The organism is uncultured Campylobacter sp. (assembly GCF_937959485.1).
GTDB lineage: Bacteria > Campylobacterota > Campylobacteria > Campylobacterales > Campylobacteraceae > Campylobacter_B.
In genome coordinates this window covers 55694-141211 of sequence record NZ_CALGPY010000007.1, presented here as the reverse complement: position 1 = coordinate 141211, position 85518 = coordinate 55694, and the positions used below count along the sequence as shown (strand labels likewise).

Annotated in this window: 70 protein-coding genes, 1 tRNA gene and 1 pseudogene (1 of these 72 running past the window's edge); 26 read left to right on the top strand and 46 right to left on the bottom strand. The window is 46.0% G+C overall.

Going from position 1 to position 85518, the window contains the following annotated elements; all coding sequences use genetic code 11:
- Positions 1 to 64: 64 nt before the first annotated feature.
- The 4 genes from selD to nspC form a co-directional block, all read right to left on the bottom strand.
- Positions 65 to 1084: a selenide, water dikinase SelD gene (gene selD / locus Q0380_RS06820; RefSeq protein WP_298961780.1), complete on the bottom strand. Its 1020-nt coding sequence runs from the start codon at positions 1082 to 1084 to the stop codon at positions 65 to 67.
- Positions 1084 to 1680, bottom strand: coding sequence for a sulfurtransferase-like selenium metabolism protein YedF (gene yedF / locus Q0380_RS06815; RefSeq protein WP_298961768.1), 597 nt, complete (start codon positions 1678 to 1680; stop codon positions 1084 to 1086). The genes selD and yedF overlap by 1 nt, the downstream gene beginning before the upstream one ends.
- A gap of 84 nt (positions 1681 to 1764) precedes the next feature.
- On the bottom strand, positions 1765 to 2724 hold the full coding sequence (locus Q0380_RS06810) for a formate dehydrogenase subunit gamma (protein WP_298961765.1): 960 nt from the start codon (positions 2722 to 2724) through the stop codon (positions 1765 to 1767).
- A gap of 95 nt (positions 2725 to 2819) precedes the next feature.
- Positions 2820 to 3974, bottom strand: a complete 1155-nt coding sequence (gene nspC, locus Q0380_RS06805) for a carboxynorspermidine decarboxylase (protein ID WP_298961762.1) — start codon at positions 3972 to 3974, stop codon at positions 2820 to 2822.
- An 87-nt stretch (positions 3975 to 4061) separates the two neighbouring features.
- Here nspC and Q0380_RS06800 point away from each other — a divergent pair, with 87 nt between their 5' ends.
- Together Q0380_RS06800 and Q0380_RS06795 are read left to right on the top strand one after the other, a co-directional pair.
- Complete coding sequence (locus tag Q0380_RS06800) at positions 4062 to 4283, top strand: MoaD/ThiS family protein (RefSeq protein ID WP_298053384.1); 222 nt, start codon at positions 4062 to 4064, stop codon at positions 4281 to 4283.
- Between the two features lie 15 nt (positions 4284 to 4298).
- On the top strand, positions 4299 to 4808 hold the full coding sequence (locus Q0380_RS06795) for a molybdenum cofactor biosynthesis protein MoaE (RefSeq protein WP_298961759.1): 510 nt from the start codon (positions 4299 to 4301) through the stop codon (positions 4806 to 4808).
- 433 nt (positions 4809 to 5241) lie between these two features.
- On the opposite strand, the gene Q0380_RS06790 is transcribed toward Q0380_RS06795, so the two are convergent.
- The 5 genes and pseudogenes from Q0380_RS06790 to Q0380_RS06770 all read right to left on the bottom strand — a co-directional run bounded on the left by Q0380_RS06790 (position 5242) and on the right by Q0380_RS06770 (position 12504).
- Positions 5242 to 7044, bottom strand: coding sequence for a hypothetical protein (locus tag Q0380_RS06790; protein ID WP_298961756.1), 1803 nt, complete (start codon positions 7042 to 7044; stop codon positions 5242 to 5244).
- Between the two features lie 152 nt (positions 7045 to 7196).
- Positions 7197 to 7832 carry a protein-L-isoaspartate(D-aspartate) O-methyltransferase gene (locus Q0380_RS06785; protein WP_297917640.1) on the bottom strand — a complete coding sequence of 212 codons (636 nt, stop codon included), beginning with the start codon at positions 7830 to 7832 and terminating at the stop codon, positions 7197 to 7199.
- Positions 7833 to 8111: 279 nt separating this feature from the next.
- The gene (locus Q0380_RS06780) at positions 8112 to 9134 is read right to left on the bottom strand and encodes a ribonucleotide-diphosphate reductase subunit beta (protein ID WP_177387058.1); all 1023 of its coding nucleotides are present in this window, start codon (positions 9132 to 9134) and stop codon (positions 8112 to 8114) included.
- Positions 9135 to 9451: 317 nt separating this feature from the next.
- Positions 9452 to 10174, bottom strand: coding sequence for an anaerobic ribonucleoside-triphosphate reductase activating protein (locus Q0380_RS06775; protein WP_298961752.1), 723 nt, complete (start codon positions 10172 to 10174; stop codon positions 9452 to 9454).
- Between the two features lie 17 nt (positions 10175 to 10191).
- A pseudogene (locus tag Q0380_RS06770) lies at positions 10192 to 12504 on the bottom strand (ribonucleoside triphosphate reductase).
- A gap of 171 nt (positions 12505 to 12675) precedes the next feature.
- On the opposite strand from Q0380_RS06770, the gene Q0380_RS06765 reads away from it, so the two are divergent.
- The 5 genes from Q0380_RS06765 (at position 12676) to Q0380_RS10495 (ending at position 15943) form a co-directional block, all read left to right on the top strand.
- The gene (locus Q0380_RS06765) at positions 12676 to 13308 is read left to right on the top strand and encodes a hypothetical protein (RefSeq protein ID WP_298961749.1); all 633 of its coding nucleotides are present in this window, start codon (positions 12676 to 12678) and stop codon (positions 13306 to 13308) included.
- 51 nt (positions 13309 to 13359) lie between these two features.
- Entirely contained in the window at positions 13360 to 13572 is a 213-nt protein-coding gene (gene rpsU / locus Q0380_RS06760; protein ID WP_005869392.1) for a 30S ribosomal protein S21, read from the top strand.
- Positions 13573 to 13842: 270 nt separating this feature from the next.
- Entirely contained in the window at positions 13843 to 14436 is a 594-nt protein-coding gene (locus tag Q0380_RS06755; RefSeq protein WP_298961746.1) for a hypothetical protein, read from the top strand.
- 75 nt (positions 14437 to 14511) lie between these two features.
- Positions 14512 to 15510: a glycosyl hydrolase gene (locus Q0380_RS06750; RefSeq protein ID WP_298961743.1), complete on the top strand. Its 999-nt coding sequence runs from the start codon at positions 14512 to 14514 to the stop codon at positions 15508 to 15510.
- A 229-nt stretch (positions 15511 to 15739) separates the two neighbouring features.
- Entirely contained in the window at positions 15740 to 15943 is a 204-nt protein-coding gene (locus tag Q0380_RS10495; RefSeq protein WP_314522050.1) for a hypothetical protein, read from the top strand.
- Positions 15944 to 16159: 216 nt separating this feature from the next.
- Here Q0380_RS10495 and Q0380_RS06740 read toward each other — a convergent pair whose 3' ends face one another.
- The 3 genes from Q0380_RS06740 to yedE form a co-directional block, all read right to left on the bottom strand.
- Positions 16160 to 17302, bottom strand: a complete 1143-nt coding sequence (locus Q0380_RS06740) for a sulfatase-like hydrolase/transferase (RefSeq protein WP_298961741.1) — start codon at positions 17300 to 17302, stop codon at positions 16160 to 16162.
- The gene (locus Q0380_RS06735; protein ID WP_298961738.1) at positions 17278 to 17649 is read right to left on the bottom strand and encodes a hypothetical protein; all 372 of its coding nucleotides are present in this window, start codon (positions 17647 to 17649) and stop codon (positions 17278 to 17280) included. Before Q0380_RS06735 ends, Q0380_RS06740 begins: the two co-directional genes overlap by 25 nt.
- Before the next feature lie 226 nt (positions 17650 to 17875).
- A complete protein-coding gene (gene yedE, locus Q0380_RS06730) occupies positions 17876 to 18937 on the bottom strand; it encodes a YedE family putative selenium transporter (protein ID WP_298961734.1) in 1062 nt (353 codons plus the stop codon).
- Between the two features lie 479 nt (positions 18938 to 19416).
- On the opposite strand from yedE, the gene Q0380_RS06725 reads away from it, so the two are divergent.
- Positions 19417 to 21513, top strand: a complete 2097-nt coding sequence (locus Q0380_RS06725) for a TonB-dependent receptor (protein ID WP_298961731.1) — start codon at positions 19417 to 19419, stop codon at positions 21511 to 21513.
- A gap of 217 nt (positions 21514 to 21730) precedes the next feature.
- On the opposite strand, the gene Q0380_RS06720 is transcribed toward Q0380_RS06725, so the two are convergent.
- The 16 genes from Q0380_RS06720 to Q0380_RS06645 all read right to left on the bottom strand — a co-directional run bounded on the left by Q0380_RS06720 (position 21731) and on the right by Q0380_RS06645 (position 49008).
- The gene (locus tag Q0380_RS06720) at positions 21731 to 22873 is read right to left on the bottom strand and encodes a hypothetical protein (protein WP_298961728.1); all 1143 of its coding nucleotides are present in this window, start codon (positions 22871 to 22873) and stop codon (positions 21731 to 21733) included.
- Between the two features lie 10 nt (positions 22874 to 22883).
- Complete coding sequence (gene trpA, locus Q0380_RS06715) at positions 22884 to 23630, bottom strand: tryptophan synthase subunit alpha (RefSeq protein ID WP_298961723.1); 747 nt, start codon at positions 23628 to 23630, stop codon at positions 22884 to 22886.
- The gene (gene trpB / locus Q0380_RS06710; RefSeq protein WP_298961721.1) at positions 23623 to 24804 is read right to left on the bottom strand and encodes a tryptophan synthase subunit beta; all 1182 of its coding nucleotides are present in this window, start codon (positions 24802 to 24804) and stop codon (positions 23623 to 23625) included. Before trpB ends, trpA begins: the two co-directional genes overlap by 8 nt.
- A 222-nt stretch (positions 24805 to 25026) precedes the next feature.
- Complete coding sequence (locus Q0380_RS06705) at positions 25027 to 25428, bottom strand: hypothetical protein (RefSeq protein WP_298961718.1); 402 nt, start codon at positions 25426 to 25428, stop codon at positions 25027 to 25029.
- 294 nt (positions 25429 to 25722) lie between these two features.
- Positions 25723 to 26109, bottom strand: coding sequence for a phytanoyl-CoA dioxygenase (locus Q0380_RS06700; RefSeq protein ID WP_298961715.1), 387 nt, complete (start codon positions 26107 to 26109; stop codon positions 25723 to 25725).
- 38 nt (positions 26110 to 26147) lie between these two features.
- Entirely contained in the window at positions 26148 to 26537 is a 390-nt protein-coding gene (locus tag Q0380_RS06695) for a phytanoyl-CoA dioxygenase (protein ID WP_298961712.1), read from the bottom strand.
- A gap of 35 nt (positions 26538 to 26572) precedes the next feature.
- The gene (locus Q0380_RS06690; protein WP_298961709.1) at positions 26573 to 26965 is read right to left on the bottom strand and encodes a phytanoyl-CoA dioxygenase; all 393 of its coding nucleotides are present in this window, start codon (positions 26963 to 26965) and stop codon (positions 26573 to 26575) included.
- Positions 26955 to 30353: a hemagglutinin repeat-containing protein gene (locus Q0380_RS06685; protein ID WP_298961706.1), complete on the bottom strand. Its 3399-nt coding sequence runs from the start codon at positions 30351 to 30353 to the stop codon at positions 26955 to 26957. Before Q0380_RS06685 ends, Q0380_RS06690 begins: the two co-directional genes overlap by 11 nt.
- A 62-nt stretch (positions 30354 to 30415) precedes the next feature.
- On the bottom strand, positions 30416 to 30835 hold the full coding sequence (locus Q0380_RS06680; protein WP_297962257.1) for a DUF4279 domain-containing protein: 420 nt from the start codon (positions 30833 to 30835) through the stop codon (positions 30416 to 30418).
- 25 nt (positions 30836 to 30860) lie between these two features.
- Entirely contained in the window at positions 30861 to 38951 is an 8091-nt protein-coding gene (locus Q0380_RS06675) for a hemagglutinin repeat-containing protein (protein ID WP_298961702.1), read from the bottom strand.
- Between the two features lie 255 nt (positions 38952 to 39206).
- Positions 39207 to 41222, bottom strand: a complete 2016-nt coding sequence (locus Q0380_RS06670) for a ShlB/FhaC/HecB family hemolysin secretion/activation protein (RefSeq protein WP_298961699.1) — start codon at positions 41220 to 41222, stop codon at positions 39207 to 39209.
- Between the two features lie 388 nt (positions 41223 to 41610).
- Positions 41611 to 41687: transfer RNA gene (locus tag Q0380_RS06665), tRNA-Arg, on the bottom strand.
- A 13-nt stretch (positions 41688 to 41700) separates the two neighbouring features.
- A complete protein-coding gene (locus Q0380_RS06660; protein WP_005869488.1) occupies positions 41701 to 42081 on the bottom strand; it encodes a response regulator in 381 nt (126 codons plus the stop codon).
- Between the two features lie 14 nt (positions 42082 to 42095).
- Positions 42096 to 46649 carry an ATP-binding protein gene (locus Q0380_RS06655; protein ID WP_298961696.1) on the bottom strand — a complete coding sequence of 1518 codons (4554 nt, stop codon included), beginning with the start codon at positions 46647 to 46649 and terminating at the stop codon, positions 42096 to 42098.
- A gap of 165 nt (positions 46650 to 46814) precedes the next feature.
- Positions 46815 to 48617 (bottom strand): excinuclease ABC subunit UvrC, encoded by a 1803-nt coding sequence (uvrC, locus tag Q0380_RS06650; protein WP_298961691.1) that lies wholly within the window; start codon positions 48615 to 48617, stop codon positions 46815 to 46817.
- Positions 48598 to 49008 carry a hypothetical protein gene (locus Q0380_RS06645; RefSeq protein ID WP_298961689.1) on the bottom strand — a complete coding sequence of 137 codons (411 nt, stop codon included), beginning with the start codon at positions 49006 to 49008 and terminating at the stop codon, positions 48598 to 48600. Before Q0380_RS06645 ends, uvrC begins: the two co-directional genes overlap by 20 nt.
- 27 nt (positions 49009 to 49035) lie before the next feature.
- Here Q0380_RS06645 and Q0380_RS06640 point away from each other — a divergent pair, with 27 nt between their 5' ends.
- The 7 genes from Q0380_RS06640 to Q0380_RS06610 all read left to right on the top strand — a co-directional run bounded on the left by Q0380_RS06640 (position 49036) and on the right by Q0380_RS06610 (position 54838).
- Positions 49036 to 49236, top strand: a complete 201-nt coding sequence (locus Q0380_RS06640; protein ID WP_298961687.1) for a lipoprotein — start codon at positions 49036 to 49038, stop codon at positions 49234 to 49236.
- Positions 49237 to 49290: 54 nt separating this feature from the next.
- Positions 49291 to 50826 carry a glutamine-hydrolyzing GMP synthase gene (guaA, locus tag Q0380_RS06635; protein ID WP_298961683.1) on the top strand — a complete coding sequence of 512 codons (1536 nt, stop codon included), beginning with the start codon at positions 49291 to 49293 and terminating at the stop codon, positions 50824 to 50826.
- A gap of 8 nt (positions 50827 to 50834) precedes the next feature.
- Entirely contained in the window at positions 50835 to 52118 is a 1284-nt protein-coding gene (locus tag Q0380_RS06630; RefSeq protein WP_298961680.1) for a hypothetical protein, read from the top strand.
- A gap of 22 nt (positions 52119 to 52140) precedes the next feature.
- Positions 52141 to 52323, top strand: a complete 183-nt coding sequence (locus Q0380_RS06625) for a hypothetical protein (RefSeq protein ID WP_298961677.1) — start codon at positions 52141 to 52143, stop codon at positions 52321 to 52323.
- A gap of 116 nt (positions 52324 to 52439) precedes the next feature.
- Complete coding sequence (locus Q0380_RS06620; RefSeq protein ID WP_298961675.1) at positions 52440 to 53048, top strand: NAD(P)H-dependent oxidoreductase; 609 nt, start codon at positions 52440 to 52442, stop codon at positions 53046 to 53048.
- A 122-nt stretch (positions 53049 to 53170) separates the two neighbouring features.
- Positions 53171 to 53371, top strand: a complete 201-nt coding sequence (locus Q0380_RS06615) for a hypothetical protein (protein WP_297882160.1) — start codon at positions 53171 to 53173, stop codon at positions 53369 to 53371.
- A 261-nt stretch (positions 53372 to 53632) separates the two neighbouring features.
- Positions 53633 to 54838, top strand: coding sequence for a hypothetical protein (locus Q0380_RS06610; RefSeq protein WP_298961670.1), 1206 nt, complete (start codon positions 53633 to 53635; stop codon positions 54836 to 54838).
- 445 nt (positions 54839 to 55283) lie between these two features.
- Here the strand turns inward: Q0380_RS06610 and Q0380_RS06605 are convergent, their stop codons facing one another.
- The 5 genes from Q0380_RS06605 to Q0380_RS06585 form a co-directional block, all read right to left on the bottom strand.
- Positions 55284 to 56639: a hypothetical protein gene (locus tag Q0380_RS06605; RefSeq protein WP_298961667.1), complete on the bottom strand. Its 1356-nt coding sequence runs from the start codon at positions 56637 to 56639 to the stop codon at positions 55284 to 55286.
- Between the two features lie 8 nt (positions 56640 to 56647).
- Positions 56648 to 57373: an EcoRI family type II restriction endonuclease gene (locus Q0380_RS06600; RefSeq protein ID WP_298961664.1), complete on the bottom strand. Its 726-nt coding sequence runs from the start codon at positions 57371 to 57373 to the stop codon at positions 56648 to 56650.
- Position 57374: 1 nt separating this feature from the next.
- On the bottom strand, positions 57375 to 58469 hold the full coding sequence (locus Q0380_RS06595) for a DNA adenine methylase (protein WP_298961777.1): 1095 nt from the start codon (positions 58467 to 58469) through the stop codon (positions 57375 to 57377).
- A 23-nt stretch (positions 58470 to 58492) separates the two neighbouring features.
- Entirely contained in the window at positions 58493 to 60106 is a 1614-nt protein-coding gene (gene trpD / locus Q0380_RS06590) for an anthranilate phosphoribosyltransferase (RefSeq protein WP_298961661.1), read from the bottom strand.
- Positions 60107 to 60423: 317 nt separating this feature from the next.
- Positions 60424 to 62097: an anthranilate synthase component I family protein gene (locus Q0380_RS06585; protein WP_298961658.1), complete on the bottom strand. Its 1674-nt coding sequence runs from the start codon at positions 62095 to 62097 to the stop codon at positions 60424 to 60426.
- Positions 62098 to 62225: 128 nt separating this feature from the next.
- On the opposite strand from Q0380_RS06585, the gene yaaA (Q0380_RS06580) reads away from it, so the two are divergent.
- From yaaA (Q0380_RS06580) to Q0380_RS06565, 4 genes are all read left to right on the top strand, one after another.
- Positions 62226 to 62663 (top strand): peroxide stress protein YaaA, encoded by a 438-nt coding sequence (gene yaaA / locus Q0380_RS06580; RefSeq protein ID WP_298961653.1) that lies wholly within the window; start codon positions 62226 to 62228, stop codon positions 62661 to 62663.
- Positions 62575 to 62958: a peroxide stress protein YaaA gene (gene yaaA / locus Q0380_RS06575; RefSeq protein ID WP_298961650.1), complete on the top strand. Its 384-nt coding sequence runs from the start codon at positions 62575 to 62577 to the stop codon at positions 62956 to 62958. Before yaaA (Q0380_RS06580) ends, yaaA (Q0380_RS06575) begins: the two co-directional genes overlap by 89 nt.
- 869 nt (positions 62959 to 63827) lie before the next feature.
- On the top strand, positions 63828 to 64559 hold the full coding sequence (locus tag Q0380_RS06570; protein ID WP_298961645.1) for a sulfite exporter TauE/SafE family protein: 732 nt from the start codon (positions 63828 to 63830) through the stop codon (positions 64557 to 64559).
- 355 nt (positions 64560 to 64914) lie between these two features.
- Positions 64915 to 65295: a CrcB family protein gene (locus Q0380_RS06565; RefSeq protein ID WP_297898055.1), complete on the top strand. Its 381-nt coding sequence runs from the start codon at positions 64915 to 64917 to the stop codon at positions 65293 to 65295.
- A 555-nt stretch (positions 65296 to 65850) separates the two neighbouring features.
- Here Q0380_RS06565 and Q0380_RS06560 read toward each other — a convergent pair.
- The 3 genes from Q0380_RS06560 to Q0380_RS06550 all read right to left on the bottom strand — a co-directional run bounded on the left by Q0380_RS06560 (position 65851) and on the right by Q0380_RS06550 (position 69925).
- Positions 65851 to 66966, bottom strand: coding sequence for a hypothetical protein (locus tag Q0380_RS06560; protein WP_298961642.1), 1116 nt, complete (start codon positions 66964 to 66966; stop codon positions 65851 to 65853).
- Between the two features lie 675 nt (positions 66967 to 67641).
- A complete protein-coding gene (locus tag Q0380_RS06555) occupies positions 67642 to 67869 on the bottom strand; it encodes a CstA-like transporter-associated (seleno)protein (protein ID WP_298961638.1) in 228 nt (75 codons plus the stop codon).
- Positions 67856 to 69925 carry a carbon starvation CstA family protein gene (locus Q0380_RS06550; RefSeq protein ID WP_298961636.1) on the bottom strand — a complete coding sequence of 690 codons (2070 nt, stop codon included), beginning with the start codon at positions 69923 to 69925 and terminating at the stop codon, positions 67856 to 67858. Before Q0380_RS06550 ends, Q0380_RS06555 begins: the two co-directional genes overlap by 14 nt.
- A 372-nt stretch (positions 69926 to 70297) precedes the next feature.
- Between Q0380_RS06550 and Q0380_RS06545 the strand changes: the two genes are divergently transcribed.
- The 6 genes from Q0380_RS06545 to Q0380_RS06520 are packed head-to-tail and all read left to right on the top strand — an operon-like array spanning position 70298 to position 74715.
- Positions 70298 to 70486 carry a hypothetical protein gene (locus tag Q0380_RS06545; protein WP_298961633.1) on the top strand — a complete coding sequence of 63 codons (189 nt, stop codon included), beginning with the start codon at positions 70298 to 70300 and terminating at the stop codon, positions 70484 to 70486.
- Positions 70483 to 71451 carry an iron ABC transporter permease gene (locus tag Q0380_RS06540; protein ID WP_298961632.1) on the top strand — a complete coding sequence of 323 codons (969 nt, stop codon included), beginning with the start codon at positions 70483 to 70485 and terminating at the stop codon, positions 71449 to 71451. Before Q0380_RS06545 ends, Q0380_RS06540 begins: the two co-directional genes overlap by 4 nt.
- Positions 71448 to 72221, top strand: a complete 774-nt coding sequence (locus Q0380_RS06535; protein ID WP_298961629.1) for an ABC transporter ATP-binding protein — start codon at positions 71448 to 71450, stop codon at positions 72219 to 72221. The genes Q0380_RS06540 and Q0380_RS06535 overlap by 4 nt, the downstream gene beginning before the upstream one ends.
- Complete coding sequence (locus Q0380_RS06530) at positions 72218 to 73000, top strand: ABC transporter substrate-binding protein (protein WP_298961626.1); 783 nt, start codon at positions 72218 to 72220, stop codon at positions 72998 to 73000. The genes Q0380_RS06535 and Q0380_RS06530 overlap by 4 nt, the downstream gene beginning before the upstream one ends.
- Positions 73001 to 74215 carry a radical SAM protein gene (locus Q0380_RS06525; protein ID WP_298961623.1) on the top strand — a complete coding sequence of 405 codons (1215 nt, stop codon included), beginning with the start codon at positions 73001 to 73003 and terminating at the stop codon, positions 74213 to 74215.
- On the top strand, positions 74212 to 74715 hold the full coding sequence (locus Q0380_RS06520) for a flavodoxin family protein (RefSeq protein ID WP_298961620.1): 504 nt from the start codon (positions 74212 to 74214) through the stop codon (positions 74713 to 74715). Before Q0380_RS06525 ends, Q0380_RS06520 begins: the two co-directional genes overlap by 4 nt.
- Positions 74716 to 75323: 608 nt before the next feature.
- On the opposite strand, the gene Q0380_RS06515 is transcribed toward Q0380_RS06520, so the two are convergent.
- Positions 75324 to 75578, bottom strand: a complete 255-nt coding sequence (locus Q0380_RS06515) for a hypothetical protein (protein WP_298961617.1) — start codon at positions 75576 to 75578, stop codon at positions 75324 to 75326.
- Between the two features lie 471 nt (positions 75579 to 76049).
- Complete coding sequence (locus Q0380_RS06510) at positions 76050 to 76214, bottom strand: hypothetical protein (RefSeq protein WP_298961615.1); 165 nt, start codon at positions 76212 to 76214, stop codon at positions 76050 to 76052.
- A gap of 273 nt (positions 76215 to 76487) precedes the next feature.
- Here Q0380_RS06510 and Q0380_RS06505 point away from each other — a divergent pair, with 273 nt between their 5' ends.
- Complete coding sequence (locus tag Q0380_RS06505; RefSeq protein WP_298961613.1) at positions 76488 to 77174, top strand: hypothetical protein; 687 nt, start codon at positions 76488 to 76490, stop codon at positions 77172 to 77174.
- A 445-nt stretch (positions 77175 to 77619) separates the two neighbouring features.
- On the opposite strand, the gene Q0380_RS06500 is transcribed toward Q0380_RS06505, so the two are convergent.
- The 8 genes from Q0380_RS06500 to hisC all read right to left on the bottom strand — a co-directional run.
- A complete protein-coding gene (locus Q0380_RS06500) occupies positions 77620 to 77859 on the bottom strand; it encodes a DUF333 domain-containing protein (RefSeq protein WP_295150930.1) in 240 nt (79 codons plus the stop codon).
- 423 nt (positions 77860 to 78282) lie between these two features.
- Complete coding sequence (gene serC, locus Q0380_RS06495; protein ID WP_298961610.1) at positions 78283 to 79359, bottom strand: 3-phosphoserine/phosphohydroxythreonine transaminase; 1077 nt, start codon at positions 79357 to 79359, stop codon at positions 78283 to 78285.
- Between the two features lie 10 nt (positions 79360 to 79369).
- Positions 79370 to 80536: an exodeoxyribonuclease VII large subunit gene (gene xseA, locus Q0380_RS06490; RefSeq protein ID WP_298961607.1), complete on the bottom strand. Its 1167-nt coding sequence runs from the start codon at positions 80534 to 80536 to the stop codon at positions 79370 to 79372.
- Complete coding sequence (ubiE, locus tag Q0380_RS06485) at positions 80529 to 81257, bottom strand: bifunctional demethylmenaquinone methyltransferase/2-methoxy-6-polyprenyl-1,4-benzoquinol methylase UbiE (RefSeq protein WP_298961605.1); 729 nt, start codon at positions 81255 to 81257, stop codon at positions 80529 to 80531. The genes xseA and ubiE overlap by 8 nt, the downstream gene beginning before the upstream one ends.
- Before the next feature lie 9 nt (positions 81258 to 81266).
- Positions 81267 to 82685, bottom strand: a complete 1419-nt coding sequence (locus Q0380_RS06480) for a CHAD domain-containing protein (RefSeq protein WP_298961602.1) — start codon at positions 82683 to 82685, stop codon at positions 81267 to 81269.
- A 48-nt stretch (positions 82686 to 82733) separates the two neighbouring features.
- Positions 82734 to 83144, bottom strand: a complete 411-nt coding sequence (locus Q0380_RS06475; protein ID WP_005869540.1) for a Fur family transcriptional regulator — start codon at positions 83142 to 83144, stop codon at positions 82734 to 82736.
- A 65-nt stretch (positions 83145 to 83209) separates the two neighbouring features.
- The gene (gene dxs / locus Q0380_RS06470) at positions 83210 to 85039 is read right to left on the bottom strand and encodes a 1-deoxy-D-xylulose-5-phosphate synthase (protein WP_298961599.1); all 1830 of its coding nucleotides are present in this window, start codon (positions 85037 to 85039) and stop codon (positions 83210 to 83212) included.
- Positions 85029 to 85518: the end of a histidinol-phosphate transaminase gene (gene hisC, locus Q0380_RS06465; RefSeq protein ID WP_298961596.1), read on the bottom strand. 620 nt of this gene lie beyond the right edge of the window; the window shows 490 of its 1110 coding nt (coding positions 621-1110); the start codon falls outside the window, past its right edge — the gene reads right to left on this strand; it ends in the stop codon at positions 85029 to 85031. Before hisC ends, dxs begins: the two co-directional genes overlap by 11 nt.

Below are 85518 nucleotides of genomic sequence, written 5' to 3'. Positions count from 1 at the left end.
CGGTGCGAAACAGAATTGTGATTATACAAGAGTGATGCTTAAAGGGGGCTGAATAGGAAAGATTTTAAACTAAATAAATTTTATGTTCGGCATGTGCTATAACTTCGCCGATGATAGCGCTACTAGCGTAGCCTGCGTTTTTTAAATTTACAAGCGCTCGCGCCGCGTCCTTTTCCGCTACGGCAAGCAGAAGTCCGCCGCTGGTTTGTGCGTCGCAAAGCGTTATGTCCGGCTCGGAATCGACACCAGGCGCGATAAATTTTAAATTTTTATAGCTTCCGGCGGGGATCAGCCCCTCATCAAGGCATCTGAGGGCGCTTTTTAAAAGCGGAATTTTGCTAGGATAAATTTTAAAACTCACGTTCCCGTTTATCATTTCAAGCGCGTGTCCGAGCAGCCCAAAGCCCGTTACGTCGGTTGCGGCATGTATTTTTAAGCCTGCTAGCGCACCCACGGCATAAAAATTTAACAAAATCATGCTCTCTATCGCGTCACGAAATTCTTCAAATTTAAGAAATTTCGCCTTTATAGCCGTAGCGATAATGCCCGTACCGAGGGGTTTTGTTAGGATCAGCAGATCGCCTTCGCGCGCAGTGTTATTGCTCCAAAATTTACGCGGATTCACCCGCCCCGTAACGCTAAGTCCATAATAAATTTCGGGGGTAGAGATGGTGTGGCCGCCCACCAAGACCCCTCCGCACTCTTTGATCTTATCTTTGCCGCCGCGCAGAATTTCGCGCAGAATTTCGTTTGAGAAATGACAATCGTCAAAACCCACGATGTTTAGGGCGTTTATCACTTCGCCGCCCATCGCAAATACGTCGCTTAGGGAGTTTGCCGCCGCGATCTGTCCGAAGACAAACGGATCGTCCACTAAAGGGGTGATAAAATCGAGCGTCTGCACGAGTGCAAGATCGTCGCTTATGCGAAATACGCTCGCATCTTCGTTGCTGCAGGTTGACGAAAGCAGGTTTACATTGGGCTCGATTAAATTTCCAAGATTTTCGGTTAGACCCGCCGGGTCAAGCTTGGCGGCTCAACCGGCGGCTGCAATAAATTTCGTGAGGTTAAAATCTCTGTAGATCATAGTTTGATTACTTCGTATTTCGATAGGACGTCCATGATTTCGTATGCGTTTGAAATCTCGCCGATCGCGAGCTTATCGACCAGTTTGTAGCCCTCCAGACAGCTTCCGCAGCTTAAAATTTCAGCTCCCGCTTCGTTTAGCTTTTTGATTGCCTCAAAGCATTCGTGGCCGCGGTTCGTAGTTATAAGCACGGCGTTGTTTACGCAGATCACCTTCACTGGCTTTTCGTCTAAGCTTAGCGCCGCGCCTAAAAATTTAGCAAGTAGACTCTTTCCGATCGGGCCGCTTCCGCACTGCTCCTCGTTTAGAAATATCACCTTGCCTCTTTTTGGCACCGTGACGTCACAATAAATATCGTCGATATTTTCATCTTTCAGCTCGTCCGTTTTTACGGTTTTTATAAGTGTATCGGCGCCCGCTTGTGAAATTCGCGCCTCAAAGCCGTTTTTAGCCAAAAAGCGTTTTATGTTTTCACGAGGCGCTACGTCGTTTACTAAAATTTCTAAACTCTCTCCGATTTTTAGCTCGCCGAGGGCTTTTTTAGTGCGTAAAAGCGGCTCCGGGCAATTTAAATTGCGACAATCTAGTTGCATATGTAATCCTTAAAAATAAAATTCTTTGAACCTCAAAGCTAATGCGAGCCGCGCGCAAGCAGGCCCGCATAAAATTTACCCAAGTTATAAGCGCGGGTACTTCGCTTCAAATTGCGATTTAGCGATCTGCCCTTTATCGAGCAGCTCGCGATACCAGTAGTGGTGAAGTACGTAAACTTCCTCCTCCGGCTTGTGTCCGTCGATCATCGAGTGGATGGCGCCGCTGATCGCAAAGACCGCCATATAGATATGCACAAGCAAAAATACCGCGCAGACCGCGCCCAAAAAATTATGAATAATCGCGCTTGCTCTTAAAATTTCGATCTGGCTCATACCTAGCGCACTTCTCATCGCCGGGATATCGTAGTCTAGGAAAAACATCGACGCGCCCGTAGCTATCATCACTATGCCGCCTAAAGTAGCGACCCAAAACCACGCCTTTTGGCCTGCGTTAAATTTACCCGCAGGGATCGTGCGCTTCTTTTTGCTTAAATAGCCGCCCACGATCATCATCCATCTGATATCGTAAGCTCGCGGCAGCATGCGCCAAAACCATAGTAAAAACATCGGCACGACGGAGATTGCAAACGCTATCGTAGCTAGTCCGTGAGCGTTTTTACAAAATCTCACGAAAGCGCCGCCGCCGAATTCTTCGCCAAACATCATAATCAAGCCTGTCGGAACCAAGATCGCCCATGCCACGGCCGCTACAAGATGGTATAGTCGCTCAAATTTATTAAATGCGTAGATCGGCTTGCCCGCGTGATGATCGAAGTGCTTCGGCCCTATGATCGCGTAGTGCCCAATAAAAGCTATGATTACGCCCAAAACCGCGCCCAGCGCCAGCCACGCAAAAAAGCCCGAGCTTTGCAGATGTCCTTGAAATTGCAGAAAAATCGGGCCGAAGCCGTTGCCGTAGCTATCGATGTTTTCAAGCCTTGCATTGCCCCAAACATCGCTATTTCCCTGCACAATATCGGCATATTTTTTCTCTTCGGCCTGCGCATAAATACAGGCGAAAAGCGCGAGAAACAATCTTTTCATGGATTTCCTTAGATATAAAATTTAAGCCGATTATATCATTTTTTGCAAAAAATTTTCTTACAAAGCAAAATTACATTTTTGCATTAAGTGCGGCGCTAGTTTCGCCTCGCATACTCGTCGTAGCCGAATTTTTTGATTGCCAAAACCTCTCCGCGCTCATCTACCAAGACGAGATCTGGCAGCTTAATGCCGTTAAAGGTCGTATTTTTCACGATCGTGTAGTGGATCTGATCCTCGAAAATCACCCGATCGCCGATGTTTAGCGGCGCGTCAAATTTATACTCGGGCCATCCGCTCTCAAGCCCCACGACGTCGCCTGCGAGGCAGGTATTCCCGCCGAAACGATAGCTAAATTTACCGCTCTCGCTCTCGCCGCGCACCGCAGGACGATACGGCATCAGCACGGTATCGGGCATATGAGCTTCAGCGGAAGCGTCTAAAATAGCGATTTTAGCGTCGTTTTCTACTATATCAAGCACGCTAGCGACCAAATATCCGCACTCCCAGCCGACCGCCTCGCCGGGCTCAAGATAAATTTCGACCTCGTATTTTTCGCGAAATTTTTTAATTAAATTTATCAGCAGCTCCACGTCGTAGCCTGCGCGCGTGATATGATGCCCGCCGCCGAAATTTAACCACTTTAGGGCTCTAAAATACTTGCCGAATTTCGCCTCGAAAACCTCAAGCACCCGCTCTAGGCTCTGAGCGCTTTCTTCGCACAGCGCGTGAAAATGCAGCCCCGAGATGCCGCGCAGAAACTCGCCGTCTTGCAAGATCGCCCGCTGCAGCGCTTCAAGGCTCATCCCGAGCCTGCTAAAGCTGCCGCACGGATTGTAAGTGTCTTTGGGCGCGAAGGAGGTCTGCGGATTTAGCCGCAGTCCGCACGATGCTCCCGCAGCAAGCGCTTTTGTGCGGTATTTTTGCCACTGCGTGGCGCTATTGAATACGACGTGATTTGAAATTTTTAAAATTTCATCCAAATCATCCTCTTTGAACGCGGGCGAGTATGTGTGAATTTCGCCGTTTTTGATAAATTCCGCGGCAAATTTCGCCTCATGCAGACCGCTGCAAGTCGCACCCCGGAGGTACTTGTCAACGTAAGGCATCGCGAAGCTAAACGCAAAGCCTTTTAGCGCACATAGAATTTTTGCGCCGCTTCGCTCGCCTACGCCGCGTAAAATTTCTAAATTTTTTACCAGTTTTTGCTCCTCGCATACGTAAGCGGGGGTCGAAATTTCATCGATTTTCATCGTTTTTCCTCATTAAATTTTTACGCAATTATATAAAATTTTATGAATTTTTGGTTAAAATCGCCCAATCTTTAAAAAAGGACAAAAATGGTAGAGGTAGAATTTTTAGGGCCGATCGGGCGCGAGCCCCTGCGCCTAAACGCAAGCTCCCTGCAAGAGGTAAAAGCGGAGCTGCAAAAGGACGAAGGCTTGCGCGAGTGGCTCGCAAACTGCGCCGTAGCGGTAAATGATAAGATGGTTTATGATGCGAATTTTGCGCTCAAATCCGGCGATCGCGTGAGCCTTTTGCCTCCCGTTTGCGGCGGCTAAGCCTAGGAGGCGGCGATGAGCGAGGCTAAATTTAACCAAGAAATTTTAAGCGGGACTAAGCCCGAAATTTATGAGGGCGGCTTGGACGTAGATGCGATTTTATCGCGCTGGTACGCTAAATTTAAGGACGCAAATTGCGGCGCGTTCATCACTTTTGTGGGCATCGTGCGCGAAGAGGGCGGCATCTGCGCGCTGAGCTTCGATATCTACGAGCCGATTTTGCGGACGTGGTTTGAAGCGTGGCAGCAAAAGGCTGCGGCACAGGGCGCATTCGTTCTTTTTGCACATTCAAACGGGGGCGTGCCGATCCATGAAAGTTCCTACGTCGCAGGCGTCGTAAGCCCGCAGCGCAAGGTCGCTCTGGCGCTCATAAACGAGTTTGTGGAGGATTTCAAGGCGGCTGCGCCGATCTGGAAATACGACGTAAAGGGCGGTAAAATCGAGGGCGGCAAAGTAGTAGGCGGGAAGAGGATCTACGCGGCGGATCGCTCGCAGAGGGTAAAAGGCGCAGGGCTTTTGGGTTAAATTTAAAAGCACGCGCCGTCTTAGCCCCACAGGCCTGCTTCGATTCAATTAAATTTAATCAAAACGGCGATTGCGCCGACAAGCAAAATTCCGCTTAGAAAATACTGCAGAATTTCAAAATAAAGATTTTGTGTAAATTTAGCGGCTGAGGCTAAATTTAAAGATCAAAATTTACTCTAATCCTGCCCCTGCGCTCCGATAAGTATGGTCGAGCGAGGATTAAAATTTTAAGTCTAAATTTATAGCAAATTAATCAATCCAGTCGATGCGCTGCACAGCAAATAAAATGGCGCTATAATCGTCTTGTAAACCCGCGCGGCGTAAAATAAAATTTAAACCCAATTTCGCGCGCCATATCCGCGAGCAAAAATGAAACGCAGTGCAATAAAATTTTAAAATTTCATTGCAAATAGCCATCTCCAGTAAGCGGCGACTAAAATTTAAACACGTCCTTAGCTTCAGCGATACGCTCACCAAGGCTCGCAGCGGTATCTTCGCCACTTGCTGCGCACCTAAAGATCGGTTCAAGCACCTCGGCAAAAAAGCCGTTTAGCCCCTCCTGCATGATCTGCGCATTGTTTTGATAGCGCGCTAGCCCCATAAATACGCCGTGCCCGATCGCACCCAGGCCCTTTGCCTCATCGGTGATAAACTTATTCAGCGCCTTGCAAACCGCAACGACCGCGCTTGCATTTACGATCTCGCGATCTCTTAAATAATCCTCAAGCGCGCCGTAATCGCACTCGCATCTGATCCATCTAAACGCCTTTGCAATCGACGGCGAAACGCATTTGTGCTCATTTAGAGTGCATAGGACGTATAAATTTTTAGGCACCGCAAAATATGAGCGGCCGTCCTTTAAAACGACGCTGGCGCGCGCTTTCTCGCCCTCTTCAAAGCCGTCGATTACGTGAGAGTTTTTCGTGCGGATCAGCGAAAGCTCGTCTTCCTCGTCGTAGCGGCGATCCAAAAGCACCGCGGCCTCGCCTAAAATTTTATCCAAACTCGCGGCACTTGCATTGTCGATCAGAAAATAATACTCGCCCTTCGGATCGTTTAGCGCCTCCTTGCAAAGCGCCTTAAACTCGCCGCTAATGAAGCTTTCACCGTAAAATCCGTCGATAAAATCACGGTATTCGAAGCCTTCGTGCAGGCAAACGTAGCGGAAATTTTTCGCCGCAAGTTTCTTTTCGGTGATCAAAGATCGCAGCCTGCGAGTTTTGCCGGTGCCGATCGCGCCGTAAAATATCGTATTTTTAGCGACCTCTTCGCTTTTGTAGTTTTTGACGTATTCGAAAAATAGCGACGAATACACGATCCTAGCCGCGCCCACGACATCCTGCGGATACGGGGTAAATTCCGCGATAAATCGCGAGCTCACCTCGTAAAATTCTTCAAAAATTTCAACCTTTTCGTCGTAGAGCAAGGATAGAATTTGCGCGGTTTCATCGCGATAAACGAGCGTCGGAAACTCGTCGTTGCACTGCGCAAATATGCTGGCTAGCAGATAGAGCTTCTCGCGCGAAATTTGCGCGAAATCGCCGCCCTCGGCAAGCCCTAAATTTAGCATCCCGTCGTCGCTAAGGTAGCTGTCGATCAGATAGAAATTATCGGCATTTATCGCGGATTTTAAAAATTCCATCAATACGAAGGGCTGATTATGTAGCGCCACGTCGAAAAAATCGATCGCCAAAGCGCTATCCACCGCCGTAAGAAGTCTGTAAAGCTCGTCGTAAAAATTGACTAGCTTTTGTTTGAAAATATCGCGAGCGGTGCGCTCCTGCGAATAGCTATTGAAATTTTTAACGATATTTTCAATAAAAACATAAAGCGATACGATGTTTTTATCCTCGCCGCTAAGCACGCTATCTACGCTTTTTACGGCATTTTTAGGAAACAACTCCTTTTTGCCGACGATGCGGTCTTTAAAAGCGAAATCGTAATAAAACGCGCTGATATTGGAATCAAAAAACTGATCCATAAAGAAATACTCGGCGTGCGCGAACTTCTCGCCCAAAGATAAAATTTTGCAGCTTCTAAGATTGCCGTCGCTAAGATTTATATATAAAGTTTGCAAAAACTCATTCTCGGTCTCATCAAAGCTCGCCAAGCAGCGCTTGATCTCGCCTAAATACTTTGAAATCGCGGTTTGTTTTTTAAGCCAGAATTGGTTTTTGTTGTGATTTTTCCAGCTGGCGACCAGCGACTCTATCTTTTCCTTGCTAAAATCTTGCATGACTCATCCTTGAAAGATTAAAATTGTGTATTGTACTTGAATTTAAATAAATAATTAATAAAACTCTGATCTCGCGACGGAGCTGAAAGCAAATTTTATTAAATTTACGCGCCCGGGCGGTAGGAAATTTTAAAATTTACTGCGCGCTAGATCTATCCGCGACCCTGCACCAGCGGGACGAACTCGCAGGCGCCGAGCTCCTCTTCTTTGATCTCGCTTGGCGAAATTTTATTAAATCTAACGATCTTTTGCGAGCCGCCTCTATTCATCGGAGCAACCAAAATTCCGCCGATTGCCAGCTGTGCAAATAGCCGCTCGTCGATACGCTCGGCGCACGCGGAAAGCAAGATCCTATCAAAAGGGGCGAAATTTTTCCATCCCGCGTTACCGTCGTCGTGGCGCAGGCTGATATTTGAAATCCCGAGATTTGCAAAGTGTCTTTTCGCCTCGCCCACCAGCCGCTCGACGCGCTCTACGGCAAAGACGCGGTGCACCATCCTACTTAAAATCGCCGCTTGATAGCCGCTACCGCAGCCGATCTCTAAAATTTTCTCGACCTTCGGATCCACGCTTAGCGCCATCGTCATGCGCGCGACCGTCAGCGGCGAGCTGATCCACTGGCTGGCTAAAATGGGCTGCGCGTTAAGGCTGAAAGCGTGCGCGCCGAGCGGGGCGAACTCGCTTCTAGCGACGCTGCAAAACGCCTCAAAAAGCGCCGGATTTAAACTCACCTGCTCGGCGATGTCGTTTGCCATCTTTTCGCAACGAAGCCGCTCTAGCGAGACCATAGCGCGCTCCCGATTGAACTCGCTTCGAATTTAAAGCCGCGGAAATTTTCGCTTCGCTTAAATTCGGGGTCTATAAAATTTTTAAAAATACCGCCAAAGCGTTCGCGCTGCACCGAAAAAGCATACGCCGCATTTCGGTACATAGCGCGGCTAAATTTTAAAAATTTTGCAGGTAATACGCTTTCTGCGCTCATCACATGCCCGTACCGCACCGGATAAGTATCTGCAAAATATCCGTACCGAGATGCGACGGCTCTAAATTTCAAACCGCAAAATCCGCTAAAAATCATCGAAACTCAAACTTCCTTTGCTGTAGTTCGTGACTTTGCTCTCGAAAAAATTGCTCTTTTGATCGTTAAATTTAGAAAAATCATCGACCCATTTTATCGGATGTTTCGCGCCGTATCGCTTCTCAAGCCCGATGGCAAGCAGGCGCTGATCGACCAGGTAGTGGATGTATTCTTCGATGATATCGTCCGTAAAGCCCATTATTTGATTATCCGTGATGTATTTGCCCCAATCGATCTCTAAGTTTCCCGCCGTCTCGAACATCTCGTAAATTTTATCCACGTTGCGTTTGTTAAACAGATCGGCGCGCTCCTTACGGACGGAATTTATCATGTTTTGAAATAGCAGTAGATGCGTGATCTCGTCGCGCTGTATGAAGCGGATCATCTGCGCGCTGCCTAGCATCTTGCCCGCACGAGCAAGCGCATAGATCGAGGTAAAGCCGCTATAAAAATAGATCCCCTCTAAAATTTGATTCGCCACCATCGCTAGCAGCAGCTTATCATCGCTAACCTCGCCCGCAAGCTCCTCATAGACGCTTGAGATATAGTCGTTTTTCCTGCGGAGCATATCGTCGTGCTTCTCCATCTCGTAAATGAGATCGGTGTTCTCACAGATCGCCTCGACCATGACGGCGTAGGATTTGCTGTGGTTGGCCTCCTCGTAGGCTTGGCGCGCGAGCACTGCGTTAATCTCCGGAGCCGTGATGTAGGGGTTGATATTATCGGCGAGATTGTTGGTCTGAAAGCTATCCATCGATATCAGCTGGCTCCACACGAGATCGTACATCCGCTTCTCGGCGCTTGTGAGATTGAAGTTATAATCGCGCACGTCGTCCGTGGTATCGACCTCTTTAGGAAACCAGGTGTTGGCCTCCATTAGATCCCAAAGTTTCAGCGCCCATTGATATTTCGCCTTGGTAAAATTTAAAATACCCTGCGGATTGCCGCCGAAGACCTTGCGATCGGTAAGCGTCTCGTCGGAGAAGGGGTTGTAGATTTTTTTCCTATCCATTTTTTGCCTTTTTAAAAATTTCGGCGTATTTTAGCCAAAGCAAGCTAAATTTACCTTTTGTTTTGAAGCGGCAATGGCTACACGGCGTGAAATTTAGCGCGAAGTTAAATTTACGCGGTATAAAATTTAAAGCCCTTGATAAACATAGAATTTTACGCCGCAAGCGGAGCGAAATTTAAACATAGCAAGCAGAGGTGCACTAAATTTTAAAGCTTCCCGTAAGGCGAAATTTATCGCGGCGCAATATATGCCGGACAATGCGCGCTAGAAAAATTTCATCGCGTTCATCGCGGTAAGACGCGCGCGGCAGCGTAAATTTAATCAAAATTTCGAAGTTCGATCTTTAGATCGGTACGAATTTTGCTCGGATCAAAGCTTGCAAGCGGCGCGCTTAAATTGCCGAAATTATCGCCGGTGGGCAGGAAGTTTTGTAGATAATAGACGCCGCGGTAGCCCTCGCTCCATAAAATTTGCGCCATCTGCTCGACCTTCGCTTCGTTTAAAAAATCGGCATGCACGGTCGTTCGCACCTCAAATTTAAAATTTTGCCGCAGCAAAAGCCTAAGAGTTTGCAGAAATCTATCATATAAATTTGACTTTGTAATGAGCTCAAAATCCTGCCGCGGCGCCTTAAAATCAAGCGCTATATAATCGATCAGCCCTAGGCTTAGCGCATCTTCGATCTTTTGCGGATTTGAGCCGTTGGTATCAACCTTGAGCAAAAAGCCGCGCTGCTTAACTTCGTGCGCCAGCGGGATAAAATCGCTCGCACAGGTGCATTCGCCGCCGCTAAATACGATGCCCTGAAGCTTGCCCGCGCGCACATCCAAAAAGCGCAGAAACTCTTCGTTTGAAATTTTACCCCGTGAAGTAACGATTTGAGGGTTGTAGCAGTAATTGCAACGCATATTGCAGCCGCAAAACCACGCGATCGCGGCGATGTGATCAGGAAAATCAAGCATCGTAAACGGCGTGATCTCGTAAATCTGCGCGTTACGCAGGTTTAAGGCTTGCGGCGGCTTCGTATGCGTTTGTTGCATTTGGCCGGTAGCGGCGACTAGGCGATCTGCTTTTTGTCTTTTTTCTCTTCAAAAAAGACGCGCTCTTTGTGTTCGCCCTTCTTTCCGATATTAAAGCTCTCTACTGGGCGTAAATAGCCCATTACTCTTGTGTAAACGACGCATTTTGTGCGTTTTGCTTCTAACTCTTTTGGAAATTCCATTCTCCATCCTTTCATTAAGATTAAAATTTAAATCGCTATTTAAGCGCCCTTGCTCTGCTTGGCTTTGTATTCCGCGAGCAGCTCCTCGTCGCATTTCGGGCAGTATTCATGCTCGCCGCTGATGTAGCCGTGCTTATGACAGACGCTGAAAATCGGCGTAATCGTGATATAAGGAAGCTTGTAGTTTTGCACTACGCTTTTTACGAGCTGTTTGCACGCCTGAGCCGAGCTGATGCGCTCCTTCATATACAGATGCAGCACCGTGCCGCCTGTATAGGAGCTTTGCAGCTCGTCCTGCATCGCCAGCGCCTCGAACGGATCGCTTCCGAAATTTGCCGGAAGCTGCGTCGAATTGGTGTAGTATATGTTTTTATCAAATCCCGCTTGGATGATATCTGCGTAGCGCTTCTTATCCTCTTTGGCGAAGCGATACGTCGTGCCCTCGGCAGGCGTGGCTTCGAGATTATATAAATTTCCGGTCTGCTCCTGAAACGAGCGGATCTTCTCGCGCAGATACTCAACCATTTTAAGGGCAAATTTACGCCCGAATTCCGTCGTAATATCTTCTTTGTTACCGCTGAAATTTCGGATCATCTCGTTTGCGCCGTTGATACCGATGGTACTGAAATGGTTATTAAAGCCCGGCAGATAGCGCTTCGTATATGGATACAAGCCGCGCTCGAACATCTCGGTAACAAATTTTCTCTTTTTCTCAAGCGTCGATTTGGCAAGCTCTAAAAGCTCGTCCAGCCTCGCATACAGCGCCTCTTCGTTATTTTTATATAGATAGCCTAGGCGGGCTAAATTTATCGTTACGACGCCGATGCTTCCCGTCATCTCCGCGCTTCCGAAAAGTCCTCCGCCGCGCTTAAGAAGCTCGCGCAGATCAAGCTGCAAGCGGCAACACATCGAGCGTACGGCGCCAGGTTTATACGCCTTTGGATTGGGTACGCGCTCGCCATTTTCGTTCGTGATATATTGCGAGCCGATAAAATTTTGAAAATAGCTTGAGCCTACTTTGGCGGTGTTTTCAAATACCGCGTCAGCCGCAGGCGTATCCCAATCAAACTCCTCCGTTAAATTTACCGTAGGAATCGGGAAGGTAAAGGGCTGACCGCACTTATCGCCCGTCGTTAAAACCTCGTAAAATGCAATCACGATGCGGTTCATCTCAGGCTCGAAATCGCCGTAAGTCAAAGCCTCGAGCGAGTCCTTGCCGCGCCTTTTAGCCTCGGCCAAAAGCTCCTCGTCGTGCAAATTTTTAAATAGATGCTCGTTGTTGTGCGTAGGGATTTGCGTTTTTAGATCATCCGGGCAGGTCATATCGATGGTGACGTTGGTAAATGGGCTTTGACCCCAGCGCGCCGGGACGTTTAGGTTGAACACGAAGCTAGTGATCGCCTTTTTGACCTCATCGTCGCTTAATTTATCGCGGAAAACGTATGGCGCCAGATATGTATCAAAGCTACTAAACGCCTGCGCGCCCGCCCACTCGCTTTGTAAAATTCCAAGGAAATTAGCCATCTGATACAGCGCTTCGCGGAAATGCTTCGGCGCCTTGCTCTCGACCCTGCCGCGCACGCCGTTAAAACCCTCGTTTAGAAGCACGCGCAGGCTCCAGCCCGCGCAATACGCCGTAAGGCAGTCCAGATCGTGGATATGATAGTCGCCGTTTCGGTGTGCCGCACCCTCCTCGCGAGAGTAAATTTTATCTAGCCAGTAGTTTGCGATGACCTTGCCGGCGGTGTTATTTATCAGGCCTGCGTTTGAGTAGCTAGTGTTGGAATTTGCTAAAATTCGCCAATCCTGCTTGCTGATATATTCATTGACCGTCTGAGTGCAGTTGATGTAAGTCGTATCCTCCTCAAGCCCCAAAATGTGCTCACGCTGCATCTTGTGCGTGTGGCGGTAGATCATGAAGCTTTTCAAAACGGCGAAATCGCCCGCTTCAAAGAGCTTTTTCTCGATGAGATCTTGGATATCTTCGACGCTTAATTTCTCTTTAAAAACGATCGCGCCCATTACATTATCAAAGACTTTTTCGTCAAACTCGCTACCCACGCTTTTGTAGGCTTTTTTGATAGCATCTTTTATTTTGTAGGATTGAAATTCTTGAAAACTTCCGTCTCTTTTAATGATTTTTTTCATAAGCACCCCGAGAATTTTCTGAATAAATTGGCAGAAAGTATATCAAGGAATCTTTAACTCAAAATTAAAGGAACGAGCGGAATATCCGTTACAAATTTTGCTTATAAAAAACGAAATTTAACCAAATCTCGCTATAATCGCGGAGTTTATCTTATAAAATTTGGAAATGCTATGAAAAATTTTAAAATAAGTTTTTTCGTGCTCTTGCTGTGTGCCTTTTTAGCGGGCTGTGCTGCGCTTAAAGGCTCTAAAAGCACGGATAATTCGGCACTTGCAGGAGGCATCGACCACGCTGGGTATCCAAACGCGTATCTGGAGCGCATCGCAGGCGAAAGCATCGCTGATCTGCTCTCGAAGCGCATAGTCGGCAAAAAAGGCGGTAGATTCAGCGTCGTCGGCATCGAACCGCTGGACGGGACAAACGTGCACGGCGTGGATGCGGAATTTTTGAGCAAAAAAATTAGAATTTCGCTGCTGCATTCAGGCAAAGCAGTCGTCACAGACGCCCCAAGTAAAGACGAACTCGTATTTAGCAACGATGGCGTAAGCCGTGGCTATCACGCCGTAGAAAGCGGCTCGATCTACGCGCCGGATTACATCTTAGTAGGTAAAATTTTACCGCAAAGCCCCGCTATGGCAAACGACGGTAAGGCAGGATCTAAAAAAGCAAAAAGCTTAAATTCTGCATCTAAAAATTCTACCGTACAAGCAAGCGAGAGCCTATTTTTAGAGCTTTCCCTCATCGATACGCAGAGCAAAAAGAGCGTGTGGAAATACAAAAGAGAGCTTCAAAAGCAAATTTAAAGAATTTTTCGCTAAACTTACGATTTATTTTTTTGAAAGGCGGTGAGGAAAGTGCCTGGAGTAAAGGTATATCCGAACGAATCATTCGACGAAGCTTACAGACGCTTTAAAAAGCAAACCGATCGTAACCTAGTCGTTACCGAGGTGCGCGCGCGAAGATTTTTCGAGCCGATGACGGAAGTCCGCAAAAAGCAAAAGATTTCCGCTCGCAAGAAGATGCTTAAGCGCCTTTATACGCTACGTCGCTACGAGTCCCGCTTGTAGCAGTTTGCGCGGATTTGCGGATTTTAAATTTGCAGATCTGCGCGAAATTTACCTCAAATCTTTTTAAATTTACAGCCCGCTTAAAAATTTATCCGCCGCGCCAGCGCCAAAATTCCGATCTAAATTTTAAAATTTACCTCTTAAATTTACCCGCCTTTGTGCGGCGCCTGCTTTATACGACATATCCGCCGGCGAGCCGCTAAATTTTGAAATTTATCTTTACCTATTCGTTTTTTAGATATACTTTTGTATAAATTTCAAGGAGCGAATATGGATTTAAACGACTACCTGCACACTCAAGATCAGCAGCCCTCAAACCCGCAAGAAAAAGAAGTAGCACTCATCAAATACACCTTCATCGCGGCCTGCGCCTTAAAAGCTATAGCCGAACTGGTGCTATTGCTATTAGGAATTTACGGCGGATTAGGAGTGCTACTAAGCGCAGCGGCATTCGTGCTTTTTATCTTTAGCATTTATAATATCTCTAAACTTACCGCAAGCCGCAGCCTTTTGCGCAACGTAGCCATTGCCTTTGCGGCGATATTTATAGGCGTATTGTTATTTATATTTTTAGCAGGCGGCATCATCGCTCAGATACTACTTGCATTGGGATTCATCGCATCGTTTCTGTTTTTTTATAGATTTTATCAGGAGCTTGCCGATACTAGCGGAGTTGCGATATTTTCATATTGCTTTATCGCGCTTGTACTTGCAGCTATTGTAAATGCGTTTTTGGCGCGCTTTTCACTGCCTGCTACGGTGTTACTAAGCTTAGCGGCTCTTGCACTTAATGCTTTTGCTATATTCAGCGTAGAGGGTTTTTCTCGTTCGTATTATTCTTATGATCTTAGAGGCAAGAGATAAATTTTGATTGCTTGATCGGTTGTGAAAAGACCAGCAAAGAGCTAATTTTTAAAATTTCAAATCAAGGAGCAAGCCATGGTCTATTTCAAACACATATTTCTCGCGCTGTTTTGCGGGGCGCTGTTTTGCGGCGTACTTTACGGCGAAAATCCAAATAAAATTTCAAAACAAAATTTTAAATCTGACTTCATCTGGGGCGTTACGATCGACGACGGCTGGTACGAGGACGTGCAAGACGCCTCGGGCGCGAAGCTGCAGAGCATCGTGCGTGCCCTGCAAACCCTACCCGCAAAACCCACCGTACGCGTCGTAATGTCAAAAGAAATTAGTCCGCGCGAGTACGAGCCTCTTTTTAGGCGGCTTAGCGAGGTTTCGTACGTGATGGCCTGCCCCGTGGACTCCTACGAGATGAGCTCGTACAAAAGCGTGAAAAGTTACGAAAAGAGGTTTGCGGACGCCTTCGCCGCGCTCGCGCCCTACGTGCAGATCTGGGAGATCGGCAACGAAATAAACGGCGAGGGGTGGCTCGGGGACGATGCGAATTTCATCGCCGCTAAGATGATCGCGGCCTTCGAGCTCATCCACAAAAAGGGCGCCAAGACGGCGCTTACGGCGTATTATACGCCGAGCGGAGCGCAGAAAACGCAGATGCGTGAGTGGCTGCGAAAATTCGTGCCGCAGGATATGAAAGAGGGACTGGATTATCTTTTCGTAAGTTACTATGAGGATGACAACGAGGGTTTTGCGCCTGATTGGAGCAAAATTTTTACCAATCTGCAAAGCACTTTCCCCGCTTCAAAGCTTGGCATCGGCGAGTGCGGAAACACGGCGGCGGACGCTACGCAGGCTAGCAAAAAGGCGATGATGAGGCGGTATTATACGATGCCGCGCTACGTGCAAAACTACGTGGGCGGGTATTTTTGGTGGTATTTCGTGCAAGACTGCGTAAAGGGCGCCGAAGCAGGCGCCTCAAACGGCAAAAATCGCGGCGCGCGCGATAAAGCGAAAGCTGCAGACGAGCTGCTGCAAAGCCTAATCGAAGCTATAAATGAAGCTCGTCGCGAGAAAAATTAAACCGATAAAAACTAAATTTAACCATTCCGATCCCCGAGCTTAAATTTAAGGCAATGCAAACTCGCTTTGATATAAAATTCTTTTCAATAAAATTTTAAACGGAGGAGCGCAAAATGAAAATCCTACTAATCCTGGCAAATCAGCCGTATAACGGCTCGGACAACGCCTACAACGCATTGAGGCTAGCGGACAGCCTGCATAAAAAGGCGAGGAGGTAAGAATTTTTCTTATGAATGACGCGGTCGATCTCGTAAGAGATAGTACCGAAAAACCGGGGAATTACGACATTGATCTGGTAGCCAAACTAAAGGAGCTATATTGCGGTGGTGTGGCGCTAAAAGTATGCGGCAGCTGCCAAAAAGCAGATATGGCTGATTTTGGTCGGGTTACAGTGCCAAGATCCATCTTGTCAGTTAAACGCAATAAGTGTTAAATCTGTATGCTACGCTTAGTAAAAGCGAATTTGCGGTGCAATATAAACATAATTTTACGATATCACGGCTAGCTAGATACATAATATAGAGCTCTTATATTTACAAAATTCCATGATTGTTGCAAATAAATGCCTCAAATGCAAATCGCAATCGGCAAGGATTAAAACGAGGGAGTTTTATATCCGTTTATACTATTTGAGGTGACAAAAATGAGTCTATTTGCTAGACTCTTGCTGTGCTCGTACCGCTTTGTCATAAGAAAGCTTGGGTAAAATTCTACTTGCGTTTACAAAGAATTCATCATCGGCATCAAATGGTAAGCTCTCGCGCGAGAGCAGGTTTCTGCCGAAATTCATCTCATCCAAGATTCCTAAATACCCAAGCACAGTTGTAAAAGTATCGAACGAGGTACCACGCTTTTTGATCTCGAACTCTCCATCCAAATCATCATCCAGTATCACAAATAAGTCCCGCTCGTCTTTAAGTCCATCGCCAAAGCCACCATCTATAGCATTTTTATAAAATAGCGGATGATCATTTTGCAGTACAATGATTGTGTTCGCTGCATATGGACTTGAGCGGATTTGCTCAATAAATTTACTCACTAATAGGTTACTGCAATGCACCGCGCGTAGCATTGGCACGGCATTTTCATTATATTCCAGCCCTTCACATGAGCGCGGGATAAATCCACTTGGAGTGTGCGTACCAATCGTGAGAAGTGAGAACAAAAACGGCCTACCTACTTTGTTTAGACGCTCAAAATCATTCCATGCCACACGAAGCATATCATCGTCATCCACACCCCATTCGTTAGTATGAACCGATGGATCCACGGCTAAAATTTCGTCTCTCCCCTTAATTTCGTCATAATCTCTTTGACGCAAAAAGCCTCTAGTACCCTGAAAATTTAAGTCAGCGCCCTTTATAAAATAGGTATGGTATCCCAAAGAGTGTAAAATTTCGCTAGCGCAGACAATATTTTTAGTAAAATTTTCAGAAGCCATATCTTTGGCAGATGCAAACGTATAATTTGCAGCGCAGTGTGAACCAAACAGCCCTTTAATAGTAAAACCAGTATCTACTACTTGGTGTATTTCAGAAAAATCTATACGATTTTTGAGTGCATTTAGATGTGGTGTAAGTTTGGCAAAATTTCTTTCGTCAGTATAGGCGCGATCAAAACTCTCTAAAAAAATATAGACAATATTTTTACGCTTTATCGGAGCCTTGGGATGTGGAATGGCTAGATACGGATAAACCTGCTTCTTAATCGCTTCTACGGGCGGATTCAGTTGTAGATAATATTCTCTAGCTGCATCGTAAAAAGGATTTAAAAAAAGGCTGTTAAAATACATGGCATAAATAAAATACCAAGCTTTGAGCTATGACGAAAATGCAAAATGCGTACGGTAATAATTATACTAAGTAATATGATCGCTACGCAAATCATCACCAAAATCGCAATTTCACGCGCAAAACTTACAATCGGAGCGCCTTCTATAGAGGTACGAAAAAATGTTATCACAAATAGTCCGAAATGCTTTCCAAAAACGAAAAATAGCAACAAATCGAAGCAAAGTGCAAAAATATAAATTAGTGCAATTATGCCCACAGCAATTTTAAAAGTTCTATTCGACAAAAATGCTGCAAAAATCAGCGAAATAGCAAAAAACAAAACCGAAAAAATTGTAGTAAATTCCAAAAAAACAACCTTAAATTTAGCAAAATTTAATGCATAGTCTAGCAAGAATGACTTTAAAATTTACTAACGCAGGCACAAAAATTACTTTTTAAAGTTATAGCGGCACAAAATTTTATACGGCGATTTTAAATTTCACCGTATATAATTTTGCAATTAAAGCATGTGTTTGCCGTTACACCGAGAGCGATATGACAGCGAACCGAGCCAAGTTCTGCTAACGTCTGCGTTAGCCGACGCGCCTTTGAAAAATCCCCACGTAAAGCGCAAAAACAAAACCGATCGCGACCGCGTAAGGAGCGAACTCTGTGATGCCTTTAGCCGAGCTTGCGAGCAAGAAATTGTGCGCGACCGCAGCGCCCGCCGCCATGCCGATGACGAATATGCCCGAGCTTAAATTTCCCGTGCCGGCCTGCACTAGATGCTTGCCCGGGCAGCCCTCGCTGAGGCTGAAGCAAAGTCCTGCGAGCACCATGCCTAAGAAATTCCAAACGAAGTCGTTATGTGCGATAGGCTGGCCTTCAAAGCCGAGTTTGTATTGCCCAAACGCGATATTTGCGATGCTTGCAAACGCGATAACGCTTAGTACGCCCCAAAACATCGAGAAATCACCGCGAAAAATTCTACCGAACGCGCCGACGCTGCAAAATTTGCTTCTATGCATCACCGCGCCCACGATAATGCCCGCAGCCAGCGAGATGCCTACCGCAGCGTGTTGCGCGCCGGGGCCTTTGGCGGAGATAAAAAGCGCGCCGCCCTCGCCCGTTTTGAGTCCGAAAACCAAGGCCGCAAGCAGCGCAGCGCCCAGTAACACGGGCAGAATTCCGATCGCGCCGCTAAGTCTTGCCTCTTTGCTCGCCTCATAGCCGCGCTTTTTAAGCAAAAACCCAATGAGTACGCCGCAGATCAGACCCGCTAACCCGGCTAGCGCGGTCAAATCGCCGCCGCCTAGGCGCAAAAACGCGCGCCACGGACATCCCAAAAATACAAGGCAGCCGATCATCGCGAAAATCCCTAGGAAAAATTTCGCAAACGGCGAGCTGCCGGTAACCGGTGCAAACTCGCGCGTCCAAAGCACGCTTGCTAAAAAGCCGCCGAACACGAGCCCTATGATCTCCGGGCGGATGTATTGTACTGCGGCAGCTCGGTGAAAGCCCAGCGCGCCGGTGGTGTCGCGCAAAAAGCAAGCGACGCAAACGCCCATATTGCCCGGGTTTCCGAAATGCACTAGCGTCGCACCTAGCACGCCTAACACGGCGCCTGCGATGATGTACCATTTAACGTTATTCATGAAAAAGTCCTGAAATAATTTAGATCGACCGATCTCTTAGGCGCGATTTTATCCTTTGTAAAATAAAAAGTAAATAAATTCCGATCTGAATTTGCGAAAAGCTAAATTTTAAAATCGCGCGGGCGGCCGCTAAATTTAAACGCAAGCAAATCGCGGGCGTTTAAATTTAGACTCTTTGCTGCGATAGAAGTGTCGAATTTAGCCGCTCGATTTCGGCGCAGACGGATCGCAACGAGAAGCCATGGCGCAGAGACGGTCAGACGAAACACGATACAAACTGACGTAAGCGGAGTCCAGGCGCAGAAGCGGCGCGATAAAGTACAAGCAATACGCAGTCAAAGCGCGCAAGCGGCTCAGACGGGGCGCATACTTACCGCCAATAATAACGAATTTCAAATGTTTTTGAAATTAAATTTCAACCTTATTTAAGTGTGTAGATATATAATAATGTATTTCAATTTTATTTCAAAGGTCGAGGCATGAAAAAGCAAATTTTATTGGTGCCGCTTGCGATAGGCGCGATAGGCGGAGCAAATGCGGCCGAAAACAACGCCACGAAGTCGCAAGATCTGGGTCAAATCGTCGTGCAAGCGACGGTGAGCGCGGTCGATAATCTCAAATACGCGGGCTCGGTCGGAATTTTAACCGAAAATGATTTGAAAGCCAAAACCAACGTGATCGATTCGATCATGCGGATCCCGGGCGTCGACGGCGGCATGGATATGGGGCGCCATATCGGCAGGCAGTTTCAGATCCGCGGATTTGGATATCAAAGTGACGAGCGCGTCATCATCAAGCAAGACGGCGTGCGCAGGAGCGTAGGGATTTACTCCAATATGATCTCATCTTTTCGTACCGATAGCGACATCTTAAAGCGCGTCGAGGTCGTAAAGGGCGCCTCATCGGTGCTGCACGGCTCGGGTGCGATCGGCGGTATCGTAAATATGCAGACAAAAAGTGCGAGCGATTATCTACACGACGGCAAAAACGTAGGCTTGATGCTAGGACAGAGGCTTGAATCAAACAATATGCATAGCACGCGCGGCGCGATTTACGGCAAGGGCGAAGAAATTCCGATCGACGTTTTGCTCTACGGCAAGCGCGCGAGCTACGGCAACGTCAAGCTTGCAGATGGCGGCACGCACTACGCCCCGGGCTACGACAAGACCTTCAATAACGAGCATATCGATACGGCGTTTTTCAAAATCGGCGCAAATTTGGACGATCATCGCATCAGCTTCAGCGCCTTTGATTACGACGAAAAATTACACACCTTATGGCAGACGCTATGGAAAAACGACGAAGATCTCTTCGTACATGGAAATTTAAGCCAAAGGGATTATGTTTTTGACTGGAATTTCACGCCGCAAAACCCGCTAGTGGATATGTCTTTCAAAGCCTACGAAAGCAAAGCCGAGTATAAACGCGGCTATATTGACGGCGCGGATACCGGCAACTACGCAAACAAGGATGATCGCAAGGGTCTAGAAATCAAAAACATTTCGGAATTCGACACGGCGTTTTTGCATCACAGCTTAGCCTACGGCGGTGACTATGAAAGGCGCCAGGAGGATGCGATCTTTATCCAAAACGGCGTTCGCAACCTCTCCAACTTCGGCTCCTTTCCGAATAGATACGACAGCTACGGCCTTTTCGCGCAAGATATCATCGGCTTTGGCGACGATGTGCAGCTTACGCTAGGCGGTAGGTATGATCGATTTAATCGCAATATCAAGGCAAAATCGACTAAATTTAAAGATTCGAGATTTTCTCCGCGAGCGGCGATCGCTTATGCGCCTATTGAGGGCTTCACGCTTCTAGCGGGATACAGCGAGAGCTTCCGCGCGCCTACGCCGCATGAGACGTCGCAAGCAGGACCGATCAACCGAAGGTTTTATTACATCCCAAATCCCGATCTAAAGCCCGAAACCGTCAAGGAATACGAGCTTGGATTTAGCTTTAAAAAAGAGCAAATTTTTACCGACGATCACTTCAATATGAAATTTATCTACTTTAACGGCAATATCAAAGATATGATTGACATTAAGCCGCTACCACATCTTGGCGTGCCGCCGGGCGGCTTTTCGCAACAATACGGGCAGTATCAAAATATCGATCAAGCCAAAAGGCATGGTTTTGAGCTAAGCTCAAACTACCAAACGCAGGACTTTGATTTTGGCGCGAGCTTCGAGCGACTTAGAATTTACAATAAAAAGACGCACGAAAACATAAACAATCACGCCAAAAAGCTAAGCGCACACGCCTTCTACTCGCCTCTGCACGATCTAAATTTAGGTTTTGAGGTAAGCCACTATTTTAAGCCTCATTCCAAACCTGCTTCCTATTTCGCTCGCAGAACGGAATATTTTTACGTCGATAAAGCTTTCACGATCGCAAATTTCAGAGGAAGCTACAAGATCAAAAACGGCATTATCCCGGCCCTTGACGGCGCGGATGTAAGCTTTGGCGTAAATAATATTTTCGATAAGCATTATATCAACGCAAACCGCACGCGCGAGACTGTGGCGGTGGGTGCTGGACGAAATTTCTACGTCGATTTGGAAGTAAGATTTTAGATTAATTTTTGCGGCGAGGCGCGGGTTAAATTTTAAAACTTACCCGAGCTTGTGTCCTCTTTCTTTTTAAATTTAAGCCCCATCGCGATCTTTTGGCGATGAGGCTTAAATGTGGCATAAATTTCTAGCGCTATAAAATTCCAAAATTTTTAAAATTTAACAAATTGCAAAATTTTATGGGTCGCAAAGCCCGCAAGTTGCGAAATTCTATGCCTCATCAATCGATAGCGTTGGAGCTTTTTAACACCACTAGATGTTTTTTGCCCGCGAAGCTTAGCACTACGGCAACATTATTTTCATCGATCTCGCGCACCAGCTCTACTCGCACGTCGCTAGGTCTTGCGGTATCCGAGCCAAGCAGCTCATTTTCTAAAATGCTTCTAAATGCCGAAACCTTGGGCTCTTTTGTATCCGATCTTTCTTTTGCTCCCTCGCAAAATTCCATCGTGCCGCTCTCGACAGGGCCTACTTTAAGCGGCGAAATTTTATCCGCTGCTCTTATATTCTCGGCGCTCTCATAGTTTTCGTCCGCCCCCATAGCTTCCGAACGCTCGGCACGCACAATCTCATCGTAAAATTTATCGCGCATGCTCTCTTCGCTCACGTTCTCGCCTCTTAAAAAATCTGTGCTATCTACGTTTTTTGAGTCGTTAGAATTTTTTAAATTTAAAGCAGAGGCTTCATCTTTCTTAGCAAACTCTTGTGCGTCAGAATAATTTGGGTTCTTTGATCCGCTCTGATTTTTAAAAGATGAGTCGTTTAAAATTTCATCTATGCCCGCTTCGTCCACGTCAGCGCTATCCATGCTAGCGTCGTCTTCAAAAACCCGCCATGTCTCGTCGATACTTTTTTGCGGCTTGTGTGATAAAAATTTTCGCACACCGACGAAAGCCGCAGCCGCAAGCAGTAACGCTACGATTATCGGCATCACGGGAACTCCGCTGCTACCGCTTTGTGCCGTCTCATTCGCCTCACTTTTGACGCTCATCTTACTCTGATCGAAAGCAGGGTTTTTTACGCGTAAAATGAGCTTTAAATTGCCGTCTTGAGTAAGAGCATCGACCGATAGATCGGCTCCTGTGGGGAAGTTGATCTCGATATCCTTGCCTTTGGGCGCAATCGTAAAGCTTTTTAAGACCTTTTGATTGGTGCGCATCTCGTTAAATTTCTCATCGCCGCCGAGCCCCTTTAAAATAAGACTCATCGACTGCCCATCGACGCGGCGCACAATATCGGGCTTGTATGCGGAGTCAAATGCCAAGGCGATGTCGACGCTGTCGTCGTGGTTGAAAAGATCGTATTGCATCAGATTGGCGCCGAGGCAAAAATTTGCGATTAAAATCAAAAATATCTTTTTCATGCTTATTCCGTTAATTAAAAAGTTCGGCGATCTTATTTTGCAGCTCGCGCCCGCCGTAGTTCGCGCATAAATTTACGATCGCAGTGCCGATGATAGCGCCGTCTGCGTATTCTTTCGTGGCGCGAACGTCGCTAGAGTTGCGAATGCCAAAGCCGATCGCCACGGGCAGATCGCTCATTTTTTTAAGATCTGTGACCATATTTTTTAGGCGCGAGATCGGAGTTTGCTTGCTTCCGGTCACGCCGATAGCGCCCACGCCGTAGATGAAGCCTCGCGCGCGGCTCAAAACTCGCGCGGCGCGGTGCTCGCTCGTAACGCTGATAAGCGGGATGAGCGCGATACCAAGCTCCTCGCAAAGCGCAAAAATTTCCTCATTTTCCTCATACGGCAGATCGGGGATTATTAGTCCGCTGATGCCGTAGCGCGCCGCCTGCACTACAAACTCGCGCGCGCCGTAGGCAAAGATCACGTTGTAATAGACCAAAAACACGAGCGGCTTATGCGTTTGCACCCCTTTTAAAATTTCAAATACCTTCTCCGCGTTTACGCCGTTTTGCGCCGCGGAAAAGCTCGCTTTAAAAATTTCCGGACCGTCCGCGAGTGGATCGGAATACGGGATGCCAATCTCAAGCAGATCGATCGCGCTTTCATCTAAATTTGACAAAAACTCCTTCGTGTGCGCGGGGCTCGGATAGCCAGCCACGATATAGCCGATGTTCGCCTTTTTGCCGGCAAAGGCCGCTTTGATCTTATCCATAAATCGTTCCTTTTTTGTAGTTCATCACGGTATCCATATCCTTATCGCCCCTGCCGCTTACGTTTACGACGATCGTTTTTCTGTCTTTTAACTGCGGACAGAGCTTTTCTAAATACGCTAACGCATGCGCGCTTTCGATCGCGGGGATGATACCCTCAAGCCTACAGAGCAGTTTAAGCGCCGTGATGCACTCATCGTCGGTTACCGCTTCGTATTTTGCGCGACTTATCTCGTGCAGATGCGCGTGCTCCGGGCCCACTCCAGGATAATCAAGCCCCGCCGAGATGCTGTGAACAGGCTCGATCATGCCGAATTTATCCTGCAGTACGATCGTTTTCATGCCGTGGATGATGCCCGCGCGCCCGTTAGTGATGGTCGCTGCGTGATAAGGGGTTTGTGCGCCCAAGCCGCCCGCCTCGACGCCGATGAGTTGCACGTTAGGATCATCCACGAACGCGCTAAAAATTCCTATCGCATTACTTCCGCCTCCTACGCAGGCTAGGACGTAATCAGCCTTGATCCCCTTGCTTGCGAGCTGCGATTTGGTCTCGGCGCCGATAACGCTTTGAAAATCCCTAACCATCTTAGGATACGGATGCGGCCCGACCGCCGAGCCGATGACGTAAAATACGCTCTCGATCTCATTCACCCACGCCTGAATCGCCGCAGTGGTCGCCTCTTTGAGCGTTTTTAAACCGGTGCCGATTTTGATTAAATTTGCACCCAAAAGCTGCATCCTAAAGGCGTTGAGCTGCTGGCGCGCGGCGTCGGTCTCGCCCATATACACGTCGCACTCAAGCCCAAATAGCGCCGCTGCCGTCGCCGTCGCCACGCCGTGCTGACCAGCGCCGGTTTCTGCGATGATCTTTTTTTTGCCCATCTTTTTAGCTAGTAGCGCCTGCGCAAGGGCGTTATTGATCTTATGAGCGCCCGTATGATTAAGATCCTCGCGCTTTAGATAAATTTCATGCCCGTAGTGCTCGCTAAGGCGCACGGCGTGATATAGCGGCGTCGGACGCCCCGCATATTCGCGCAACAAGTAGCCCAGCTCATCTTTGAATTCCTTCGTCTGCGCTATGGTGTTGTACGCATCCTCTAGCTCCTCGAGCGCAAACATCGCCGTCTCAGGCACGAACTGCCCGCCGAAACTCCCGAAATACGCCTTTTTATTCATCCTATCTCCTCACATTAAATCGCAAGATTATATAAAATTTCGCGTTAAATTTCGCTTTTTTGACGGCACCTTTTGCGGCGCTCTTCTAAATTTATCGGATATACGGTCACAAAAAAACGCACGGCGCAAGATAGTAAATTTTAAAATTTACAATTCAAATTATGGCTAATGTTTTACTTAATGAGTAGCCTTGGGCTCCGCGAATTTGAATAATTTATAAATTTATTTGCTTTCATTGCCAATATCGCTCTTTTTAGAATTACCGATAGGGCAAATTATATTGTCAGTATCTGTAAGTCTTAATTTTTTCCACTCTTCAAGGCTATTAACCCTAATCAAATTATGTGGGATTTTTGGCGGTTCATCAATAATCTCAAGACACTCGCTCGTTTCTCTTTTAAAATACTGCATAATAAGGTGATTATCGTTATTTTCCAAAGCCTTTTTTATACATTTTGCTTTTAACTCAACATAATCACTATTACTTAGAGAATTTTTTGAAAAAAGCCGCATTGGAGCGCACTCGCTAATTATTTCCGTATAAATCATACGAAAAACAAAAAATGAAATAATTAGCAAAAATGGTAATAGGATAATGTTTTTGTATTGCCTTAAAAATTTCATTTTATTTCCTTGTTGGGAATTTTTAAATTTTATAGTGCTTGATTTTGATCTAGAGTAGTTAGCGTTTATGCTTGAGAGTTTGGAATTTGAATAGCTTACTATGTTGTTACTTATGTCAAAGGGATTGTCCGGATCGGAGTTTGTTTTAGTTCCACTTATGCCTATACCTGCTGCTATGGAGCTAGATTTGCTATTGCTTATGCCATTAATATCTATAGAAGCCCAGGCACTTAGGCATAGCAGCAGATTAAAGATATATAGGATAAATTTCATTCTGCCTGGTCTAATCCGAGTTTAATCATAGTCGAAGTCTTCCAAATCATATCCGAAGGTATACAAAGTCTTTAAGGCTAACTCTCTGACTTCTACCCATGATTTATTATGATAGATCAAATATTCACATACGCCTTCTAGTAGGCTTTGATCTTTAAAGTATCTATCTATGAGCTCCATAAGCTCTCTTAGTGCATCTCTCTCGTATGGCAGGAAGCAAAATTCAAATTGCTCCAATAAAGCGTTTCTGCATTCGGTATATAAAAGTTCTGCCATTTTCGACGGATCTTCATATTTATTGATTGTGGGATAAACGATATATTTGTCCTGATACTCCAAAGAAGCCATTCGACTTAGGCGGCACATAAGAGTGCCTTTCTTAAATATCTCTTTTCCGTTAATTTGCATTTGGGTTTCCTTTTTATTTAAGTGCTGGCTCCGTGAGCTTAATACAGATCAAAGTCACCTAAATCATATCCGAAAATATGCAAGGTCTTTAAGGCCAACTCTCTGACCTCTATCCAGGATTTGTTCTGATAGACTAGATAATCGTAGGTATCTCCTTCTAGCAGGCTTTGATCTTTAAAGTATTTATAAATAAGCTCTGCAAGCTCTTTTAAGATCTCTCTTTCATAGGGTAAGAAGCAGAATTCAAATTTTTCGTCAAGGGCTCGCCAGCATTCATCACATAGTAGTTCCGCCATTTCTGATGGGTCTTCGTAAGATTTAGCTGTGGCATGCACTAGATATTTATCTTGATGTTCCAAAGAAGCCATTCGGCTTAAATAAAACATAAGACCGCCTTTCTCAAATATCTCTTTTCCGTTAATTTGCATTTGGGTTTCCTTTTATTGGGATGTGGATTTCGACCTCAATCAGGGTCGTAGTCAAAGTCGTCAAGCTCGTAGCCAAAAATATGGATTGTTTTTAGAGCTAGCTCTCTGACCTCTATCCAGGATTTATTATGATAGACTAGATATTCGCCTATGCCTTCCAGCAAGCTGCCGTCTTTAAGATATTTATTCATAAGCTCCATAAGTTCTTTTAGTGCATCTCTCTCGTATGGCAGGAAACAAAATTCAAACCGCTCCAATAAAGCATTTTCGCATTCGGTATATAAAAGATCTGCCATTTCAGATGGACTTTCATAATATTTAGCCGTAGGATGAGCGATATATTTATCCTGGTATTCAAAAGAAGCCATTAGGCTTAAATAAAACATAAGACCGCCTTTCTCAAATATCTCTTTTCCGTCAATTTGCATTTGGGTTTCCTTTTATTGGGATATGGGTTTCATCAGTATTACGTCCTAATATTTTACCGGAATCATCAAAATACTTTTTCCTACTAGCATGAATTCTTAAAACCCATCCATTATTGGTATTTGCAGTGCTTGGTAAATCTGGATTATTTTCCGGTGCATGTATTCTGACCCTGTCTATCTTTTTTCCATCTACAATTTCCACAAATTTTATTCCATTACCGTCATTTTGTAGTACTACTTTCCAGTCTTTCGGCGCTCTTGAGAATATCTCTTCAAATGATGCGCCTGTTAGACCTTCCCACTTTCCTACATTTTTTGATGTTCCTTGTAAAGCTAATAGATTTTTAAGATCTTTGACGCTAAATGTAATCCCTTTTGATGTAACTATATAATCCGCTTTTATGTTATTCACTAAAGTAGCTAGATCAGAATTTGCACTTTTACTATCTACAAATACTCTCTTTACCTGCTCTTTAGATAGCGCAGGCTTAGCAATCTTGTTTTCGGGTGTCCCTTTTATTGCGGCTCCACCAATATCTCCACCCTGGGCTTTTGCTAACTTGGCATTTCCCATAGTCTTACCGTCAGGAATCACCTTCTCGATATTTTTTAAGCCCTCTGCTGCCTTTGCACCTTTAGAGACAGGGAGTAGTGAAGCTGCGGCCTCGGTATCCCTTTTGGTTACGGCTTCATAGTCTGCCAGCACCATATCTAAATTGCCCTTATAAAAGCCGATTTGCGCCGAGTCAAAGGTATCCGACATATAGTTTGCTGCGCCCTTTGCCACTTCTATCGGATCGATACTAGCTAGTTTGCGCTTTCCTTCAACGGCTAAATTGTATATACCTTCTGTAGCTATCTTATTATATGCTCCTTTAGCAGTATCATATGCTCCTTCAACCGAATTAGAAATAAAATTCCATCCTCCAGAAATAAAGCCTTTCCCGAAACCGGCTATATCATCTAGAAAAGGCTTATCTACTTTTAGATTATCAATGTAGAAATTTTGATTATTAATGAAGCCATTTAGATACATATACCTCTCCGCATACTGAGAAGCAGTAGGATTAAAGGCATTTGTTCCGTCTAGGTCTTTATTATAGAAGTCGCTTTGTTTGATATACTCCTTAGCCAAGCCTATATCCGCTAGCTCATCATCGCTTAAGCTTTCTTTGTAGGCTTCGTTAAAAGATTCATCGCTTAAAGATATTCCCCCTTTAGCCAGTATCTTTTTTGCTTCATCGTCCGTATATCTCTTAGAGGTAGCCTTTTGAATGTAGTCTTTAAATTTAGCTATTTTTTGCTTATCGTTTAGCCACTCCACCTCTTCCTGATGTAACTGCCTATTTGCTCCCTTCTGTTTATCTAGTCTAGAGAATTCTTTATTGTTGCTTGCGTAGTAGTTTTGATTAATGCTACCCCTATTATTTATCTTAGCTGAGCCATAGCCACTGCCGTATGAGCTAATAGCATATCCGTAGTATCTAGCGACTGCGTTTCCGAAATTTCTTGAATAAGTAGAATGGTCGTCTTCGTTTTGGAGGAAGTCTATGCCTCTTTGATGATCCATAGCTCTTTGGCTTTCTGTAGCGGAGGTAGCGACTAGATCCTTTGTGCTTTCATTGTTTTTTATATTGATATAGCTGCGCCCGGTCTGCAAGGAGTAAAAGCCCATTATCTGCTTACCGTCTCTACCGGTCTCATCGGTATAGATGGTCTTTGTTTGATTAGGGATGTAGCCTAAATTTAGCATTACCTGTCTTGTGATGTTTTGCGTTATGGCTTGTTTTTCTTGATCAGAAAGCTCATCGCTTTGTAGCATCCCTCTTAGCTCGGGATTGTTTGCTAGCTCTTGCCTTACTGCGTTTATCGTCATAAAGCCTTTGCCGTTTTCACTGAAAAAGTCTTTAATACTAACTCTATCGGTAGTTGCTATTTGGTATATGGCATCGTATATGGTAGAGGCGTCTTCATAATCCCTTTTTATCTCTTCCCTTCCCCCTTCGCTAAACAACCTCATATCCACGCTTGCATCGACGTTAGAGCTTAGCTTGGTAGAGTATAGCTCTTTGCTTAGTTTGGAGCTATCTCTGTTTAATCTAGTAAGATCGTCTGAGTTATATAGAGCTTTATTGTTAGGATCAGATTGTAAAGAAGCAAGCTCATCTTTGCTTAAAGAGCTTATATCTTTATCTCCTACTATAAGCTCTCCTCTGCCTATAGTAGCTAAGCTCTTACTCATAGAGTAGGATAGGTTTCTATTATTAGCGTAGTTAATCGATGAAATTTTAGACTTAGGATCGGTAGAGCTTTCTTTAGATTGAGCGTTTTGGCTATCCTTAGCTTGGGTATCGTTCTCTTTGCTTTCGCTTCCCTGTTGCGGATCTTTAAAAGCATAATTTGCCCCTATGCTTAAAGAATTTGATTTGTCGTATCTAGTGTTACTTAAATTTGAGAATGTTAGGCTGTCTGTTTTTAATCTAAGCTTGCCGTTATCTATGAAGTTTCCATTCTCATCATAGTAGCCTGCGGCTATTAACGAACCTTTTAGATCTGTGTTAGATCCTACCTCTATGTTTAGCTCTTTAGCAGTTATACTAGATAGCACGGTCTGTTTTACCGTAGTGCTTGATTTGGATCTGGAGTAGTTGGCGTTTATGCTTGAAAGCTTAGAATCCTTATACCTTACTATGTTGTTGCTTATGTCATAGGGATTGTCCGGATCGGAGGTTGTTTTAGTTCCGCTTATGCCTATGCCTGCCCCTATGGAACTTGATTTGCTATCGTAATTATAGCTATCCCTTAAGCTATGAAGGCTTAGATCATGTCCTACCTTTAAAGCTAAGGCGTTATCCGCTCTAAGGTTTGCTCCTTTTATTAAAGCGTCGTTACTAGCTAAGGCATATATATTATGCCCTGCATAAACTTTAGCATTATTGTGGCTAAGGCTTTGCTCTTTCATATTGCTTTTAGAGTAATCAAGCCCTGCGCTTCCTCCTCCGCCTCCATACATAGTAGCAGATACTCTTCCGCTTACGGTTTTAGAGTTTTGCTTAGCTTCATAGCTATCTTGCGAAGCATCGATAAATAGATTATGAGTGCTTAGGTGTATATCATTATTAGCATATAAATTTGAGCCTTTGATATTTATAGCGGTATCTTTATTGCTATCGGTTAAAATTTTAATATTCTTGCCGCTAAGATTAGAGGCTACGGAGTTGCTTGATTTAGAGCTATCTTTAGAAGCGGTTCCGCTAAGCTCTGCGGAGGCGCCGACGCTAAAGCCCCAGGTAACCCAGCTAGAGGATGCGGCAGATCCTTGGGAGATGAGGGCGGCGGTTAAAAGAGCAAGGGTAAAGAAAGAAAGCTGCTTTATAAATTTATTCATTTTTACCTTTTGAGCAGGGTATTAGAAATTTATTTTCTACGCCGTCTCTCTCCCCACACAAATTAATAATATATCCCGTCTACGCAGACATCGGCATTTAGTTCGGCGCACATTTTTATCATTTCTTTACTAAAGTCGATGGAATATATATCGTCCTTTTCTGTCATATCTATCACTATATCGATATTGGCGTCTAAATTTAATTCCGATACCCTCTTTTTGATATCATCGAAGTTCGTTTTTAAAATTTCATACAAATCTTTTAAGGCATCGCTTGTAAATACGCACTCTTTCTTGGCAGTATAGCATAGCCATCTACAGCTATTTCTAACCTTGCCGCGCCTTTCATCTATGTCGCCGATTTTATATTTTTTTATATAACTAATTTTATATTCATTGGTCTTCTCATCTAGGATCAAGTCCGAAAAATCAAAGTTATATTTATCCGACGATAAATAAAAAGCAACATACATAGTAGTCATTTATGCTCCTCATAAATTTACAAATTTACTGGGCTTCTATCATTCGCCCGGTAGTTTTATGCTTCAAAAATATAGTTTTACTTTCCTTATGATAATATATATCATAATGTGAAGGTATTTTATCAAATTGACCATCTAAATTCGCTTCTTTTAGAGCATGCGCATCTGCATAATCTCGTGTTTTTGCTAACTCATTTGCCGCTGCGTTACTACCAACTCTTTTGGCATCTTTTGCATTGTCTGCATAACGTATATTCTCCCCAAATCCCGTTTCTCTACCCTGAATACCGCCGCCGATCGTTAATTCGGGTTTTATAGGCGATTGAGGTACTTGAGTGTAAGGACGTCCTCCGCGCTCTTTTTGTAGCTGCACTCCGCCGCCGATCGTTAATTCTGGTTTTATAGGCGATTGAGGCATTTGAGTGTATGGTAGTTTTTCTTCTCTATTTTTAGGGAATATTTTTATATGATCATTTTTGTCCCAGCTTCTTGCCTGTATATTTTTATTTTCTAAATCGTTTAGAATTCTATCATAATTTATGTTTGATCGTTCCTTTGTAGTGCCGCCATTGTCAGGATATTTTCCAGGATAATTCCAGTAAGCATTGTATTGATCGCCTTCATACCAATTTGTTAACCAATTTCCAAAATCTTTTGATAACTGTCTAGTCTTAATAAAAAAGATAGAAGCGGAGGCTGCCTCTATAATAGGCAGAACAGCTGCCACAGCAGCATCATCACTCTTCCTCTGGTCCAGCGAGTAAAAGTATCTGGTATCGGCTACTACGGTTTTATCGTTAGGATTTACTTTGGGCGAATAGTCGTTAAGGCTTCTACCGTTTAATCTTAAAGCCTTTTCCGACATACTTAACATGCCTAGGGCATAGTTGGTAGCGAATTGATTTTGCGCGGGATCTTTAGGTATGAAAGAGCCTCGTTTATTATCGCTGCGATGAACAAGCTCGTGTCGCAAAGATGTCATAAATTCTTTCGCATTGCTAATGTGCTTCGTATTGATATATACGGCATTCGGATCGTCTGAGTTAAATTTTCCTCCGCTTCCTCTATTTAGATTGGCAAATTTAACCTTTACCCCCATTTGATTTGCTATATCCTGTGCGGCTCGTTGCTTTTTAAATATATCGGCACTAGGATCGTTTAGTACGTCAAGATTTGCCGCAAGCGACATACTATCTTTATCGTATCCGCTAGTAAAGCCTCCGATATAATCAAATATTTTAGAGACTTTCGCATTCTCGGTAGTGGCTATTAAATTTATCGCTTCGTCTATCGCACTACCCCTATTAAGCTCATCCTTTATCTCATTCCTTCCCCCTTCGCTAAAGAGCCTCATATCCACGCTTGCATCAACGTTAGAGTTTAGCTTAGTAGAGTATAGCTCCTTGCTTAGCTTAGAGCTGTCTCTGTTTAATCTCGTAAGATCGTCTGAGTTATATAGAGCTTTATTGTTAGGATCAGATTGTAAAGAAGCAAGCTCATCTTTGCTTAAAGAGCTTATATCTTTATCTCCTACTATAAGCTCTCCTCTGCCTATAGTAGCTAAGCTCTTACTCATAGAGTAGGATAGGTTTCTATTATTAGCGTAGTTAATCGATGAAATTTTAGACTTAGGATCGGTAGAGCTTTCTTTAGATTGAGCGTTTTGGCTATCCTTAGCTTGGGTATCGTTCTCTTTGCTTTCGCTTCCCTGTTGCGGATCTTTAAAAGCATAATTTGCCCCTATGCTTAAAGAATTTGATTTGTCGTATCTAGTGTTACTTAAATTTGAGAATGTTAGGCTGTCTGTTTTTAATCTAAGCTTGCCGTTATCTATGAAGTTTCCATTCTCATCATAGTAGCCTGCGGCTATTAACGAACCTTTTAGATCTGTGTTAGATCCTACCTCTATGTTTAGCTCTTTAGCAGTTATACTAGATAGCACGGTCTGTTTTACCGTAGTGCTTGATTTGGATCTGGAGTAGTTGGCGTTTATGCTTGAAAGCTTAGAATCCTTATACCTTACTATGTTGTTGCTTATGTCATAGGGATTGTCCGGATCGGAGGTTGTTTTAGTTCCGCTTATGCCTATGCCTGCCCCTATGGAACTTGATTTGCTATCGTAATTATAGCTATCCCTTAAGCTATGAAGGCTTAGATCATGTCCTACCTTTAAAGCTAAGGCGTTATCCGCTCTAAGGTTTGCTCCTTTTATTAAAGCGTCGTTACTAGCTAAGGCATATATATTATGCCCTGCATAAACTTTAGCATTATTGTGGCTAAGGCTTTGCTCTTTCATATTGCTTTTAGAGTAATCAAGCCCTGCGCTTCCTCCTCCGCCTCCATACATAGTAGCAGATACTCTTCCGCTTATGGTTTTAGAGCTTTGTTTAGCCTCATAGCTATCTTGCGAAGCATCCATAAATAGATTATGGGTGTTTAGGTATATATCATTATTAGCATATAAATTTGAGCCTTTGATATTTATAGAGGTATCTTTATTGCTATCAGTTAAAATTTTAATATTCTTGCCGCTAAGATTAGAGGCTACGGAGTTACTTGATTTAGAGCTATCTTTGGAAGTGGTTCCGCTAAGCTCTGCGGAGGCGCCTACGCTAAAGCCCCAAGTAACCCAGCTAGAGGATGCGGCGGCTCCTTGGGAGATGAGGGCGGCGGTTTTAGAGGCTACGTTGGCAGTAGCCAGAGCGATATTTGATAGATAGTATTTCTCCTCGTCCTTTACGTCCTCTATTATGTTTTGTAGGTCTTCGATATCGGAGTAGTCTATGCCTACCTCTTTAGCCTTATAGCGGTTCTTTAACTCGACGAGTTTGTCTTGTAGAGCATTTTTCTGATCCTTATACTCCTTATATTGCTTTTTGGTCTGATTTAGCTGTTTTATCGCTTCTTGCAAGGCGATAGCCGCAGGAGCAATCTGGGCGTATTCGTTTTGTACGGTAAGAGATAGGGATCCTTCCAGATGCTTAGAGCTAGATGAGGAGCTTGCGGTATCGGTGGAATTTATTATATTTATATTTCCATCTTTGGATATTAAGTTAAGATCCTCTTCGGCCTTTAAGCTTGAACCTATAACGCTTAGGCTATTATCCCCTCTAAGAGTTATGTTTTTAGCTTCCATATTAGAAGAGACGGTCTCGGTACCGTATAAGTTCGTATTGGATTTATCGTATGATGCATCGGCTAACTTTACTTTGATACTAGTGTCCTTCTTAAATTCATCTATGGACTTAGGCTTCATCTGCTTTAATGCATCCCTTGCCTTGGTAATGGATAGCGAGGAACTTTTTGCTACATTGTGCTCGCTATATTCGTTAGCGGCTGCGGATATCGTTAGGTTTTTAGCGTCTACATTTATATCTCCGCCCGCTTTCATATTTGAAGTTATAAAAGCTGTAGGAGAGTTTAAGCCTATATCGCCCGCGGCTTTGATATCGGATAGTTTAGATATACCTTCTTTTACCTGCTTGCTATTATAATCCGATCTATATATCTCAGTAAAGTTACTACCGCCTATCTTTTCTATCCCGGCCTCTAATGCGATATTATCCATTGCTCCCACGGAAGCCGCTATCGTTACGGGATAGTTTAGAACCGATATAGGATTGAACCTCCTTCTTTTATGGGCGCTTAGCTCCTCTTTATACTCCTTGGCCGCTAGGATATTTATGGAATTTCCCGCGCCTAAGTTTAGATTGCGTCCGCTTGAAATATCCGCAGATATTAGGCCTAGATCGTTCTTTGCTCTTAAGTTTATATCTCCCGTTTCGCTCGATAGGGAGGAGCTTTGCAAATTTCGTTTATAAAGCGAGTGCATATCCATACTAGCTTTCAATCCGCCCAAAGAGGATTTGGAGCTATTTTTATAGTTTAAGGAGTTATAGCTTAGAGGCGATATATTTATATTGTTTCCCGCCTGCATATCTATGGCTTCTTTAGCTTTTAACGCAGAGCCCGCTATATTGATATCCGCTTCTTGCGAGCTAAGCATTATATTTTTAGCCCTTATGCTAGTTGGTACTACGCTTTGATTTAAAGCTTTAGTAGTAGTGCTTTTTTTAGACGCAAAGCCCTTTTCTTTAAATTCGCTCTCGTAGTAGTTGCTATCGATATCCCCACTTAGATTTATGGAGTTCTTTGCCTGTAGCAAAGCATCTCCGTTATGAGCATTAATATCCGCTCCGCTTATGGCTATACCGCCTGCTTTTATTAAGATATTATCTTTGGAGTTAAGTTTGGAGCTTGTATTCTTAACGATATCCTCTTTATAGTATCCGCCCTTGCTTTTAAAATTATAGCTTAGCTTCTCCTCCGCGCTATTTATATTTACGTCCTTTGCGGCGTTTAGGATTAAATTTGCAGCAGAGTCTATGCTTGCTCCGGTTACGGTTATATCACGAGCTGCATTTAATGCTACGTCGCCTTCGATAGATTTTATATTTGAGATAGTGCCTATATAGGTGCTGCTTTGATCGCCGTAGGCTCTATTTAAGCTTATCTCTTTACTTAGGGTTTTATGTACTATATCTCTGCCCGCATTTAAGCTTACGCTGCGTCCTTGTATCAAAGAGGATGTGTTTATTATATCCTTATTAGCCGATATGCTTAGGGCGTTTGCGGCGATAATGGAGGCGGAGTTTAAATTTGATACGCTGCCGGCTTTTAGGTTCATATTTGATCCCGCGTAGATTATCCCTTCGTTTCTAAGATCGCCATTTACGCTTAAATTTATATTGCCTCCTGCGTATATTAAAGAGGGTGCGGAGCTAAGTAAGGTACCGTCATCTTCCTCCTCTGAAGAGTTCAAGGACGTCCTTTTTTTATCATAAAGCAAGCTTAGCTTATTGTGCATGTATGAAAAATCCGGTATCAGCTCGCTATAAACGTAGAAGGTATTATAAAATTTACTGCTTATAGGCGAAAAGAGATTGTTTATATAGCTAGGTCTAATGATATCTTGCATATCCGCTTCGTTATTAAGGCTAGGCGCAAGATCGTTTTTATTGAGATTTAAAGCGTTAGGATTAAGGAGCCCCTTGCCTATTAGGGAGTAATCTATTTTAGAAAAAGCTTCCTTTATAAGAGTAGGAGCGTTACCAGAGTTTATCTGCCCGTGTGAGTTTAAATTTGAAATATCGCCCGCGTAGCCTTTTATATCCTTTTTAGCTCCTATTATGGAGGCAATAGCAGGCTGGGAGTAGTAGATATTCTTTTGGTCGCTATAGCCACCTTTACCGCCGTGGCTTTTATGTTTCCATCTATACTCCGCCTGGCTCGTTATACTATGATTTAGACTTAAAGAGCGGTTGTTTAGGCTCTTTACATTTAAAGATAGATCGTTATAGGCATAAATTACGCTCTTATCGTTATTTAGCTCATCTATGTTAAGGTTACTATCCCCTGCGGAGATTATGTTTGAGCCCATAAATTTACTTAGGCTATCTTCCGTTATATACTCTTTATTGATGCTGTAGCTTATCTGCCTTAACCTCTCCTTCTTATGAGGCTTGCTTCTTCTTATGCCGAAGAGATTATCTTTTAAGCTTAACGTTATAGCGTCATATAGCCTAGTATCCTCCCCCGGAAGCCTAGTATTTTTATATAAGCTTAATACATATAGATTCATATCTTGCTTGCTAAGCTCCTCCATGATCTTAGCGTTTAGCTCGTCCTGGCTAATATTAGGATTTTGCTTAAGGATGCGCTCTTTTATCTCCGCCGCATTGACCTTTAAAGGGATGGCTACGCCGCTGCAACCCCAGCCATCGCCATTGCAGGTAAAATCTATATTATAACCGGTGCTTTGAACCCTCTTTACGGGCTCGTTAACCGAGCGGTTGTTTAGCTTTTTAGCGCCGATATTAAGAGTGCCCCTTGCATATATCAAAGAGGAGGCGTTGGTTATCTCGTCAGCCTTGCCCTCCCCACCTCTTTCATTAAAAATATTTAAATTTCTTTGAGAGATGATATTAGATAGCGCTTCGTTGCTAAGAAAGCTCGTATTTATAACTATATCCCCTCCGCTAAGTATATTGGACGCGTCTTGATTGAGGATATTTTTAGCGTTTAAAGCTATGCCGTCTTGCGCATAAACGAGGGCTTTTTTGTTTATTAAACTTTCAGAGTTTGTTATCAGCTTGCCGCGCGCGATTAAAGAGCCTAAATTTAAAATTTGCTCCTTTGCTTTTAAAGCTAAATTTCCAAGTGCGGCTATGATGCTTTCGTTTTTGATACCCTTTGCGTTTATGATCAGATCTTTATTGGAAATCAGCCTTTGCAAGGCGATAAAATTTCCTTGTAGGTTTAAGTATATATCGCCGCTTGCGTAGATCCCTCCGTTATAGCTCAAATCGTCCTTTAGCCCTAGATATAAACTACCGTCAGAGCTTAGCTTACCTAAAGCGCTAAGACTATCTAGGTTTAAAGCGAGATCCCCTTTGGAGCTTATAAGCCCCTCTTCATTATTAAGAGCGCCTTTGTTTATGATTAAATTTCCCCCACTTAGGATAGAGCCTTTGGAGTTATCTATACTGTCGTAGCCTAAAAGAGCGCCTCCTAGGGAGATGATCTTTGAGCTTTCGTTGCGTAGATTGTTGCCGCGCAAGCTTAAGCCCTCTTGTACTATAAAGGTAGAACCTGAAAGGTTATAAAAATTTGGAATTTCAGAATCCAACGCCCTTAATACCATTAGGCTATTATCGTTTAAGAGACTCTCTTTTATATCTAAATAGCTTTCGTTTGAAAGTATCGCTCCGCCTATATTTGATATATGATCCGCGCTTATTATGCTAAGCTCGTTTTTGGAAGGAGGAATAGCTCCTGTTTTAAAAGAGTCTCTGCTCTCATCTAAGCTTAACTCCTTTAGTCTTTCGCTCTTAGCCGCTCCTATTACGGCTCTATCTTTGTTGCTTAGGCTTTTCGCCTCTATCTTTAAGGCGGAGCTTGAGCTTATGGTGCCTTTTATATTATCTAGTCTATCCGCTTTTAGCTTTAGAGTATTAGCCTGTATATTTCCTCTGTTTTCTACCGAGGGGGCTTTTATATCCAGATTGGAGGCTGAAATTTTAGAGCCCTTTTGGTTGGAGATGGTCTTTGAGCTGATTTGAGCCTGTCCGTTGGAACCCAGCTTTCCTTCATTTATCAGATCTCCGTTAGCATCTATCTTTAAAGAGCTGTCCGCTAAGATAGCCCCCTTATTGTTGATGCCCGCTCCATCTTTAGTAGATATTATATTTATCTTGCCCGCATACATTCCTCCTAGGGCTGAGGAGTCTATGGATACGCCCTTAGGATGCGATCCTCCTTCTTGCTCGATCTTTAGATTATCCTGCCTCAATCCGGAGTTTGTATTTTTTAAAGATACCTTACCGTCGGTCGCTACTACGTTGATCTCGTTTGCGTAAATTTTACCCTCCAGCTTTAGACTATTAGATATTACGTTTAAATAATCCCCGTTATCGTTTAGGCCGTTCGCTCCTATATTTATAGAGCCATCTTTGCTTATGTTTAGAGATTTAAGATGTCCGTTTTCATAGGTGGGTTTGGCGGTGCTTAACGTAGTGGAGGAGGAATTTATTATGGTAGCGCCGTTTACGTTGATACCGCTAGGATTAGCGATGATAAGATCGGCTTTTCTGCCCGCTATCTCAATATTACCCTGTAAATTTGAAGGAAGAGGCGAGTTTACCTGATTGATTATAAGCTTAGCTTCGCCGCGATTGAGCCTCGGATTTGGCGGTATATAGCCTGCAGTTTTACTTATAGCTCCGCCTTGAGAGTTATTAAATACCGTGCCCTCTTTAGGAGTGTTAAGCTTGGAGTATTCGTTGATAGAAATCCCCTTATCGTTAGGAGAGGCGATATCTATTTGAGTGGCGGGAGCATTCGGAGTTTGAGACACCGAAGCTCTATGATTTACGGGAGCGGAGTTATCGGGTATTATCTCGCAATATGAAAAACAGGGAGCCAGCAAACCAATAAGCAAAAGAGCGGCAAGGCGTTTCTTCGCTTGGGTAAAGACGCCGAAATATTCTTTTGTATCAGTAGGGGCGCTAAGACGCCTTGCGCCATTAAAAATAGAGCTTAAACATAAAATTTGCATACTAATAACCTCCGTTTGCGATGGGTTTATATCTTAAATTTCTTGAATACTTTCTTAAAAAAATAGTAAATTTCGGATATTTTATTTAAAATTTGTTTGAATTAACTTTGGAGTTCGGTCTGGGCGCAGGATTGCTATTTCTCGGCTCTTAGTATGGCGTATCTGCGCTAAAATAGTTATTAAAATTTACTAAGCGTTATATAGTCTTCGTTTATATTAAACGCCGCGGTAAGCGCCGATAAAATTTCACTAAATTTAAAAGTCGTAGCTTAAAGAGAAATTTAAAGCGGGACTGTCCGTTTTAAAATTTTCCGGTTTGCTAATAGGGAAAGCTACCAAAAGATCATAGCTAAAAGAGCCTGAAATATTTCCTCTAAGGCCCACGCCTCCTCCGCTAAGCATTTCGCCCTCTGCTGGATAATCTTTTCCCTTAGAGCTAAGCTTGCCAACATCAAAGGCCAGGTAGACGCCGTTATTTTTAAAATACTTATATTCCAAGGTATTTCTTATATAAAAACCGCTATCTCCAAGCAGGCTCATCTGAGAGTCAAACCCTCTAACGCTATAGTATCCGCCGATATTTAGCCTATCTATGGGGCTAAGATGAGTACTGGCTCTTCTTGCGTAAAGCTCCAGTTCGTAGCTTAAAGGGATAGCGGAGGATCTGGTTTTAAAATTTAACGCGGCGTTTATCAAATGGTACCTTGAGCTTCCGCCGCCGAAGTCTTCATCGGGAGCTCTTAGAGCGTTAAACGCCCCTGTGGATTTTAGGTACGAAAGCATCATCTCTACTGAAGAGTTATCAAAAAATACCTTAGATTTTAGTCCCGCCTCATAGCCGCCTTCACGCTTTCTTTGGTTGCTAAGTTCATAATCTTGTATATAGTTTTTATACTTTTTTTGCCAAATTCTAAAAAACAGAGAATTTTTGGAGTTTTGATTTCTAAAATATACGTAGTTAAGATCCAAATTTCTTCTAACGCTGCTTCCACTATAGGTATAAAGCTCATACGTTCCCGGTACTATTTGATCGTAGGTGTATTTGTTCTGCCAAAAGGATAGAGAGAAGTATCCGAAAGGTATACTAAAGCCTGCGTAGTAGTTAGCTGATCTGCCGCTTTTGCTATCATCCCCTAAAGATTTTTTATCTCCTCTTAAAAAATTCCTACCGTAAGAAGCAAATACGCTCTCGTTTAATCCGAGTAAATTTAAGCCGTAAAGCATGGTCGCGCCTTGGTATTTGCCGCTAGATTTGGAGCCCAGATTATCCGCGCTTAGTCTAAGCAGTAGAGGAGAGCTTTGCTGTTTAGAGATATTGATATCGGAGTAGCCCTGCTTTGCGGAAGGGCTTAAGCTTATCTCCGCCTCGCTTCTTGAAGCGGCATTGAAATTTTCCATAGCCTGCTCCAGATCTCTTAAATTTAAAATCTCTCCCCTCTTATCGCCGCCGAATGCGGTAAAGATGCTTCTTTGGTTCTTAGCTTCAGAGCCGGGCTCAAGCGATATCTCGCCTATGCGTCCGGGATGCAGAGCTAAAAGAAGGGTGCCCGAGGAGATATTTTGCTGGGGGATGGAAACGGAGGTAGTAATAAAGCCTGCGGATATGATTTTATTGTTATACGCTCTTGCCAGAGCTAAAATTTCATCGCTTCCCAAGCAGTCGCCGCTTTTAAATTTAAGCTCTTTTAGGGTGGAACTTAGAATTCTTTCAAACCCGGGCGGAACGGAATGATCGGAATTCGAGGTAGAACCGATGGACTTAGCGAGAGTTTTTATTTTCGCGCGCCCCAAGTTTTCATCATTTGGTTTAGAGATAAGGACGCCCGAGCCAGCACCGTCTTTGGGATTGACGGCTGGGGTTTTCAGATCATCTTTGTTTTTAGATTCGTAATCCGCTTCGTTAAATTTAGAATCCGCGCTATTTTTCTGCTCGTTTTGCGCTTCTGCGTTAATCAGTTTGATCTCATAAATTTTAAAGCAAATTCCTGCTTTCTTGGGCTCCGCGGTTGCGCTTGAAGCGGGAGACTCTTCGCTGCGTATCGTTATGAAGGGATCCTCGGCGCCTTGTCTAATTGATCTTATTCTTTGCTCTTCAGAATTTATGGCACCCGAAATATCGGCAGGAGTAGCCATAATCGCTTTAGGAGCTAGGCTTAAGCCTATAAAGATAGAGGCCAGAATAAGCTTGACGCTTTTAACGCCGCGGGGTTGCAAAGAGGCTCCTTTAAATTTACTATCGTCATAATAGAATAATGGTTTTTGATCAAACATCGATTGCTCCTATTCTTTACGATCGGAATATTGCCGCAAAAGAAAACCTTATAGCTTAAGCATAACAAAAAGCATCTATTGGCATATATTCGCATATATTCGCTTTTTATAGGCTTTGTCTTCCGCTAGGAGCTATCAATTAAAATTGGCGATAATACACTAATTTTTTAAATTTTCGAGCAAGGCTTCTTGGATTTTAGTGCTAATTGAGATTTTATATTTTATTATGCCCAGAATCTCGATTTTTAATATAGTAGTTTCTCTTAAACTACCTGTATAATCTAGCGTTTTTAGCATTTGAAATTTTTTTGAAAAAATTTACAAAAGCCGTAAAGTAGGGCTTTCAAAAAAATCAAAAAAACTAAAAATAGGGGGAAAATTTGATAGATGGTGTCCCCGACAGGATTCGAACCTGTGGCCTCAAAATTAGGAATTTTGCGCTCTATCCTACTGAGCTACGAGGACAAAAATCGGCAATTTAATCGCCGATAATATTCATAACGTCGTCTAGTTTTTTGTGAAGATCTTTGTCATTGATGGGCTTTGTCATAAAGTCATAAGCACCTTTATTTAAAGCCTCTCGTTTAGCGGTCTCGTCCGTAGTAAGGACGATGACGGGGATATGAGCTATACTTTCTCTAGCGTGAAGATTATCTAAAAATTCCAGCCCATTCATCACAGGCATTACGATATCTAATAAAATCAAATCAACGGGCTGAACTTCGAGTACGGCAAGAGCGTCCAAACCATTTTTGGCTTGGAGTATGGTTTGGAATTTGCCGTATTTTTTTAGCATAACTTCAAGTAGCTTTAAATTTATAGCGTCGTCATCAACCGTTAAAACTTTCAAATCTCTCATTTAAGACCTCATTCTTATATATATTTTTGTGCGAGTTTCTCAAGACCCGACTTGGTAATATTGTAACTAGCGACTTCGTTAAATAGTGGATTTTCATCGTTGTCGTTAGAAAACAGAACTAGCTTGGTCACAGGCGCTTTTCGGCGCAAGCTCTCTAACGCCGCTAAGTCTAGCCCCGCTAGCTTTTTATCAATCAAAACAAGTTTATAGCTGCCCGTAGCCGCCATAGAAATAAGCTGGTCGAAATTGCCCGCAATTTCTACGTCTTTATACTGGTGTTTTAATATGCTGGCAAAAATTTTACTTTCCATAATGTTTGCCTTACATATAAGTATATCTTTTGTCGGCACGCGCGCACCCTTAGCTTTCACTACGTCATCGGAAACTATGCTTTTTTTAGGAACTAGCTTCATTACCGTCTTTGGCACTTTGACAGTTTTAATGACCGTCTTAGGCACCTGGCGTTTGACAAGCTTTTTAACCAGCTTCTTTGTAGTTCCACCGGCAGGCGCTGCATCAGATCGTTTATCACCGATAAAATTATCTAGCATTTGGGCTAAGATATCCTTTTTGATCGGCTTGGTGCAGTATTCGTCAAGCCCCGCCGCCATAAATTTCTCTCTATCGCCCTTTAGCGCATTGGCAGTAACAGCTACGATCGGGATGTGGCGGAGATTATTTTCGTGCTCGTATTGCTTGATCTGCTTTGTAGATTCTATACCGTCCATAACAGGCATCGAAATATCCATAAATATGAGATCATAGTCGTTATTGGCTTTTCTGGCTTCCAGCGCCAAAAGTCCGTTTTCGACTATCGTCAAATTCATATTAAAGCTATTTAACGTATGCTTCATAAGCTTTTGATTGATCTCATTATCCTCTGCAATAAGGATTTTGGCATTATATTTTCTATTGACCAAAGGTACATTTTCATCGGCAGGATTTCGCTCTGCCGGCACTTCAACCTCTTCTTCGACTTCGACATCCTCTTCGACCATAATGGTTTCTTCCTGTTGCTCGTCTTCGTATACGGTAACGGGCACCTCGACCATCTCCTCTTCCTCAGGCTGCTGGATAACTACCGGTTCGACTTTTACGCTAACAGGCTCGATCTCAGGCTCTTCGACATGGTCGTTTTGAGTAGCAGGCTCCACCTTCGGAATATCTACAGGCTCTGGCTCAATATTCGGCTCTTCGGCAGGAATATTTTGAGCCGCTGGTTCTACTACTGGCGTTATCGATTCAAACTCGATATTTGAAGGCTCCTGTTTAACCTCTTCAAGTTTTGGCTTGATAGGTTTTAGTTCAGGCTCAATTGTTATCGGCTCTGGCTCAACAGCGATAGGTTCTGGCTCAATTATCTTTTCAGCTGTACTTTCAGGTTCTGAAAGTTTAACATTTGAAATTTCATTTTCATGAGCAGAAACACTTGAAGTATCAGGCTTCGAAGCTTTAGCGATAGGAATTTCAGACTCGGTTTTAACGGCTACAGGGATTTCTTCTTCTACGCTTGGAATTTCAACCTTTTCGGCAGGCTCTTGCACCTTGGCGCTCGGTTTGATATCCGAAAGATCGATATCTATATCAGGAATTTCAATCTCAGCCTTAGGCGTCTCAACCTTAGCCTTTGGAATTTCTATTTTTGCAGGCTCAACCTTTACTTCTTCTTCCTCTTTTTTAATCTTAGGAAGCTCTATTTCGATATCAGAAAGATCGATGCTAGGAGTTTCGGCTTTAGGAGCCTGAGTCTGCGTTACATGTGTTTTGAGCCCCACAAAATCATCAGGGATTTCCAAAGATATAGGCTCATCGATATCGGTCTGGGCATCCTTTGTGCTTGAAGGCTCTACCTTTGGCTTTCCTGCGTGTGGAATTACTATTTCAGGAATATCTATATCGATCTTTGGTGATTCAGGCTCTGTCTTTTCAATCTTAATATCACTCATAGGCTCGATATCTATAGGCTTAATGACCGGCTCTTCCACCTTAGGAGCTTCTTTTTTGAGCTCTTGAGCGATACTAGACTTACTAACAGCCTCCTCTTTATGCGCAGAATGAGCCTCGGCATCATGCGTACGCCTTCTGCTTTGCAAGATAGCGCGTAGCTCGTCTGCCGACGAAGTAGTAGCATGTCGTAATTCATCGAGCTTGTTGATGATAGGTCTTTCTTTTACTATCGGCTCTTCCATAATCATTTCATCAGCGACGATAGGCTTTTCTACCTCGGCATCCAGCTTAATCTCATGCGTCTGTGGAGCAAAATCCGATCTACTTAGAGCAATTCCGGATTTTGAAATTTTATCTAGCGTCTTAACGAATTTAGTTAAGTTAAAAGGCTCTGTAAGGGTAAAAATTTTGGAATTTGAAATACTAATACTTTGAAGCTCTTTTGGCTTAAGAGTTAAGATCGTAGGCATACTCAATATATCGCTAACCTCGCCGTAATTCTTAAATCTAGTGATAAGGGCGTCATATTTGTTATTATTTTGCGCTGAGCGGAACTGCGCGTTCGTATTAAATATCGAAATTTTACCGCCTAGCTTGCTGATATAATTTTTAACGATATCATTATACATCGTATCGGCGCTATCAGCTAAAAGCGCGAAATTTAATCCTTTGATGCTTTCAAATACTGCGTCTGCATCAGTCTTTTGAGTCTCTTTAAAAGCAAGGGTGAAGTAAAATCTAGTACCCTTTCCTACGGTAGATTTGACCTGAAGCTTGCCGCCCATCATCGCTACGTATTTAGACGAAATCGTAAGTCCAAGACCCGTTCCACCATATTTGCGCGTGATTGTAGAGTCAGCTTGAGAGAAGGCGTTAAATACATTTGCGAGCTTATCTTCAGAAATTCCAATGCCGGTATCTTCTACGCTAAACGTTACGATCGCCTCTCCTGGAGCTTTGCTAGGCTCCCTTAAAATTTCGACCACGATAGTGCCGTGCTCAGGCGTAAATTTGACCGCATTTGACATGAGGTTGATAAGAACCTCTTTGATCTTCGTGATGTCTCCGTATAGATGATGCACGAGTGTAGGATCGATGTAGAGCAGGATGTCGATATTCTTTTCGGCAGCCTTAGCTACGTAAATTTCAACCGCGCTTTCGAAATCTTGAATAGGGTTAAATAAGATATCCTCAAGCTCGACCTTATTACTTTCGATCTTGGAGACATCCAAAATGTTATTAATGATCGTTAGAAGGTTTTCGGACGATTTTTCGATGGTATCAACGTAATCGCGCTTCTCTTCATCCAGATCAGTATTTTTAAGAAGCTCCGTAAAGCCGATGATGCCGTTAAGTGGCGTTCTGATCTCGTGCGACATATTGGCCAAAAAGATCGATTTTGCCTTATTGGCATCCTCCGCAGCGCCCTTTTGATATGCAATCAGATCGAGCGCATCCTCGATAAGTGAATACGCCTTGTTAACACCCTCACTAGTCCTAACGTCGATATGCTCGTGCTGATTCGTCAAATCGCCGATTCGGCTAAGCACGTTGCCGAGGTCGGTAACGTTCTGTCTTAAACGTCTTGTAATACCCAAGGCAAAAACGACCAAAATAGCCGCTAAAACCCATATGCCAAGAGCAATAAATAGGTTTCTTAGTCTTTGCGCTAGATAAGTATCGGCATGCGCTGCAAGCTCAGCATTGATCTTTTCAGAAATTTCGCTTAGCTTTTTATATTTAAGTGTAGTAGAGGCAAACCACTCTTGAAAAGGCACGCTATAATGTCCCTCGTCCGCTTCTTGCTGCAATGTGGCTGAAATTTTAGCAGTCTCTCTTAATGCGTTTTGAAATTCCTCTCCGTCTAGAATTTTTAAAATCGCAGCTCTGGCATCAGATTCCGGCAAGAAGTAGTAATTAGGAAGCGAACTAGATAGGTTGAAGCTAGCCCAAGTCCTTAGCTGTGCCTGATTCATAGCCTTGCTACCGATGATGTATTCGATAATATAGTCGCGCTCCGATGCAGTGGCATCCATCGCCTCATAAGTATTAAGCAACGAAACCGTCCAAACGGTAATATTTGAGCTTACAAGACCCTCTCTTAGCACTCGTTGGATTGTTTTTACATCATCATCGAATTTTTGAAAATATGAGCTGAAAAGCTCACCGAAGCTTTTGCTTTGAGCATCGACATCCCTTCTTACCTGCGGAAGTTTGTCTAATAAACCGTCTATATCGGTCTCGGCAGCCAGAAGCTCGTCATTACCGGTGCCGTAAGCGAAAATATCAAAAATAGTCTTTTTTATGACGTTTTCACTGATATTTTTGCTTTCTTTATACTTTGCAAGCGCATCGTCGGTTTTTTTGCGTTGGCCCGATAGAAGGGTTCCCATACCGGGGTTTCCCTCGCTACCCAAAAACGCCGAAGTGATACCGCGCTCTTTATCTACCTGCTCTACTAACGCCGCGAGGTTGCTATTTTTAGCAATTTGCTGCTGCAAAATTCCCACTCTGGCGTAATCCTGCAAAGAGATAAACAAGAAATATGATGCAAACGCGAAAATCAAAAGTAACGGGATACCGCTAACAAGTCTCAAAGCACTTGTAGTATTTAAATTCATACAAAATCCTTCAAAGCGCAGCTTACGCGACGTTAAATTTTATTCAACCGGAGAAACGAAGTCGCTTCCGTCACGCTAGGCGGAGACGATTTAGCCGTCCTGCAAAGTTAATGGGTGATTTTACTAAACAAATCTTTAAATATAGCTTTTTGCGTTAGGTTTTCGTTAATGATTGTTTAAAATTTTTTCGGCGGTTTGGATATTCGTAAGCGATCTGATCTCATCGAAGCTCGCCGCATAAATGCTCTCAAAATCGCCGTAAAAGTCCAAAAGCTTCTTCAGGCTTCCCTTGCTAACGCCCAAGCTTAGCAGCTTTGAGCTTTGTAGATCGAGCTTGCGTTTGCTCTTTTGGTGAAACGAGATCGCAAAGCGGTGCGCTTCATCGCGTAGTCGCTGAAAAAACTGCAATTTTTTATCATCCGTCGGCAGCGAAAAAATCCCGTTCTTCGTGCAAATTTTATCTTTCGCAGCTCCCTTTGCGCGGTGGGCTTTAGCGTCGATCTTCTCTTTAGAGATGGCGATTATATCGACGTTTGCTCCGACGCTGCAGATTATTTCCTCTGCCAAGTTTAGCAGAGCCGTTCCGCCGTCGATGAGCCACAGATCGGGTGCTGCGAGCTCGTCAAATTTAAGCGCGCGGCTAGTTAGATACTCGCGCATCTGATCGTAGTCGTTATTTGAGCTAAGGTGCTTGTGGCGGTAGTTTTGCTTGTTAAACTCGCCGTCTTGAAAGCTTATCATAGCTCCCACGGCTGCGGCGCCGAACATATGCGAATTGTCGAAAACCTCGATATTTACGGGCAAATTCGTAAGATTAAAATAATCCTTCAGCTCCTGCAAAAATGCGTAATCGTGCGTTTTTAGATGCTTTTTGATATTGATCTCGCAGTTTTGATATGCAATCTCGCAAATTTTACGCTTCTCGCCGATTTTTGGCGCGTAAATTTTAAACGCTCTTTCGTGCCGCTTGGATAAAATTTCGCATACCAGATCCGCATCGTCAAACTCGTCGTAAACGTAAATTTTAGCGCACGCCACGGGAGCCGCGGCAGGAAAGGCGCTTAAGATCATCTGCTTGTAGGCGTTTGCGATATCATCGGCGCTTGGGGCTTTGCAGTTGATTATATGCGAGCTTGAGGCTGAAATTTTTCCCTCGCGTATGCTAAAATGCACGGCGCAGACGAGCCCGTCGCGTGCGGCAATCGCAAAGACCTCGAAATCATCGAGTTTTGCCAGATCGACCTCCACCTTTACGTTCATCTGCTTTAAAATTTCGATCGTATCGCGGATCTGTGCGGCTTCCTCGAAATTTTCGCTCTGCGCAAGCCGCGCCATCCGCTCCAAAAGCTGCGGCACCATCTTTTGCGGATTTTTTAGAGCCGTAAGCGCGCTTTGTACGATACGCGCGTAATCCTGCTTTGAAATTTTATCCTCGCACGGAGCGGCGCAGCGCCCGATCTGATGGAACAAACAGGCCTTCTTGCCCTTGACGCAATTTTTCTTCTGCACGAGCGGAAACTGCATGTAAAGCGTCTGTAAAATTTCCTTCGCGCCGTGAAAATAGGGACCGAAGTATCTGATGTTTCTGCCCTTTACGATCTTTCGCGTGATCTCAAAGCGCGGGAAATCGTCGTCTAAATTTACGTAGATATATGGATAGGTCTTATCGTCGCGCAGCAGGATGTTGTATTTAGGCTTAAGCTGCTTGATGAAGGAATTTTCTAGTATCAGCGCGTCGCTCTCGCTGGGCGTTACGATGTATTCTAAATGCGCCGCCTCGCTTATCATCTTGGCGATGCGCGCACTTAAGCGCGGGCTCGGAGCGAGAGCGGGCGTGAAAGAAAAGTAGCTTTTGACGCGATTTTTTAAAATTTTTGCCTTGCCGACGTATAACAGCTTGCCCGCGGCGTCGAAGTACTGATACACGCCGGGGCTAGCAGGCAGGCTCTTAATCTCCTCTATTAGCAAGGATTAACCCTCTTATCTCTTCAAAAATTTTATAAATTTGCGGATCTTGGATTTTGTTTTTAAACTCCCCTTTTGCGCGCTCTGAAGATAAAGCTTCGCCATCCCAGCGCAAATGAGCTTTATAAATTTGCGCCCTTCTTCTGCTCATTACTCTATCTGCGACGAAAAATTTTATATCGCACACGCCGCAAAGCTCCGCCGTCACTCTAGCGGCTACGAAGCGCTTTAATACGTCTTTTATTAAATTTATATTACTATCGCGTTTTAGTTCGCAAAGCCCAGCCGGGTGTTTCGCGGCTATCATCAAAATGCCATCTTTGACGTAGATGAAAGCGATCAGCCTTTGCCAACTAAGCGGCAAAATCGCCAGAAACTCGCCTCTTTCTCGCATCTTGGCATATAAAGGATTTTTTCTAATATGAGCGATTATTTCTCTTGCATTTTCCATAGACGGATTTTAGCATTTTTTATCTTAGTTTTGCTTAGCGGCTGCGGATACAAAGGGCCGCCGTTTTACTCGGACGCGGATGAGCAAACCGCGAACGCAGAGGCATCCGCCGCGGATGGTAACAAAACAAACGACACGAAAGGCGGCGTTAGAATTTTACGCGATAAATAGCCTACTTTTAGCTTTGCTTTGTTATACTTTTAAAAATTTTTACAAAGGAATTTTATGCAAACGGCAGACATTTTAGTGCTGGACTTCGGCTCTCAATACACCCAGCTGATCGCTAGGCGCTTGCGCGAACAAGGCGTTTACACCGAGCTGATCGCATACGACGCGCCGATCGATAAGATAAAAGCCAAAAACCCTAAAGGCCTTATTTTAAGCGGCGGGCCCGCTAGCGTTTACGCCAAAGGCGCGTATTTTTGCGACGATAGAATTTTTGAGCTTGGAATTCCGATTTTAGGTATCTGCTACGGCATGCAGCTCATCGCGCATAAATTTGGCGCCAGCGTCGTGCCTGCGGGCAAAAAAGAGTATGGCAAAGCCTCTTTGAAACTGCTTCGCGCCAGCAGGCTATTTGGCGGCGTGGAGGATAACTCAACCGTTTGGATGAGCCACTCGGACAAGGTCGAGAGCCTGCCGGAGGGCTTTGAGGTGATGGCAAGCTCGGATGAGAGCGAGTGGTGCGTATTCGGCGACGAGACCCGTAAAATTTACGCGCTGCAATTTCACCCGGAGGTCTGCCACAGCGAGTTCGGCGATAGAATTTTAAAAAATTTCGCCAAAGAGATCTGCGGAATAATCAGCACTTGGAATATGGGTAGCTTCGCCAAAGAGCAGATGATCAAAATAAAAGAGCGCGTAGGCAGCGCCAAAGTGCTTTGCGCGGTAAGCGGCGGCGTGGATAGCTCGGTCGTAGCGGCGCTTTTGGCGCATGCGGTGCCACAGAGCCTAATAGCGGTTTTCGTAGATAACGGGCTACTCCGCACGGGCGAGCGCAAGGCGGTAGAGGAGATGTTTAGGCTCAAACTCGGCGTGAGCTTAGACGTGATCGATGCTAGCGAGCTATTTTTAAGCAGACTAAAAGGGGTGGTCGATCCGGAGCAAAAACGCAAAATCATCGGCGCGACCTTCATTGAAGTTTTCAGCAAAGAAGCGGCAAAACACAAAAACGTAAAATTTCTAGCCCAAGGCACGCTCTACACCGATATCATCGAAAGCTCGATCGCAGGCTCAAGCAAGACGATCAAAAGCCATCACAATGTAGGCGGGCTGCCTAAGGATATGAAATTTGAACTGATCGAGCCTTTGCGCGAAATTTTTAAAGACGAAGTGCGCCAGCTGGGACTCGAGCTAGGTCTTTCGCGCGAAGTCGTTTTCCGCCATCCATTCCCGGGCCCAGGCCTTGCGATCCGCATAATGGGCGAGGTAAATACGCCGAGCCTCGAGCTACTGCGCAAAGCCGACGTAATCCTACGCGACGAGCTAAAATCGAGCGGCTGGTACAACAAAACGTGGCAGGCGTTTTGCGTGCTTCTAAACGTGCATTCCGTGGGAGTCATGGGCGATAACCGCACCTACGAAAACGCCGTGTGCATACGCGTAGTGGACGCCAGCGACGGCATGACGGCTAGCTTCTCGCGCCTGCCTTACGACCTGCTAGAAAACGTCTCTCGCCGCATCATAAACGAAGTGGACGGCATCAACCGCGTAGTTTACGACATCTCGAGCAAACCGCCTGCGACGATAGAGTGGGAGTAAATCGAGCAATGAGACGTTTTAAATTTATCGTTTTATCTACCGCTTTTGCCGTAATGATGTCGCAGGCCGAACACATTAAAGAGGTTCAGGCCGTAACGCAAGTTTTCGGCGACGGAGAAAATTTAAGTGCGGTAGTGCTTGAATATGATAAGCCGATTTTGAGTTCATCCGTATCGAAGGATGACTATACGGTAGCAAATCGCGACATCTCCAAAGTCTACGTAAGCACTAAGTCAAATTTAAATACAGCTAATGCCAAAATTCCAAAATCGGGCAAATACGTAATAATCGAGCTTATGCCGCTTGCAATGATCGATAGCTCGGTCGATCCTCATCCTGAAGATAAAGCTAACAGAGCAAAACGTAATGCGATGGGCGAAAACGGTCCGACGCTCGGTAGCAGAGGCAATCCGCAACCTCTTAAAACCTTTAGCGCGAGCGTAATGCAAACGGGCAAGATCATAAATGTAAACGGCGAAATTTATACCGAAAAGGGCGAATTCAATTCCACAAATACCCGAGAGTTGCTCGTCGAAGATTTCATCCAAGATGTCTTCGTAGATCAAAGCCAAAACGGCACAAAACTGATGTATAATCTTTTTATACCGAAAAACTACGATCCTAAAAAATCCTATCCGCTAGTGCTTTTTATGCATGATGCAGGAACGGTTTCGCTGCAGATCAAATCTACGCTCGTTCAAGGTCTAGGCGCTGTGGCATGGGCGGATCCCGCGTGGCAAACCGAACATCCAAGCTTTATTTTGGCGCCTCAATACGACACTATTATCGTAAATGATAAATTTCAGTACGGCAAAGAGCTCGAAAGAACGATAAATTTAATCAAATATCTATCTAGCCGTTATAACTTCGATATGAAGCGAATTTATAATACGGGTCAATCTATGGGCGGTATGGCATCTATCCAAATGGATATAGATTATCCGGATTTTTTTGCCGCCTCCTATATAATAGCGAGCAAATGGGATGCAAACATCACGTCGCCGCTTGGATCTCAAAACGTCTTTTTTGTCGCTTCGCAAGGCGACAAGGGTGCATATCCGAGTACAAACGAGATCACGCAAAATTTACAAAAAGATGGCGTTTGCGTTAAAAAGATCATCCTGGATGCTTCCGACAAACGACAAATAGATGAGCGCATCAAAGCGATGCTTGAGCCGAGTTGCCATATCTACTATGTGATCTATACGGGCGGGAGTCATCGCCATACATGGCAGCACGCTTATAGCATGAAGGCGGCGATGGAATGGATATTTTCGCGGAGAAAAACCTAAAATTATAAATTAAGGAAATGCGATGTTGAGGTTAATCATCGTAATGGTGATATTAGCGGCTCTCATATACTTCGTGATGGGAGGCGGTGGTAAAAAGACGATCAAGGATTACAAAAATTTCAGCCGCGAAGAGTTGGGAACCTCTATTGAAAATTTAATATGCGTTTTAAATCAGTTACTGGATGGACAGATCGAAAGGATATAATCTCATTATGGTTTTAAAAAAATATAAAGTAAATCTGCATTTTGCGATCTTGTTAGTAGCAAATTTCATACCAACGGCACACGTTCTTTAGTAAACAATATAATTGGAGAAGATCTATGAAACAAATCTGCGTCATCCTGGCACACCCTTACGAAAAAAGCCTAAACGCAGCAATCGCGAATGCGGCAGTAGAAAAGCTGCAAAATAGCGGCTACGAGGTTAAAATTCATGATCTATATAAGGAGAAATTTAATCCGATCCTTAGCGGCGCTGAGCTCGTGAGCGATGAAAGCGACGACGAGCTGTTAAAGGCGCATCAAAAAGACATAGCAAACGCCCACGGCATCGTGATTGTCCATCCGAACTGGTGGGGCGAGCCGCCCGCCATCCTCAAGGGCTGGATTGACCGTGTGCTAAGGCAGAGAGTAGCCTACGATTTTGCGCCAGGTGATAACGACGGCGGGCTTCCGATAGGACTTTTAAAGGCTAAAGCCGCCGTAGTTTTCAACACCTCCAACACCCCCGAGGCCAGAGAAAACAAGATATTCGGCGATCCGCTGGAAAGAATTTGGAAAAGCTGCATTTTTGATTTTTGCGGCGTGAAAATCTTTGAGCGGCTGATGTTTAGAGTGGTCGCGGATAGCGACGAGGTCGAGCGAAAGGTCTGGTTAGAGCAGGTAGCGCAGACGCTGGATAGGTACTTTCCGAAGCAGATATCGCTTTAGATTTAAAATGCACTGCTCGCAAAATCCGCGTGGCGTAGAATTTTGATTGCCTATTTTAAACAGATACGCGCCGAATTCGCTCGCACATTTGGCGCAAAATCTATGAAATTTAGGAGGTAATCATGCTTAGATTAATCGCAGCGATGGCGATTTTAGCGGCTCTCATATACTTCGTGATGGGAGGCGGCGGCAAAAAGACGATCAAAGATTACAAAAATTTCAGCCGCGAGGAGCTGGAGACTTTATGCCTCGAAAAGAACGACAAGATCGCCTGCCAGCGTATCGCCGTGGACTATATCAAAGAAAATAAACCGAAAAAATGATCTAAATTTGCGAGGCTAATTTTGCGGTTTCGCTCAAACGGCGCGCGGTTAAATTTCTAGCCCGGTCCAAACGCTGCGCGGATAAATTTGCCTGCAAAGCACGACTAAAATGTCGATTAAATCGGTACCGAGCGCCGCGCAAATAGCGTAAATTTAAAAGCAATAATTCAAGTATTAGCATGCGCGCTGATAAAACCGCTAGCGCAAATTAAAGCGATAAATCGCGCCGTGTTTTTTATGCGCAGACGGAAGGAGCGACGGATGAAAATTTTATGGCAAAGTAGGCTTCAAAATAGACTTCGCGATATCGGCGAAAACATCCTGATAAAGGGCGATCGCGCATTTTACACAGGCGATAACAACGAGCAAAAGCAGATGAAGCTTAGAAAATTTTCGCTCGAAAGCGGTGAGCAGCTAGCCTGCGCGCCTTTTCGCGATTTTACCCGCGCCGCAACCTTTGACAATGACGGCCGCACGCTCGTAGTCTTGGGCTTTATTGACGCGATTTATAAATTTAACGCCACGGATCTCGCGCTCATCTCAAAGCACAAAAAGGGCGTGCTAAAATACGGCAACTTTATCGCGCTAAGTAGCAAGGATGGCGATAAAAAGGCTATTACGGCGACCGACGACACGCTTTTTATCTACGATTTTGAGACGCAGACGGGCACGCGAAAGCGATTAAAGGGCTGCGCGGCGATTTTTAAGCAAGATGAGCTAAATTTCTTGATTTTTACGCGCTCGGGTCAAATTTACCGCTTAAATTTGAGCGGTTGTGAGCTTAAAATCATCGCTAAAACTTGCCCTATGACGCAGGCGCAGCGCGCAAGCGGCGGATATTGCATTCGCGCGGGCAAGGCCGGCGAAAACGGCGAAATAGAGGGTGCTAACGAGCTTGTTTTTACGGACGCAAATTTTAACGTTAAATTCCGCGCGGAGCTGGACTTTGATTTCGATAAATTCGAGCTTGCCGCAGACAGATCAGACGGCTGGCGCGGGCACTTTATAAACGAGCCGAACGAGCTGAGGGTTCTCGATCTGCGTAGCGAGGCGGACGGCTTCGAGGACGGCAGCTCGGGCGGATTTACTCAGGGCGAGGCGAATAAATCCAGGTGCGAAGCGACGGATAAATTTGAGCAAAATAAGCCCACCCGATATCTCGCGACAAAGCCCGTTTTGACGCATAAATTTAAACAAAAGGGCGCGAGAATTTTAGGCGTCGTTACGGCTGCTTCTTGCCGGGCTACGAGCGCAAAATCCGAAGCGGAGCAAAAGGGCGCATTTGCCGATCAAAATTTAGCGTCCAGAGGCGGCCGCGGTATTGAAAACCGTGAATATTCACTCCTCGCTCCCGGTAAAAATGAAAAACGCAGGCATCGCGCGCCTGAGTGCGCCCGCGATCTCGTACTAGTCGATAATGCCTACGACGAGGATGCGGAGCAAATTCTAACCTGCTATGAGATATGAGTATACTCGCTGCAAAGCACGCTTAGCTCGCAAAATAAGGATGCCCGTATACACTCTGCCTTGCCGCAAAACACTGCCCGCGCATTATGGCAAAGTGATAAAATTTACGGGCCCCGCAAAACAGCGCATGCAGCGTGCGCCTTAAACAAAATTTAAAAAATTTAGCCTCCGCGCAGCTAACGCTTCGGATTAATACTAGCGAGGCGAGCTGCGGTACAGCGCGCGAGCGAATACGATTTAGAGCCATAGCGGCTGTGATATAAGGCAAACGTCGCGGCCGTGCGGACGGCTGGCGGCTACGATACTAATCCCAATAGCGCGCCAAGGTGCTAGCATGCGGCGAAATGACACGGGCGACGAGCATTGTCGTATCCGCGCCTAATCCGAGCTACTATGCACGTATCGGCAAGGCGGTATGTGCTATACCGGCAGGGTCGCAACGAGTTCAGTCTGCCGCGCCGTCAGCGCTTTCTATTATTCGCAAAATTTCGCTTATCTTTTGCGGATCTTTAATGCCTCGCGCATCCTCCACGCGGCTGTTTAGATCGATAGCGTAGGGGCGCAGCGCGAGTGCCTCACGGATATTTTGCGCGCCGATGCCGCCTGCAAGAATAAAAGAGATCGCGCCGCCTTTGGAAGCAGTGCTACACTTATCCGCGCTATCATCTTTTGTGGCACCCAGCTTGTCCACTTCTCCGCCGTCATTCGTAATATTTGGCGCACCCGCCTCATAGTCGCTTGCGCCGCAATGATCGGAGCCCTCCTTCGCGGGCTCTATATTGTTTGACTGAGCAGCAGTACACGCACTGGCTCGGCACTTCTCGCCACCCTTTGCGTCGCGGACATAATTTTCTATTGCAGGCTCTGCCTCGCTTGATCGGATGACAGCATGCGCAATTTTACTAGCCTCGCCATTTTTGACAGCATGGTGATTGTAGCTTGCTGTGGGCTTTATGCCGCTGTTTTCGACACACTCTGCGTAAAATTTTTCCTCGCCGAAATTCTCGCGGATCGTACTACACTCAAGATCGCCTCTTGCGTCGCCTGTGCTTTGCATTATGTTGCCCGCGCAGTTTTTTTCATCGTTCGTTGCGCCGTCTCGTCCTTTGTGGCTGGGCCCAGCGCGTCGCAGCAGATCCCAGTCGAAGCTCACGCCGTTGCCGCCCAGGCTCGCTCCTTTGGCGTCAAATAAGATTCGATCGAAGCTCAAGCCCTCAAGCGGCGGCATTTCGGCACCAATGCTTAGCACCTGCCACGCTTCGATACCCGCCGCGTTAAGGCGCGCTTTGAAATCCGCGCTTATGCGTCCGTAAATCTGGGCGCAGTCCAGCTCGCAAGCCTCGCAAATTTTTAAAATTTGCTCTTCGCTTAGAGTTTCTACGCCAAAAATTTCAGAATTCAGATCCTCCGTCGAGGCGGGCGTGGCGCGGCTTGTATTTAAATTTACGCTCAAATCGTCGAGATGCCTTTCGCAAAATTTCGCGGCCTCATAAAATTCTACGCTTCCGCTCTTGCTCGCGTAAATTTTATCTTTGCAAATTTCATCGTCGCAGGCTTTGCCGCTAAAATTTTTACATTCGCATGCGGCGGCGCTGTGTTTTTCAGAGCTCAAAGCAAAAACTCCGACGCACTTTATGCCGTTTTGGTGCGCGATACGTGCGATCTCGCGAGCCGTTTCTATGCTAACGCGACGCTTGGAGCTTGACACAAAAATTACGCCTAAAAAATTTACACCTATACTTGCCATAGCGCATGCTTCTTCAGATGTTTTGATACCGCAAATTTTAATTAAAACGTTCATATTTTCGCCTAAAAGATATAATATCGCAAACTAGTCTCTGCGATCTCTTTCATTATTTCAAACATCTCGTTTGCACTCCACTCCTCTTTTCGAAAATACATACTTACGGGAGAAAATTTATTGTGCTCGCTGTTGCCGTCTAGCTTAAAAATATAAGTTTTGTTGAGGTAGTAAAATTCGTTCATTGTACTAAGTTTTGAAAATACGTTTTTTGTGCTAGCGTCATTTTCATTAAAGTCGTCACCGCTACCAAAACATACGAAAGGCGTTATGTCTTCGTGGTTCATCATAGCTCTTACGCCGATTAAATTTTTGCCTAGGCGCTCTATTGCATTACCCCTAGCTTGCTTTTTTAACCCTTCTTTAGCGCGTTTATCATTTGTGCCTTGTCTTTTAACTTCTGCCGCTAGAAGGAGTTTTTGATATTTTGTGTCGCCTTGTTTTTTTAGCATCAAAAAGCCCCCATCAGGCATGATAGTATTGTCTTCCCATGTTGTATCAAACTGTTTTCTAATGCTACCGTTTTTTATATTTTCCATCATTCCTTTTAACGACAATCTTCCGCTAAATTCAAGGTAAAAACCGTTAAAATTTGGAATTTGACCAAATCTATTTTCTATATAATCAATAGTTTTTTGCATGGCCTGCGCTATGTTTTTATCGTCAAATTTGGACTCGGTATTTTTGGGTTTATGCTGATTTACATTTTTCCTTAGATCATCACTATTTGCCACTTTAAACCTTTTTTACGATATAGATGTATTCGGTTACGTAAAGCGCCCTGTTATTTAAATTTCTGCTTGCGCGGTAAGTTGGATAGCGGATTTCATGTTTTATGACTTTGCCGATTTTTGATAAATTTAAAAGAAACTCCACCTCACTGATAAATCCTTCCGAATTAAAAGAGATGACTAAATATTTAGCTGGGAATTTGGACAATAAGGCAAAAAATTCATCTGCTGCTTTTGCCTTTTTATTAAAATTCGAGCGGTTCCAGTCGTTTGGTATGCCCGATACCTCGCTTAAATTTTTAGGGTCGGGTGCCTTAAAATTTGCGATTAAATTTAGCATAAAATAGTTTGAGCCATAAGGGTGTTGGTTATATGGTGGGTCGAAGTAAGCGATATCCAAAGGGGATAAAATATCCGCTAACTTTAAGGCATCTTGCTGATAAACTTCAAATTCGCTCGTAAAATTTGAAAAAATTGGTTTTTGAAGAGTAATTTTACCTAAAATTCTATTTAACGCATTTTCTCCGCTACCGCCGAATTTTCCTACACCATCCTTGTCTTTGTAAAATCCCTTAAATACACCACCTGTATTTGAATGGATGCTAGCCTCGCTGAGCAGAGGCGCTATAAAAAAATGCCTAAAATCTAGATCTATTTCTTCTATTGCTTTACGCAAACCACCGATTATTAGCGCATTTTCACGAGAATAAAATACTCTCTCGCCGTGTTTTATATTAGCGTTATCTTTTGGAGCGTAAAGTTCGCTTATAAAGCTCTCGCTGGGTTTAAATTTTTCTAAAATTTGCTTAAAACTTTTGTCGATTTGCTCTTTGAGCTCTGGCGTGGAATTTGAAAGATAGCATGAGTTTATCACGCGCGAATAATCCTCTAAGTCGTTTGCAACAACGAGGCTCGAGTATGCTTTGGCTGCTCTTGCAACCACGCCTGAACCACTAAAAACGTCTACAAAACTTATCTTTTGTTTTTTTAGTTCGCTCTTTATCTCGCAAAGCACGTTTAAAATTTCGTTTAATATTGCGCGTTTATTACCCAAATAGCTAATTAGCTGTTCCTTTAAAAAGGCAGGATTTTCGGCAATTTCAATTTCTTTTATAGTATTCTTCAAGCTTTGCCTCGCGTATAGTCCTCAAAATATCGGTAAATCTTGCCAGATCTGATCGCCTCTAAAATTAGCGGCTTAGCCTCTGCAGGGCTTGAGACGACATCCGCGCAGTACAGCGCAAACATCGCATTTAGCACTACGATATCAAATTTCGGCCCACTAAGCTCGCCTTTTAAAATTTGCTTTAAAGTTTCGGCATTAGCCTCGCCGTCGCCGCCTTCGATATCGCTGTGAAATGCGCGAGCGAAGCCGAACTGCTCGGGACTTACGCGGTATTCTAAAATTTTACCGTCCTTGACCTCGTGGATTAGCGTCTCGTCGCACAGGCTGATTTCGTCCATGCCGTCCATGCCGTGCACCACCAGAGCGTGCTTACGCCCCAGAATCATCAGCGTTTCGGCGATGAGCCCGTTTACTTCCTCCAGATAATTGCCTACGATCTGATTGCTTAGGCTCAAATTTGGATTTAAAAGCGGCCCCATTATATTAAAGACGGTGCCGATTTTTAGGCGGTTACGCACCTCTTTGACCTCGGCGGTAATCTTGTGAAAAAACGGCGCGTGAAAAAACGCCAGCCCGGTGCGATCTAGCAGCGCCCTAACCTGCGCAAGATCGCTAAGTAGCGGCACGCCCAAAGCATCCAGAGCATCGGAGCTACCCGATCTGCTAGTAATGGCGCGGTTGCCGTGCTTGGCGACGCGTACGCCGAAGCTTGCCGCGATAAAGGCCACGGTCGTTGAGATATTGATCGTTTTTAGCCTATCGCCGCCCGTGCCCACGATGTCAAACATCGGGCTCGGATCGTCGTAGGTGATCGAGTATTTTAAGATACTGCGTACGAGCGCCGTGAGGCTGCTTGGATAGAGCGATTTTTCGCTGATCAGCACGAGCAGCCCCGCAAGCTGCACGATGTCGTAATCCTGCTCGTAAAGCGCCTTGCAAATGACCGCATAATCGTCGCTATCTAACGGGAAGCCCTTTTGTAGCTTCAACATAAACGGGGCGAAATTTACCACGAGTTTCTCCTTTAAAATTATCTTTTTGCCGTAATTGATGAAATTTTCGATGATCTTTTTGCCGTATTGAGTAAAAAAGCTCTCGGGATGAAATTGTATGCCGAAAACAGGCTTGCTTCGGTGCTTCATCGCCATTACAATACCGTCGTTTTCGCTCTTTGCTAAAATTTCAAACTCGCGCGGCAGCGTAGCTTCGTCCACATAAAGCGAGTGGTAGCGCATCACTTCAAATTTACGCGGCAGCCCGCTAAAAAGCACACCATCTGCGTAAATTCCAATCGCCGAGCTCTTGCCGTGCAGCGGCACCTCCAGCTGCTTTATCTCCGCACCAGCCGCATATCCGATCGCCTGATGCCCAAGGCACACGCCCAAAATCGGCACGTCCAAATCCGCGCGCAAAATATCCAGGCAGACGCCGCTGTCTTTTGGGTGATTTGGCCCCGGGCTTAGGATTATGTGCGACGGGCCAAGCTCGCGCACCTGCTGCAGCGTTATCTCATCGTTGCGGAAGTAGCGTACCTCCTCGTCGCTTAGCTCCAAAATGTATTGATAAATATTAAAAACGAAGCTGTCGTAATTATCTATCATTAAAATCAAAATTTTATCCTTTTTTAGGGCGTTTGCGCCTCTTTAAAATTCTAAATAGTTTAAATTTAACCTCTTGGCGGCGGCTAAATTTAGCGCCGTTTTAGCGCCTCTTGCGTGCTAAATTTAAAATTTCGCCCGCGGCTGCGGCATTACTACATCAGCTGCGACGTTACGCTGCTTTGCAGCCGATATGTATCTCGGCTTTGCGGCGCCGAATGAAGCTAGCCGTTAAATTTAACGTCCTTACGCCGAAGCCGCTATTAAATTTAGCAGAATCGAACTCACACCGAAGCAAACGGTGCGTCTGAGCCGATAAGCTTAAGCGTCTAAGCTTCCTCGCATAGCTCTTCGATCGCTTTGAGCGGGCTTTTGCGCTTTTTGCAGATCTCTGCGTATTCGCTCTTTGGCGAGCTGTCGTAAACGATACCTGCGCCCGCTCCGATAAATACGAGATTGTTTAGCCCTTCGCAGCCGAAATTCTCCGCGCTAAATTTAGCAGCCTCAAACCGCATCGCGCGGCTAAAGCTCGGCTTGCTCTCTAAATTTAGCGCCCCGCCGCCTGCGCAAGCTTTTAAATTTAATGTCGCCTCGTGCTCGCCTGCGCGCGGCTTTAAATTTTGCGCCACGTCGCTACTCTTTTGCGCTGCGAAATCACAAAGCTCCGTCGCTTCGGACTTCTCCTCGCCGCAAGCAGAGTTTAAATTTAAGTTGGAATTTCGCTTAGAGTTCTCGTCCGAGCAGGAATTTTGCGCGTCGCGATTTACGAAGATCGCCGAGCGGATCAAGATCGCCTGCATAACGTCGCCGTTAAAGCGCCAAAACCCGATTCCGCCGCCGTATATGCCGCGCTCGTAGCGCTCCAGCTCATTTATAATCTGCATCGCGCGGATCTTCGGGCTACCGCTTAGCGTGCCCGCAGGGAAGATCGTGCTAAGCACCTCAAACGCGCTTACCCCGCGCGGTTTGCTGCCGTAAACCTCGCTTACGATGTGCATAACGCTTTCGTAGCGCACGACGCGCATCGCGTTTTGCACCCGCACCGAGGCGGGCGCGGCGAATTTGCCGATGTCGTTGCGAGCTAGATCGATCAGCATCCGATGCTCCGCAAGCTCCTTTTCGTCGCTTAAAAGCTCGCGCTCGAGCGCCGCGTCCGCTTCGGCATTCGCGCCTCTGCTGCGCGTGCCCGCGATGGGAGCGACGAAAATTTCGTCCTTTTTGATCTCCATAATGAGCTCGGGACTGGAGCCCGCGACGCAGCCGTACGGCGTCGGGAAGTGAAACATATAGGGGCTCGGATTGTTCTTTTTGAGCCGCTCGTAAAACTCCAGGCTGCCCAGATTCGTACCGACTTCTAAAATTTCGCCCAGCACGACCTGAAACACGTCGCCGCTTTTTATCTTTTCTTTTGCAGCCTCGACCATCGCGCTAAAATGCGACTCCTCGGCGCCCATATCGGTTAAAATTTTAAATTTAAGCTCTTTTTTCTGCGGCGCGCTTTGCGATTTCACCTCGCCTTTTATCGCAGCGTCCGCTCTTGCGGCACCATGGGGCGCACCTTCCGCTTCGGCGGCGACTTGCTGCGAAGCCTGCGGGCTAAGCTCGCGCAGGCTTTCGTAAATTTGGGCATCTTTGCCGTAAAAATCGTAAATTTTGCTGATTTTATCGTAGTGCAGGTAGTTTGCGGCATCGGTGTAAAAAAACGGCGGGAAGTCATACAGCGCCTGCTTCGGCGCGCCGATATTTTCAAACGCGCGCACGATGTCGTAGCCCAAAACGCCGAAAAGTCCCGCAAAGCTCGCGTTTTTAAACTCGCTCGCGCCCTCTTTTGCGCTCTTTACCTCATCAAATTTAAGCCTCAAAGCCTCAAAACTCATCTTAAATCCGTCGAAATAATCGCAATCTATACCGATGATGACCTGCCTGTCGTCCTCTGCGAGGTAGCTTTGCGGATGCGTCTTTAAAATTTTGCGGTAGTAAAACAGCGGCTCTTCTAAAAGCATTTTCGTCCTTGGAATTTTTAGTGCCATTATACGCTGCTTAGCTTAAATTTGAGCGGGCGGCGCGAGCTTAAGCGGGCTTGAATGCAAGCAAAATTTTAGTAAAATTAGCAAAAATTTAAGGAGAGCGTATGAAAATTTTATTTTCCCCAAGCGAGACGAAAAGCGAGCTGGGCGGCGACACGCGCATTTGCAAGCGAAATTTCATCTTTGCAGATCTTTACGAAAAGCGCCTGCAGATGCTGCGCGCTTACGCGGATTTTGTGGATAAAGCAAGTGAGGCGGAGCTTTGCAAGCTTTTCGGGCTGAAAAAATGGGATGCGGCTCTGCGCGAAAATATCTTTGAAAAAGGCTGCGCGAAGGCGCTTTTGCGCTACACGGGCACCGCGTATCGCGCACTGGGCTACGCTTCGCTAAGCCCCCGGCGCGCAGGAGTTTGCAGAGCGAAATACGATAATTTTTTCAAACCTTTTCGGCCCCGTGCTGGGCGGCGACGCGCTGCCGAACTACAAGCTCAAGCAGGGCGAAAAATTTGGCGGCATAGACGCGGCGAAATTTTATCGCGATAGCTTCTCCGCCGCGCTGGATCGGTATCTGGCGGATGAGTGCGTCGTGGATCTGCGCGCGGGATTTTACGAGAAATTTTATGAGATGAAGCGCGAATATTTGAGTTTTAGTTTCATCAAAGGCGGAAAGGTGCTGAGCCACTACGCCAAGGCCTGGCGCGGCAAGGTGCTGCGCGAAATAGCTCTTGCAGGCGCTTGCAGCGAGGCGGAGGTGCTTGCGCTGCGCTTGGGCGGCGCTTCCGTGCTTGAGATCAAACAGATTGGGCTAAAAAAGGAGATCGTGCTGGAAATTTCATAAGGTGCGAAAACCGCTCGGAGAAATTTACGATAAAGTTTGCGGATTTAACGCGAATTTTTGCGTAAATTTAGCTCGGAAAATTTGCCGTGAGTTCAAATCCCGCCCCATCCAAAGCGATTTTACCCGGAGAAATTTGTGGGCGTAATTTCGGCGCGAGGATTTTGCGGCGGCTTTTGGGTCTTTGAGCGGGCTTTGGGCAGCCTTGAACGAGCTTTTGGCGGCGAAATTTCGTCGTAAATTTTGCAAAAAATTCGCGCTCCTTGCGCTTGCCCGCTCCGCATAAAATTTTACGGCGATCTTGTCGTGATTTTACACCGATTTTGCGGCGATTTTTATAATACGAAGCGTAGAAATTTCGCCGTAGAATTTTGTCTAAATTTTTACTGTGCGGAATTTTGCCGTATGAAATTTCGCCGCGATAGAATCCTGTCGAAATTTAATCGCGGCAAAAATACTGCGTTACGATCTAAATGTAAAATTTTAATCCAAATTTACGCTAAACCGTCGTAGTCTAGGCGCAAAATTATGATCTAAAATTTACACTTCGAAGCCGCAACACAAACAAATGCAGATCGAGCCAGCTACGTATAAAATTTTAAGCCGAAATTATGGCTTACGTTCTGTTGCGATAAAGTTTTGAGCCAAAATTTGAGACATAAATTTCAAGCTAAAATTCTGTGCTTTAAAATCCCGTAAATTTCCAAATTTCACAAATCCCACACATAAAATTTTAAACCGAAATCCCACTATCAAAATTCTCCCGCCTCAAAATCCCGCAAATCCTCCGCTTTCAAATCCAAAATTCCGCAAATTTAGCGAGCTTTAAATTTTAAAGCTATAAACTTTGCTTCAAATTTTAAGGATTAAAAATGCTAGAACTCCCCTTTGTCGGCGTCGTCGTGGGCTTCATATCGGGCTTTTTCGGTATCGGCGGCGGTACGGTTGTAATGCCCGTGATGATGGCTCTGGGATACGACGTCAAGACCGCCGCGGGCATCTCGGTGATGCAGATGTTCATCGTCTCGCTTTTCGGCTCATATCTGAATTACCGCGCGGGCAGACTTCGCCTAGATAGCGGTATCGCGGTGGGGCTCGGAGGGCTGTGCGGCGCGAGCATATCGGGCTTCATCGTAAAATACTCGCCAGAAATCGTGCTTGAGATCGGTCTTTTGCTGACGCTTGCGATCTCATTTCTTAAACTCTTTAGCACGAACGTAACAAGCGGCGGCAATGCAAATCCCCACGGCGCGGTGCTATTTTTCATCGGCTTTGCTATCGGCGCGATCGCGCTTAGCATGGGCGTGGGCGGAGCGGTATTTCTAACGCCCGTATTGGTCGGATTTTTGGGCGTCGATATCAAAAGAGCGGTCTGCATGGGGCTATTTTTCATCGTTTTCGGCTCATTTAGCGCGCTTTTGAGCCTTTCGTACAACGGCCATGTGGATTACGAACGCGGCGCGCTGCTAGCCGTGGGCGGGCTTTTGGGCGTATATTTCGGCACCTCTCAGGCTCGCCGTGCAAAGCGCGAAACTCAGAAAAAATGGCTGCTCGTCCTCTACGTCGTGCTATTTGCGCTGGCGCTAAAAAAGGTGCTACAGTAGCGCCCGCTGTAGTAGCGCTGCAGCGATTGCCGCGCTATAGTTTTGCCTTGCCTCGGTTTTGCTACAAGCGCGGTTTAAGCATTCGCGCTGTTTTGCTACGTCGCCCTTTTGTGTCTCGTAGTTTTTTGCTTTGCCGTCCTCTTACACTGCGCGCGTTTGATCGCCGTTTTACGGCGGCGCGTAAAACGTCGCGTTTCGTCGCGCGAGTAAAATTTTAAAACGAAATTTCAAAAAGCGCGAGCAAATTTTAAAAGAGAATTTTAACTAGCCGCGTTAAAATAGCGAAGTCGCACATCTTTCGTCCTATGGAGGCTAGATAGCGAAATAAAATTTACAAATTTTAAAAGGACTTGGATTGACGAACTTGATTTTAGCAGGGCTAGGCGGCTGTGTAGGCGCGATGGCGCGAGTAGGCCTAAGCGGAGCGATCGCGCGTGCAATGGACCGCGCCGGATTTTGGAGCGCGTTTCCGATCGCTACTTTTTGCGTAAATGCACTGGGAAGCTTGCTGATAGGGTTTTTACTCGCACTAAATTTAACGCAGAGCCTGCGGGTATTTTTTGTCGCAGGCGCACTGGGCGGTTTTACGACATTTTCTACGTTCAGCTACGATACGCTGCAATTATTGCTGGCGCGAGAATTTGCTATCGGTGTGCTAAACGCGGTCTTAAGCGTATGCGTTTGTATGCTTTTTTGCTACGCTGGGCTGCTCGCGGGCAGAGCGCTTGCAGGCTAGCCGTGGAGCACGTGAGCTTTAAAATTTAGATTGCCTCTAAGCTTGCGTTTTTAAATCAAAATTTATTGAAAGTGCCTACGCTACGGAATTTTATCGCGCGCATGTGCTACAAAATCTGCGGCAACGGGTATGCAATACCATATGCCGTGCAGTTTTGCGAAAGAGCGCGCAGTAGCTTCGGCAAAGTGCAATAGCTATCAAGACGAGCGAAAAGTAAAGCGAGCAAGAGGGATTGTAGCTAAATAATTGTGCTAGGCGTCGGGCGGGCAAAATCCAGATAAATTTGAAATTTGCGTGCATTCTCTGCACATCTTGTTCGCCGCAGCTTTGTGAAATTTCGCTATCTTGCGCTTGGTTATCGCGACGCCCTAAAAATTTCGCTGTCTTGGCGCGGATAAAATAAACCTAAGCCGCGCGATAAATTTTAAAACTCCGTGGGCAAATTTTAAAGCCTGAAGCTTAGAATTTTAAAATTCTCGCATAAATTTTAGAAGCTAAATTAAAGCGCGCCGAAATCACGATCTTATATGCCAAATCCTGCACGCTATCTTAGATTTATCGCAAGCGACTGCGAGCCCTCTTAATTTCGTTTCTACAGATTTCATTAACCTGCTCGCCCTCGCTATTTCGCAAGATAACCTCGTAGTCCGTGATCTCGCGATCTTTGTTATACCCCTTGATATATCTGAATCTCGATAAAACTATTTTAAAGGATTCCACATCGTCTAAAGTATACTTATTGCCGAGTTTGACGTAGTTAAAATTACTACTAGTAAGCATATGAAAATTGCTAAATTTTTGCTTTAAATTTAGCGTATAAATTGCCATATGAGGCGTATCGTTATCGCAACGATTAAATTCGCTTTCATCGAAGGCAAGCGCGAGACAAATTTCATCTCCGCAGATTACCTTTATATCTTTGGCGCGGCTGTTTATGCGTATGGTCTGCCGCCATCCCTCGCCTTTAATCTCAAAGATATTGCGAGCGAGCTTTTTAGCTATTTCATCTCCGACATAACCTTCAGCTTCAGATTTATAAGCTGGGCCGAGCCCAGAGTAGTTCGGTTTTTTCGGAAAATCCGCAAGCGGAGTTTGAAGCTCACTTATAGCATTTAAATTTTCCTCGGTGCCTTGCGGAGCTGCAAAGGAGATACCTCTCATAGAGTGTAGATTAAAGAAGCCGATAAATTTCCTCACGACCTTATGCGCCGTTTGAGAAAATATCTTGGCTTCGTTTTCAAAAAGCGAAATATCGTAGATGCCGTAGCTATAATATCCAAGCTCTCTACTCACCCACCTTTCGTCCGGCGAACGATCGATCTCGTCGTATCCATAGTAGCGCTCTGGCATATCTTTTTGTAGCAAGAAGTCGTCGCTATCGCTGTCCTCATACCTAAGCCAGACCCCAAAATCGTCCTTAATGTATAGATAATCAAACTTCGCACCTCCTGCGAATTTTTTCTCGCCTAGCCAAAATACGGGTCTTTTGTCTAGGCTCGGCAGAGCGGCGACGGGAGGCAAATTTTGTAGCTCTTTTTCAAATTTTTCATCGATATAATCGCAAGCGCTAGTGGGCATACTAGGATCGCAACCCTCGGGCGAATCGGATGAAAAAAGCAAATTTAAAATCACAAATATATATAGCACAAAAAGCACGCACGCAACGCTCACGACCAAGGCGGTAATTTTTTAAAATTTTTATAAAAGTTTTCATGTCCAAATTTTACCTCGTTGCACCTAAAAAGCATAAAATTTTGCTTTAAATTTGAAATCCCCACGCATTATCTGCGCCTCGTCTGCCGCTTTGTTAAGGCTTTTTAGCGGCTCGCCTTTTTGTTTAGCAATATGACTTCGTAGTCTACAGGCTCGCACTCTAACCCGCATTTCTCTCGGCGATGGTTTGCGCGGCGTGCTAAATTTAACCTCGTGCGCTTTATCCGCACCCTAGTCTAAATTTAAAATTTCAAATCCGCGGCGAAATTTCACGCCTTAAATCAGAGCGGCTCCGCGGCGGAATTTAGCGAGCGCGCCTTAGTAAAATCCACCGAAGCTCGGTGAAGCTCCACACGAAATTTCAGGGCATGACGGCAAAGCGTCGCGGGTCGGCGATAAGTACGGCGCGGCGGCGAGAATAAATCTTAACGCCCTAAGTGCGAGCAAATTTAAAGCTCAATCTCAAAGAGGCATGCGCGAAATTCATCCCTAGCAGCGGGCCAAATTTCATGACTAGCGCGCCCGCACCCTATCAAATTTAAAATTTCAAATCCGCGGCGAAATTCTGTGATATGACGGCAAAGCGTCGCGGGTCGGCGATTTGTACGGCGCGACCGCGCCCTTTCGCCGCTATCAGCACTTGACGTTTTTTACCTTACTATCTTGCATCGCGCGGAAAAATTCCGCCCTGCTTAGCGGGACTTCGTCAGGATGGGCGCTTCTGAAATGGCGCAGATAGCCCTCGTAATCGCCGAGCCCGATGAGCGGCGCAAGCGCGGCATCTGCGCGCGCCAAAAACCTCGCCACGGCCTTCGGAGCTGCGAGCGGGTTAAATTTAAACTTTTTCTTAAACGCCTGCATCTACGTACTCGCTTTCTGCTAGCTTGAAATACCCCTCGCTTGCGCCGCCCTTTGAAATTTTAAGGCACATTCGGATCGTTTGGGCGATGACAATGATTGTAACGACGACGAAAAGAGCACATAGCACGGCGTCGATGACGTTGTTTCTGATAATAGCCTGCGCCTTTTCGATCGCCGCGGGATCGCTTAGGCTAGCGAGCTTGGCGGCGGTGTTTTGCGCGATAGCCACGTGGCTTACCGCATCGTGCACGCGCTCGCCGTTAGCCGGCATCAGCTTCAAGATCGCCGCATAAAGCGTGGTTATAAGCACCCAAATCGCAGGAGCGATCGTGACGAAGGCGTATTTTTGCTTGCCCATTTTAAAAAGCACCACCGTCGCAAGCAGCAGCGCGATGCCCGCGAGCATCTGATTGGACGCGCCGAAAAGCGGCCACAGCGTGTAAATTCCGCCCATAGGATCGGTAACGCCGCTGTAGAGCAGATAGCCCCAGCCCGCCACGCAGATCACCGTCGCGATGATGCCGTAGAGGGAATTTTTAGTATCGGAGAATGGCTTATAGACGTTGCCTAAAATTTCTTGCACCATAAAGCGCCCCGTGCGCGTGCCAGCATCGACCGCGGTCAGAATAAACAGCGCCTCAAACAGAATCGCGAAATGATACCAAAACGCCATCAGCTCCTTGCCGCCGATGATCTGATGCAGCAGCATCGTTAGCCCCATCGCAAAGGTAGGAGCGCCACCCGTGCGGCTCATCATCGTGGTTTCGCCGACATTTGAAGCCAAGGCGCCGATCTGCTCGGGCGTAATGCTAAATCCGATAGAGCTTATATACGCCGCGGCGCTTACCGCGTCTTTACCGAGTACCGCGGCTGGCGAGTTGATAGCGAAGTATTCGCCCGGGCTTAGTATGCACGCCGCTACGAGCGCCATTACGCCAACTAAGCTCTCCATAAGCATCGAGCCGTAGCCGATGAAAAGAGTGTGGGTTTCGCGCTCGACCATCTTAGGCGTCGTGCCGCTGGAGATCAGCGCGTGAAAGCCCGAGATCGCGCCGCATGCGATCGTGATAAACAAAAACGGAAATATCGGGCCTGCAAAAACGGGACCCGTGCCGTCGATAAATTTCGTCGTAGCGGGCATTTTAAGCTCGGGCGCGATAAAGATTATCGCAACCGCCATGCCGATGATGACGCCGAGTTTAAGGAAGGTGCTTAGATAATCGCGCGGCGCAAGCAGCAGCCACACGGGCAAAATCGCCGCGATAAAGCCGTAGCCGATAGTAAGAAGCGCGAGCGTCTCGCCCTTTAGCGAAAAAACGTCGTGCCAGTACGGATCGATCGAGACGTAATGCCCGCCCCAAAGCGCAAGCATCAGCAAAACAAAGCCGATGATCGATGCCTCGCTGACCTTGCCCGGGCGCAAAAACCTCATGTAAATTCCCATAAATATGGCGATCGGTATCGTCATCGCGATCGTAAAAAGCCCCCACGGCGAGTTTGCAAGCGCCTTTACGACGACCATCGCCAAAATCGCCACGATGATCAGCATGATGAAAAAAATTCCGATCATCGCGATGCCACCCGTGAGCTTGCCCATCTCCTCTTTTATCATCTCGCCGAGGCTCTTGCCACCGCGTCGCGTAGATAGCACGAGCACGATGAAATCATGCACCGCGCCTGCGAGCACGACGCCTACCAAAAGCCAAATAGTGCCGGGTAGATAGCCCATCTGTGCGGCCACTACGGGGCCTACGAGCGGTCCTGCGCCTGCGATAGCGGCGAAATGGTGCCCGAAAAGGACGTATTTGTTCGTAGGGACGTAATCTCGTCCATCGTTTCGGATCACCGCAGGAGTTGCGCGGCGATCGTTCAGCTCAAATACGCGATACGCGATAAAGCGCCCGTAGAAGGTGTATCCGATCAGATAGATGCACGCGCTGGCCACTACGAGCCAGACGGCGCTGATACTCTCGCCCTTATTTAGCGCAAGTACGCCGAAACACCACGCCCCTATGACGGCGACCGCCGCCCAAAGGATCTTTTGCCAAAATTTCATGCTCACTCCTTAAAGCTTAGCGAGCGGCTTTGGCGCAATTCGTCGTTTAATAAAACGGCTTGCACCTTTAAAGCGGGGCTCGTTAAATAAAATTTAGTGCGTATTTTATCGGCGTTTTTATAATTTAAAGCTGAATCGCGAAATTAAAAAGAGCTCTTTTGGCGTTTAAATTTAACGCCTAAATTTTGAATTTCAAATTTAAATAGACAGCTTAGCGGCGCGCGAAATTTTAATATCTAATCGCCCAAATTTAACCCCGCAGCTCTTAGCCGTTACGGAATTTATCGCGGTTTAAGAAATCAAGCGATAAAATCCCATGATAACGATTTTAATTTCTTAATAAAAATCGCGAATACTTTTAGGAGGAAATTTATGCCGGATCAGGTGTGCGTCTATGTACTTTTTCGCGCTCATATCAAAAGCTATGCAAGCTGCAAAAATGATGGCGCCAGTCGTGAAAATTTCATAAATTCCGCGCGCATAAATTCTTGGCACCGCTTAAATTTTAAAAATATCCGCCGCGACGAAATCTGCGCGTATAGTTCGCCTGGTGGGCTATGAGTTTTAAATTTTATCTCTTTTTAATCGCAGCTTTCGTATTGCTTGCTTTAGTAGCCGTAAGTAGCGGCGGAGCGAGCATTTCGCTGGGCGACATAGTGAAATTTTTCACCTTCGGCGAGATAGACGAGACCAAGCAGCTGATTTTAACGCAAATGCGCCTACCGCGCCTCGTACTTGGAATTTTAATAGGCGCGCTGCTGGCAACTTCGGGCGTGGTAGTGCAAAGCGTGTTTTTAAACCCGCTTGCGGATCCCTACATCATCGGCATCGCCTCGGCAGCGACCTTCGGCGCGGTCATAGCCTATCTGCTGGGGCTTAGCGACGTTTTTTACGGAATTTTCGCATTTTTGGCCGCGAGCGGGCTTTCGCTGGTGATCTTTAAGCTCGCAGCCCACACCCGCTCGATCTCGACGCTACTGATCGTAGGTATCGCCGTGTCTTCGTTTTTGGGCGCATTCACCTCCTTTGCGGTCTATCTCATCGGAGAGGATAGCTTTAGAATTACGGCGTGGATGATGGGCTATCTAGGCGGTGCAAATTGGCAAAAGATCGCGCTTTTGCTGCCGCCGCTGCTGTTTTGCATGGCGTATTTTTACGCGAAGCGCCACGAGCTAAATATCATCTTAAACGGCGACGAGGAGGCGAAGTCGCTGGGGCTAAACGTCGAGAAGTCCAAAAAGAGCTTGCTTATCGTCTCCTCGCTCATCATCGGCTTTTCGGTCGCATTTACGGGAATGATAGGCTTCGTGGGGCTCATCATCCCGCATACCTTGCGTATGGCGCTTCGCACGTCTAGCAACGCCGTGCTGATCCCCGCTAGCGCGCTTACGGGCGGGCTTTTTCTTTTGTTTTGCGATGTCATAGCCAAAAACATCCTATCGCCGGTAGAAATTCCAATCGGCGTGGTGACCTCCTTTTTCGGCGCGCCATTTTTCCTATACCTTGCGTTTAGGAAGCACGCATGAAAGTAAGCGGGCTAAACTTCAGCTACGGCAAGCGGGCGATTTTGCAAGACGTATGTCTGAATTTAGAACAGGGTAAATTTTACGGGATTTTGGGTCCTAACGGCTGCGGCAAGAGCACCTTGCTAAAAAATATCTTGCAAATTTTAAAGCCCGCAAGCGGTATCATCGAAATAAACGGCAAAAGGGCAAGCGAATACGGTCTAAAAGAGCTTGCGGCGCTCATCGGATTCGTGCCGCAAAAAACAGCCCTCGCCGCACCGCTTAGCGTGAAAGAAATTTTGCTTGCGGGCAGATTTTGCCGATTAAAAAGCGTCTTTAGCGGCTACGATGCGAGCGATCACGCTAAAGTGGAGCAAATGGCAGAGCTTTTGGACGTGAAAAAATTCCTAGAGCGTAGCGCATTTGAGCTAAGCGGCGGGGAGTTTGGGCGCGTGCTGCTTGCTAGAGCGCTCGTCAGCGAGCCTGAAATTTTACTGCTCGATGAGCCCACGGGCGCGCTAGATATGAACTACGCCATCGAGGCGATGAGCATCTGCGAAAACCTGACGCGCTCTTTAAATTTAACGAGCGTCATCGTGCTGCACGATCTAAATTTAGCCTCGCTTTTTTGCGATGAAATTTTGATGCTAAAAGAGGGCGCAGTGAGGTATCGCGGTAGCGCGAGCGAGCTTTTTACGCCGCAGATCATAAAAGAAATTTACGGCTTTGATGCCCTGATAGTCGAAAATTTAGGAACTAAATTTATCTTACCGCAAAAGGAGAAAATGTGAAAAAAATTCTTATAGCTTTGCTTTCGGCGAGTTTTGCGCTCGCCAAAGGCCTGGTAGTGCTCGACCCCGCCGCAGTCGAGATCATCTACGCTTTGGGGGCGCAGGGTCAGATCGCTGCGATCTCAACTACCTCGATGAGCAAGATCCGCCCGGAGGCAGAAACCGCGAAACTGCCTAGCGTTGGCACCTACGTAAAGCCGAATATAGAAAAGATCGTCGAGCTTAAGCCCGATCTGGTCATCACGAGCTTTCACTCAGCGGGCGTTAGCGAGAATCTGCGAAAGCTAGGGCTTAAGAGCCTTGCGATGGATGCGAACTCCACCGCAGAGATCTGCCAAAACGTAAAGAAGGTCGCCGCGATCGTAAAAAAAGAGAGCGAGGCGGATAAAATTTGCGCGCAGATGGATGGAATTTTTGCAGACAAGCCCGCTCTTCGCGGCAAAAAAGTAGCGCTATTTTTCGGCTCAAACGCCACTATGGCCTTTAACGACAAAACCCTAGTAGGCGATATCTTCGCTCGCCTAGGCGCCAAAAATATCGCAGACGGCCTAAAAGGCAGCACGCCTTCGGTATCTGCCGAATACATCTTAGAACAAAACCCCGATATAATCGTAGTTGTGGGCGGCGAGACAGAGGATTTTTTAAAAGCAAATCCGATCCTTAAAAATACCAAAGCCGTAAAATCGGGCAAAATTTTAAAAGCTCCGACGCTCATCTTACGGGGCAGCCCGCAGATCGGCGAGACGGTGGATGAAATTTACGCGGAGGCAACGAAATAGATGTTTAAAGAACGCATTAAATCCCACCATCGCTCCAAGCTTTTCGAGAGCGTCTCCGCGAGCGAAAACGAGCTGTTCGACGCGCTGGAGCAGCCCTCAAAAGACAGCGATTGCGTGATCTATCTGCATGTGCCGTTTTGCGACAACATCTGCTCGTTTTGCTCGATGATGCGCTCCAAACTCGGCGACGAGCTGGATGAATACGCTAAATTTTTGATTCGCCAGATCAAAGACTACGGCGAGATGCCCTACTTCGACACCAAAAAGATCAAAAGTATCTACTTCGGCGGCGGCACGCCGAGCGTCTTTAGCGAGACGCACTTCGAAAAGGTTCTGGGCGCGCTGCATAAAAATTTCAAGATCGCGGACGACTGCGAGATCAGCATAGAAACCACGCTACATAATCTAGATACGCAAAAAGCGCTCGCTCTGCAAAGCTTCGGCGTAAATCGCTTTAGCATCGGCGTGCAGACCTTCAGCAGACAGGGGCGCGCGCTTTTAAACCGCGTGCATAAGCCCGCTCGCGCAATCGAGCGACTGAAGGAGCTTAGAGAAAAATTTGACGGCATGCTCTGCTGCGACATCATCTACAATTTCCCCAACGAAAGCGTGGAGGAAGCGCTAGAGGACGCGCGCTACGTAGATGAGCTGGGACTTGATAGCGCTAGCTTTTACTCGCTAATGTTTTTCGAAGGCTCGGAGCTATCCAAAAAGATCGACACCTCCTACTATGATCTAGAGATCGATAAGAAGCTGCACCACGCTTTCGCGGAGGCGCTGCTGCAAAGCGGGAATTTCGAGGTTTTGGAGCTTACTAAGCTTGCTCGAAAAGGTCGCGATAACTACGGCTACATCAAGCTAAGCCACAAGGGCACGGATATCCTGCCTATCGGCAACGGCGCGGGCGGACACGTAGCGGGCTTCGGAATTTACGGCGTGTCGGGACACAAGATGATCTCGCGAATCGATGAGCGCGAAAGCGCATACGGCGTGCTAAGCAATCTGTTTCAATACCCGATCGTAAGCTTAAACGAGCTAAAAGAGGCCCTAAGCGCGAATATTTACGACGAAGTAGTACAAAAGCTCAAAGAATTTCAAAGCTGGGGGCTTTTGGAGCTTAAGGATGGAAAATCGGTCTTAAACTTGGACGGAATTTTTTGGGGCAACAACATCAACGAAGAGATAGCAAACATTATTAGAAAGGATTTTGTATGAAAAAAATCGTGCTTTACACCTCGCAAACGGGTAACACGAAAAAGGTGGGCGACGCGATCGCCGAGCAACTAGGCTGCGAGAGTCTAAATTTCCGCGACTTTGAAGGCGAGGTCGATGATTACGACTTCATAGCCTTAGGCTTTTACGTCGATAAGGGAGAAGCCGAAGCGAAATTTATGCGCTTTTTACGCAAGATTCACGGCAAAAAGCTTGGCGTTTTTATGACTTTGGGCGCGGAGCCGGACGGCGAGCACTCGCGCAAGTGCCTGGATACCTTTGAAGAGGGGCTTAAAGCAAACGGCAACGAGATCATAAGGGAGTTTGCCTGCCAGGGCGCGATCGATCCGAATCTACTTGAAATGATGCGCAAAATGGCGGCCGGCGGCAACTCGCCCCACCCTATCACCCCCGAGCGACTTGCGCGCTGGGCGGAGGCTGCGAAACACCCCGACGAGAAGGATCTGGCGGACGCAAAAGCAGCATTTGCGGGGATAGAATAAAATTTAAAGCAAGCCGCGCAAACCGCTGCGCGGTGAAACAAAACCAAATAAAATTTCACACTACTTAATGCGCGGTTTGGAATTTTATCTTTTACTAAATTTGGACGATAAATTTCATTACTACAAGCAAATTTGCCGCTGCAGGCGCAGGTCTTGCTCTAAAATTTAAACGATAAAATTTCATTTCGCGCGCAACGGATCCAATAATGCCGCCGACTTTGCGCCGCTAATGCGCGCTATGAGCACGAAAAACCTTTTGCAAGCGAGCTGCCTGCAAGTACTACAGCAGCCGCCATTATCCAATACGCTGATCGTCGCCGCTCATAGCCGCGCGACAACTTATCTATCGTCGCTCATTACCGCACCGCCGCAGCGGTGCGGAGCGTGAGCATAGAAATATTTTAGACGCACTCTCAAGAGGACATTACCGAGCTTAATAAATTTTAGTGCGGTACTTTTACTATGCGCTCGTAAGCATAAATAAAATTCTTTAGCAAAAATTTTTAAGACAAAAATAGCAAAAGATTTGCAAGCAACGGATAAAATTTCATTATGGCTAAGATTCCATTGTGATCGCAATCATATCCGTTCTATCTGCCCATAGCTTTTTAAATTTCGCTTTTTGCCTCACTTATTGTTTTATTTAATTTCGCAGCAAATTCCTCTTTGCTTATTTCTTTAAACGCTTCGTTGGGTACGGCGATAAAAAGACTTCCTTCCAGCAAAATTACCAAAAAATCGCGCTCCATTACCACCTCACAAAATTCCGCATCATAAATGAGCGTATCTCGCTCGCTTACGAATATAAATTGCCCCTTTAAATCGTCTGAAATTTCAATGCTAAAATCGCCGAAAAGTGACATTTTTATTCTTATTATATATCGCGGAATTTAGTAGCCACGATCTAACGCAAATAGCATAAATATAAAAAACTGAGCAAGCAGTAGGCAAGATAGCTCCTAAGCTCTTTATCCAGGACTTATCACCATAGTACTCGCGTAAAAACTCTATCCAATCATCCTCAAAAATAAAAAGGCAAGCCGAAAACGCAAAAGCGAAAAGCAAATCTGTCGCGCAGACGGCGCGGATGAACTTGCTCCCTTTATAAATTCTGCGCGAAATTCTAGTTCTCATTTTAGCAAATTTCCGGTTATCTTGTAGCGAGTAAGAAATCAACATATCTTTCCTTTAAAATTTTGCTAATTTTAGTTAAAATTAGCAAAAATAAAAAGATCTGTAAAATTACATTGCATGCTGCGTTTGCGCCTCTTCGGCGATACGGCCAGTAGATGGAAGGACACTACTAATGCAAGCGGTAAAAGGGCGAGCTAAATTTAATAAATTTCTACCGAAGGAGGGATTGTGAAAAATACAGCATTCATCACGGGCGCTACGAGCGCTGCCATCATCCAATACACCGCCCGCCATTTTGCGACGGCCTGAGCGTTAAAATCCGCTTCTGCGAGCAAGTGGACTGCGAGCGCTGCGGTCGCGATCATCGGTTATCGCCCGTCGTCACGTGCCGTAGGTGCCGCCGTCGGGCGCCGCTCTCCCGCTGCGCGATACCCATCCACCGCTATTAACCGCCCGCACGACAACCCGTCGCCGCTCATCGCCCCGTCATTTTGTCGTAGGATCAAACCCGAACCGAACCGCTAAATTTTAAATTCCATAAAAATCTCATCGCGCATAAATTTTAATTCGGCAAATACGCAAAATTTAGGTAAAATTCCACGCAAACGCTTTGACGACCAAAATTTAAAAGGGCGAAAATGACGAATTTCGAGTACGCGCGCCGCATTGACGAGGCTGCGGGGCTAGATTTAAGCTTAGATTGCGAAGAGATCGATCTGCAGGATAAGCTTTACGGGCTTTTTCAGTGCTTTATGCCTGAGGGTGCGGGCGTCGAGGCGGTGTTTGCGCCGCTGCAAAACGGCGCTGAGCTGCAAGCGCGCATAATGCCGATATATGCAGTTACGGAGCAGCAGACGCGAGAGGCGTTCGATCAGGGCATGGCGCCCGGGTATTTTTGCCCGCCGCAGGATCCGAAATTTGGTGGCGAAGCGCTTAAGAGCCTAGCTTTAGCGCACGTTCGAAATTTAAAAATTTTTGCCGAGTTTCTAGGCAAGAACGAGCTTTTAGAGATGCTTGAGCAAGTAAAATCCGCGCGCGTGCAGGAGAGCTTTGATCTCGCGCATAACAAAGATAGGCTTGCGGATGCCGTCTATGAGGCGATCACGGAGTGGATGCTAGACGCGCCTAAGCTCGATGCAAAGCTATGGGTGCTCGGCGAGGCGTATTATTCGATCAACTGCGACTACCTGCTCTCGGCGTACTTGCAGTATCCAAACTACGCGCAAAGGCCGCAGGAGGACTTTTTGAAGCCCTACTTCGAGCTATATCTAGCGGGACGACAGATCGCGTTTGAGCGCGGCGAGGTCGTGGTTTTTACGCGCTAAATTTACGCGGGCAAAGGAAGCGAATGGGCGCTCACAGGCGACTAAAATTTGAGTCTTTCAAAAAAAAGGAAGCGAGCGACGTCCACGAACGGCTAAAATTTAAGTTCAGCAAGTATGGGCACAAATGCTTATCGCATATCCAAAAAATCTGCGTCGTAATCAAGCAATCTAGCAGGTTGTCTACGTCGCGTCAAGTCGCTTAAAATATTTCTGCTTTGCGTAGCCGCCGCTTTCAGCACCTTGCTAGAGCAAAATCTCAACATATCGTTGATGTTTGGATAATTGAATTTTTTCCATCACTCTGCTGCCATCACTTCGTTTGTGGCGCCCGAGAATTCACTCTCGCCAACGCTTGCTAGTTGAAATTCATCTAAATTTTAAAGCAGAATTTCGCCGCAGAATTTTATGGAATTTCGCTGCCGCAAATCTCACAATCGATAAAATTCTATCGATTTACGCTCTTAAATTTACTCAAATCGCCGCCCGTTTTATAAAATTCTTCAGCGTCGATCATCGTGCCGTCAGGCAGCTTACAAACGGTGTAATCCACGCCGTTGCCGTCTTTGCGGACGATCAGCTCGCCGCCGTTTTTGATACAAAAATCCCCAGCAGCGCTAGCCTCTGCGCTCACCGAAGCGAAAGCACCCACCACAAGCGCCACTGCAAAAAATCTCTTAAAACTCATTTAAATCCTTTCATTTAATTTTGCCCGTTTTTAGGATTAAGCTTAAATTTAGACGCCAGATATGCTAAACTTGCGCCTAAATAAATAAACCGCCTTCCATCCTCGAACACTGATAATAGCGTTTTAGATGTTAAATCCTACCTAATTCCCAGCAGCACCAAGTCTGCTCGCCGCTGTAAAATCAAAGCAATCAAACTTCATCCAATGCAAAATTTTAACATCATAAAATCTCAAAAATCTCATCTTCAATAAAATTCTAGCGACGAAATCCAAGCCGCATCAAAGCTATTTCCGCCGTAAAATACCGGCTATAAAAGCGAGGGCTATGGCAAAACACTAGCTCGGCGACAAGGTAAGCGCAGATACTAAACAATCTCGCCTATAAGCGCGAGCCGCGCTCAAACCCCCTAAATTTAACCGCCGCTAGCCGTTTTTGCGCGCAAACTCGCTCATAAAGGAGACCAGTTTTTCTACGTCCTCGTAGTTTATCGCGTTGTAGATCGAGGCGCGGATGCCGCCTAAGACGCGGTGTCCTTTAAGCCCGATCATCCCCTCCGCCTCCGCTTGCGCGACGAAAACCGGCTCAAGCGCGGCGTCTACGATATTAAAGCTCACGTTCATCAGGCTGCGGCTAGTTTTTTGCGCGTGGCCGCGGTAGAAGCCGCCGCTAGCATCGATCGCGCCGTAGAGTAGCGCCGCTTTGCGCTTGTTGCGCTCGTGCATCGCCGCGAGCCCGCCGATCTCGTCCTTGATCCAGCTGAGCATTAAATTTAGCATGTAAATTCCGAAAGTATTCGGGGTGTTGCTCATCGAGTCCGCGTCCGCCTGCGTCTTGTAGCGCAGGATCATCGGCGTTTTGGGATTTGCGCGGTCCAGCAGATCCTTGCGGATCGCAACCATCGTGACGCCCGCGGGGCCGCCGTTTTTCTGAATGCCGCCGTAAAACATCCCCACGCTGCCAAGATCCACGGGGCGCGAAAACAGATCGCTCGAGCTATCAACCACGAGCGGACAGCCGCACTGCGGCAGCTGCGGATACTGCGTGCCGTAGATCGTGTTATTCGAGCAGATGTAGCCGTAATCGGCGTCGTCAGAAAATTTAATCTCGGGGATGCGGTCGAATTTACTATCCTCGCTGCTTGCGACCACGCGGTAGTTTATGCCGAGCACGCCCGCTTCCTTGATCGCCTTGCTCGTCCAGTTGCCCGTGTTGGCGTATTCTGCGACGCCGCCTGCGTATAGGTTCATCGGCACCTGCGCGAATTGCAGGCTCGCGCCGCCTTGCAAAAATAAAATCGTAAAATCGTCCGAAAAGCCGTAGAGATCGCGTACGCGGTCCATCGCGCTATGCAGAACTTCCTCAAAAATTTTGGTGCGGTGGGATATCTCCATTATCGAAAATCCGCGCCCCGCGTAGTTTAGTAGCTCCTCTTGCGCCTGCTTTAGCACGCCCAGCGGGATGGTGCTAGGTCCTGCGCTAAAATTTAAAACCCTATCCATTTTGCCTCCTTTAGATGATTTTTGCGTTTTTGCTGAGCTGCTGCGAGCAAAGGACGAACTCGTCTCCCGCGGCAAGCTCACTCAAGCTCACCGTTTTGCCGCCCTTTTGGATTTGAACGAGGTCTTTAGTGATCTCAAAAAATTTCGCCTTTTGTGCTAAAAGCTCGCCCTTTGCACTTAGCGTATGCTCTGCGGCGCTTAGCTTGGAGTCCACGAAGCTTTTAAATTTAAGCTCGAAATTTAAAAGCCTGGCAAGCGAGCCTGAAATTTTTGGCTCGACCGATTTTGATCTAAGCTCTAAAGCTGCGAGGCTCAGCGCGTTTTGTGCGGATGAAATTTTATCTTTTATCAGCCTATCAAGTGCGTCGCTTATGCCGTCTAGGTTCTGAAAGATCGCGCAAATATCGGGCAGCAGATCGATCATCGCAGCGGTGGGCGTGAGGCTTCGGTGATCGGCTACAAAATCGCTGATGCTAAAATCGATCTCGTGCCCTACCGCCGAGATGACGGGCGTTTTGGCTGCGTAGATCGCGTGCGCCAAGGCCTCGTCGTTGAAGCACCACAGATCCTCGCGCGAGCCACCGCCGCGAGCGATTACGATCGCATCGTAGCCCTTCGCGTCGGCTACGCGCAATGCACTTATGATCGAAGCAGGCGCACCTTCGCCTTGCACTAGCGCGTTATACAGATCGATCTTGCAAAGCGCGAAGCGGTCCTGCGCCGTGCGAAGCATATCTGCCTGTGCCGCGGAGCCCGCGCTCGTGATGATTGCGATGCTTTGGGCAAATTTCGGAAGCTGTTTTTTGTGCGCGGTATCGAAAAGCCCCTCTTTGCTAAGTTTATCTTTTAGCGCGGCAAACGCCGCTTCCAGCTCGCCCTCGCCGCTTTTGCGGATGTTTGAGGCCTGGATCTGATACGCGCCCGTAGGAGCGTATAGCGAGACCTTGCCGCTTACGATGAGCTTATCGCCCACGGCGGGGATAAAATTTATCCGCGCGGCGTTAAATTTAAACATCGCGCAATCAATCGCCGCGCTCGCGTCTTTGATCGTGAAATACCAGTGCCCGCTCGTACTTTGAATTCTAAACTTAGATATCTCGCCCTCGACCTCGACGAAGCTAAAGCTCGTCTCTAAAAGCGTCTTGGCTTGGGCGTTGAGCTCGCTTACGCTAAGCATCGTCGCTCTTCTGTGCGATTTTCTCTGCGATGAAAAGCGTGCTGACGTCGAAGCTAAAGCCCTTTTGCACGCGCAGTTCAAAGCCCGCGTTTTTGAGCTTTTCGCTAAAGCTCGCGGCGTCTAGGAAGCTGCCGATGGAGCTTGGCAGATACTCGTAGGCTTCTTTGTTTTTCGAGATGAAGGCGCCGATTTTGGGTAAAATTTTACTCACGTAAAAATCCCTGATTTTAAATGCGAACCCGCCGCTTGCGGCTTTGGTAAATTCCAAAACCACGAGCGAGCCGCCCGGTTTGATGACGCGGTTAAACTCCGCAAGCGCCGCGTCCAGCTCCACGACGTTTCTTATGCCGTAGCTGATGCTTAAAATATCCACGCTCGCGTCATCCAGCGTCGTAGCGCCCGCGGTCGCTTTGATAAACTCGCAGCCGGGAAATTTTTGCCTTGCTACTTCGAGCATTCCCTCGCTCGGATCGATCCCCACGATCCGCTCGATCTGCACGCCGTACTGCGCCGCGCCGTCGCGCCATGAGCTTATCATATCGCCCGTGCCGCACGCGACGTCGGCGATACTCACGAGCTTTCCTTTAAGCTTTTCAAGCGTCAGTTTGACCGCTTTTTTGCGCCACGAAACGTCCACGCCGAAGCTGATGGCGCGGTTTGCCAGATCGTAGGTAGGCGCGATCTCATCGAACATCTTTATGATTTTTTCCTGTTTTTGCACGGGTATTCCTTATTCGTATGCTTTGATTTTACGCAGCGATCTTTTCAGCACGCGCAAAAGAGCCTCTTTTTCATTTAAAATTTTTTCTTCCAGCTCGGCGCGGCGATCGTTTAAGCGGGCGTCCAGAGCCAGCAGATACGCAAACGCGACGCCGCTTTTATCGCTTGCTTTTTGATAGATCGCGATAAAATTTTGCCACACGCTGATATCTTGCAGCGCGCCGAAATCCTCGCAGGCGGCCTTGGTGCGTTTAAACAGCTCCCTGACGCAACCCTCATCAAAGCTTCTTGCAAAAATTTCAAGCGCGTATCGCAGCCTCTTTAGCCCTATGCGCGCGTCGTGAAATACCTGCAGCGATGAGCCTTGCTTTAAATTTTTTAGCTCCGCGCGCAAGCTTTTAATCAGCTTGCAAAGGCGGGCGGAGGCGAACTTTTTTGAAATTTTTTCATATTCGCTGCGCGCGTAGATGCCGTCCGCGCCGTTTAAAAAGCCGCTAATAGCGCCGTTTAAATCTGCAAATTCCGCGCTAGAAAGAAATTCTAAAATTTTATCCTCCGAGCGCTTTACGATAAGATTTAGCTGCTGCAAAAAGCTCACAGGCGCGTCGTCGGCCCTTAAAAACTCCGCAAAAACGTGAAGGTCTCGCAGCTGATTGCTGCGGCTCATAAATTCTGCGAGAAGTTTTAAAATTTCATCCTTTTTTTCCGCTTCGAAAAGCGGCGAGGATAGCTTCAAAACGGCTCTAAATTTACGGATCTGCACGCGCAACTCGTGAAGAGCTTCGGGCGATAGGCTTTTTTGATACTCGCTCTTTGCGCCACACGCCCTCATCCACGCCAGCTCAAGCGCCAAGCGTGCGAGCTTAACGCTGTCCGCATAGGGCGGAGCGAAAAATTTAACTCGGCTAAATTTTTTAAAAACGTTGCGGGCGTGCGCGAAATCAAGCGAGCGCGGCGGTATGCCGTAGCGTGCTAGATAGCGGCTTTTGTAGCGGTAATCGTCTGTGATCTCGCAAAAATCGGTGCTGCCGAAGGTTTTTACAAAATCAAAATTTGCGCTTGCCGCCTCGCTTTGAAATTTTGCTCGTAAAATCGCGAGCGTGCTTAGCTCGCCGTCGTAAAGCTCTAGCCAAAACTCCGCCTCGTCGTTAGCAAAGCCGTAGCGGTTCTTTTGCACGACGCGGGCGATCCTGCTTTTTAAAGCCTCTTTGAAATCATCTTTTGAAATTTTAAAATTTAGAGTTTGTCTGTCGAGATCCTCTTTTTTGTGGTGCAAAGAGCATTCGTCGTTTTGGCGGATATAATAAATTTCGGGATAGAACGAAGTATAAAACCAAGCGATCTTTACCTTGCGACATTTCAGCCCCGCACGCTCTAGCGTCCGCAGAATCGAATCGTCGCTCAATAAAAATTTACGCTTAGTTTGCATACCCGCTCCAAAAATAAAGTGGGTAATAATAGCAGAAAATTCTTTAAACTATCTACACTTTTCGCAGTCTTCGACCGTAGCCGTGATATTTAGCTTGCGGATGAAATTGCCCGCTTTGCGCTCGATGTTTTTCAAAACGTCCTTATTAAAGGCATCATCCATGAAAAGATCCGTGACGTTACCGCATTTTTCGCATACGACGTGGATGTGCGGCATCTGATAAATGTCGTAGCGGCTCTTTTTATTCGGCGCGTTCACCTCGACCACGACCCCTTCGTCGAGCAGGGTGTTTAAATTTTTATAAACCGTCGCTAGCGAAATAGATGGATAGTCCTCCTTGATCCCCTCGTATAGGTCATCTATGCTAGGATGCTCGTGGCGATCCAGCACCTTTAGGATGCACAATCTTTGAGGAGTTGCTTTCAAACCGCAAGTTTTGAGTAGTTCTACGTGGCTCATTTTTGTCCTTCAAAAAATTTTAAAGTGATATTATCAAATTTTACTTTAAACAAAGTTGATATTAACTAATACTTTTTATCACTTAATATTCGCTCGGTTAGAGTTTGGATATCCAAGCCCAAGCTACGCTCCACGTCGGCAGTCTTACCGTGCGGCAAAAAGATATCAGCAAACTCGAAGCTTACGATCTTTACGTCCGAAATTTCATTTTCTTGCAAAAATGCGCTTAAAATTTCACCGACGCCGCCCTTTTTGGCATTGTCGCTAAAGACGTACCAAATTTTATCTTTGCGAGCCAAGCTTCGCAAAAACTCGGCGTCTAAAGGCTTTACAAAGACTAGATCCACGACGTCTGCTTCGATCTGCCCCTCCAGCGCCGCAGCCGTTTTATACGCTCTGCCCGCGCCGTTTCCATAGCCGATGAGAGCTATGCGAGCGTCCGCTCGCTCTTGTAAAAATACCGACTTGCCAAATTTTACGGCAGGCGTAGCTATGGAGTTCTCTAAAATAAAGCTTCCGCGCGGATAGCGGATCGCCAAAACTCCCTCATGCGCGTAGGAGTACTCGATGATTCGTTTAAAGCTCGTCTCATCCCGCGGCGCGCACATACTGACGTTTGGGATCGCATTTAAGAAGCTCACGTCAAAGACCCCCTCGTGCGTCTCGCCGTCCTCGCCCACGATGCCCGCTCGATCCATCGCAAGGACTAAGCTTAAGTTCATAATCGCCGCGTCATGGACGATCTGATCGAACGCGCGCTGCATAAAGGTCGAATATATCGTAACGTACGGCTTAAAACCCTCGCGCGCCATCGCAGCCATCGAGCTTAGCGCGTGAGGCTCCGCGATCGCGACGTCCCAGAAGCGGTGCGGAAATTTCTCGATCAGCTTATCCATGCCGGTGCCGCTTGGCATCGCGGCGGTCACGCCCACGACGTTTTCATGCTTAGCGGCCAAATTTAAAAGCGCTTCGGCATAAATTTGCGTAGCGCTTTTGGCGGCGGATTTTTTCTTAAATTCTCCGCTTTGAATGTCGAAAGGCCCTACGCCGTGCCAGCTCTCCAAATATCCCTCGGCCTTGTCGTAACCCTTGCCTTTGATCGTTTGAGCGTGCACGACGACGGGTTTGCGCGCGCTTTTTGCCGTCTTTAGCGCCGATATGAGATCGGCTAGGTCGTGGCCGTCCACCGGGCCGATGTATTCGAGCCCCAGCTCCTCAAAATACATCCCAGGTATAATGAGTTTTAAGGAATTTTCAAAGCGCTTTGCCATGTATGTGGCACTTTGCGGAGCGTGCGAAAGTAGCTCTCTTACGTGGGATTTAAATTTTTGATAGGTCTCGCCCGCCATCGCTTGGCTTAGGTATTTGCTAAAGGCGCCGATCGGCTTGCTGATACTCATTTTATTATCATTTAGGATGATGATGCAGGGCAGGCGCAGATCGCCTAACTCGTTCATCGCTTCGTAAGTCATGCCGCCGCTCATCGAGCCGTCGCCGATGAGCACGACCGGCACGCGATCTTCGCGCTTTAGGTTTATTGCTTTTGCGGCACCCACGGCTAAAGAGATCGATGTCGAGGCGTGTCCTGCGACGAAGTAATCAAATTTGCTCTCGCTAGGCTTCGTATAGCCGCTGATGCCGCCGAACTGTCTAAGCGAGCCGAACTCCTCCCAGCGGTCCGTTAGAAGCTTGTGTGCGTAGCTTTGGTGGCTTACGTCGAAGATAAACGGATCGCTCGCGGCGTCAAATACGTAGTGCATCGCCACGATGAGCTCGACCGCGCCCATGTTTGAGCTTAGATGGCCGCCGTTTTTGCTCACGACTTCGATTATGCGCGCTCTAATCTGCGTGCAAAGCTCCCGTAGCTCCTCTAGGCTTTTATTTTTAATATCCACTCAAAATCTCTCCCAGCGTGCCAAAGACGCGATTGTTTTGCTCAGGCGTGCCGATCGTGATGCGCACAGCGTTTAGTCCGTAGCTTTTTAAATTTCTAATGATGATGCCGCGGCGTAGAAGCTGCTCGCAAAGCTCGCTACTATCTAGCGGCGGGCTAAGTTTGAACGTGATGAAATTTGCGTAGCTAGGGATAAATTCTAAGCTTTGCTCGCGCGCAAAATCCTCGAAGCGGCTCATCTGCGCGGCGTTGTTTTGCAGGCTCTTTTGCACGAAAGCCTCGTCTTTTAGCGCCGCGATCGCCGCTGCGAGGCTAAGCGTCGTGATGTTAAAGGGCGGTCGCAGCTTATAAAGCGCGCTTATGATTACGCGCGACGCGATACCGTAGCCTACGCGCATGCCGCCCAGCCCATAGACCTTCGAGAAGGTGCCCAGATAGAGCACGTTTTTAAAATTCCCAATTAAAAGCTTAGGATCAAGC

Bases quoted from the DNA above. Each gene is read 5' to 3' on its own strand.
- yedF (WP_298961768.1), bottom strand. From the start codon at position 1,680: ATGCAACTAGATTGTCGCAATTTAAATTGCCCGGAGCCGCTTTTACGC.
- Q0380_RS06810 (WP_298961765.1), bottom strand. From the start codon at position 2,724: ATGAAAAGATTGTTTCTCGCGCTTTTCGCCTGTATTTATGCGCAGGCC.
- nspC (WP_298961762.1), bottom strand. From the start codon at position 3,974: ATGAAAATCGATGAAATTTCGACCCCCGCTTACGTATGCGAGGAGCAA.
- Q0380_RS06800 (WP_298053384.1), top strand. From the start codon at position 4,062: ATGGTAGAGGTAGAATTTTTAGGGCCGATCGGGCGCGAGCCCCTGCGC.
- Q0380_RS06795 (WP_298961759.1), top strand. From the start codon at position 4,299: ATGAGCGAGGCTAAATTTAACCAAGAAATTTTAAGCGGGACTAAGCCC.
- Q0380_RS06790 (WP_298961756.1), bottom strand. From the start codon at position 7,044: ATGCAAGATTTTAGCAAGGAAAAGATAGAGTCGCTGGTCGCCAGCTGG.
- Q0380_RS06785 (WP_297917640.1), bottom strand. From the start codon at position 7,832: ATGGTCTCGCTAGAGCGGCTTCGTTGCGAAAAGATGGCAAACGACATC.
- Q0380_RS06780 (WP_177387058.1), bottom strand. From the start codon at position 9,134: ATGGATAGGAAAAAAATCTACAACCCCTTCTCCGACGAGACGCTTACC.
- Q0380_RS06775 (WP_298961752.1), bottom strand. From the start codon at position 10,174: ATGCAACAAACGCATACGAAGCCGCCGCAAGCCTTAAACCTGCGTAAC.
- Q0380_RS06765 (WP_298961749.1), top strand. From the start codon at position 12,676: ATGAAAAATTTTAAAATAAGTTTTTTCGTGCTCTTGCTGTGTGCCTTT.
- Q0380_RS06755 (WP_298961746.1), top strand. From the start codon at position 13,843: ATGGATTTAAACGACTACCTGCACACTCAAGATCAGCAGCCCTCAAAC.
- Q0380_RS06750 (WP_298961743.1), top strand. From the start codon at position 14,512: ATGGTCTATTTCAAACACATATTTCTCGCGCTGTTTTGCGGGGCGCTG.
- Q0380_RS10495 (WP_314522050.1), top strand. From the start codon at position 15,740: ATGAATGACGCGGTCGATCTCGTAAGAGATAGTACCGAAAAACCGGGG.
- Q0380_RS06740 (WP_298961741.1), bottom strand. From the start codon at position 17,302: ATGTATTTTAACAGCCTTTTTTTAAATCCTTTTTACGATGCAGCTAGA.
- yedE (WP_298961734.1), bottom strand. From the start codon at position 18,937: ATGAATAACGTTAAATGGTACATCATCGCAGGCGCCGTGTTAGGCGTG.
- Q0380_RS06725 (WP_298961731.1), top strand. From the start codon at position 19,417: ATGAAAAAGCAAATTTTATTGGTGCCGCTTGCGATAGGCGCGATAGGC.
- Q0380_RS06720 (WP_298961728.1), bottom strand. From the start codon at position 22,873: ATGAAAAAGATATTTTTGATTTTAATCGCAAATTTTTGCCTCGGCGCC.
- trpA (WP_298961723.1), bottom strand. From the start codon at position 23,630: ATGGATAAGATCAAAGCGGCCTTTGCCGGCAAAAAGGCGAACATCGGC.
- trpB (WP_298961721.1), bottom strand. From the start codon at position 24,804: ATGAATAAAAAGGCGTATTTCGGGAGTTTCGGCGGGCAGTTCGTGCCT.
- Q0380_RS06705 (WP_298961718.1), bottom strand. From the start codon at position 25,428: ATGAAATTTTTAAGGCAATACAAAAACATTATCCTATTACCATTTTTG.
- Q0380_RS06700 (WP_298961715.1), bottom strand. From the start codon at position 26,109: ATGCAAATTAACGGAAAAGAGATATTTAAGAAAGGCACTCTTATGTGC.
- Q0380_RS06695 (WP_298961712.1), bottom strand. From the start codon at position 26,537: ATGCAAATTAACGGAAAAGAGATATTTGAGAAAGGCGGTCTTATGTTT.
- Q0380_RS06690 (WP_298961709.1), bottom strand. From the start codon at position 26,965: ATGCAAATTGACGGAAAAGAGATATTTGAGAAAGGCGGTCTTATGTTT.
- Q0380_RS06685 (WP_298961706.1), bottom strand. From the start codon at position 30,353: ATGAATAAATTTATAAAGCAGCTTTCTTTCTTTACCCTTGCTCTTTTA.
- Q0380_RS06680 (WP_297962257.1), bottom strand. From the start codon at position 30,835: ATGACTACTATGTATGTTGCTTTTTATTTATCGTCGGATAAATATAAC.
- Q0380_RS06675 (WP_298961702.1), bottom strand. From the start codon at position 38,951: ATGCAAATTTTATGTTTAAGCTCTATTTTTAATGGCGCAAGGCGTCTT.
- Q0380_RS06670 (WP_298961699.1), bottom strand. From the start codon at position 41,222: ATGTTTGATCAAAAACCATTATTCTATTATGACGATAGTAAATTTAAA.
- Q0380_RS06660 (WP_005869488.1), bottom strand. From the start codon at position 42,081: ATGAGAGATTTGAAAGTTTTAACGGTTGATGACGACGCTATAAATTTA.
- Q0380_RS06655 (WP_298961696.1), bottom strand. From the start codon at position 46,649: ATGAATTTAAATACTACAAGTGCTTTGAGACTTGTTAGCGGTATCCCG.
- Q0380_RS06645 (WP_298961689.1), bottom strand. From the start codon at position 49,008: ATGCGAGAAAGAGGCGAGTTTCTGGCGATTTTGCCGCTTAGTTGGCAA.
- Q0380_RS06640 (WP_298961687.1), top strand. From the start codon at position 49,036: ATGAGCGATTATTTCTCTTGCATTTTCCATAGACGGATTTTAGCATTT.
- guaA (WP_298961683.1), top strand. From the start codon at position 49,291: ATGCAAACGGCAGACATTTTAGTGCTGGACTTCGGCTCTCAATACACC.
- Q0380_RS06630 (WP_298961680.1), top strand. From the start codon at position 50,835: ATGAGACGTTTTAAATTTATCGTTTTATCTACCGCTTTTGCCGTAATG.
- Q0380_RS06625 (WP_298961677.1), top strand. From the start codon at position 52,141: ATGTTGAGGTTAATCATCGTAATGGTGATATTAGCGGCTCTCATATAC.
- Q0380_RS06620 (WP_298961675.1), top strand. From the start codon at position 52,440: ATGAAACAAATCTGCGTCATCCTGGCACACCCTTACGAAAAAAGCCTA.
- Q0380_RS06615 (WP_297882160.1), top strand. From the start codon at position 53,171: ATGCTTAGATTAATCGCAGCGATGGCGATTTTAGCGGCTCTCATATAC.
- Q0380_RS06610 (WP_298961670.1), top strand. From the start codon at position 53,633: ATGAAAATTTTATGGCAAAGTAGGCTTCAAAATAGACTTCGCGATATC.
- Q0380_RS06605 (WP_298961667.1), bottom strand. From the start codon at position 56,639: ATGAACGTTTTAATTAAAATTTGCGGTATCAAAACATCTGAAGAAGCA.
- Q0380_RS06585 (WP_298961658.1), bottom strand. From the start codon at position 62,097: ATGCTTTTAGAAGAGCCGCTGTTTTACTACCGCAAAATTTTAAAGACG.
- yaaA (WP_298961653.1), top strand. From the start codon at position 62,226: ATGAAAATTTTATTTTCCCCAAGCGAGACGAAAAGCGAGCTGGGCGGC.
- Q0380_RS06570 (WP_298961645.1), top strand. From the start codon at position 63,828: ATGCTAGAACTCCCCTTTGTCGGCGTCGTCGTGGGCTTCATATCGGGC.
- Q0380_RS06555 (WP_298961638.1), bottom strand. From the start codon at position 67,869: ATGCAGGCGTTTAAGAAAAAGTTTAAATTTAACCCGCTCGCAGCTCCG.
- Q0380_RS06550 (WP_298961636.1), bottom strand. From the start codon at position 69,925: ATGAAATTTTGGCAAAAGATCCTTTGGGCGGCGGTCGCCGTCATAGGG.
- Q0380_RS06545 (WP_298961633.1), top strand. From the start codon at position 70,298: ATGCCGGATCAGGTGTGCGTCTATGTACTTTTTCGCGCTCATATCAAA.
- Q0380_RS06540 (WP_298961632.1), top strand. From the start codon at position 70,483: ATGAGTTTTAAATTTTATCTCTTTTTAATCGCAGCTTTCGTATTGCTT.
- Q0380_RS06535 (WP_298961629.1), top strand. From the start codon at position 71,448: ATGAAAGTAAGCGGGCTAAACTTCAGCTACGGCAAGCGGGCGATTTTG.
- Q0380_RS06525 (WP_298961623.1), top strand. From the start codon at position 73,001: ATGTTTAAAGAACGCATTAAATCCCACCATCGCTCCAAGCTTTTCGAG.
- Q0380_RS06520 (WP_298961620.1), top strand. From the start codon at position 74,212: ATGAAAAAAATCGTGCTTTACACCTCGCAAACGGGTAACACGAAAAAG.
- Q0380_RS06515 (WP_298961617.1), bottom strand. From the start codon at position 75,578: ATGTCACTTTTCGGCGATTTTAGCATTGAAATTTCAGACGATTTAAAG.
- Q0380_RS06510 (WP_298961615.1), bottom strand. From the start codon at position 76,214: ATGATCGCGACCGCAGCGCTCGCAGTCCACTTGCTCGCAGAAGCGGAT.
- Q0380_RS06505 (WP_298961613.1), top strand. From the start codon at position 76,488: ATGACGAATTTCGAGTACGCGCGCCGCATTGACGAGGCTGCGGGGCTA.
- Q0380_RS06500 (WP_295150930.1), bottom strand. From the start codon at position 77,859: ATGAGTTTTAAGAGATTTTTTGCAGTGGCGCTTGTGGTGGGTGCTTTC.
- serC (WP_298961610.1), bottom strand. From the start codon at position 79,359: ATGGATAGGGTTTTAAATTTTAGCGCAGGACCTAGCACCATCCCGCTG.
- xseA (WP_298961607.1), bottom strand. From the start codon at position 80,536: ATGCTTAGCGTAAGCGAGCTCAACGCCCAAGCCAAGACGCTTTTAGAG.
- Q0380_RS06480 (WP_298961602.1), bottom strand. From the start codon at position 82,685: ATGCAAACTAAGCGTAAATTTTTATTGAGCGACGATTCGATTCTGCGG.
- Q0380_RS06475 (WP_005869540.1), bottom strand. From the start codon at position 83,144: ATGAGCCACGTAGAACTACTCAAAACTTGCGGTTTGAAAGCAACTCCT.